The organism is Methylocella tundrae (assembly GCF_038024855.1).
GTDB lineage: Bacteria > Pseudomonadota > Alphaproteobacteria > Rhizobiales > Beijerinckiaceae > Methylocapsa > Methylocapsa tundrae.
The window spans coordinates 1-111,189 of the sequence record NZ_CP139089.1 but is presented as its reverse complement, the minus strand read 5'-3'; the positions used below and the strand labels follow the sequence as shown (position 1 = coordinate 111,189).

The 111,189-nt window shown below is 60.1% G+C and carries 113 protein-coding genes, 2 tRNA genes, 2 pseudogenes and 1 other annotated feature; of the genes and pseudogenes, 31 read left to right on the top strand and 86 right to left on the bottom strand.

All coding sequences use genetic code 11. The features are described 5' to 3' along the window. Positions 1 to 277: 277 nt before the first annotated feature. Positions 278 to 1,012: a helix-turn-helix transcriptional regulator gene (locus tag SIN04_RS02950; RefSeq protein WP_134486039.1), complete on the bottom strand. Its 735-nt coding sequence runs from the start codon at positions 1,010 to 1,012 to the stop codon at positions 278 to 280. 435 nt (positions 1,013 to 1,447) lie between these two features. On the opposite strand from SIN04_RS02950, the gene SIN04_RS02945 reads away from it, so the two are divergent. From SIN04_RS02945 to SIN04_RS02915, 7 genes are all read left to right on the top strand, one after another. Further along, positions 1,448 to 2,038, top strand: a complete 591-nt coding sequence (locus SIN04_RS02945; RefSeq protein WP_134486038.1) for a TetR/AcrR family transcriptional regulator — start codon at positions 1,448 to 1,450, stop codon at positions 2,036 to 2,038. A 385-nt stretch (positions 2,039 to 2,423) separates the two neighbouring features. Then, a complete protein-coding gene (locus SIN04_RS02940; RefSeq protein WP_341264195.1) occupies positions 2,424 to 3,695 on the top strand; it encodes a polysaccharide biosynthesis/export family protein in 1,272 nt (423 codons plus the stop codon). A 124-nt stretch (positions 3,696 to 3,819) separates the two neighbouring features. Then, positions 3,820 to 5,064, top strand: coding sequence for a WcaI family glycosyltransferase (locus SIN04_RS02935; RefSeq protein WP_134486037.1), 1,245 nt, complete (start codon positions 3,820 to 3,822; stop codon positions 5,062 to 5,064). 107 nt (positions 5,065 to 5,171) lie between these two features. Next, complete coding sequence (locus SIN04_RS02930; protein WP_134486036.1) at positions 5,172 to 5,945, top strand: SOS response-associated peptidase; 774 nt, start codon at positions 5,172 to 5,174, stop codon at positions 5,943 to 5,945. Between the two features lie 130 nt (positions 5,946 to 6,075). Further along, a complete protein-coding gene (locus tag SIN04_RS02925; RefSeq protein ID WP_134486035.1) occupies positions 6,076 to 6,309 on the top strand; it encodes a hypothetical protein in 234 nt (77 codons plus the stop codon). 282 nt (positions 6,310 to 6,591) lie between these two features. Continuing rightward, positions 6,592 to 6,783 carry a hypothetical protein gene (locus SIN04_RS02920; RefSeq protein ID WP_134486034.1) on the top strand — a complete coding sequence of 64 codons (192 nt, stop codon included), beginning with the start codon at positions 6,592 to 6,594 and terminating at the stop codon, positions 6,781 to 6,783. Positions 6,784 to 7,394: 611 nt separating this feature from the next. Then, positions 7,395 to 7,448, top strand: a sequence feature (sul1 is cis-regulatory element that is thought to sense ions involved in sulfur or methionine metabolism; They are found in Alphaproteobacteria). 89 nt (positions 7,449 to 7,537) lie between these two features. After that, entirely contained in the window at positions 7,538 to 9,022 is a 1,485-nt protein-coding gene (locus SIN04_RS02915; RefSeq protein WP_341264194.1) for a SulP family inorganic anion transporter, read from the top strand. A 79-nt stretch (positions 9,023 to 9,101) separates the two neighbouring features. Here SIN04_RS02915 and SIN04_RS02910 read toward each other — a convergent pair. After that, positions 9,102 to 9,177 (bottom strand) — tRNA-Asn (locus SIN04_RS02910). A 172-nt stretch (positions 9,178 to 9,349) separates the two neighbouring features. On the opposite strand from SIN04_RS02910, the gene SIN04_RS02905 reads away from it, so the two are divergent. Then, a tRNA-Cys gene (locus SIN04_RS02905) sits at positions 9,350 to 9,423 on the top strand. A 116-nt stretch (positions 9,424 to 9,539) separates the two neighbouring features. On the opposite strand, the gene SIN04_RS02900 is transcribed toward SIN04_RS02905, so the two are convergent. Continuing rightward, on the bottom strand, positions 9,540 to 10,379 hold the full coding sequence (locus tag SIN04_RS02900; RefSeq protein ID WP_134486032.1) for a DNA adenine methylase: 840 nt from the start codon (positions 10,377 to 10,379) through the stop codon (positions 9,540 to 9,542). Positions 10,380 to 10,889: 510 nt separating this feature from the next. Here SIN04_RS02900 and SIN04_RS02895 point away from each other — a divergent pair. Together SIN04_RS02895 and SIN04_RS20210 are read left to right on the top strand one after the other, a co-directional pair. After that, on the top strand, positions 10,890 to 11,525 hold the full coding sequence (locus SIN04_RS02895) for an SOS response-associated peptidase (protein WP_134486031.1): 636 nt from the start codon (positions 10,890 to 10,892) through the stop codon (positions 11,523 to 11,525). A gap of 892 nt (positions 11,526 to 12,417) precedes the next feature. Then, positions 12,418 to 12,507: pseudogene (locus SIN04_RS20210) on the top strand (hypothetical protein); the annotation flags it as partial. Positions 12,508 to 12,565: 58 nt separating this feature from the next. Here the strand turns inward: SIN04_RS20210 and SIN04_RS02890 are convergent. Beyond that, positions 12,566 to 13,054: a hypothetical protein gene (locus SIN04_RS02890; protein WP_134486030.1), complete on the bottom strand. Its 489-nt coding sequence runs from the start codon at positions 13,052 to 13,054 to the stop codon at positions 12,566 to 12,568. A 332-nt stretch (positions 13,055 to 13,386) separates the two neighbouring features. On the opposite strand from SIN04_RS02890, the gene SIN04_RS02885 reads away from it, so the two are divergent. After that, positions 13,387 to 14,325 (top strand): hypothetical protein, encoded by a 939-nt coding sequence (locus tag SIN04_RS02885; RefSeq protein ID WP_134486029.1) that lies wholly within the window; start codon positions 13,387 to 13,389, stop codon positions 14,323 to 14,325. Between the two features lie 339 nt (positions 14,326 to 14,664). Here the strand turns inward: SIN04_RS02885 and SIN04_RS02880 are convergent. Beyond that, positions 14,665 to 15,689, bottom strand: a pseudogene (locus tag SIN04_RS02880) (IS3 family transposase); the annotation flags it as partial. Between the two features lie 64 nt (positions 15,690 to 15,753). On the opposite strand from SIN04_RS02880, the gene SIN04_RS02875 reads away from it, so the two are divergent. Beyond that, a protein-coding gene (locus SIN04_RS02875; RefSeq protein WP_134491270.1) for an IS3 family transposase occupies positions 15,754 to 16,943 on the top strand; the annotation gives its coding sequence in 2 pieces (ribosomal slippage) (positions 15,754 to 16,012 and positions 16,012 to 16,943; 1,191 coding nt in all). Here the strand turns inward: SIN04_RS02875 and SIN04_RS02870 are convergent. Beyond that, a complete protein-coding gene (locus SIN04_RS02870; protein WP_134486028.1) occupies positions 16,930 to 17,073 on the bottom strand; it encodes a transposase in 144 nt (47 codons plus the stop codon). The genes SIN04_RS02875 and SIN04_RS02870 overlap by 14 nt on opposite strands. A 47-nt stretch (positions 17,074 to 17,120) precedes the next feature. Next, on the bottom strand, positions 17,121 to 18,440 hold the full coding sequence (locus SIN04_RS02865) for a hypothetical protein (protein WP_134486027.1): 1,320 nt from the start codon (positions 18,438 to 18,440) through the stop codon (positions 17,121 to 17,123). A 469-nt stretch (positions 18,441 to 18,909) separates the two neighbouring features. Here SIN04_RS02865 and SIN04_RS02860 point away from each other — a divergent pair, with 469 nt between their 5' ends. Further along, positions 18,910 to 19,935 (top strand): BLUF domain-containing protein, encoded by a 1,026-nt coding sequence (locus SIN04_RS02860; protein WP_166795830.1) that lies wholly within the window; start codon positions 18,910 to 18,912, stop codon positions 19,933 to 19,935. Between the two features lie 412 nt (positions 19,936 to 20,347). Here the strand turns inward: SIN04_RS02860 and SIN04_RS02855 are convergent, their stop codons facing one another. The 12 genes from SIN04_RS02855 to SIN04_RS02800 form a co-directional block, all read right to left on the bottom strand. Continuing rightward, positions 20,348 to 20,563: a hypothetical protein gene (locus SIN04_RS02855; protein WP_134486025.1), complete on the bottom strand. Its 216-nt coding sequence runs from the start codon at positions 20,561 to 20,563 to the stop codon at positions 20,348 to 20,350. A gap of 8 nt (positions 20,564 to 20,571) precedes the next feature. Then, a complete protein-coding gene (locus tag SIN04_RS02850; protein ID WP_341264193.1) occupies positions 20,572 to 20,910 on the bottom strand; it encodes a hypothetical protein in 339 nt (112 codons plus the stop codon). A 10-nt stretch (positions 20,911 to 20,920) separates the two neighbouring features. Beyond that, positions 20,921 to 21,655: a hypothetical protein gene (locus SIN04_RS02845; RefSeq protein WP_134486023.1), complete on the bottom strand. Its 735-nt coding sequence runs from the start codon at positions 21,653 to 21,655 to the stop codon at positions 20,921 to 20,923. Between the two features lie 70 nt (positions 21,656 to 21,725). After that, entirely contained in the window at positions 21,726 to 21,890 is a 165-nt protein-coding gene (locus tag SIN04_RS02840; RefSeq protein WP_166795829.1) for a hypothetical protein, read from the bottom strand. A gap of 2 nt (positions 21,891 to 21,892) precedes the next feature. Next, positions 21,893 to 23,575 carry a terminase large subunit gene (locus SIN04_RS02835; RefSeq protein WP_341264192.1) on the bottom strand — a complete coding sequence of 561 codons (1,683 nt, stop codon included), beginning with the start codon at positions 23,573 to 23,575 and terminating at the stop codon, positions 21,893 to 21,895. After that, a complete protein-coding gene (locus tag SIN04_RS02830; RefSeq protein ID WP_134486022.1) occupies positions 23,575 to 24,186 on the bottom strand; it encodes a hypothetical protein in 612 nt (203 codons plus the stop codon). The genes SIN04_RS02835 and SIN04_RS02830 overlap by 1 nt, the downstream gene beginning before the upstream one ends. An 85-nt stretch (positions 24,187 to 24,271) precedes the next feature. Beyond that, positions 24,272 to 24,601: an HNH endonuclease gene (locus SIN04_RS02825; RefSeq protein WP_134486021.1), complete on the bottom strand. Its 330-nt coding sequence runs from the start codon at positions 24,599 to 24,601 to the stop codon at positions 24,272 to 24,274. Positions 24,602 to 24,773: 172 nt separating this feature from the next. Next, the gene (gene nusG, locus SIN04_RS02820; protein ID WP_134486020.1) at positions 24,774 to 25,388 is read right to left on the bottom strand and encodes a transcription termination/antitermination protein NusG; all 615 of its coding nucleotides are present in this window, start codon (positions 25,386 to 25,388) and stop codon (positions 24,774 to 24,776) included. A gap of 321 nt (positions 25,389 to 25,709) precedes the next feature. Then, positions 25,710 to 27,326 carry a primase-helicase family protein gene (locus SIN04_RS02815; RefSeq protein WP_134486019.1) on the bottom strand — a complete coding sequence of 539 codons (1,617 nt, stop codon included), beginning with the start codon at positions 27,324 to 27,326 and terminating at the stop codon, positions 25,710 to 25,712. Next, positions 27,323 to 28,573 carry a DUF7146 domain-containing protein gene (locus SIN04_RS02810; protein WP_134486018.1) on the bottom strand — a complete coding sequence of 417 codons (1,251 nt, stop codon included), beginning with the start codon at positions 28,571 to 28,573 and terminating at the stop codon, positions 27,323 to 27,325. The genes SIN04_RS02815 and SIN04_RS02810 overlap by 4 nt, the downstream gene beginning before the upstream one ends. Beyond that, entirely contained in the window at positions 28,560 to 28,907 is a 348-nt protein-coding gene (locus SIN04_RS02805; RefSeq protein WP_134486017.1) for a hypothetical protein, read from the bottom strand. The genes SIN04_RS02810 and SIN04_RS02805 overlap by 14 nt, the downstream gene beginning before the upstream one ends. An 87-nt stretch (positions 28,908 to 28,994) precedes the next feature. Next, positions 28,995 to 29,564, bottom strand: coding sequence for a DUF7146 domain-containing protein (locus tag SIN04_RS02800; protein ID WP_134486016.1), 570 nt, complete (start codon positions 29,562 to 29,564; stop codon positions 28,995 to 28,997). Here SIN04_RS02800 and SIN04_RS02795 point away from each other — a divergent pair. The 5 genes from SIN04_RS02795 to SIN04_RS02775 all read left to right on the top strand — a co-directional run bounded on the left by SIN04_RS02795 (position 29,563) and on the right by SIN04_RS02775 (position 36,632). Then, complete coding sequence (locus SIN04_RS02795) at positions 29,563 to 29,856, top strand: phospholipase D-like domain-containing protein (RefSeq protein ID WP_134486015.1); 294 nt, start codon at positions 29,563 to 29,565, stop codon at positions 29,854 to 29,856. The genes SIN04_RS02800 and SIN04_RS02795 overlap by 2 nt on opposite strands. A gap of 298 nt (positions 29,857 to 30,154) precedes the next feature. Continuing rightward, the gene (locus SIN04_RS02790) at positions 30,155 to 31,300 is read left to right on the top strand and encodes a tyrosine-type recombinase/integrase (RefSeq protein ID WP_134486014.1); all 1,146 of its coding nucleotides are present in this window, start codon (positions 30,155 to 30,157) and stop codon (positions 31,298 to 31,300) included. Between the two features lie 1,117 nt (positions 31,301 to 32,417). Then, positions 32,418 to 34,019: a carboxylesterase/lipase family protein gene (locus tag SIN04_RS02785; RefSeq protein ID WP_341264191.1), complete on the top strand. Its 1,602-nt coding sequence runs from the start codon at positions 32,418 to 32,420 to the stop codon at positions 34,017 to 34,019. Between the two features lie 656 nt (positions 34,020 to 34,675). Next, a complete protein-coding gene (locus SIN04_RS02780) occupies positions 34,676 to 35,449 on the top strand; it encodes an efflux RND transporter periplasmic adaptor subunit (protein WP_341264190.1) in 774 nt (257 codons plus the stop codon). A gap of 76 nt (positions 35,450 to 35,525) precedes the next feature. Then, the gene (locus tag SIN04_RS02775; protein ID WP_244628919.1) at positions 35,526 to 36,632 is read left to right on the top strand and encodes an RluA family pseudouridine synthase; all 1,107 of its coding nucleotides are present in this window, start codon (positions 35,526 to 35,528) and stop codon (positions 36,630 to 36,632) included. A gap of 241 nt (positions 36,633 to 36,873) precedes the next feature. On the opposite strand, the gene SIN04_RS02770 is transcribed toward SIN04_RS02775, so the two are convergent. The 3 genes from SIN04_RS02770 to panC form a co-directional block, all read right to left on the bottom strand. After that, positions 36,874 to 37,023: a hypothetical protein gene (locus SIN04_RS02770; RefSeq protein WP_166795828.1), complete on the bottom strand. Its 150-nt coding sequence runs from the start codon at positions 37,021 to 37,023 to the stop codon at positions 36,874 to 36,876. Between the two features lie 113 nt (positions 37,024 to 37,136). Beyond that, entirely contained in the window at positions 37,137 to 37,484 is a 348-nt protein-coding gene (locus tag SIN04_RS02765; RefSeq protein WP_134486011.1) for an acylphosphatase, read from the bottom strand. Between the two features lie 44 nt (positions 37,485 to 37,528). After that, entirely contained in the window at positions 37,529 to 38,392 is an 864-nt protein-coding gene (gene panC / locus SIN04_RS02760; RefSeq protein WP_134486010.1) for a pantoate--beta-alanine ligase, read from the bottom strand. A gap of 161 nt (positions 38,393 to 38,553) precedes the next feature. On the opposite strand from panC, the gene SIN04_RS02755 reads away from it, so the two are divergent. The 5 genes from SIN04_RS02755 (at position 38,554) to SIN04_RS02735 (ending at position 46,013) form a co-directional block, all read left to right on the top strand. Continuing rightward, entirely contained in the window at positions 38,554 to 40,881 is a 2,328-nt protein-coding gene (locus tag SIN04_RS02755; protein ID WP_134492207.1) for an NADP-dependent malic enzyme, read from the top strand. A gap of 153 nt (positions 40,882 to 41,034) precedes the next feature. Further along, positions 41,035 to 42,093, top strand: coding sequence for a GDP-mannose 4,6-dehydratase (gmd, locus tag SIN04_RS02750; RefSeq protein WP_134486009.1), 1,059 nt, complete (start codon positions 41,035 to 41,037; stop codon positions 42,091 to 42,093). 235 nt (positions 42,094 to 42,328) lie between these two features. Beyond that, complete coding sequence (fcl, locus tag SIN04_RS02745; RefSeq protein WP_134486008.1) at positions 42,329 to 43,294, top strand: GDP-L-fucose synthase; 966 nt, start codon at positions 42,329 to 42,331, stop codon at positions 43,292 to 43,294. Between the two features lie 595 nt (positions 43,295 to 43,889). Beyond that, positions 43,890 to 45,170, top strand: coding sequence for a hypothetical protein (locus tag SIN04_RS02740; RefSeq protein WP_134486007.1), 1,281 nt, complete (start codon positions 43,890 to 43,892; stop codon positions 45,168 to 45,170). Positions 45,171 to 45,497: 327 nt separating this feature from the next. After that, positions 45,498 to 46,013 (top strand): hypothetical protein, encoded by a 516-nt coding sequence (locus tag SIN04_RS02735; protein WP_244605638.1) that lies wholly within the window; start codon positions 45,498 to 45,500, stop codon positions 46,011 to 46,013. 198 nt (positions 46,014 to 46,211) lie between these two features. On the opposite strand, the gene SIN04_RS02730 is transcribed toward SIN04_RS02735, so the two are convergent. From SIN04_RS02730 to SIN04_RS02715, 4 genes are all read right to left on the bottom strand, one after another. Then, positions 46,212 to 48,605, bottom strand: coding sequence for an efflux RND transporter permease subunit (locus SIN04_RS02730; protein ID WP_341264189.1), 2,394 nt, complete (start codon positions 48,603 to 48,605; stop codon positions 46,212 to 46,214). A 129-nt stretch (positions 48,606 to 48,734) separates the two neighbouring features. Beyond that, positions 48,735 to 49,262, bottom strand: coding sequence for a gamma carbonic anhydrase family protein (locus SIN04_RS02725; protein WP_134486006.1), 528 nt, complete (start codon positions 49,260 to 49,262; stop codon positions 48,735 to 48,737). 39 nt (positions 49,263 to 49,301) lie between these two features. Next, positions 49,302 to 49,697 (bottom strand): DUF3126 family protein, encoded by a 396-nt coding sequence (locus tag SIN04_RS02720; protein WP_134486005.1) that lies wholly within the window; start codon positions 49,695 to 49,697, stop codon positions 49,302 to 49,304. 159 nt (positions 49,698 to 49,856) lie between these two features. Beyond that, positions 49,857 to 50,624, bottom strand: a complete 768-nt coding sequence (locus SIN04_RS02715; protein WP_134486004.1) for an alpha/beta fold hydrolase — start codon at positions 50,622 to 50,624, stop codon at positions 49,857 to 49,859. Positions 50,625 to 50,854: 230 nt separating this feature from the next. Between SIN04_RS02715 and SIN04_RS02710 the strand changes: the two genes are divergently transcribed. Then, on the top strand, positions 50,855 to 51,076 hold the full coding sequence (locus tag SIN04_RS02710) for a DUF2093 domain-containing protein (protein ID WP_134486003.1): 222 nt from the start codon (positions 50,855 to 50,857) through the stop codon (positions 51,074 to 51,076). A gap of 147 nt (positions 51,077 to 51,223) precedes the next feature. Here the strand turns inward: SIN04_RS02710 and SIN04_RS02705 are convergent, their stop codons facing one another. The 3 genes from SIN04_RS02705 to SIN04_RS02695 all read right to left on the bottom strand — a co-directional run bounded on the left by SIN04_RS02705 (position 51,224) and on the right by SIN04_RS02695 (position 54,025). Next, on the bottom strand, positions 51,224 to 52,525 hold the full coding sequence (locus tag SIN04_RS02705) for a 3-deoxy-D-manno-octulosonic acid transferase (RefSeq protein WP_341264188.1): 1,302 nt from the start codon (positions 52,523 to 52,525) through the stop codon (positions 51,224 to 51,226). A gap of 318 nt (positions 52,526 to 52,843) precedes the next feature. Beyond that, positions 52,844 to 53,113, bottom strand: a complete 270-nt coding sequence (locus SIN04_RS02700; protein WP_134486001.1) for a DUF4170 domain-containing protein — start codon at positions 53,111 to 53,113, stop codon at positions 52,844 to 52,846. A gap of 90 nt (positions 53,114 to 53,203) precedes the next feature. Then, a complete protein-coding gene (locus SIN04_RS02695) occupies positions 53,204 to 54,025 on the bottom strand; it encodes an inositol monophosphatase family protein (protein ID WP_134486000.1) in 822 nt (273 codons plus the stop codon). A gap of 302 nt (positions 54,026 to 54,327) precedes the next feature. On the opposite strand from SIN04_RS02695, the gene SIN04_RS02690 reads away from it, so the two are divergent. Then, positions 54,328 to 54,879: a hypothetical protein gene (locus SIN04_RS02690; protein WP_341264187.1), complete on the top strand. Its 552-nt coding sequence runs from the start codon at positions 54,328 to 54,330 to the stop codon at positions 54,877 to 54,879. A 208-nt stretch (positions 54,880 to 55,087) separates the two neighbouring features. Continuing rightward, positions 55,088 to 55,351, top strand: a complete 264-nt coding sequence (locus SIN04_RS02685; protein WP_244605636.1) for a hypothetical protein — start codon at positions 55,088 to 55,090, stop codon at positions 55,349 to 55,351. A 117-nt stretch (positions 55,352 to 55,468) separates the two neighbouring features. Here the strand turns inward: SIN04_RS02685 and SIN04_RS02680 are convergent, their stop codons facing one another. The 5 genes from SIN04_RS02680 to modA all read right to left on the bottom strand — a co-directional run bounded on the left by SIN04_RS02680 (position 55,469) and on the right by modA (position 59,542). Further along, positions 55,469 to 55,768, bottom strand: coding sequence for an ArsR/SmtB family transcription factor (locus SIN04_RS02680; protein ID WP_134485997.1), 300 nt, complete (start codon positions 55,766 to 55,768; stop codon positions 55,469 to 55,471). Positions 55,769 to 55,914: 146 nt separating this feature from the next. Beyond that, positions 55,915 to 56,664 (bottom strand): glucose 1-dehydrogenase, encoded by a 750-nt coding sequence (locus SIN04_RS02675; RefSeq protein WP_341264186.1) that lies wholly within the window; start codon positions 56,662 to 56,664, stop codon positions 55,915 to 55,917. Positions 56,665 to 56,898: 234 nt separating this feature from the next. Further along, positions 56,899 to 57,996: a molybdenum ABC transporter ATP-binding protein gene (modC, locus tag SIN04_RS02670; protein WP_341264185.1), complete on the bottom strand. Its 1,098-nt coding sequence runs from the start codon at positions 57,994 to 57,996 to the stop codon at positions 56,899 to 56,901. After that, positions 57,993 to 58,688, bottom strand: coding sequence for a molybdate ABC transporter permease subunit (modB, locus tag SIN04_RS02665; protein WP_166795827.1), 696 nt, complete (start codon positions 58,686 to 58,688; stop codon positions 57,993 to 57,995). The genes modC and modB overlap by 4 nt, the downstream gene beginning before the upstream one ends. Before the next feature lie 53 nt (positions 58,689 to 58,741). Further along, positions 58,742 to 59,542: a molybdate ABC transporter substrate-binding protein gene (modA, locus tag SIN04_RS02660; RefSeq protein ID WP_134485996.1), complete on the bottom strand. Its 801-nt coding sequence runs from the start codon at positions 59,540 to 59,542 to the stop codon at positions 58,742 to 58,744. A gap of 343 nt (positions 59,543 to 59,885) precedes the next feature. Between modA and SIN04_RS02655 the strand changes: the two genes are divergently transcribed. Then, on the top strand, positions 59,886 to 60,335 hold the full coding sequence (locus SIN04_RS02655) for a hypothetical protein (protein WP_134485995.1): 450 nt from the start codon (positions 59,886 to 59,888) through the stop codon (positions 60,333 to 60,335). Between the two features lie 40 nt (positions 60,336 to 60,375). On the opposite strand, the gene SIN04_RS02650 is transcribed toward SIN04_RS02655, so the two are convergent. The 20 genes from SIN04_RS02650 to SIN04_RS02560 all read right to left on the bottom strand — a co-directional run bounded on the left by SIN04_RS02650 (position 60,376) and on the right by SIN04_RS02560 (position 78,910). After that, positions 60,376 to 61,038 carry a hypothetical protein gene (locus tag SIN04_RS02650; RefSeq protein ID WP_134485994.1) on the bottom strand — a complete coding sequence of 221 codons (663 nt, stop codon included), beginning with the start codon at positions 61,036 to 61,038 and terminating at the stop codon, positions 60,376 to 60,378. Positions 61,039 to 61,131: 93 nt separating this feature from the next. Further along, positions 61,132 to 61,638, bottom strand: a complete 507-nt coding sequence (locus SIN04_RS02645) for a hypothetical protein (protein ID WP_134485993.1) — start codon at positions 61,636 to 61,638, stop codon at positions 61,132 to 61,134. Between the two features lie 98 nt (positions 61,639 to 61,736). Continuing rightward, positions 61,737 to 62,138 carry a hypothetical protein gene (locus tag SIN04_RS02640; protein ID WP_341264184.1) on the bottom strand — a complete coding sequence of 134 codons (402 nt, stop codon included), beginning with the start codon at positions 62,136 to 62,138 and terminating at the stop codon, positions 61,737 to 61,739. A 44-nt stretch (positions 62,139 to 62,182) separates the two neighbouring features. After that, positions 62,183 to 62,707 carry a hypothetical protein gene (locus tag SIN04_RS02635; RefSeq protein ID WP_134485991.1) on the bottom strand — a complete coding sequence of 175 codons (525 nt, stop codon included), beginning with the start codon at positions 62,705 to 62,707 and terminating at the stop codon, positions 62,183 to 62,185. Next, positions 62,704 to 63,186 carry a rod-binding protein gene (locus tag SIN04_RS02630; RefSeq protein WP_166795826.1) on the bottom strand — a complete coding sequence of 161 codons (483 nt, stop codon included), beginning with the start codon at positions 63,184 to 63,186 and terminating at the stop codon, positions 62,704 to 62,706. Before SIN04_RS02630 ends, SIN04_RS02635 begins: the two co-directional genes overlap by 4 nt. Positions 63,187 to 63,213: 27 nt before the next feature. Next, complete coding sequence (locus SIN04_RS02625; protein ID WP_134485989.1) at positions 63,214 to 63,630, bottom strand: hypothetical protein; 417 nt, start codon at positions 63,628 to 63,630, stop codon at positions 63,214 to 63,216. Positions 63,631 to 63,787: 157 nt separating this feature from the next. Further along, positions 63,788 to 64,474 (bottom strand): flagellar biosynthetic protein FliR, encoded by a 687-nt coding sequence (locus SIN04_RS02620; protein ID WP_244605635.1) that lies wholly within the window; start codon positions 64,472 to 64,474, stop codon positions 63,788 to 63,790. Between the two features lie 65 nt (positions 64,475 to 64,539). Then, on the bottom strand, positions 64,540 to 66,630 hold the full coding sequence (gene flhA, locus SIN04_RS02615; protein WP_134485987.1) for a flagellar biosynthesis protein FlhA: 2,091 nt from the start codon (positions 66,628 to 66,630) through the stop codon (positions 64,540 to 64,542). Between the two features lie 654 nt (positions 66,631 to 67,284). Then, positions 67,285 to 67,551 carry a flagellar biosynthesis protein FliQ gene (fliQ, locus tag SIN04_RS02610; protein WP_134485986.1) on the bottom strand — a complete coding sequence of 89 codons (267 nt, stop codon included), beginning with the start codon at positions 67,549 to 67,551 and terminating at the stop codon, positions 67,285 to 67,287. Next, positions 67,548 to 67,958, bottom strand: coding sequence for a flagellar hook assembly protein FlgD (gene flgD / locus SIN04_RS02605; RefSeq protein ID WP_134485985.1), 411 nt, complete (start codon positions 67,956 to 67,958; stop codon positions 67,548 to 67,550). The genes fliQ and flgD overlap by 4 nt, the downstream gene beginning before the upstream one ends. A 22-nt stretch (positions 67,959 to 67,980) precedes the next feature. After that, on the bottom strand, positions 67,981 to 68,391 hold the full coding sequence (flbT, locus tag SIN04_RS02600) for a flagellar biosynthesis repressor FlbT (RefSeq protein ID WP_134492201.1): 411 nt from the start codon (positions 68,389 to 68,391) through the stop codon (positions 67,981 to 67,983). Positions 68,392 to 68,400: 9 nt separating this feature from the next. Beyond that, positions 68,401 to 68,748 (bottom strand): flagellar biosynthesis regulator FlaF, encoded by a 348-nt coding sequence (flaF, locus tag SIN04_RS02595; RefSeq protein ID WP_134485984.1) that lies wholly within the window; start codon positions 68,746 to 68,748, stop codon positions 68,401 to 68,403. Positions 68,749 to 68,879: 131 nt separating this feature from the next. After that, the gene (locus tag SIN04_RS02590; RefSeq protein ID WP_134485983.1) at positions 68,880 to 69,923 is read right to left on the bottom strand and encodes a flagellar hook-associated family protein; all 1,044 of its coding nucleotides are present in this window, start codon (positions 69,921 to 69,923) and stop codon (positions 68,880 to 68,882) included. Positions 69,924 to 69,934: 11 nt separating this feature from the next. Then, complete coding sequence (gene flgK / locus SIN04_RS02585) at positions 69,935 to 71,428, bottom strand: flagellar hook-associated protein FlgK (protein WP_134485982.1); 1,494 nt, start codon at positions 71,426 to 71,428, stop codon at positions 69,935 to 69,937. 34 nt (positions 71,429 to 71,462) lie between these two features. Next, positions 71,463 to 72,707, bottom strand: a complete 1,245-nt coding sequence (locus SIN04_RS02580) for a flagellar hook protein FlgE (RefSeq protein WP_134485981.1) — start codon at positions 72,705 to 72,707, stop codon at positions 71,463 to 71,465. A 532-nt stretch (positions 72,708 to 73,239) separates the two neighbouring features. Continuing rightward, positions 73,240 to 73,914 (bottom strand): response regulator transcription factor, encoded by a 675-nt coding sequence (locus tag SIN04_RS02575; RefSeq protein WP_134492199.1) that lies wholly within the window; start codon positions 73,912 to 73,914, stop codon positions 73,240 to 73,242. Positions 73,915 to 74,054: 140 nt separating this feature from the next. After that, complete coding sequence (locus SIN04_RS02570; protein WP_244605634.1) at positions 74,055 to 74,699, bottom strand: transglycosylase SLT domain-containing protein; 645 nt, start codon at positions 74,697 to 74,699, stop codon at positions 74,055 to 74,057. After that, positions 74,590 to 74,958: a hypothetical protein gene (locus SIN04_RS20205; RefSeq protein WP_423136040.1), complete on the bottom strand. Its 369-nt coding sequence runs from the start codon at positions 74,956 to 74,958 to the stop codon at positions 74,590 to 74,592. The genes SIN04_RS02570 and SIN04_RS20205 overlap by 110 nt, the downstream gene beginning before the upstream one ends. A 1,541-nt stretch (positions 74,959 to 76,499) precedes the next feature. Next, entirely contained in the window at positions 76,500 to 77,711 is a 1,212-nt protein-coding gene (locus SIN04_RS02565; RefSeq protein WP_134485978.1) for a hypothetical protein, read from the bottom strand. Next, positions 77,711 to 78,910, bottom strand: coding sequence for a MotB family protein (locus SIN04_RS02560; RefSeq protein WP_341264182.1), 1,200 nt, complete (start codon positions 78,908 to 78,910; stop codon positions 77,711 to 77,713). The genes SIN04_RS02565 and SIN04_RS02560 overlap by 1 nt, the downstream gene beginning before the upstream one ends. Positions 78,911 to 78,978: 68 nt before the next feature. On the opposite strand from SIN04_RS02560, the gene SIN04_RS02555 reads away from it, so the two are divergent. Then, on the top strand, positions 78,979 to 79,500 hold the full coding sequence (locus SIN04_RS02555) for a hypothetical protein (protein WP_134485976.1): 522 nt from the start codon (positions 78,979 to 78,981) through the stop codon (positions 79,498 to 79,500). Positions 79,501 to 79,556: 56 nt separating this feature from the next. Here SIN04_RS02555 and fliF read toward each other — a convergent pair whose 3' ends face one another. The 18 genes from fliF to motA all read right to left on the bottom strand — a co-directional run bounded on the left by fliF (position 79,557) and on the right by motA (position 93,712). Then, positions 79,557 to 81,203 (bottom strand): flagellar basal-body MS-ring/collar protein FliF, encoded by a 1,647-nt coding sequence (gene fliF, locus SIN04_RS02550; protein WP_134485975.1) that lies wholly within the window; start codon positions 81,201 to 81,203, stop codon positions 79,557 to 79,559. 135 nt (positions 81,204 to 81,338) lie between these two features. Beyond that, the gene (locus tag SIN04_RS02545) at positions 81,339 to 82,217 is read right to left on the bottom strand and encodes a flagellin (protein ID WP_134485974.1); all 879 of its coding nucleotides are present in this window, start codon (positions 82,215 to 82,217) and stop codon (positions 81,339 to 81,341) included. 178 nt (positions 82,218 to 82,395) lie between these two features. After that, entirely contained in the window at positions 82,396 to 83,115 is a 720-nt protein-coding gene (gene fliP, locus SIN04_RS02540; RefSeq protein WP_134492197.1) for a flagellar type III secretion system pore protein FliP, read from the bottom strand. 23 nt (positions 83,116 to 83,138) lie between these two features. Then, positions 83,139 to 83,672: a flagellar basal body-associated FliL family protein gene (locus SIN04_RS02535; RefSeq protein WP_341264181.1), complete on the bottom strand. Its 534-nt coding sequence runs from the start codon at positions 83,670 to 83,672 to the stop codon at positions 83,139 to 83,141. A 100-nt stretch (positions 83,673 to 83,772) separates the two neighbouring features. Next, complete coding sequence (gene flgH / locus SIN04_RS02530; RefSeq protein WP_174512195.1) at positions 83,773 to 84,474, bottom strand: flagellar basal body L-ring protein FlgH; 702 nt, start codon at positions 84,472 to 84,474, stop codon at positions 83,773 to 83,775. Beyond that, on the bottom strand, positions 84,475 to 84,987 hold the full coding sequence (locus SIN04_RS02525; protein ID WP_244605633.1) for a MotE family protein: 513 nt from the start codon (positions 84,985 to 84,987) through the stop codon (positions 84,475 to 84,477). A 101-nt stretch (positions 84,988 to 85,088) separates the two neighbouring features. Continuing rightward, positions 85,089 to 86,189 (bottom strand): flagellar basal body P-ring protein FlgI, encoded by a 1,101-nt coding sequence (flgI, locus tag SIN04_RS02520; protein WP_134485971.1) that lies wholly within the window; start codon positions 86,187 to 86,189, stop codon positions 85,089 to 85,091. After that, positions 86,189 to 86,683: a flagellar basal body P-ring formation chaperone FlgA gene (gene flgA / locus SIN04_RS02515; RefSeq protein ID WP_244605632.1), complete on the bottom strand. Its 495-nt coding sequence runs from the start codon at positions 86,681 to 86,683 to the stop codon at positions 86,189 to 86,191. The genes flgI and flgA overlap by 1 nt, the downstream gene beginning before the upstream one ends. A 4-nt stretch (positions 86,684 to 86,687) precedes the next feature. Beyond that, positions 86,688 to 87,476, bottom strand: a complete 789-nt coding sequence (flgG, locus tag SIN04_RS02510; protein ID WP_134485970.1) for a flagellar basal-body rod protein FlgG — start codon at positions 87,474 to 87,476, stop codon at positions 86,688 to 86,690. A 9-nt stretch (positions 87,477 to 87,485) separates the two neighbouring features. Beyond that, entirely contained in the window at positions 87,486 to 87,800 is a 315-nt protein-coding gene (locus tag SIN04_RS02505) for a flagellar hook-basal body complex protein FliE (protein ID WP_134485969.1), read from the bottom strand. Beyond that, entirely contained in the window at positions 87,797 to 88,216 is a 420-nt protein-coding gene (flgC, locus tag SIN04_RS02500; RefSeq protein ID WP_341264487.1) for a flagellar basal body rod protein FlgC, read from the bottom strand. The genes SIN04_RS02505 and flgC overlap by 4 nt, the downstream gene beginning before the upstream one ends. A 6-nt stretch (positions 88,217 to 88,222) precedes the next feature. Continuing rightward, positions 88,223 to 88,603, bottom strand: coding sequence for a flagellar basal body rod protein FlgB (gene flgB, locus SIN04_RS02495; RefSeq protein WP_134485968.1), 381 nt, complete (start codon positions 88,601 to 88,603; stop codon positions 88,223 to 88,225). Between the two features lie 250 nt (positions 88,604 to 88,853). Next, entirely contained in the window at positions 88,854 to 89,255 is a 402-nt protein-coding gene (locus tag SIN04_RS02490; protein WP_134485967.1) for a hypothetical protein, read from the bottom strand. 41 nt (positions 89,256 to 89,296) lie between these two features. Further along, positions 89,297 to 90,373, bottom strand: coding sequence for an EscU/YscU/HrcU family type III secretion system export apparatus switch protein (locus SIN04_RS02485; RefSeq protein ID WP_134485966.1), 1,077 nt, complete (start codon positions 90,371 to 90,373; stop codon positions 89,297 to 89,299). Positions 90,374 to 90,389: 16 nt separating this feature from the next. Then, on the bottom strand, positions 90,390 to 91,424 hold the full coding sequence (locus SIN04_RS02480) for a flagellar motor switch protein FliG (RefSeq protein WP_134485965.1): 1,035 nt from the start codon (positions 91,422 to 91,424) through the stop codon (positions 90,390 to 90,392). A 2-nt stretch (positions 91,425 to 91,426) separates the two neighbouring features. Further along, positions 91,427 to 91,762: a flagellar motor switch protein FliN gene (gene fliN, locus SIN04_RS02475; RefSeq protein WP_244605631.1), complete on the bottom strand. Its 336-nt coding sequence runs from the start codon at positions 91,760 to 91,762 to the stop codon at positions 91,427 to 91,429. Between the two features lie 123 nt (positions 91,763 to 91,885). After that, the gene (locus SIN04_RS02470; protein ID WP_134485964.1) at positions 91,886 to 92,824 is read right to left on the bottom strand and encodes a flagellar motor switch protein FliM; all 939 of its coding nucleotides are present in this window, start codon (positions 92,822 to 92,824) and stop codon (positions 91,886 to 91,888) included. Positions 92,825 to 92,830: 6 nt separating this feature from the next. Further along, on the bottom strand, positions 92,831 to 93,712 hold the full coding sequence (motA, locus tag SIN04_RS02465; protein WP_134485963.1) for a flagellar motor stator protein MotA: 882 nt from the start codon (positions 93,710 to 93,712) through the stop codon (positions 92,831 to 92,833). Between the two features lie 136 nt (positions 93,713 to 93,848). Here motA and SIN04_RS02460 point away from each other — a divergent pair, with 136 nt between their 5' ends. Further along, positions 93,849 to 94,277 carry a lysozyme inhibitor LprI family protein gene (locus SIN04_RS02460; protein WP_134485962.1) on the top strand — a complete coding sequence of 143 codons (429 nt, stop codon included), beginning with the start codon at positions 93,849 to 93,851 and terminating at the stop codon, positions 94,275 to 94,277. 106 nt (positions 94,278 to 94,383) lie between these two features. Here SIN04_RS02460 and ggt read toward each other — a convergent pair whose 3' ends face one another. From ggt to SIN04_RS02435, 5 genes are all read right to left on the bottom strand, one after another. After that, positions 94,384 to 96,186, bottom strand: coding sequence for a gamma-glutamyltransferase (ggt, locus tag SIN04_RS02455; protein WP_341264180.1), 1,803 nt, complete (start codon positions 96,184 to 96,186; stop codon positions 94,384 to 94,386). Between the two features lie 86 nt (positions 96,187 to 96,272). Then, a complete protein-coding gene (gene recQ, locus SIN04_RS02450; RefSeq protein WP_341264179.1) occupies positions 96,273 to 98,153 on the bottom strand; it encodes a DNA helicase RecQ in 1,881 nt (626 codons plus the stop codon). 97 nt (positions 98,154 to 98,250) lie between these two features. Further along, positions 98,251 to 98,958, bottom strand: coding sequence for an ABC transporter ATP-binding protein (locus SIN04_RS02445; protein WP_134485960.1), 708 nt, complete (start codon positions 98,956 to 98,958; stop codon positions 98,251 to 98,253). Then, positions 98,951 to 99,652 carry an ABC transporter permease gene (locus tag SIN04_RS02440; protein ID WP_134492187.1) on the bottom strand — a complete coding sequence of 234 codons (702 nt, stop codon included), beginning with the start codon at positions 99,650 to 99,652 and terminating at the stop codon, positions 98,951 to 98,953. Before SIN04_RS02440 ends, SIN04_RS02445 begins: the two co-directional genes overlap by 8 nt. 42 nt (positions 99,653 to 99,694) lie before the next feature. Then, entirely contained in the window at positions 99,695 to 100,753 is a 1,059-nt protein-coding gene (locus SIN04_RS02435) for an ABC transporter substrate-binding protein (RefSeq protein WP_244605630.1), read from the bottom strand. 164 nt (positions 100,754 to 100,917) lie between these two features. Between SIN04_RS02435 and SIN04_RS02430 the strand changes: the two genes are divergently transcribed. Further along, entirely contained in the window at positions 100,918 to 101,316 is a 399-nt protein-coding gene (locus SIN04_RS02430) for a c-type cytochrome (protein WP_134485958.1), read from the top strand. Between the two features lie 18 nt (positions 101,317 to 101,334). On the opposite strand, the gene SIN04_RS02425 is transcribed toward SIN04_RS02430, so the two are convergent. The 6 genes from SIN04_RS02425 to hemC form a co-directional block, all read right to left on the bottom strand. Further along, the gene (locus tag SIN04_RS02425; RefSeq protein ID WP_134485957.1) at positions 101,335 to 102,183 is read right to left on the bottom strand and encodes an ABC transporter permease; all 849 of its coding nucleotides are present in this window, start codon (positions 102,181 to 102,183) and stop codon (positions 101,335 to 101,337) included. Between the two features lie 17 nt (positions 102,184 to 102,200). After that, positions 102,201 to 102,989, bottom strand: a complete 789-nt coding sequence (locus tag SIN04_RS02420) for an ABC transporter ATP-binding protein (protein WP_134485956.1) — start codon at positions 102,987 to 102,989, stop codon at positions 102,201 to 102,203. Continuing rightward, complete coding sequence (locus tag SIN04_RS02415; RefSeq protein ID WP_244605918.1) at positions 102,986 to 103,921, bottom strand: YVTN family beta-propeller repeat protein; 936 nt, start codon at positions 103,919 to 103,921, stop codon at positions 102,986 to 102,988. The genes SIN04_RS02420 and SIN04_RS02415 overlap by 4 nt, the downstream gene beginning before the upstream one ends. 44 nt (positions 103,922 to 103,965) lie before the next feature. Next, the gene (locus SIN04_RS02410) at positions 103,966 to 105,156 is read right to left on the bottom strand and encodes an ABC transporter substrate-binding protein (RefSeq protein ID WP_134485954.1); all 1,191 of its coding nucleotides are present in this window, start codon (positions 105,154 to 105,156) and stop codon (positions 103,966 to 103,968) included. A gap of 163 nt (positions 105,157 to 105,319) precedes the next feature. Next, positions 105,320 to 106,084 (bottom strand): uroporphyrinogen-III synthase, encoded by a 765-nt coding sequence (locus tag SIN04_RS02405; RefSeq protein WP_134485953.1) that lies wholly within the window; start codon positions 106,082 to 106,084, stop codon positions 105,320 to 105,322. A gap of 7 nt (positions 106,085 to 106,091) precedes the next feature. After that, entirely contained in the window at positions 106,092 to 107,018 is a 927-nt protein-coding gene (hemC, locus tag SIN04_RS02400) for a hydroxymethylbilane synthase (RefSeq protein WP_134485952.1), read from the bottom strand. 283 nt (positions 107,019 to 107,301) lie between these two features. Between hemC and tsaD the strand changes: the two genes are divergently transcribed. After that, positions 107,302 to 108,360 carry a tRNA (adenosine(37)-N6)-threonylcarbamoyltransferase complex transferase subunit TsaD gene (gene tsaD, locus SIN04_RS02395; protein WP_134492184.1) on the top strand — a complete coding sequence of 353 codons (1,059 nt, stop codon included), beginning with the start codon at positions 107,302 to 107,304 and terminating at the stop codon, positions 108,358 to 108,360. A 37-nt stretch (positions 108,361 to 108,397) separates the two neighbouring features. Here tsaD and ruvA read toward each other — a convergent pair whose 3' ends face one another. From ruvA to dnaA, 3 genes are all read right to left on the bottom strand, one after another. After that, positions 108,398 to 109,021 (bottom strand): Holliday junction branch migration protein RuvA, encoded by a 624-nt coding sequence (gene ruvA / locus SIN04_RS02390; RefSeq protein ID WP_341264178.1) that lies wholly within the window; start codon positions 109,019 to 109,021, stop codon positions 108,398 to 108,400. Next, positions 109,018 to 109,539: a crossover junction endodeoxyribonuclease RuvC gene (gene ruvC, locus SIN04_RS02385; protein WP_134485950.1), complete on the bottom strand. Its 522-nt coding sequence runs from the start codon at positions 109,537 to 109,539 to the stop codon at positions 109,018 to 109,020. Before ruvC ends, ruvA begins: the two co-directional genes overlap by 4 nt. 129 nt (positions 109,540 to 109,668) lie before the next feature. Beyond that, positions 109,669 to 111,189 carry a chromosomal replication initiator protein DnaA gene (gene dnaA, locus SIN04_RS02380; protein WP_134485949.1) on the bottom strand — a complete coding sequence of 507 codons (1,521 nt, stop codon included), beginning with the start codon at positions 111,187 to 111,189 and terminating at the stop codon, positions 109,669 to 109,671.

Sequence of the window (111,189 nt, the reverse complement as noted above, 5' to 3'; positions counted from 1 at the left end):
AATCTCTGGCAAATAGTAAAGGCTGGGCCGAAGAGCCAAATATGATTTCGCCGCTGAACCGCTTTGAAATCAGCCTTTAGTCATATGGGAAGAAAGAATTTTGGTGCAATATATCAATCGTCATATGCTCACTTCGCGAGGCATGACGTCTTTGCTTTGACGTTTTCCGACATTGCTCACACTGGTCGTGACCGGCTTGCTTTTTATCTCGACGGCCCGATAGCGATCAATAAATAATATATTACTACCAATTACAAACAAATACCAATGCGATGCGCTACCGAATCAAGCCGGCTCGGATGGCTTTGGTCACGGCGTGAACTCGATTGAGCGCCTGCAGCTTGAAACGCGCCGCATCGAGATGCGCTTTGACCGTCTCAAGAGAAATGCGCATCAAAATAGCGATTTCCGCCGGGCTTTTTCCGTCGGCCGACCACTCGAGAGCTTCGATTTCACGCTTCGTGATGGCGTCGAGATCGATCGGAGCATCCTTGGCGTGCAGGTCATAGGCGCGCCGATGAACATAATAAGCCACATGGACAAGATCTTTCATGAGATCATGACGACGTGCGGACCAGGCTTGTTCATTTTCGTCTGACGCAACGCTGAAAAGCGCCCAGAGGCCATTGACCGGACCACGGACGGGAATGGTCAAGCCCTGGCACTCCGCCCCGCGCTGACCACTGTCGTCGAACAAATGGTGGACGTTTGTTTCGATTCGCGGCAGCCGCGCCCAGTCTATGGGAAGGACCGATCGCGCGCCGCCGCTAAAAAGTGGGTCGACGAGCTCCTTGTAATGATCGAAGGCCTTTTCAATAAAATCGCGACCCTGGCTTCGGGCGATAAATGGACTAGCTTTCGACCTCCCTCGAAACGAGCAACAATAGTATTCTATCCCGGAGAGGTTGTAGTGTTGTCGAATAAACTCAAGAAACGCGTCAAGAGACTGATCGGTTAGATCCGTCTCCAACTGAAGCAGCGTCCGAATATCTACATCATCGAGCCCCTGCACCCGCACGCCTCCGTGTCCTAAAAGTCGCCATTAAGCACACACCCATGACCAATGGCCAGCGAAAACCGCGCCATTCATTCCAGTTGACCGCCGCGCCGTTATTCCTTTCTGAATATGCGACCGGGCGCAAATTTCAACATCGCGACAAAATCGCGGATAATATTTTCTATTCTCTTTATCAATATAACAAACTCAATTAAGGTATCTTAATCTAGATATCGGCCTCCCCGCATTGACTTGCAGAGTTCAATCCTTCGACACAACCTTTGATTGAAAGCCCAAACATCAGGCGCAGGTTTTAGCTGAAGGCGATAATCACAACGCGCTTGCATTGAATTTGACCAGAAGCTATGCCGAAGACTTTACCCATATAGGTGAAGCACTGCAGCATAATTCGTTGTACGGTCTTTCCTGTCATTTGGGGACAGCGGTGGAATGAAAATTGTCAACGAACAAAGGCAAAGCGATCCGCACCTCAGCATTATCGAGGTGGCGGAGCGACTATTTGGCCAGATCGGCTTCCAGAAGACAACGGTCGCGGACATTGCCCGCGAATTGCGCATGTCGCCGGCCAACGTGTACCGCTTCTTCTCGGCCAAGGCAGAGATCAACGAGGCGGTAGGAGGCCGCCTTCTTCGCAGCGTCGAGGCCGCCGTCGACGATGTCGTGAAACAGCCGGGGCGACCCGCCGAAAAATTGCGCGCGGCGATAGCCGCGATCGAAAAAGCGAACGCCGACCGCTTCCTCTCCAATCGTAAGCTGCATGAACTCGTCGAAACGGCGTTCAATGAAAACTGGCCGATCGTTCATGAGCATGTCAAAACAATACACGCGTCGCTTTCTGCAATCATTTCCCAAGGTGTTCACGAAGGCGAGTTCCACGCTGATGACTACCAACTCGCCGCTCTCCTCGTGCACAGCGCATGCATTCGATTCTGCCATCCGCGACTGATGGTGGAATGCGCTCAGGATCCGGAACCCACCCTCGATCAAATGATCGATTTCTGCCTCGTGGCGCTGAAGTAATCCCGCCTCAAGAAAAGCTCGGCCGCCGCGCAATTGCCCCCGGCGGAGTTGAACCCGCGCCGCGGCGGGACAAGCAGGTCCATGCAGCGTCGAGGGGATCGCCGCGTTCCGCCTCGCTGATCAACCCGGCGCCGTAATCAACCGCTGCAGCAACTGCGCCGTCGACGGATGCGTTTTGCGCCTCCATTATGGTTTAATCTCAATAACGCCCGGTTGAAACTTCCAAGCGTCCGCAAGCATGAGGATTTGGGCTTGATCGGAGCTGTGCCAATTTTGTAACAGGTTTTGTTATACTGAGACTTTCCCCGGCGACATGGGCCGGGTTCCTCTGGCCCCAACCGCTCCGACAGGGTATCAGTCAAAAAGGTGAAGAGGGGCGAAGTTCATGTTGGGTTTTCGATTGGGCGGGATCACCTTGTTGGCGTCGGCGCTGCTCAGCGCGGGCGGCTGTAGCTTCTTTCCGAACGATGGCCCAGCTTCCGTCGACGTCTTGAAGCAGAAATCAGAGTCTCTTCCATACGCCCTGATCAAGCTGACGCCGGAGACGATCGACGTTCTGGCCGCTTATGAGCCAAAAGGTCTCGCCGGCGCATTCACGGACCGGCGTCCGTCCTCCAACATCAAATTCGGCATCGGCGACATCGTATCGACGACGGTTTTCGAGGCCACCGCCGGCGGCTTGTTCATCCCGCTCGACGCCGGCGCGCGGCCCGGCAACTACGTCACTCTCCCCGACCAGCCGGTCGACAATAACGGCAACATCACCTTCCCATTCGCGGGCGTGATTCGCGCCGCCGGCCGCACCAATGTGGAAATTCAAAACGAGATCGTCGACAAGATCAAAAACCGCGCGATCGAACCGCAGGTCGTCGTCACCCTGGCGCAGCAGAGAACCTCGCTCATCAGCGTCATCGGCGAGGTGAATACGCCGCTTCGCTTCGCGGTTCCCGCGACCGGCGCCGGCGATCGCGTCCTCGACGCGATTACACGCGCTGGCGGCATCAAGGGACAGGGCTATTCAACCTGGGTCATGCTCGAACGCGGCGGCAGGCGCGCCACGGTCCCCTTCGAAAACCTGGTCATGAATGCGGCCAATAATATTTATATCCAGCCAGGTGACCGCATCTACGTCTACCAGGAACAGCAGAAATTCATCGTTTTCGGGGCCTCCGGCGCCGAAGGCACGCTCGGCTCACAGGGCGAATTCAATTTCGACGCATGGCGCATCAATCTCGCCGAGGGCGTCGCGAAAGCAAGCGGATTGCAGGACGCCCGCGCCGACGCGGCCAACGTATTCCTTTATCGGAGAGAACCGAAAGAGGTTGCAAAACTCCTTGGCGCGGATGTGTCAGGCTTCGCCGGAGATCTTGTTCCTGTCATTTTCCAGATCAACCTGAGCGACCCCGGGGGCTATTTCCTCGCCACCAGAACACAGATGCGCAATGGAGACGTCATTTTCATCTCCAACTCCCAGTCTTACCAGCTGTCGAAATTCTTTAACTTCGTGACTACGGTGACGCAGGCGACCACTGGCGTGACGTCGACCATCATCGGCGTCCCGACGGCCTCGGCCGCCGTTCATGGCAATACCCTGGCGACGCCAGTCACGGGGACCGCAGGCACTACGGTCATTCCGGTTACGACGGCCACGCCTTAATGGATGCGATCTGGTCCAGCATCAGGCATGGACCTAGCATAGAAACGGCCTGCGACACCGCAGGCCGTTGAACCGGGGCCCGGACGACGCCTATAATTCGCCCTCCCTCGAGTTTCGAGCACCGATGACGCCGACCGCCGCCAGAGCCGAACCGCGCCCAAAAATCCTCATTTATGGTGAGAATTACGCGCCGGAGATGATCGGCGTCGGCCGCTTCACCGGCGAAATCGGCTCCTACCTCTCTGAACTGGGATACAGGGTCGTCGCCGTCACCGCGCCGCCGCACTACCCCGGCTGGCGGGTCATTCCGCCCTTTCATGCATGGCGCTACGCAAGCGAAGTTCGCGACGGCGTCAAAGTTCTGCGCTGCCCGATCGCGCTGCGCACCGAGATGCGCGGCGTGTGGCGCCTGATCGCGCCATTGAGCTTCGCCGTTACCTCCGCGCCGGTCGCGCTGTGGCAGATCATCCGCTTCCGCCCCGACATCGTCCTCTGCGTCGAGCCGACTTTATTCGTCGCCCCGGTCGGGTTGGTCGGCCGATTCTTCGGCGCCCGCGCCCTCCTTCACGTGCAGGACCTTGAAATCGACGCCGCCTTCGCCGTCGGTCATTTGAAGGGCGGGCTACTCAAAAGACTCATCTTTGGCGTTGAATCAGGGCTGTTGCGCCGATTCGACGGGCTGATCACCATCTCGGGACAGATGCGCAAGCGACTGATCGCCAAAGGCGTCGCGGCGGACAGAATCGGCATCGTCCGCAACTGGGTCGATCTCGCCAAGATCAAGCCGCTCGACGGAACGAACAGCTTTCGCAGCGAGCTTGGATTGGGCGCAGCCGATTTCGTCGTCCTCTATGCGGGCAATGTCGGCGCAAAGCAGGCGCTCGAAGTTGTCCTCGACGCAGCGCGCAGACTCTCCGGCAAACCTCATGTACATTTCGTCATCGCAGGCGACGGACCCGAAAAGCAGCGCCTGCAACGCGATTATGGCGACCTCAGAAGCGTCCATTTTTTGCCCTTGCAGCCGGAGGCGCGGCTTTGTGAGCTGCTTAATCTTGCTGATCTGCATGTGCTGCCGCAGAGCCAGGGCGCGGCCGATCTCGTTTTGCCTTCAAAGCTCGGAGGAATGCTGGCGAGCGGCAAGCCCGTCCTCGTCACGGCGGATCGGGGCACCGAGCTTTACGAAGTACTGGAGGGCACCTGCATTCTCGTGCCTGCCGGCGACAGCGCGGCGATGGCGACGGAGATCGACCATCTCGTCAGCGAGAACGCTCATCCAGCGCTGGGGGACGGGCGCCGTCTCGCCGGGCTTTTCGCGCGCGATTCCTGTCTCGATCAGTTTCGCGCTTATCTCGACCCGCCCAAGGCTTGAGCAGATCACTGCAAATAGGGTGCGCCACGGGGCCTTGGAAACGGGTTGCATGAGCGCCCCCACTCCCAATATCAGGAGCGGTCGATCCTGGCCAACGGGACCTTTTCATGTGTGGGCGCTACGCCATCACTTTGCCGCCGGAGGCCGTGCGGCGCTTTTTCGGCTACGTCGAGCAGCCGAATTTTCCGCCTCGATATAATATAGCGCCGACGCAGCCTGTTCCCATCGTGCGCGCCGGCCTTGATCCGAGCGGCGCAATCACGCGCCATTTCTCTCTCGTCCGCTGGGGGTTTGTTCCCTCTTTCGCCAAAGATCCGAGGTCATTTCCGCTGATCATCAATGCGCGGAGCGAAACGCTCCTGCACAAAGCAAGCTTCAAGATGGCGTTCAAACGCCGCCGTTGCCTCTTTATCGCCGACGGCTTTTATGAATGGCGCCGGGGGTCAGAGACAGGCGCAAGGGGAAGGCAGGCTTCGCGCCCCTACCTCTTTCGCCGCGGGGATGGCGCGCCTTTGGGTCTTGCAGGGGTCTGGGAAAGCTGGATCGGGCCAAACGGTGAAGAAATGGATACGGCCTGCATTATTACGACCGCCGCCAATGGCGTGACCACGGCGATCCACGACAGACTGCCCGCGATTATCGAGGCTTCGTCGTTTGAAAAATGGCTCGATCCGGATGAAGCCAGCGCGGACAAAGCCTTTGATTTGCTGCGGCCGCCGGAAAATGACGTGTTGAGCTTTTTTGAGATCGGCCCCGCCGTAAACAAGACAGAGAATGATTCGCCCCAGGTGCAAAACCCCGCCGCCGCGCCGCAGCTTCAGCCGGCGTGGCGGCAGGAGGCGAAAGAAGCCGCAAAGCCGGCGCAGGGATGCCTTTTTTGAACGTCCCGGCGGGTGAGAGCTCTGGTCGACCGACGGAGGCGCTTTGCGCGCAATGACAAAGCGCTTGACGCCCGCCCGCCTCTGCCGACGAATGGGCAAGTGTCGTCAATGAGCAAAGGAGCTGACGGGCATGTTCGAATGGCTGAGGGGCTTCTGGACGCGACACATCGCGCAGGACGTGCCAATCGATCTTGCAAGGTGCGAGTTCGGCTGCCGGGTAAGAGAATGCCGGCGCGGCGAATGGGAGCGCTGCGAAAACAGGCTCTTGGACGTTCAGCGCCAGATCGCCTACGCTGAAGCGGCCTCCCCAGCGGAGCCGCCGCCCCATGGCCACAACGCATCGCCGGAGCAACGCAAGTCCTGAAAATTCCGGCGGCGATCGAAAGGAAACCCGTGGCTGAGCAGTGCGGCTCGCTCCTCAGTCGCTGATGCGGGCGCTTGCCGCTCAGCGCGCCTTGCCGAGGCTGGTTAACGCGAATTCGCGTTTTTCGCCTAAAGGCGAGGCAACTAATTCGCAAGTTGCAGGTTCAAAGGCCCAAAATCCAAAGGGGATATGATCGTGGGCCAGAACGCATCTTCACAGGAACGCGCCATCGCGATGTTGTCGATCTTCAAATCACGGAATGTCGCGGAAGGGGAAAGTCTGATGGCGAGCGATGTTTTCATCGATTGCCAACTAAGCAGTGGCGGCGCCGACTTTCGCGCGGCGATGCAATATGCCGAGCGCCGGAATTGGCTCAAGGACGAGGGAGCCGTGATCAGGCTGCTGGACGCAGGCCGGAGAGCCACGCTCGCCGATTGCGAGGACAAAGGCCCGGCCAAAGGGGCCGTCGTCTAGCGCGGAATGCGTTCAAGCGGATCGCATTAGCTCTTTAAGCTCTTGTTTTACCGCATGATGGGGTCCGAAAAGTCTGCAACGTTCCGGCATCATGCCCTAGCCGCGCATCCATTCGCTCGAACCAGGCTGAACCATGCCGTCCGGCATGTGCGCTTCAACACGCCGCTGCAGCGGCCTTGGGGTCACACCTGCCCTCGTTTCAGCACCAATAAATTTAGGCCTGCCCGCGAGAACGCCGAAAGATTTGGCGGCCCTTGCGGGCGGGCTCGCGTTTGCAGCCCTATCCGTCAAGGCGCCCGCGAGAGCGGCAGACATCAATTTGCGGAAGAATTTGGTGGAGCCTGGCGGATTCGAACCAGCCATCTCTGCTTTCGCAGCGCTCTCCCACTGAGCTACGGCCCCGTGCCCATAGATCTACGCGAAATCCGAATTGGCGTCTTGAACTAAATGGGTCAATCACCGTCAAGGCAGCCCCGAGAGCGCCGCTTCCGGGACGAAGTTTGCTCCCGAGCCGTCATGCCGTAAGGCCGAAAACACCGCCAAAGGCGCCGTTTCAGATGGACCGCTTTTTGGGTTGATGTTGCAGCGCAATGCAGGCAGACTGAATGCTCGTCGGACCCGATCAGATCGGGTGGCTCGGCCGGGCGCCTATCCCCCGGAAACACCAGCGAGACATTGCGGTATTGCGTCGCCTGCATTTCCGGGCGGCCGAAGCTTGCGCCAAGTGGTCTCGCTGCTAATTTTGGTTCAAACAATGAGGTTTTACGACACGTTCCGCCGTGAGTGGCTGGTCAATGCTCCGACCGAACTCCTGTCAGGCGTCCTGGTGGCGCTGGCGCTGATTCCAGAGGCGATTGGCTTCTCGATTGTCGCCGGCGTCGATCCCAAGGTCGGCCTTTATGCTTCTTTCTCTATCGCTGTCGTGACCGCCATCGTGGGCGGGCGCCCTGCCATGATCTCTGCTGCGACGGCTTCCACGGCGGTGCTGATGGTCACGCTGGTCAAAGATCATGGCCTTCAGTATCTGTTCGCTGCGACCGTTCTCATGGGACTTCTGCAGATCATCGCCGGAGCATTGCGGCTCGGTCTCCTGATGAAGTTTGTCTCGCGATCTGTGATGACCGGCTTCGTCAACGCCCTCGCCATTCTGATTTTTCTGGCCCAGCTTCCGCAGCTGACGCATGTCGGATGGCAAACTTACACAATGGTCGCAGTGGGGCTCGCGATCATCTATCTGTTCCCGTTGCTCACGAGGCGCGTGCCCTCGGCGCTGGTCAGCATAGTGGCCTTGACCGCCTTCGCCATTTTCACTGGCGTCAAGCTCCGCACGGTCGGGGACATGGGCGACCTTCCGTCCAGCCTGCCCGTGTTCGCGATCCCGCATGTGCCGTTCGACCTGGAAACCCTCAAAATCATCTTTCCCTACTCGCTCACCATGGCTGCGGTCGGCCTTCTCGAGTCGCTGCTGACGGCTACCATCGTCGATGACATGACGGACACCGGCAGCGACAAGAACCGGGAATGCGCCGGCCAGGGCGTTGCGAATTTCGTCACTGGCTTTCTTGGAGGCATGGGCGGCTGCGCGATGATCGGACAGTCGGTCATCAATGTCACAGCCGGGGGCCGCACCCGGCTCTCCACCTTCACGGCGGGTTGTTTTCTGCTCTTCCTGATCGTCGTTCTCGGCGACTGGGTGAAGCAAATTCCGATGGCGGCGCTGGTGGCTGTCATGATCATGGTCTCGATCAGCACGTTTAGCTGGCCGTCGCTGCAAAATCTGGGCTCCCATCCGCTGACGTCAACCGTGGTGATGCTGGCCACGACGCTTGTGGTTGTGGCGACCGGGGACTTGTCCAAGGGCGTTCTGGCTGGGGTTCTTCTCAGCGGCGTATTCTTCGCCGCCAAAGTAGCCCGCCTGCTGGACGTCACGTCCGAACTCTCCGAGGATGGGCGCGAACGAACCTATTTCATCACGGGACAGGTGTTCTTCGCTTCATCGAACAGTCTCGTTGACGCCATCGACTATCTGGGCGCGCCGGAGCGGGTTCGCATTGATGTCAGTCAGGCGCATTTTTGGGACATTACGGCGATCGGCGCCCTTGACGACATCGTGCTGAAACTGCGCCGCCATGGCGCGACGGTTGAAGTGCTCGGCCTCAACAAAGCCAGCTCGACGATGGTGGAGCGATTCGGCACGCATCATCGGCCGGAAGCCGAAAGGCGGAAAGCCGCCCACTAAATTCTGCGCGAACTCCGATCCGGCGTTATGAACTGGCCAATGGGTCAAGCTCAACCGCCGGATCGTGGAATGAAAGTTTTGGCTCCCTGAGCAGGACTCGAACCTGCGACCGATCGATTAACAGTCGATTGCTCTACCAGCTGAGCTATCAGGGAATGCATGCGGCGGTGGCCGCCGCAGCGATTGGCGGCATATAGCAAGCTTGCCGCCGCTTTGCAAAGCGCTAATCGCATGCCGTCATCAGAAGTTTGCACGAACGCCGAACCACGCCTTGCTTCGAAGCGGTTTCTTTTGCTATAGGCAAGACCGCGCTGTCGTCGCGACGGAGGCCTCGTGGCGGAGTGGTTACGCAGAGGACTGCAAATCCTTGCACCCCGGTTCGATTCCGGGCGAGGCCTCCAATACTTCAGCCGCACATTGATATCGTTGAACTATTTATACACAATTGTCCCACTTTTTCGAATGACTTTTGAAAGTGGGACAATTTGTTCGCGTTCAGTGCTATTCAGTGCATGCATCAATCGAATGAAAACGTAGCTTGCTTGCGCGTCGCGACTCGCGACACGATCAGCTCAGAGGCGCGCTTCGCGTCGCCCTCCGCCGCCGTGTAGGTCACGCCGATCTGTTCCTGATCAAAGGCCGAGAAGATTGACCTCGTTTCGGGCAGATCATTGACCGTTAAGATAAAGGCGCCCGCGATCGCCTCGAGCTGCTTGGCCAGACGGCCGAAGTCCGCGCGCGTGAAGGCGCCGGCGCCGTAGAAGTGCTCGGTGCCGAGGTAAGGCGGATCAAGGTAGAAGAGCGTCCCCGCCTGATCGTATCGGTCGATGAATTCGCCATAGGCAAGGTTTTCGATCACGACGCCGGCGAGGCGCTCGCTGAGCGCGGTCAGGATCTCCGCCAGCTTGGTCACGTCGAATCGGCCTGGCAACCCTGGCGAGACGCCGAAGTTTCGGCCGGCGACCTTGCCGCCAAAGGCTGTGCGCTGGAGATAAAGGAATCGGGCGGCGCGCTCGAGGTCAGTCAGGGTCGCGGGATCGGTCGCGACGAGGCGATCGAACTCCCTTCGACTGGTCAGCTGAAACTTCAGCATATCCATGAACGCGACGTAGTGCCGCTGGAGGATGCGGAAGAAAGTGGCGACGTCGCCCGAGAGATCGTTGATCACTTCGGACGGCGGCGCGAATCGCCGGCGCAGGAAGACGCCCCCCATGCCGACGAAGGGCTCGGCATAGGTTCTGTGCGGCGCCGCTTCGATCCTGGCGACGATCGCGGCCGCCAATTGCTTTTTGCCGCCGATATAGGCAGCGGCCGGCCGCACCGGATCGACGCGCCGGAAGTCTGAACAGTTTGGCATAAGGGACTCGCTCTATTTCCTTCGCCTGCGTGATCGTTCACGCCGGCGGGAAACCCATCGAGCCAAGGGTTTCGCGGTCTCGCTTTGCCGGAGAGTCCGCGTTCGAGGGCGCGCCCACGCCTGAGAGCCCGCCGTCAGCGAGCTTTATCCTTGCCGCCCCTGATAATCTTCAGACGGTGTTGACCTTCAGTCGGGAGATCGGGCGGCGGCAGCGGAAAGTCCAAGTCCGCGAAATAAGCGCCGCATCGTGCCATCGCGGGGTGCCGTGGCTCCCAGAGCCGACAGTCTCCCGCCAGATTGCCAAGCAAATCGGTGAGCCGGATCTCCGCTCTATATTTATCCGCGAGCCGCGCGAGGCTGTAACTGCCCTTCCGTCCGCAGCGGCGACAGGCCAGCCGGACCTTGACGTAAGGATAGGAGGATAGCGTGTCGCCCATGTGAGAACATATAGCGAACCTTTCTGGCTCGGCCAAGATTGACGGTAAAGCCCAAAGCAGCTTCGATGCATGAATGTGCAACCTTTACAGCATCACCCGCAGCCAGGACGCCATGCGCCAGCTTTTCAGGATCCGGCGCGACCTGACGGGCAATCTGCCGCTGCTGCCGGCGATCTTTCCCGACACGATGGCGCCGGTGGTGCGGGTGGCGCTGGACGGCGTGCGCGAGCTCATCATGATGCGCTGGGGCTTTCCGCCGCCGCCGAACCTCGGCAAGGCTCCGGTCACCAATGTCCGCAACACAGCTTCGCCCTATTGGCGCGGCTGGCTCAAGGCCGAATGGCGCTGCCTCGTGCCGGCGACTTCTTTTTGTGAATGGACCGACAGCCGGCCGAAGATCACGCATTGGTTCGCGCTCGACGAGAGCCGGCCGCTCTTCGCCCTCGCCGGGATCTGGCGCCTGTGGACCGGTGAGCGAAAAGGTGAAATGGGAGAGCACCGCCTGTTCTCGTTTCTAACGACGGAGGCGAATGACGTCGTCCAGCCGATTCATACCAAGGCCATGCCCGTGCTGCTGACGACGCAGGAGGAATGGGATATCTGGCTGAAAGCGCCTCTCAACGAGGCGCTGGCGCTTCAGAGGCCGCTGCCGAACGACGCCCTACGAATCGTTGCGACGGGCGCGAAGAGCGATCAAATGCCGAGTTGAAAGCCTCCGCGTCCGCAAAAGGAAAATTGTCTTTAGTGGCGATCTCAACGGTAAAGCTATAGCTTTGTACAGGCGCCGAGATCATGGTTGTTGAATGATGGCAATCTAATAAGCGCCCTTCGTGTTCAAGCCATCACTCTTCGGCTCTCCATGTGCCTGGGTCGTAGTCTTCCAGGACGGGGGGACATCGTTGACCATCGTATGCAGGCCAAAACATTGCCCATGTTCCGCCAGCGGCAGTTCCTTTAAATGAAGCTTTACTACCTTCTATATTAAGTGCTTGCCGTAGATCGTTAGCTAATTCATTTGCGAGTCTTTCGACCTTAGACAGATATTGCCTGCCCATGGGAGGAGATACAGAGAATAGGCACTCTAACATTTCATCAACAGACAAACGCTTCGACATCTTCCCGCCCGCCATACTAGCGCCACAATGACGCATAACTTGATTTATCAAGCTTAAGTGATTTTGTCCACAGATTTTGCACTTTAAAAGAGTAAATAAGCGTAGCGCATCTTAATAATTATGCAGTATTTTGTCATGATTACGTAACTAGCGCGCGTATCTTAGACTGCATTCGCCATTTACGTGTACTTCGCCCATTGGAAGCGCAGTTTCTTAAGCGTTAACCTATGGCCGTAAAGAGGCGAGGCTAGACGAGGACAGTCTCGGTGGCTGGATTGAAATTTGTTCGTTGCTTCCCGCACATCTTGAAACCACAGCGGGCTAGCGATGATACGATGTGCCGCCGCTTTAGGTGCGATGTTCGCAATAGCGGCTCTTGATTCGGCGCCAGCATTCAGGATGTCGTGCTATGACTCGCATAGCTAATACAGCAGTTCAGACGGCTCTCTCGTTTCTGCCCCGCGATGCTCAAGTGAACGCTTTGCCGACAGAATCGCTATGCGTCGTGATGGATCACAAAGCTTTTCGCACCACGCTCGGGGCCCTTGTTCCCACAATGGAGGAGTTGACTATTGAGAGCAGCTGTCAGCGCCGGTCCGCTCCGCTCTGACCTATCTCAAAGCTTGACTCGCTTTCAAAGACCAGCCGGCCGATTACCATCGATCGTGTCCTTTTGGCGCTGCGCGCGAGTTCGAGCTTCGAAATAGGCGCGAGCACCAAACGGGGCGACCAAATCGGCTACGTCTTTCTCGCTTTCGTCCGCTGCCGATTTTCGACCGCGAGCCCAGGCTAAAATCCGAGACAGTCGCCCCATCATATCTTCAGCCGCGACTGGCTCCTTCGCGACTAGATCGATATGGTGATCCGCCAGCGCCGCCGCCGCGCGAGCCTCTTCCGCTACACAGTTTCGTCTGCAAATCTCGTCGGCGACCGCCTTATAGACTTTTCTCACTTGATAAAGTTCGTCCGACAACGTCGGCAAACGCCCAGATGTTATTCTTTCCTCAATTTCCGAAATTGCTTGCTGGTATCCTTGGACCAGAAAGAACCCTAGTTCGATGTCCGTGCACTCCGCGATCCGCACCTGGGCGAGGTCATTGCCCCGCCAGACCAAGAGAAACATTAATCCCTGCCGAGTTCCACACTGTTGCCCTGCAAATTTATGCCGCTTTGCATTGTGATTTTGCAAGTGGACGTCGCTGATGCGCCCTTGCGATCTCCCTGGCGGGGCAAGCCCGCCAATTTTTCCTTTCAGCAACCTCCGAAATACATAAGCCACACGAACGCGCTGCAAATGGCTCGCGATTTCGCTATCGGCAGCTCTAGCTGAGCATTGCCATCCCTCTCAGTCTTGCTTTATTATTGCAAAGCCCTCGGTTATCGGGACCCTAAAATCGGATTAGGGAAAAAATCTCTCCGGAACGTCACGAGTCGCCGCTGAGCATTGTTGCGCAAATGTCTGATCGTTATCGCAAGTTTATCTACTCCACAGCTATCGCCATATTAGTATTTGCCGCAATTGAAGGATTGTTGCGATTATTGGGCTTCGGATCATTTCCGATCTATGACGTCGACAGTCAATCTGAATATATTCCCTCGTCAAATCAGAAGGGTGTATTCCTAAATAAAAACAATTGGTTTTTCAATGATAGACATTTGGGTAACGCTGAAAATTGGAACCCTGGCAAGCGTCCGAACGTGCTCCTAGTCGGGAATAGTATTCTATTAGGCGGCCTTCCTTACAATCAACCGGATAAAGTTGCTCCTAGGTTGGAAAAAGCCTTAGGCACCTCATTCACTGTTTGGTCTGCAGCGGCAGGTGGATGGACTAACGTCAATGAAATGGATTTTTTTGACCATAATGAGGATTTGATAAAACATAGCTCCTTCATTGTGATTGAATATATGGAAGGTGGCCTCTCCCAAGCGGCGCCGTGGCCTGGGTACGCTCTTACGCCAAATACGAAGCCACTTTTATTGTCAGTATATTCGGCTCAGAAATATATACTCCCGTACCTCATAGGGTTGAGGCCCGTAAACGAATTTGGCCCGCTGCCGGTGAGGGGCGCTGTCGATCCGATGCAATTTCAGAGATTTACGAACTTCGTGCTTAACGCCACAAAGACAAGCTCAGTATTGATCTTCTTTTATCCGACCAAGCAAGCACTAGCTGACAAAGAGAGTTGGGCGCGCGCAATCGAGCCAATCAATGCAATCTGCAAAGTATTTAGCTTAAACTGCATCGATTTTGCCAAGGAGCGAAAATGGAGCCCTGATTTATACAGACGCGACATGGTGCACCCCACGCAAGAAGGCAACAAAGTGATCGCTGAAATCCTCGCCTCCGCCATTCAAAAGGCATCCGCCAAAAGTGAGAGCATCGTCTCACGGTGAGGCAAATGGCCGGGCTTGAAAGAGCATAGCGAAAAGACATCGCGGTATCCGCAGTGGAGCATTTTAATCGCTTCTAGGGCCAAGGAGCTTGCATCAGCGCCCCTCGCATCGGGGTTGTTGTCTTTGACCGAAAGCGGGACTGACCGCTGTCGGGCCACCTCTGACTAGCGCCTCGTCGAAGTGTTCTACAGAGCTGGCTCGGGTTGTCTAAACAGTTTTCCGCGAAAGATAAGTGGCGTTCCGCCGGGTTGCTTTCGTTAGAGGGCGCCGGGTGTTGGGTGTGACGCAGGGAGGGCGAAGCCCGGCCGCAGTCGCATCCAACACCCGGCGGCAGAAAATTCAGGCCGCCGCCAAGATGGGCGTCGGTTCGAAATAAGCCTCGTCCGGCGTGCGTCGGTCAAGGCTCGAATGCGGGCGCCGCCGATTGTAAAAGTTTAGATATCGGGCAATCGAGGTGCGCGCCACGCCGACGCTGTCATAGGCGTGCAGATAAACCTCTTCGTACTTGACCGACTTCCAGATGCGCTCGACGAAAACATTGTCGCGCCAGGCGCCCTTGCCATCCATGCTGATTGCGATCTTGTTGGCGATCAGCACGCTGGTGAACGCCTCGCTGGTGAACTGGCTTCCCTGATCCGTATTGAAAATCCCCGGCTTGCCATACTTCGCCAACGCCTCCTCCACCGCTTCGACGCAGAAATCGGCCTCTATTGTGATTGACACGCGGTGGCTGAGCACGCGACGGCTGAACCAGTCGACGACCGCGGCGAGATAGACGAAGCCGCGCGCCATCGAGATGTAGGTGATGTCCATCGCCCACGCCTGGTTCGGGCGATCGACCTTCAATCCGCGCAGCAAATACGGGTAAATCTTGTGACCTGGCGCGGGTTTTGACGTGTTTGGCCGGCGATAAATCGCCTCGATGCCCATGCGCTTCATCAGCGTGGCGACATGGCGGCGGCCCGCGGCGACGCCCTCGCGGTTCAGAAAATCCCGCAACATCCGGCTGCCCGCGAACGGGAATTCCAGATGCAATTCGTCGATGCGGCGCATCAGCGCGAGGTCTTCGGCCGATACCGGGCGAGGTTTGTAATAGACGCTGCCGCGACTGATATTTAGGATCTTGGCCTGACGGGAGATAGGAAGATCGTGATTGCGGTCGATCATCGCTTTGCGCTCAGCATGCCGGCCTTGATGAGCGCGCCTTCCAAAAAATCGTTTTCCAATGCCAACTCGCCGATTTTGGCGTGAAGCGCCTTCAAATCCACCGGCGCGGCTTGGACGTTCGTGGCGTCGGCGCCGAAAACCCCGGCCGCCCCTTCAAGCAATTGCGACTTCCAGTCCCTGATCTGGTTCGGATGAACTGACCTTGCCCCCTGAGGCTTATCCGGTTTGAAGTTTGCTCTGGCCCATGATGAGGACCGGAGAATGAAGCGCAGCCGTTTCAGCGAAGAGCAGATCATCGGGATATTGAAGGAGCACGAGGCCGGGGTTTCGGTAGCCGATCTGTGCCGCAAGCACGGCGTCAGCGACGCGAGCATTTATAAGTGGAAGACCAAGTACGGCGGCATGGATGTGTCGGAGGCCAAGCGGCTGAAGACGCTTGAGGACGAGAACACGCGGCTGAAGCGGCTTCTGGCGGACGCTATGCTCGACAATGCGGCGCTGAAAGATCTTCTTGGAAAAAAATGGTGACGCCCGCTGCCGAGCGAGAGGCCGTCGCGCATCTTCGATCAGCCTTCGAGATGAGCGAGCGGCGGGCGTGCAAGGTGATCGACTGCTGCCGGATGACGGTTCGCTACGCGACGGCCCGCACGGATGACGGCGCCCTGCGCGAGCGGATGAAGGCCATGGCGCACGAGCGCCGCCGGTTCGGCTATCGCCGCCTGCATGTCCTGCTGCGACGGGAGGGCTATGTGGTCAATCACAAGCGACTGTTCCGGCTCTATCGAGAGGAGAAGCTCGCCGTCCGGCGTCGTGCCGGGCGCAAGCGGGCGATCGGGACGCGAGCGCCGATGCTGATCCCCTTTGCCCCCAACGACCGCTGGTCGCTGGACTTTGTCTCGGATCAGCTCATCGACGGACGCCGCTTCCGCATTCTGGCGGTCGTCGACGATTGCACCCGCAAATGCCTTGGCCTGGTGGCTGATACCTCGCTCTCCGGCCTGAGGGTCGCACGGGAGCTGGATCGTCTGATCCATGAGCACGGCAAGCCCAAGATGGTGGTCAGCGACAACGGCAGCGAACTCACCTCGAACGCGATCTTGCGCTGGGCGGACGACAGTCTGGTGGCCTGGCATTACATCGCGCCAGGCAAACCGGTTCAGAACGCCTTCATCGAGAGCTTCAATGGGCGGTTGCGGGATGAACTCTTGAATGAGACGCTGTTCCGGTCGCTACCGCATGCCAGAGCCATGTTGGCGGCCTGGCGAGACGATTACAATACCAGGCGACCTCACTCTCGCCTCGGCTGGCGCACCCCGGCCGAATATGCCGCAACCTTCGAACCACAACGGGTGCAGGCGCGGCGCTCGATGGTAGGCTCCGCGCCTGCGCCCGTTGCTCACCCCGCTCAAACGAGCATCACAATCCGCCGGAGCGAACTCAAAACTGGATAAAACTTGGGGGCAAGGTCAGAACCTCAAAGTCCTGCGCTAGCTCAGTCAGCGTCTTCTCGCCCTTCAGGGCGGCTAGAGCCACTTTGGCCTTGAAACCTGGCGTGTGGTTCCGGCGCGGTCGTTTGGTCATAATCTCTCCTGATGCGCGACGATCATCGCCGCTGTCAGGCGGAAAAGCTACTTATCGATCCGTCCAGATTCCCCGAGCCAGCTCTCCGAGCCGAAGCCCGCGCGATATTTGCCGTCGCTGTCGATTTTGGCTTTGGCCGAAAATCCCTCGAAACCGGAGATCATCTTCGCCGCGTCGCCCGTCGCGCCCTGCAGTCCGGAGCGCAGCGTCGCGATGCGGGCGTTGACCGCGTCGAGCTGCGAGGCAAGCGGATTATCGGCCTGCAGGACGGCGTTGACCGCGCGGACTGATTGCTCGAGAGTCATAGGCTGGTCGCTCACCGCGGCGGCGCGGGCGCGCAAGACGCTAACGTTCTTATTCAGCTCTTCATTCTGCTGCCGAAGGCTATCGGTCAGTTTTCGATATAATTTGTCGCCGGTGCCAAACGCATAGGCGTTCTGCGCCATTTCGGCGGTTGCGCGCATCGATTCCTTGCTAACAGCCTCGAGCCTATTGATCAGCGCGTCATAGATGACGGCGTTCATCTTGTTGGCATTGCCGGTCATCTGCGCCTGGCGGAACTGCTCAAGCTCACCCGACGTCACTCCCGCCAAGGTCTGCAGGAATGAGAGACCTTTTGAGTTCGGGTCATCAAAAACAGCTGCCCATTCCTTGGCCGTAGACTTGGCCTGGTCGCTCGACCCGGCATATTTGGTCAACAGCTCGACAAGGGCGTCATTGACGGTTTGAGAGTAATTGTGGATTGATCCGAACAAGCCCTGAATGGCCGCGCCGTCTTTTTCGGTTACGCCCGGAATTTTCTGCAGCTCTCCGACGTAATCGCCGATGATCTTGTTGGTGTAGACGAAGCCGTTGGCGGCGCCCTCGATCGCTGAGACATTTCCGGCGAAGGCCATCTGACGGCCGACCTGAGCGATCGTCGCTGCGGTCTCGAGCGCCTTGGCTTCGAGATAGGCGAACGCGGCCCCGCCGACCACGGGAACCATCATCAAGGCATAGCCCAGCGCATTGGCGGCGACCGTCGCGACGACGGCCCCCGACGCCGTCGAAAGCAGGCTTGAGGCATAGCCGCCCGCCGCCAGGGCCGCGCGCCCCATCGCGGAGCCGCTCAGAGCCGTCGCGACAGCGACGCCCTCATTGCTCGCCGCGAAGATTTTGACCGCGGCGTTGGCGCCGACGATTCCGACAGCCACTTTGCCGACATCGGCGATGATGCTGCCCATTTCCTTGAAAACGCTGTTGGCGTTCTCGATCGATGAGCGGACGTTGCCTGTGAATTCATTGACGGAGCGCGAGGCCTGAAGCATCGACGTCGCGACGCCGGAAACGTCGGCGCCGAATTTCAAGGTCACGTCTTTTGTCGCCACCGAACGCTCCAATGGAAAAGGCCGCCCAAAGGCGGCCTCGCAAGGAAGAAAAATGCGATTTAGAGTTAATATTGCATAAGATCAAACGCTTGGTGGCCGACCCCCTATGTCTGCAACGGGTGGATTTCTGCCTGTCCGCTCCCGGGCCTGCAATTTGGTAAGCGGCCATTCTGTCTATGGCGTGGCCGGCCCGGGAGCGGAATGGCAGTTTTCCGGCGATAGGAAGCGAAAGCGGTCGTTCGACGGCACGAGTCAAACGGCAGAGTTCCTCCCTTAGCAGATATTCGAACTGACCCACTACCCAGCCGTCTTCATCCTCGGAGCTGGCGCAAGTTGGCACTATGGGTATCCTACCGGTGAGGAACTGTAAAAAAGAAGCCACATTGCCATTACGACGACACTGATTTAATGCATTTAATGCCAGTCCTTTGCCGAGCAGCAGCGATCCGATAGCGCGATGAAGAGGATCATGTACGTCAGCACCGTGGCGAAATCCCTGCCGGAGGAAGAGATCAGCGCGATCAGCCGCAGTTCCAGCAAGAACAACCGGAAAATCGGCGTGACGGGGATCCTGCTGTCGGCCCATGAGTTTTTTTTTCAAATTCTCGAGGGCGAGGAGGTTGTGGTTGATCGGCTTCTGGAACGAATTCGTCGCGATCCACGCCACCGGGACCTGATGATACTGAAGGCGGAAATGGGCGTCACGGAGCGCCTGTTTCCGAACTGGTCAATGCGGACCATCCGCCTTGGGGAGGCCAACGGGATGATCCTGAAAGCCGTTCGGATCATGCTGGAAAACATCACCCAGTCGCATCGCATCATCGAGCGCTACACCCAACCGTCGGTCCTGCAGTTCCTAACCCAAGGACTCAACCCGCTCGAAATCCCAGTCAAAAAAACCCGTAAGATCATCCTTTTCGGCGACATGGTCGGGTTTTCCATTATGTCGCAGAAGTTCCCTGTGGAAGAGGTCACCGCCGTAGTCAACGCCTATCTCGACGTCTGTTGCCGACGTATCGTCCAGCATGGCGGTGAGGTGACCAAATACATCGGCGACTGTGTCATGGCGCACTTCCCGCCCGATTATGCTGATGCCGCCATCGAAGCCTGCCTTGAAGCGCTCGACGATGTCCGGCGGCTTCGGCGAGTGGCCGGGCAGTGCCAGCCGATGAATCTCCTGTATTGCGGCTTTGGACTTTCGGAGGGAGAGGTGATCCAGGGTAATATCGGCTCCGCCATCAAGATGGACTATACGGTGCTAGGGGATACCGTAAACTTGGCAGCGCAGCTGGAAGCCCTGACCCGCACGATCCGGCGGGCGCTTGCTCTGAGCGAACCAGTGCAGCAAAACGCCAAAGGTTCATGGCCATTCGCAAACGTCGGGCAGTTTGCGCTCAAGCGCCAGGGAGAGCTAAGTACGGTGTATTCACTCGACGATCCGCTGGTCACGGAATTCAAGGTAATCGAGGAATTGACCCGAGAAATTCGGGAGTGATGCAATCCGGTTAGGACTATGAGGTCGGGCCTGTGAAGATGACTTCCGGCTAGGTCGTGGCCCGCCGCAAGCCCCCTTATATCGAACCTATAACCCAGACAGCCAATCGCAGAGGGGACGCGGCTTGCATGTCGTCTTGTGGCGGATACTGTTGAAAAACTCGAAAAATGAGCGACGTCAGAAAATTAGACTTTGGTCTTGGGTCGAAAGCGGCGATCTCGCGCCGGCGCCAAGCGTCGGATTTCATCCGCTAGAACCGGATGCTTATGTGCTTATGGCCCAATAACCATCCGGCTATCGTGAGAAAGACCGCTAGAGAGATCAGGAACTTAAGAAAGGATATGAGGGAATCCAGCATCGTGGCGGCTCGCGTGATGGCCCTACTTGCCATCACTTAAGCTGCGCAGCAAGCTCATCCCCGCATGATTCCATCGGGGAACTGACGTCGCAACGCTTCTATCGAGATGCCCTGCGATGCGCCCTGAGGCGCCGCATTCGGCTTCTTCGCTTCGATCCTGTGCACGATTTTCAGGATTTCATGCACAGGCGGATATTCGGCCCAATAGTCGAAGAGATCGCGGACCTCGAGCCATGGCTCCTCGTCGACTTGCGCCGAGGTCCACCCCATCGCTGTTTTCAGGCGGCTTCGGATCCAGCCCCAGGTTCGGCGCCGGTCTTCGGCGCTTCGGCTTCCCCCGGCGCGGCATCCTTCGTCTCGATCCAGCCGCCCATGAGCAGGACGACGCGCGAGGCGGCGTCGATTTCTGTCTTCGTGGCCTCGACGTCCCAGAGCGCCGCCACGTCATCCGGATGATCGCGGCCGATCGCGACCGCGATCACCTGCAGCGCCATCGCCATGCCGTTTCCGACGCCGGCCCTGGCGACGAAGGGTTCGATCTGCTCGACCTGTTTGCAGGTCAAAGGCCGCAGACGCCATGTCTTTGCGCCAAGCGTGATTTCTTGATCAATCGCCATGGAAAATTCCTCAATAGCCGTCGGGGAAGGACCAATTGCCGAGAAGACCAGCCGCGTTGACGAAGAGCGAGGCCTCGAAATCTGGCAAGGTGAAATCGGTCAGCTTGGTTCCAAAACTGAACTTCGACGACACCGCGTTGTAGAAACTGAAAGAGCCCGTCTTGTTCGTGGTCGGATCGATGAAATAGAGCACGCCGCCGAAAGAGACGGTGTTGCCGAGGATCGGGTTGCCGACCGCAATGGACTGACCAGCCGCCGTCACGGTATAGCCGTAACTGATCAGAACCAGCGCGCTCTGGTCCGCCGTGCCGAAGGTATAGACGCCGGTCGCCGGGACAACCGAATATTGTCCGGCCGCCGTCACAGTTGCGACCCGGGTGAACGGCAGCCCGGTCGCCGCATAGACAACGCCCTGGTCGCTGAAGAAAACGCCGCTGCCGGGAGGCGCGATCGTCACGGTCCATGGAGTCGCGGACGGAACGGAGTGCGCCTCCGCCATGCTGTAGGCGGTCTGACCTACCGTCGGCGTCACGCCATAATAGAGTGCGCCGAGCGCCTGGCCGGAGATGCGGGCCGCCGTCGCTTTCAGCGTCGACTTGATGGTTCCGGCGCCGACCGCGATGGCGCGGCGGTTCGTCGTGCAGCAATAGACGGCCGAGACGGCCATCGCCGTGCCCTGGCTGATGCTGAGGCCCGTGGCGGAGGGCGTCGCGCCCAGCGTCGGCAGGAAGCCTTGCGCGGGCATGGCCGCGCCGGCGGCGGATTTTTCGACAGGAGGCGCCGACGACCTGGACAGGGATGAGAGAAAGCCCAAATCAGTGCACCCCGAAGATGGCGACGCCAATCAGGATCGCGCCCGGCGCGGCGAAGGCCGCGGGGACGCTGACCAGCGACAGGCCATAACCGAGAAGGCCGAGGCCCACGGCGAGCATGAGATCGCGGGGCGCAACTGCTTTGGAAATGCGCGAGATGAGGCTCATGTTCAGATTACCAACAGGTTGTGGCCGTCCTCGTAGACCGAGCGGCCGCCGAGGGGTTCTGGGTTCTGGCTCATCAGCGCCACCGCGTTGAAGAGCGCCATGAGCGGATCAATCTTGGCGCTGCCCGAGGCCTGCTTGGTGACCACGATGGCGTTGCCCTTGGGTTCGACCTTGGCGTTGCCGACGCACCAGGCCATCATCGGCGCGCCGCAATGCCTGAGATTGCCATCGGCGAGTTTGACCTCGGCCATTTTGATCGTGCCGGTCAGCTTGTAGCCCTGGCTGACGCCGACGATGCGGTCATCGCCCTCGATGCCGCGCAGCTTCATCGCCTCGACGATTTCGGCGACGCCGTAAGGATCGAGCCCGACGCTCGCGAGCACCCCGGCCTGGTCGATTTCCTCCGCGATGTCGGCGACCGACTCGAACGCCTCCGACATGCGCTTGACGATCTCGAGATCGCCATCCGCCTCGAAATCGCGGAGATTCGAGGCCTCGCCCTTGCGGCGCTCGAGCACCGAATTGTGCGCGAAGGCGTGGCACCATGACAGCCATTTACGCGTCTCCTTATCACGGCCGACGACGCCGACCCCGAGCAGATCGTCCAGGCCGCCGCCGTCGACGCCCATGGTGACGACGTCCGAGCGCTCGACGATCTCTGCGAGCGTGAGGCCGGCCTCCGCGTTTTGTTCCCAGAATTCAGCGCCGGGCCAGGCGTCGGCGCTGAGCGCGAGGCCGATCTCGACGTTGAAATGCTGGCTGGCGAACAGGGCCAGCTGCGCCTTGCCCTCGCTGACCGCCGAGACCAGCTCGCGTTCGAGAAACGCCTCATCCACGGAGCGGCCGAGGTTGGGATTGACCAGCGGCCAGAACGTCCGCTTTTTCCAGCCGTCATCCTTGGCCAGATGGAGCGGCAGCTCATAGAGGACCGGCAGAAGCGGCAGCTGCAATTTGCCGTCGCGCACATCGCGCGCCTTTTGCAGCTCTGATTTGAAGACGCCACGCGGCGGCGCTTTCGATTGCGTGGTGATGATGATCAGGAAGCCGTCGGGGCGGGCGGCGAGCGCGCCGCGCAGCTCGACCAGAATATCCGCCGCGTTGGATTTGGACGCCAGTACATGCAGCTCGTCAATGAGCGTGCCGACCTGCTTGCCGCCGGTGATGACGTCCGTATCCGCGGCCTTGACCTGCAGCGTCGAGCCCATGCGCCGATGCGTGATGGTCTTGAGGTGGTCCTGGACCTGAAACAGCTTGTCGAGCTCTGGATCGACCTTGATCGTGCCGCGCGCCTGCTTGAAGGCGATGCCGGCGATTTCCTTGGTCGGCGCGATCAGGACGAATTCGCCCTCCGGCCTGTTGTTGATGATCAGCGCGTCGACCATGATTGACGCGCCCGTCGAGGTCTTGCCGTTTTTCTTCGGCATGAGCAGGAAGAACTCCTGGATCATCCGCCGCTGCAGGATCGGGTCATAGGAGCCGAAGATCGCCTCGACGATCGGAAACAGCCAGGGACCGGCGACGTCACCCATCATCGGCAGGCCGCGCATGTCCGGCACCCGGAGGCGCTTGAAGATGCGGAGCCCGCGCGCGCGCTGATCCTCGAACAGCGGTAGCTCCGGGACGAGCGAGCGGCCTTCGAGCAGGCGCCGCTCCCAGTCGAGGCAGGCCGTGTTCCAATCGGCCATCAGTTCAGCGCCGCCCCGGGATTGAGATCATCGCCCCAATCGGTGCCCTCGCCGGCGGAGGCGGCCGCGGCCGAGGCGAGATCCTTCTTGCCGATGGCCTTGGCGTCGCTGCGATAGGATTCCAGGCGAGCCGTCGAGACAGCGCCAAGGCCGCGATCGAGCAGCGCGCGGGCGGCGGACACGCGGGCCGAATCGCTCGGGCTGTTCTGGGCGATCTTGTCGAGCACCGCGAGGGCCAGCGGGGCGAGCTTGCGGGCCTCCTCCATCATCTCGCCCGGCGTGGTCTTGAGAAACACCTGATCGAACAATGGAAGCGCCATGTCGATGCCCGTGTCCGTCGAGGGCTTGCCGAAGCCGCGATCGAGGATGGTGTTGGCGGCGGCGACACGGGCCGATTCGCTGTCGGAATTGAGCATCACCTTTTTGAGCGACTCGAGCGCGGTCCGGGCATGGATGCGGGCGCCCGATTCGATCTCGTCCGGCGTCGCCGCGATGGCGGCAGCTTTCAGATCAAGGCCGGAAAGCGCGGAGGGCGGCGTGTACCCCTTGGGCTTGCGGCCGGCACCGGCACGCTTGCCGCCGCGCTTCGATTTTTTAGGGGCCTCCGTCATGGTGTTTGAATTCGGCTCAATCAAACGGATAATCAAACGATCCGAGCTGATAAAAAAAATCCGCGCGTGAGGGAAAACCCGGTTGCTACGGGCGCGAGTCGCACTTTTCAAACCCCCTACCCTCGACGATGCCTTTCCGCGAGCCGTCCGGCCGTTCCTTGAACTCTCGGTCGTGATCGTCGCACAGGGATCGCAGGTTTTCCTTTTTGTCAGAACCGCCCCATCGGCGCGCGCGCCCATGATCGACGACGCGCGCCTGTTTGCCGCAACCCGGCACCGTGCACATGTGGCCGTCTCGATCGAGCACGCTGGCCCGATCCTCCTTCCACTGAGCTGACAAGTAATACGGATCCGCACGCTTCGGCGGGATGGCCGCAATTGCCCGCTGCTTGGAGATGCGCAGAGGTTTGATCATTTTCACGACGGCCCACCACACAAAAAGAAAGCCCCGCAACCATCGGCGCGGGGCTGAACTCGGGACGCAGTGACCCTTACGGGGCGATGATCGGTTTCCCAACAGGGTCTCCGTCGCCTGGGTGCGGTACATATCGACTCGACACGTTAGACCGCAGGTCCTGAATCGCAGGTCAAACTACGTTAATCAGCTGGTCAAGCCCTATTTTGACAACTACCTCACGTTTCAACAATTCGATCACAACCTCCGCACGCGTTCCGGCGATCGCGACACACCGGCCACGCCTTCCTCCAAAGGCTCCGTGCGTGAATTTCACTTCATCGCCTGCCCCGATCTTCGCCGGATCCCGCTCATCGTAGACGCCCGACATCTGCTCCCGCTGCATGCCGACGATCAGCGGCGTCGGCACTGCAAGGGGACGCCCATCATTCGCCAACACCGCTTCGATCCCATCGGTTTGACGGAGCAAATACCACGAGCTTCCCTCTGGAAAGCCAATGAATAGATAGCGCGGAAACATCAGCCTTGAAGCCAACACCCGTTTCTTCCGCAGCTTCACTCGCTTGAGGCCAACAGGCAGGAACGTCTCGAACCCTTTTCGAGTGAGCCCTTCAGCCGCGCGCTTTTCTGATTTTACGTTGGTGTAGGCGACATACCAGACAACACTTGCGCCGCACGCCAGCGCCGCGCCGTCGTCGCGGCCCATCTCGCTTTCGATCTTCGCGTTCATCCAGGCGGCATACCAATCGCGATCCTCGCTGCTCGCCAATCCCAAAGCCTCAGTCATCGCCTCACCTCGCCAGCCATTCGACCAAAAACCAAAGCCTGTCCGGACTGTCCGAACTTCTATTTCAATAAAAACAGAGTCCGGACAGCTATTTCGCTCGCAATATCAAGGCGCTGTCCTATCTGTCCGAACTGTCCGAACTATTTTCGGCCCGCGACCGCCGTTTTTGAGAGCGGGAGACCTTCGCCGATTTTGGCCGCTCGCGCGCACGCGAGAAAAAGATCGGACAGTTCGGACAGTTCGGACACAGCGTTGAAATCACAAGCGCAATTCGCGTCCTATCTTTTCATCCCGAGCCCAAGAGTTCGGACAGTCCGGACACTAGAAGTCAGGTTGCCTATCATTCAGCGCATCTTCATCGTCATTTTCACGCGAAGACGCTCCGCTCTCGCCATCATCCGGGTCGTTCCATTCGACGGATTGGCCGACGGCCGCGGAAAAGGCCGCGCGGCACTCGCCGAGCTTTGGAAACAGGAAGCAGGAGACGCGGCGCTGGACCATCGATCCGTCCGAAAGATCGATCGTCATGCTTTGCTTTCGCGTCTCGAGCCCAGGCACGAGCTTGCGCAGCTTCATTGCCAGACTGATCTTTTCGGCCTTGCGTCTGACGCCGACCTTTTCCGCGTTGTTCACATAATCGTCGAACATGGTGTCGACGGGAATTTGCCTGCGCCATTCGCCGCCGCGCCGCGTCGTCGTGCCGTCCGTCAGCCGCTCGAACCACCAGGCCGTCACGGCGTCGAGAGAGCGCAGCTTTTGCTCGAGCAGCGCCGCCGTCTTCGGAATAACGCGAAGGTTCGGCGCTCCCGGCGCGTCGAGCTCGAGGCTAAGCAGATCAGCGAGCAGCGCCTCCCGGCCGCCGTTCGCGATCTCTTGATCCATCTCGGCGAAATAGGCGTGGTTCTGCGCGGCATGCGGGGCGATATCGAGGACGCAAAACCGACGCTCATCAAGTCCGGCCGGCACGACCCAATCTTCGTTTGAAGTGAACACAAGCCGTACATAGTTTTTGATCGGAATGGGATCGATGCCCTTGGCTTCGATCATCTGGCGCGGCGCCGTGATCAGGCCTTTGAGCCGGCCCTCGGCCGCCTTGTCGCCGGCCCAAAAGCCCTCATCCACCTGTAGCAGCAGGCAGCTCGCCATATGCGCGTTGAACTGGCCGATGAGGTAGCGCGGATCGTCGACGAGGAAGTAATGGGATTCGAACAGCGATCCGATGATCTCGCCGAACTTCGTTTTGCCGGTTCCCATCTTGCCGCGCAGAATGATCGCGGTGCCGATGCGCTCGCGCGGCCGCTGAACGATATGCGCGCACCAGGCCCAGACCCAATCGAAAATGGCTTTATCGGCGTTGCAGATATTCGTGAAGAGATGGTCGCGGAACGTCTTGTATTTTTTGACGCGCTCTTGCGGCGGCGAGGCGTCCGGCTTGCAGTTGAACCCGCGCCAGAGGTTGAAATAGCCTTTCGTACCCGCCGCGTTGTTGGGATCTGGAAAGAACTCAAGCCCGTCGAATGTCCGGCGATATCTTGAGTTCAGCCATTGGGGCGCCCATTTCACGAACCGCTTTCTCTCGACCCAGCTGCCGTCCTCCTGGCGCTCGCGTTTTATGACATTCGATCCGCGGTTCGAGAAATAGGCCTTGAACGCATCGAGCGAGAGAACCCGCGTTCGATCCTCGATCGGCGCGTCCGGCATTTCGCGCATGATGAGCGCGCGCGAGCCCATCAGCACGAGCGAATACTCGGCGTTGAGGCGCGAGACGATTCCGTCGACGCCGTCGTCATCGCCGCCTGCCGGCGGATCATTTGGGGGATCGCTTGGCGGCTGCTTCGGCGGATCGCCGCCGCCCCTATCGCCGGCGAGAGAGGCGTTCGCCGGAAACGCGAGGATCTCCGCGCTCTCGACGGCCACGACAACTTTGTCTTTGCTCACGCGCCCTCCCCGCACCACATATCGTCGAAATCCATGCCCGGCGCGGCCATCGCCAGCCGCACAGTCAGGCGCGGGTGCGCGCGCGAGAACCGCTTCCCCGACCGCTCCATCGCCATGCGCGTAAAAAACGGCTCGCTGTCGCCATCGCCCAGGAGCCAGAGATCCTCGATGCTGTCCGCGACCGGGATCAGCGGAAAGTCAGGGTCATCCTTCGGCTCGTTGTCAGGTACATAGACGGGACGCAAACGGCCGTTCTTATCGGCTCGCATCTCAGTCGGATGCCTGACGCGCCCGGCCGCCTTGCCGGCAAGATTGCCGAGATCGACAGAGGTGCGAAACTCCGCGCCGTCGAGCAGCGGCGAATGCGCCGCTTCGAGCGCGCAATAGACCGCGAGCACCGTCTCGATCCCTTCCCCGATAAAGAGCCTTACCGTGTCGCGCCGATCGCCGGGAAAATCCGAGGCGACGCCGCCCCGCCGCAGCAAAATCGTGCCGCCCTTGATCGAGCCCCGCGCCTTCTTCGAAGCCAGGATCTCGCCTGTCTCGGGATGCGCGATCAGCGCCTTGCCCTTGGGCTGGGCAAGATCGATCCAGGTCCGCTGCACGCCGCGAAAGCGCCCCTCCGCGCCTTCGATCGCGGCGATCATGGCGGGGCCCTTATGGATCACGCGGCCGCCCTGCTCTTCCGGTCGATCCCAGAAAGGCGCGGCCTGATGAAAACGCAGGCGCGCGCCAGGCGGCGCTACAAGTCCGCGCAACCGCAGATAGGCTTCCGCCGGCGTCCGCGCGATCGGCGTTGACGCCTTCCACAGCTGGTGCGCGGCGCGGCGCTCTCGCTCCCGGAATCGCGCCGCCGCATCCGCGTCGGCCGCGCGTTTCAGCGCATCATCAGCCTTCGCGCGCAGCGCGCGTTGCTCGATCGCCTCTCGCTCATCCTCGGTCAATGCCGATCGGCCGTTCGGCGGCGGCTCGCCTGCCACAGTCTCCACAGCGGCCAGGAAATCGGTTCCGTCGATATGCTGCGCGAGCGCGATGGCGTCGCCGCCGCTTCCCAGCGCCCGGCAATTCCAAAGATTTTTGCGCGTGTTGACGCCAAAGCGATCGCGGCCGCCGCAGCCGGGGCACGGCACGCCATTGTCGCCAGCCATCGCTTTGGACCAAAGCCCGCGCCGCTCCAGTTCACCCCGCACGGTGATATTTCGCGCGCGAAGAATCCAATCCTCAAAGGCAGGATCACGCATTCTCATGGAGGCCGACCGCCTTGATGTGTTCGACCATATCGGCGACGGCGCCAATCGCTTGGCCCGCGACAGATGTGTAGCCAAAACGATCATCCCGCGTCATCGCGGCCTTAAGGGATTCCAGCGTCGCGCCATGTTGAAGCGCGAGACTTGCGAAGATCATAGCGTCGCGCGCCAAAGCCTCGAGCTGGCTCGAGGTTTTCTCAGGCGTGAGAAAAATCTCGCCGACGAAATACCCCTCGATGTCGAGGAAGGAAAAGGTTGCGTGGAAAGCGTGGCCGTTGAACGAAAAACTCAACGAGTAATTTTGCCTCCGGGCCGGAAAGAGCATGCGCGCCATGCGGACAATCACGCCTCGGCGCCCGCGCAAAAACGAAATGAACGACGCCCGCGTTAAAAACAAAGATGGACCTGGCTTGCCCAACGCTCAAACCTCCGCCGGTTGGCAGGAACGCAAGAAGGCCGCCGCGCTCCAGACCGCAAATGGTTTTCCCGTGCGCAGGATCAGGGCGCGCACAGCCGCCTGCTCATCGGTCGAAAGCCCCTTCTCGAAGACGAAGGAGACGTTGCTGATCTGCGGCATATCGAAAGGCAGCCGCGAGGCGTTGCGCAGGTTGAGCACAACCCAGACCCGCGCCTCCGGTCTTTCGCGCATGACCCTGAGACCGGTCTCGACCGTCTGTGTGAGAATGACCGGCTGAGGCTCCCGGCTCTCGCTCAAGGGCGAGCCCGTCGCGCCATGGCTCAAAGGCAGCACATAGCCGTCATGCGTGCCGAAATAGAGTTTTGGATGATCGACTTTGGCGAGACGCGATCCGTCTTCCGCCAAAAACGTGCATTCGACCGCGCGCGCCGGATCCCCGAAATTGCTGAAGACGCCGACGAGCGCCGGACACGAGCCGGCCGGCGCGGCGAGATAGGCAAGATGCGGATGAAACAGGAGCCGGCCTGGCGCGAGAGGGACGCGAGCCGCCGATCGCGGCGTCGCCCTTCGCATCTATCTCTACGAGGCGCAGCTGCTCGACCATGGCAAGCCCTATGAGGCGCTGCAGGAGCTGCGCGCGACGCCGGGAGTCGAGGTGCGGATAAAGCCGCGATCCGCGCCGCTCATGCATCTCAAGAGCTATCAGATCGACGGCAAGATCCTGCGCACGGGGGCAGCCAATTTCTCGGCGTCCGGGCTGAAAAAACAGGACAATGACATGATCGTGATCGACAGCCACACGGCGGCCGAGGGCTTTAGAGCGAATTTCGAGGCGATCTGGGCGAAGGGCGAGCCGTCGACATGAGCCGCGCCCGCGCCTCTATCCGTTGCCCGCGCGAACCGCTTGGCCTCAGCCTCGAGGAAGCCGCCACTTATATCGGGTTAAGCGCGAGCCTTTTTGAGCGCCTGGTGCGCGACGGAAAGATGCCCTTCCCTCGGCAATTCGCCGGCCGGAAGGTTTGGGACGCCGACGAGGTGGCGGCGGCGTTCCGCCGAGTCCCCCACGCGCCGCCGCCTGACTTGCGGCCGGGCGTAGTCGGGATGCATGATGAAGAGCCTGAAAGCCCGTGGGCGAACGCCCGGCTGTGAGCGCGGGGTCGACTGTGCCATGGATTAAGCCCAAGTATCTCGTTGAAGACACCGACCGATTTGGCAGTGTCCGAACTTATGTCCGGCGCCCCGGCGAGAAGAAAATCCGTATCCGCCTTCCGAAGGATACTCCCGAGTTTTGGGAGGCCTATCGGCTCGCTCTCGAAGGCGTCGAGTACCGGACCGAAAAGGCGCCGACGCCGATAGTCAAAGCCACGATTGGCTCTTTACGCTGGCTGTGCCAAGCCTATTTCGAGCAATCGGCCGAGTTCAAGCGCCTCGATATCGATACGCGGACGGTCCGCAAGCGCGTGCTTAACAGTTGCTGGGATGAGAAGATCGCGCCCGGAAATCCGCTGATTTTCGCCGATTGCCCGATACGGGAATTCGGCCCGAAGCATGTCCGGATCTTGAGGGATCGGAAATTGGAGGCGCCCGAGGCGGCAAATAGCCGCATAAAGGCGCTGCGCGGCGTCTTCAAATGGGCGCTCGCCGACGAAGATATCATGCGATCCTATCCGATCGCCGCAAACCCGGCTCGAGACGTTCCGACCTTCAAAACCGGCTCTCAGGGCTTCCATACTTGGACGCTCGATGAGGTGGAGCGCTTTGAGAAAGCTCATCCGATTGGATCGACGGCTCGGCTTGCGCTCGCGCTTTTGATGTTCACGGGCCAGCGCAAATCCGACGTCATCGCTCTCGGCCGCCAACATCTCCGCGAAGAAAGAGACCCGAAAACAAGGCAGCCTTCGCTTTGGATACACTTTACCCAGCACAAGAACCGCAACCGGAAGCCCGTCATCTTAGACCTTCCCGTGCTTCCTCAGCTTAAGGACGCGATCGAACACGGGCCGGCCGGAAATCTCGCCTTTCTTATGAATGACTACGGCAAACCGTTCTCGGAGGCCGGATTTGGCAATCGCATGCGCAAATGGTGCGATGCCGCCGGGTTGCCTCAATGCTCCGCACATGGGGTCAGGAAGGCAGGCGCGTGCATCGCAGCGGAAAATGGCGCGACCGAGGCCCAGCTTATGGCGATCTTCGGATGGAGCGATCCCGACATGCCAGCGCTTTATACAAAGAAGGCTCGGCAAAAGCGCATCGCCGGCGGCGCGATGCATCTGCTCATTCCGACGCGCTTGCAGGCCTCGCCGAAATGACAAAAAAGTGGGACACTTTTTATAAGGCCCTCTCGGGTCGAATTGAGCAAAATGCATGTCCCACTTTTGGATAAGATATTGAAAAGGTGAAAAAGTGGAACGCCGGGCGAGGCCTCCAATAAGTCAGAGACTTAGCAGGTAGGAAAACGGCGCAAAATGCTCGTCAGCGATCCGTCGGAAAATTCAAAGCTCATAGAATGAGCGATTGAGCCGGCATCCCTTATCATTGCGCTCCTCGTCTGCCCGCTGATAACGCTCGCAATATATGCGCTCATGGCAGAGCCGCCGGTCCAACTCAATCACTGAAACATCAGCCGCCTTCAACTGAACGAACTTCGCCCATCGACGGTTTTGTCGCGCGAGAGCGGAGGAAGGCAATGTTCTCGACAGTGGGGACGGCCGGGGCGTAAGCTCAGACCAAACCTTGGACCTGAGGCCGGCTCCATGACGCTAGCGGGAGTGTTCGACATCGCTTCTTTCGCACTCGGCACGACCGGGACGTTCATATTGTTTAAAGGTTCTTTGCGCCTGGCGCTTACTCTCATAGCGGCGAGTCTTGTCCTGCAGATCGCGGCGCAATCCGCTGGCTGACGTCGGCGTTCCAAAGAATTTCTTGTCTACCGCTTCGCAGACGCAACCTCCGGCCGAGACCGCGTCGTCATCGAGGCGGCGGCGCAAGCCGAGCTTTGGACCGGCAAGACGGAGCTCGCCGCGTAACTGGCGCGATGTCGGATTCGCCCACGAAATCTCCCCGGAGCACCAGCCTTTAGCTTTACAGTAATATCGCCATAACGTTGCAGTATGCCGCGCCGCACAAGTCACGTAAGCTTATTTAACTAGCTTAACCCAAAGAGCGCACTAATTATCAAACAATAATGTGACCATTATTATAACAATCGAAATTTCGTGGAAGATTTCGCCAAGGCGATGTGCTTGTTTCCCGCCGTCACGAAGTCGTCAGTGACGGAAAAACGCCACAAAGGCGATTGGGGGAAACATGTCAATGCTTTCAAAGCTATGGCGATCTGCGCGCTTACGCGTAGACGAAGCACCGCCTTCAATAAAAACAGGACTCGCGCTGAGCCTGATCCTCACAGCCGGGGCTCTGACCGCGCCAATGCAAGCGCAGGCCGCAGGCAAGCTGCGCGTCGAGACAAAGGAGGGTCCGGTCAAGGGCTTACTGGTCAATGGCGTCGCCGAGTTCCTCGGCATTCCCTACGCCACGCCGCCGCTCGGCAAATTGCGCTGGATGCCGCCAAAACCCCATGCGCCCTGGACCAACGTTCTCAAGGCGACGGCTTTCGGTCCGACCTGTGCGCAGATCACAACCCTCGGGGTGTTCGCCGGTCCCGCGAACAACAATGAAGATTGTCTCTATATCAACGTCTTCACGCCGAACCTCGAACCATCGACCAACCTTCCGGTGATTCTCTGGATCCATGGCGGTGGGCACGTCGACGGCGAGAGCAACGACTACGACGCGACCAAGCTCGCCTCGCAAGGCCACACAGTCGTCGTCACCTTCAACTATCGCCTCAACCTCATGGGCTTTTTGGCGCATCCCGCATTGGACGCAGAAGGCCATCTGTTCGGCAACTACGGCATTCTGGACGAGCAGGCTGCGCTCAAATGGGTGCAACGGAACATTGGCGCATTCGGCGGCGACAAGCATAATGTCACCCTCGGCGGCCAGTCTGCGGGCGCCTCAAGCACCGCCGATAACGTCATATCGCCGCTGGCCACGGGCTTGTTCGACCGGGCGATCATCCAAAGCGGCTCCACTTATATGACGCTGATTCCATTGGCGTTCGCCGAAACGAAGGGCACAGCCTTTGCGGTTGCGGCTGGTTGCGGCTCAGGGACGGATGCGGCGACCGCCAAATGTCTGCGCAGTCTGCCCGCCGCCCAGATTGAGGCGCTTTCAGGAACGCCGAGCGCCAACGGCCCTTACATCACTGGCCCGATGATTGACGGCCAGATCCTGCCGCAGGGAGGCGTCGCAGCAATCACTTCGGGCAGGTTCAACCACATGCCAGTTATGAACGGAGTGGTGAAGGACGAGGGCAATTTTGGCATAGGCATCACGGAATATTTCTCCGGACCGCCGCGCGTGCCCCCGACGGCAGCGAGTTTCACAACCTTCGTTACGAATACCTACAGCGGCAACGCCGGACCTGGCGGCTCGCCGCCGGCTTACCCACCGGGGACCGTCGCTGCGGTTCTGGCCCAATATCCGGTCAATGCCTACGCCACGCCGCAATTGGCTTTAGATGCGGTCATGACCGACCCTACGGCCTGCCGGATTCGCTACGGCACTCAATTGTTCAGCGCTCAGAAAGTGCCGGTCTACGCCTATGAGTTCGATTATCAGAAGGCGCCATATTATTTCCCGGCGATGCCGGGGTTTGTGCCGCTTGCGGCCCACACCATCGACATCCAGTTCCTCTTCCGGCTTTACCATGGCGGACCGCTCGGCATCACGCACTATCTGAACAACAAGGAGGAAGATCTCTCCGATCAGCTGGTGACCGCCTGGACGAACTTCGCCTGGACGGGCAATCCGAACGGATTGGGAAACAGCCCCTGGCCGCGCTACAGGAACAATCCGGCCAAAGCCATCTACCTGTCAGAAAACATCCCTTTGTCGACCTTTGCGGATGCACAATACTCCGCTGCGCACAAGTGCGATTTCTGGCAGCAATATTTGATCTACAACTAAGCCGGACGACGCCCGCGGTTTGACGCTCCCCGCGCCTGAGTGACGGCCATGCCCTGGCCGTCACGTTTTGCGACTATTGATGAACTCTTCATAGGCTTCTCAATCTCGCGGCCGGCTTCCGTTAGAATATGGCTGCACTCGCCGTGACTTAAGTTGACCGGCGCCGTCATCCATTCACGACGCCCGCGATCAACCTTTGCCGTAATTGCCCTGCGTCAAAAGCGGGCCGCGTTTGGGCTTTTTAATTGGTAGCGAAGCTGACGTTGAGTCCAATCTGCGCCGGAAGCCAAAGCGGCGTTCGCAGCCGGTTCCGACTTGGCCGACGCCCGCCGCCCTCCAGGCGCCGCTGACGCCGGCCTTCGCGGCGCTCTCCCGCGACGGCGAAGATGATCCGAAAAGCGCAATTCGCGGATCGCCCTGAAATATGGTCAAATGAGGCCCGGATCGTAGCCATGACGCGGTAGGGTTGACGATTCGCCAAAAGATCATCCGACCGGCAATTTCGGGGGGCCGCCATGAGGTTCGCGCCTGAAATCACAATGATTGTGTCGCCAAGCGCAGTTTTGCGCGCGTCGCGGCGGATCCTCAGCGCGAGCCTGATCCTCTTCGTCCTCGGCGGAGCGCGGGCTTGCGCCGGGACGAACGAGCCTCCGACGATGACGGTCAGCGTCGTCAAGACAAAAACGCAATGCTTCGTGGATCGGCTGCGCCTCAATGGATCGATTGTCGCACGCGAGGACGTTCTGGTGCGGCCCGACGTCGAGGGGCTGCAGGTCGCGCAGCTCCTGGCCGAGGACGGCGCGAGCGTCACGGCAGGGCAGCCGCTGGCGCAGCTCGCGCGGCCGGACTGGCTGCCCGGCGCGCCCGTCAAGGCGACGGTGACCGCGAGCGCTGCCGGCGTTCTGGTCTACAGCCAGCTCGCCGTGGGGGCGCCGGCGTCGGCGCGAGGCGAGCCCATGTTCCGCATCATTCGCAATGGCGAACTGGAGCTTCTCGTTCATCTGCCGGTGGCTGCGCTTGCGAAGATCAAACAGGGCCAGATCGCCAAGATCGAAACGCTCGATTCGAGCGAATACGCCGGCACGGTGCGGCTCATTTCGTCCGAGATTGATCCTTTGACGCAGCAGGGCCGCGCGCGCATTCAGATGAGCGCCAGCGCCGGCCTGCGGCCCGGCGCCTTCGCCGTCGCGACGATTGACGCCGGGCAAAGCTGCGGCCCGGCGGCCCCTCTTTCTGCGATTCTCTACGGTTCCGAGGGCGCCATCGTGCAGGTTGTGCGCGACAATCGCATCGAGACGCGGCAGGTGCGGGTCGGCCTTTTCGGCGGTATGGACGCCGAAATTCGCGAAGGGCTGTCTCCAGGCGACGTCGTGGTCGTCCGCGCCGGCGCCTTTTTGCGCGAAGGAGATGTTGTGCGGCCGGTTCCGTGAGGGATTTCGCTCGAATGTGATCCGCTCGAACTGATGGCTGCGCTTTGCCTCGCCTTTTCGCATCGCGATCCTTAAGATGACGCAAAATCCGGCGATGCGGCCCGGCTCCGAAAAAGGCACACCCTTGAGCGTCCAGACATTTGAAGTCAGCGAAGATGAAGACGGCCTGCGGCTCGACCGCTGGTTCAAGCGCAGGATTCCGTCTCTCTCGCTGTCACATCTGAACAAGATCGTCCGCACCGGCCAAGTCAGGGTGGATGGCGCGCGCGTAAAAACCGCGACGCGGCTGGCGCAGGGCCAGAGCGTGCGCGTGCCGCCGCTCAATCTCGAGGCGCAAGCCGAAGCTCCCGCGCGCGAACCCCTGATTTCAGAAGAGGACCGGCGCGAGCTGCGCGACATGATCCTCTTTGAAGACAAGGATCTGATGGTGCTGAACAAGCCCTTTGGCCTCGCCGTGCAGGGCGGTTCGGGCACGAAGCGCCACATCGACGGCATGCTTGCCTCAATGCCCAATGAGCGCGGCGAGAGGCCGGTTCTGGTGCATCGTCTCGACCGCGATACGTCAGGCGTTCTGCTGATCGCCAAAACGCGGAAAATTGCAGCTGATCTCGGGGCGATTTTCCGCTCCCGTCAGGCCCAGAAAATCTACTGGGCGCTGGTCGAGGGCGTGCCGAAGCCGGCGCAGGGAAAAATCTCGCTGTTTCTGGCGAAAGGCGAAGGCATGGGCGCCGATCGTCCGGCGCGGCGCGGCCCCGAAGACCGGGCGGCGATGGAAAAGATGCGCGTCGCCCAGCATGGCGATGAGGACGCGCAACATTCGGTGACCTATTACGCGACCGTTGACACCTTCGAGCCGCGCGTTGCGTGGCTGTCGATGAAGCCGATCACCGGCCGCACGCATCAATTGCGCGCCCATGCGGAAGCGATCGGCCATCCGATCATCGGCGATCCGAAATATGGCCTGAAGCCGAAGAACGATCCGCGCCGCAACGATCCTTTGCGCGCCATTCCCGATACGGTCGAGCGCAAGCTGCATCTGCTCGCGCGGCGGCTCAAGCTGCCCCACCCTCGCGGCGGCGTTCTGGACGTCACCGCGCCGCTGCCGCCGCATATGCTGCGTTCTTTCGAGCTCTTCGGCTTCGACGCCAAGCAATATGATCCGATCGAGGCGGCGCCCGAATAGGCTTTTCCGCCCGATCGCATATCGTCTCCGCCCAAATCTGCTCACCGTATGTTTTTGGGCGCGAGAAGCGTTTGCGGTTACGCTCCGGCCACATCTCAGCCTCAAGACGGGGAGCCTGGGGTTGGACGCGGCGCACGAGATTGCGCGGGAAGCCGGGCGGGCGGACGAAGCGGGTGAACGCCCGGAGCGCTGGCGTAAACGGCGCCGGCGTCGTTCAAACAGGACCGCGGGACCGCCTCGGCTATTTCTGCTGGCTTACGCCATAGCAGGATTTTGGGATGCTCGGCGTATTGAACTTGATCGGATCGCCGCATTTGTCGCAGCCGGCGAGCGCGAGAGACGCCAGAACGAGCCCGGCGAAGGCAAAGGCAAGGGTCGTGAGGCGCCGCATTATCCGCTCCAGAAATCCGTTCCCGCATTACCCATGCGACGTTTGCAAAGAGCCGTCCAGAGCCAGTGCGTTTTTTGGCAGCCGGCGGCCGCCGGCTCGGAATTGTCAAAACCCTAAATCGTCGCGATCTGGCAAAATCCGGCCGCGCGCCCGTTGGCCGCAAGATCGCTCTCGTCGCCCTGGCTCAGTTCGACCCGGGCGACGCGCGCCGCGGGCGGTCCGCGCCAAAGCTTTTCGCAAAGCTCTTCAATCGCCGCGGCTGGACCGGCAAACAGCGCTTCGACGTCGCCATTCATCCGATTGCGCACCCAGCCGCTGAGGCCGAGCGCTTCCGCCTCCGCCTGCGTCCAGGCGCGATAGCCAACGCCCTGGACGCATCCGCTGACGATCGCCCGGACGAAGCGTTCCGGCCGCGACGCGTTCGCGGCGATCTCGGAAGCTGGCGGCGGCGAATCTGTCATGCCTTGCCTCCCGCATCAAAATTCCGTCGGCTCCGGCGGCCGCGTCAGACCCCGATATTGTCGATGAGCCGCGTTTTGCCGAGCCTTGCCGCGGCAAGGAGACGCACCGGCGCGCCGATCGGCGCGGCGAGGGGCGCCAATGTTTCGGCTTCCCGCGCCTCGATATAATCAATGATGAACCCCGCCGCCTCAACGCTCGCTCTGGCTTGCGCTAAGGCGACATCGACCGCCCCGCCCCCGCGAATCCCGGCGGCGCAGCGCTGGAGCGCGGCGTGCAGCGCCGGGGCGGCCTTGCGCTCCTCGGGCGACAGATAGACATTGCGCGACGACAGCGCGAGGCCGTCAGCCTCCCGGATGGTTGGCGCGCCGATGATTTCAGCGCCAAGATCGAGATCGCGCGCCACGCGCTCGATGACTTTCAGCTGTTGATAATCCTTCTCGCCGAAAATCGCGATATCGGGACGGCATTGATTGACAAGCTTGGTGACGACCGTCGCGACGCCGGCAAAATGAGTCGGCCGGAATTGGTCTTCAAGGCCGGCCGCCGCCGGGCCGGCGACATTCAGCAGGGTTGAAAAGCCCGCGCCATACATTTCCGCAACATCCGGCGCAAACACGGCGTCGCCGCCCGCCGCCGCGAACAGCGCGACGTCCGCCCCGAACGTCCGCGGATAAGCGCCAAAATCCTCGTTCGGCGCAAATTGCGTCGGATTGACGAAAATCGACATTACGACGCGGCTTGCCCTTTTCCTGGCCAGCGCTACCAGCGAAACATGACCCTTGTGCAGCGCGCCCATGGTCGGGGTCAGGGCAATCGATTCGCCCGCGGCCCGCCAGTTCGCGACCGTCTGGCGCAGGGCCGCGACCTCGCGCAGGATTTTGACGCGGCCTTGATCTTCTGCGCCCATTTTGGTCTCCCTGCCCTCCCCTCGCGCCTCGCGAAAGATAATCGGCCGCGCGGCAGCCTTTACCCCATCCGGCGAAGCGCTGCGATAGGGTAGACTTCACCCTTGGCTACGCGTATCTCATGGAGCGCTTGTGGATGGCGTGTATGAAGAAAATTGGTGATATGGCCCAACCCGTGACGTCCGACTTCGCCTCGAGCGCGCTGGATTATCATCGCTTCCCGAAGCCCGGCAAGCTCGAGATCCGCGCCACAAAGCCGCTTGGGACGCAGCACGATCTCGGACTTGCCTATTCGCCTGGCGTCGCCGCGGCCTGCCTTGCCATCGCCGGAGATCCGGCCGAGGCGACCGAACTGACGGTGCGGCAAAATCTCGTCGCGGTCGTGACCAATGGCACCGCTGTTCTCGGCCTTGGCAATATCGGCCCCCTGGCGGCCAAGCCCGTGATGGAGGGCAAGGCGGTCCTCTTCAAGAAATTCGCGGGGATCGACGTTTTCGACATCGAGATCGCGGAAAACGACGTTGATCGTCTGGTCGACATCGTCGCCGCGCTGGAGCCGACCTTCGGCGGCATCAATCTCGAAGACATCAAGGCGCCGCAGTGTTTCGAAGTCGAGCGCAAGCTGCGCGAGCGCATGTCGATCCCGGTCTTTCACGATGACCAGCACGGAACGGCGATCATCGTCGGCGCCGCTGTTCTCAATGCTATGGAATTGTCCGGCAAGAGCATTGAAAGCGTCAGGATCGTCAGCTCTGGCGCGGGCGCTGCGGCGCTCGCCTGCCTCGATTTCCTTGTCGAGCTCGGCGCCAAACGCGAGAATATCTTCGTCACCGATGTCGAAGGGGTCGTCTACAAGGGGCGCCCGTCGATGAACGAGCGCATGCTGATCTATGCGCGCGACACCAACGCGCGCCGGCTCGACGACGTCATCGGCGGCGCCGATGTCTTTCTCGGATTGTCGGCCGGCGGCGTGCTGACGCCCGAGATGGCGAAAAAGATGGGCGCGCGGCCGCTGATCATGGCGCTCGCCAATCCGACGCCGGAGATCGAGCCAGAAGCGGCGCATCTTGCGCGCCCGGACGCGATGATCTGCACCGGCCGCTCCGATTATCCCAATCAGGTCAATAACGTCCTCTGCTTCCCTTACATTTTTCGAGGGGCGCTCGATGTCGCCGCCTCGACGATCAATGAAGCGATGAAGCTCGCAGCCGTCCGCGCCATCGCGCAATTGGCCCACGAGCCCCCCTCCGACGTCGTCGCTCGAGCCTATGACGGCAAGTCGCGTCTGTTCGGCGCCGACAGCCTCATCCCTTCGCCCTTCGATCCGCGTCTCATCCTGCGCATCGCGCCCGCCGTCGCAAAGGCCGCGATGGCGACGGGAGTCGCGAAAAAGCCGATCGTCGATTTCGTCGCCTATGAGGAAACGCTGTCGCGTTTCGTGTTCCGTTCGGGCTTTGTCATGAAGCCGCTGATGCAGGCGGCCAAAGCCGATCCACGGCGCGTCGTCTATGCGGAAGGCGAGGATGAGCGCGTGCTCCGGGCGGTGCAGACCATCGTCGAGGAAGGCATCGCCAGGCCCATCCTGATCGGGCGCCCCGATGTGATCGAGACGCGCCTCGAGCGTTTTGGCCTCTCGGTCCGGCCAGGACGCGATTTCGAACTCGTCAATCCGCAGGACGATCCGCGCTATCGCGACTATGTCGCGACCTATCTCGAACAGGCCGGCCGGCGCGGCGTGACGCCCGACGCCGCACGCACGCTGGTGCGCACCAATTCGACGGTCATCGCGGCGCTCGCCGTCAAGCGCGGCGACGCCGACGCCATGCTGTGCGGTCTCGATGGACGGTTCAACTCCCGTCTCGGCTATATCCGCGACATCATCGGGCTCGCGCCCGGCGTCACGGATTTTTCCGCGATGAGCCTGATGATCACCAGCAAGGGCGCCTTTTTCATCACGGACACCCATGTCAGACACGATCCGGCCGATTTCGAGATCGCCGAAATGGCCTTGATGTGTGCGCGCCACGTCCGGCGATTCGGCCTCGAGCCGCGCATCGCCCTTGTCTCGCATTCGGACTTCGGCACGGACGACGCGCCGTCGTCGCTGAAAATGCGGCGCGCAGTGGAAATCTTGCGTCAGCGCGCGCCCGAACTCGAAGTCGACGGCGAGATGCAGGCGGACACGGCCTTATCGCAAACTGTGCGCGATCACGTGCTGCCCTCCTCGCGTCTGAAGGGCGAAGCCAATGTTCTCGTCATGCCGAGCCTCGACGCCGCGAACATCGCCTACACGATGACGAAGATCATGGCGGACGCCCTGCCTGTCGGGCCAATTCTCATCGGCGGCGCGAAACCGGCGCATATTCTCATACCTTCGACCACTGCGCGCGGCATCGTCAACATGACGGCGGTGGCGGTCGGCGAAGCGCAAAGCCAGAGCGACGCGAAAATGCTGGCGGACGCAGGTCTTATGCCGTTGGCGCATATCTGAACGAGGCCGCCCGATAGGCCTTCGGCGGCGGCTGGGGAATCAATGCTGCAGTGCGTCTGGCCAAGGAAGGGCTTTTCTGCTATGACTGAGGCTCTGCTTCAATCCTTCGATTGGCGCGCTCGGATCCGCAGCGATTAAAGGTAGTTGTCCCTAATGACTTCAAAAAAAGTAGCTTTAATCACCGGCGTCACGGGTCAGGACGGCGCTATTCTTGCTGAACTTCTACTCTCCAAAGATTACATCGTACATGGCGTCAAGCGGCGCTCGTCCTTGATCAATACCGATCGCATTGATCATCTCTATCATGATCCTCACGAGGAGAATGTCGACTTCTTCCTGCATTACGGGGATCTTACCGACGCAACAAATTTGATCCGCATCGTTCAGGAGGTGCAGCCCGACGAGATTTATAATCTCGCCGCGCAAAGTCACGTGCAGGTGAGCTTCGAGACGCCCGAATATACCGCGAATTCAGACGCGCTCGGAACGCTTCGGCTGCTTGAGGCGATCCGCATTCTGGGGCTCATCGGCAAGTCGCGATTCTATCAGGCGTCGACTTCCGAACTTTACGGCAAGGTCCAGGCCGTCCCGCAGAGCGAGACGACGCCTTTTTATCCTCGCTCGCCCTACGCCGCCGCCAAGCTTTACGCCTATTGGATCACGGTCAACTACCGCGAAGCCTATGGCATGCACGCCTCGAACGGCATCCTTTTCAATCATGAAGGGCCGACCCGCGCCGAAACCTTCGTCACCCGCAAGATCACGCGCGCGGTGGCGGCCATTCATCTTGGCTTCCAGGACAAGCTTTTCCTCGGCAATCTCGACTCCAAACGCGACTGGGGCGATGCGCGCGACTATGTCGACGGCATGTGGCGCATCCTGCAGCAGCCGGAGCCAGATGATTATGTCCTCGCCACGGGGGAAACCCACACGGTGCGCGAATTCGTCGAACGCGCTTTCGCGGAAGTCGGCGTCATCATTGGATGGAAGGGCGAAGGGGTCGACGAACGCGGTTTCGACTCCAGGACCGGCAGGGTTCTGGTCGAGATCGATCCACGCTATTTTCGGCCGACGGAAGTTGATCTGCTGCTCGGAGATCCGACCAAAGCGTTCGAAAAGCTCGGCTGGAAACATAAGACGACATTCGAGAAGCTCGTCTCCGACATGGTCGCAAGCGACCTCATCGTGATGAAGGCGCGCGGCCGGGTCTAGAGCGTTTTCCGACCGGATGGGATCATTCGGTCGATAAGAAATCGCTTCTGATTCAAAAGTTTGAGCATATTCTTTGCGATCAGATTGAACCAATCTGACCGGAATATGCTCTAGGGCCAAGGTCCGCGCGCCCGGATTAAAAGCCGGGATCGCAAGCCCGGGATCGCAAGCTATGAGATGAAGAACGCCGTCGATTGCAAAGCGATCGGCGTGCTGCCGGATCTGAGGAGAAATCATGGCCGATGCTTCGGCGGGTTCGACCCGCAAACGCCGAATTTGGGTCGCTGGCCATCGCGGTATGGTCGGATCCGCCATTGTGCGCCGGCTTGCCGGCGAGAACGTCGAGATTTTGACGGTCGGACGCAACGAACTTGATCTTCGCGACCAGTCAGCCGTACGCGCCTGGGTCGCGCGCGAAACGCCGGACGTCATCATCCTCGCCGCCGCGAAGGTCGGCGGCATTCTGGCAAATGATTCCTACCCGGCCGATTTCCTTGTCGACAATCTGGTCATCGAGACCAATGTCATCGAGGCGGCGCATCGCGCCAACGTCGATCGCCTCATCTTTCTCGGCTCCTCCTGCATCTATCCGAAATTCGCCCCGCAACCGATCAGGGAAGATTCGCTGCTGACGGGTCCGCTCGAGCCGACCAATGAGTGGTACGCGATCGCCAAGATCGCCGGCATCAAAATGTGCCAGGCCTACCGGCGCCAGCATGGACGCCGCTATATTTCGGTCATGCCGAGCAATCTTTATGGCCGAAACGATAATTTCGACCTCTCGACGAGCCACGTGCTGCCCGCCCTTATTCGTAAATTCCACGAGGCCAAGCTGGCGGGCCGCGGGGAAGTCGTCGTTTGGGGCAGCGGGACGCCACTTCGCGAATTTCTTTACGTCGACGACCTCGCCGACGCCGTGGTCTTCTTGATGGACAATTACGACGAAGACGAAGCGATCAACTGCGGCGCTGGCTCCGACGTGACGATCCGCCAGCTCGCCGAGACGATCGGGCGCGTCGTTGGCTTTTCGGGCGAACTGGCGTTCGATTCGACAAAGCCCGACGGCACGCCGCGCAAACTGATGGACTCAAGCCGTCTTGCCGCGCTCGGCTGGACGCCCAAGACCAGGCTCGATGAGGGGATCGCTGAAGTGTACCAGTGGTTTCTTCGCGAAAAAGCGGGAGAGCTCGCGACAGTCTGAAGCCGTCCGCGCCCTGCTCAAATGACCGGACGTGGACCGGCCGAAGCACAGGCGTCGGCCACGCCATCGCATCCATCGCCTGCTGATCCTCCAAACGAGGCGTGGCGCAATTGGGAAAACAATCGGCGGGAGGCTTTTGCTGTGCGAAAGGGCACTTCGCCTCTCTTCAAAACGGCCGATGTCTGTAGCGAAGCCATTGCACGCCGTTCGCCATCAGATCTCATCTGAACGACATCGCCGCGCAAGGCTGAGGCCATAGGCTGGATCCACAAAACTGCTTTAGCGCTCGCGCGACGTTAATAGTTCAAAGAGCTCGCCCCGGCGCGCCGATCCATTGTCGAGGAAGTCTAACGTGAGCGAGCGCCGTTCCAAAACCAATTCAGTCGACGAGATCATTCAAAACCTTCGCAACTTTTATTTGAGTTCCATACGAACACTCGTTTTTATTATATATCGTCGATATCGCAGCGGCGCCCTCGCCTTGAAACGCTCGCGTCAATGCTGTATCGGTTTTGAAGTTCTTTCATCTTCGTCCGGGCCACGCCGCCGTCAAAATGGCTGGCTTCTTTCCTTCTCAATCTGACAAGCGATTGCAATGTTTGTCGCGCTCGGCTTTCTTCTCGGACTCGTGGCCCTCGGTTCCGTGATGCCCATCGTCGATGGGACGATGCTTCCTTCTTTCCTTCCCCTGCTGGCCGCCATCGGCCTCGTTTTGGTCGCGGTCAGGCTGCCGCCGGCGGAAGCCTCGCGATTTGGCGCTCTCGTCAAGCCGCTCGTCATCGGCGCCGCGATCCCGGCCCTCTGGATTTTATTCCAGATGGCTCCCGTGCCGGCTGGTCTGGCTCATCCCGTATGGGCGAGCGTGAAAGCGGGCTTTCCTTCCCCTGTCGCCGGAAGCATCACGGTCGACATCGGCGCGACAGCCATGGCGCTCGTGAGCTATCTCACTCTTGTCGGCGCGATCCTGCTGGCGACGGCCGTGACGATCAATCGGGATCGCGCTGAAATCGTGCTCATTACGCTGACGGGCGCGACCACCCTTCTTTCGGTTGGGTTGCTGGCAACGAGCATTTTTGGCATGGCCCACCCAGCGGCGCGTGAAGAACTCCTGGATTGCGCCTGCCTTGGCGTCATTCTCGCTTCCGCCTGCGCCTGCTTTGTCTATGAGCGCCACGAGACCCGCCGAGCGAAACTCGGCTATGGCGACGCCAGATTTGTCTATCCGCTGCTGGCGTCTCTCGCGGCATTTTTGATTTCCGCGACGGCGGTCGCCATATCGCGTTCGGGCTCCGTAATTTTCGCGGCATGCTGCGGGGTTGGTCTCTTTGGCGCCGTCTTTCTCGTGCGCCGGCTCAGTCTCGGCCGTTGGGGCGCCGGCGCGATCGGCCTAACCGCGAGCGTCATAGTCATTGCACTGATCAGTGGAGCCGCTGGAACCGCTTCCGATCCGCGCTTGGCTTTTGTTCGCAAAGATCCCGCGACAGTCGAGCTGACGCAGCGCATTCTCGCCGACGCCCCCTTCTTTGGCGACGGCGCAGGCGCGTTTTCCTCCATCCTGCCGATCTATCAATTCGGCGACGATGGCGCGCAAGAGCGCAAGGCGGTGACCGCGGCGGCAAAACTATCGATCGAAATGGGCCGCACCATGCTTTGGGCCGCCGTCATCGTCGCCGGGTTGGCGGTCGTCCTGTTCCTGCGCGCATCCGCCAAACGCGGCCGTGATTCCTTTTACGCCGCGGCGGCGGCTTCGTGCATCGTCTCACTGATCGCTCTGGCCTTCATCAACACTGCGCTTTTCGGTCCGACGCTGCCGGTTTTGTCGGCTGTCATCATTGGCCTTGGTCTTGCGCAATCGCAGGGACGCAACGCCGCATGATCAATCCGCCCTCGAACGAGAGCTTCGCGCTTATGAGCGCCGCTGCTGCGTTGATTTCGTCGACTCGTCTACATAAATCATGGTTCTTGTCGCCACGGGCTCTTGTCAAATGATCAAGCGATCGGAGATGACGGCCATCAGTCTCTTGCGGGTCGAGCTTTCAAAAATGGAAGGCCGTGGCAGAACCCGGTCCACCACCGGACATGGTCGGAGCCAAACAGCCCCTGCTTTTCGACGCCGGTTGATCTGCGGCCGCCAAAGCGGCGCCATTGATCTCGCCTCGCACAGGCTCCAGCTTCCTCAATCCGCATAGGGAACAGAAACATTATGCTGGCCCATTTCAATCGGTCCAAAGCTGCTCTGCTCAGTCGGGCGTTTCTCGCGGCGGGGCTCTCCTTAGCCGCATCGCAAGCGCTGGCCCAGCGCGCGTCGGATGGCCCTTTCTCCAGTCTGTCCGGCTATTGGACGGGCAGCGGAACCATCACCATGTCGAACGGTTCCAGTGAGCGAATCCGCTGCAAGGCGGTCTATGCGGTCAATGACACCGGCAAGGCGCTGAATCAGAGCCTGCGCTGCGCCAGCGACAGCTACAGATTAGAAATCAAAGCCAATGTCGTTCTCAACGGCGGCACGCTCTCCGGCACGTGGAACGAAGAAACCCGCCACGCAATGGGCAATATCACCGGGCGCGGCTCCAACTCAGAAATCATGGCAAGGGTAGACGGCGCCGGCTTCGCCGCCGGCCTTCAGGTGCGCTTTCGCGGCGACAAGCAGTCTGTTTCGATTCGGCCGACCACCGGCACGGACGTCGCCGACGTCGCCATCACCATGCGCAAAGGGTAGACGGCGCAAAGACCAATCGAGCGTTTCGGCAGAGAGCCCGGCCAAGCAGCCATTTCGCGTCTTGACGATGCGGAATGGCTTTGTCTGTCTTCCGGCAGGTCGCCCTGTGCCCGGTCCCGCTTAAGTATGGCGATTGATCGCGCCGCCTCGACGCGACGCTTATGCTCGTTCTATCGCGCGCGGGACTGCTTGCTGGCATCACCGCCTTATCGCAATCTGGTCGGCGGTGCGGCGAAGGAACATCGCGGTCGGCCTCAGGATCAAAAGATCGGCGGTCAACGCCGCCATCATCGCGAAGGCGCTCAGCCAGCCGAACAAGCGCAACGACGGCAGATCGGAAAGCACCGTCACGGCAAGACCGCAGGCGAGCACGACCGAGGTCAGAATCAAGGCCGGCCCGACAAGCACCGTCGCCCGCTCCACCGCCAGCGCAAAATTCTCGCCGGAATCATCCTCGATGCGGAGCCTGTTGAGGAAATGAATCGTCGCGCTAAGGCCAAGGCCAAAGGAAACAGTCAATGCGACGACGCTGGCGAACTGAAGCCCCTGCCCCGTTATGGCCAGCAAAGCGCCTGAGGCGACAACGGGAAAGATGCCCGGCAGGATGCAGGCCAGCGCCACGACGACTGACCGAAAGGCAAGCCCGATAAAAGCGGCGACGAAGAAAAACTCGATCGTCAGGCCGCGGGTCAGCTTGTCGATCATGCTCGCGCTGTTGCGCGCCGCGATCGCCGAAAGCCCGGTCACCGAAAGCTTGTAGCCGGGATATTGCGCGCGAAGACCCTTGAGCGACCTGTCGATCCCATCAACGATCGGCAGCAGCTGGCTGGCGTCGGCGTCCGGCACACGTCCCGACACGATGACGGCGTCCTGCTTCGCGTCGATAAAGCGGCGGGTCAAATGCTCGGGCAGCAGATCGACATATTTCTTCAACGTGGCGACATCTGACGAGCCCGCCTTTTCTTTCAGCCAGCGCCGCAGGGTTTCGAGCGACCAGACGTTGCCAACGCCGGCCTGGCGCTCCATGAGACTATGCACCCTCGCGATCACCTCCAGTGTTTCCGGCGCATAAAGCGAAGCGCCCGGCGGCAACTGGACGAGAACGTCGATTGGATTTGCGCCCGTCAATTTGGCGTCGAGCCGGCTGCTTGCCGAGACGGCCTGCTCTTTGTCCGGCACCTGATCTGCGAGCCGATAGCGCGGCTGAAGATTGGCGAAGACGCCGCCAAGCGCCGCGACGACGATCAATCCGATGAGACTGTAAAGCCCCGGACGCCGAACCATTCGCGCGGCTATCCAGAAACAGAACTTGCGCAAGGCTTCGACGCCGAAATCGCCGCCCCGCCCCCTGACCGCCAGCCCCGCCTCATTGCGCAGCAGGAGGACTCCAAGCAGCGGAAACAGGAAAAGCACGGTGAAAAGAGCAATGAGCGTCGCGATCAGGCCCGCTTCGCCAAATGTCCGGATCAGTTCGGAATGGGAGAAAAGCAGCGCCGTGAACGAGAGAGCGGCCGTCGCATGGGTGAGGACGCAGGCGGGCCCAACGATCAAAAGCGCATTGCGCAAGGCCTCATATTTGGTCTGGCCAGCGAGGATGCGATCGCGCGCGGCGAAAGTCAGCTGCATGCTGTCGGAAAAGCTGATCACCATGATCAGCGGCGTCATCACGTTGAGAAACATGTTGAGCCGGAAGTCGAGCCAACCCAGCGCGCCGAGCGCCAAAAGAATCGCGAGAAGGGGCGGCCCGGCCGCGATAATCATAAATGAGACGCGGCGGAAGAATGCTATCGCGATGACGCAGCCGGCGATGAAACCCGTCACATTATAGACCAGCCGGTCGCGCTCCACCGCCTGCCGGATCTCGAGCTGCATGACCGGAACGCCGGAAAGCTCGGCCTTGAGCCCCGCGCCCTCGAGGTCCTCCGCCATTGTCTTGCGAATTTCGCCGACCGTCGCGTCAAGGCCTTTGCCGCCAACGATCTTTGGATCAAGCGCAAGCACGACGAGAGCGAGCTGGCCGTCCTCGGACAAGAGCTTGCCCCGGATGATCTCGTTCGACATCACCTTTTTTATCAGCGCATCGTAATCGGCGCCTTCGGGAAGCGGATCAGGAAACAAGGGCGCCGGCGTTTGCCCGTTTTCAGGCGGCTGGCGCGCCGAGAACAATGAGATGATGCCTTGCACGCCATCGATCAGCTGAACGTCGGTGACGAAATTGCGGAGCTTGTCCAGCGAGTCGCGCTCCAGCAGGCTCTTGCCTTCGATGACGGCGAGGACGTCGAATTCGCTCGACGGAAAATTGCGCGTCACTTCCTCATATTGCCTGAACTCGGGCGTGTCTGACCGGAACAATTGGCTGAGCGAATCATCGACCTTGATCCGCGTGAGACCCAGTCCGGCGGCGAGGGCCAGCGCCAGCGCCGCCAGCCCGACCAGCCAGGGAAGCCGCAATGAAATGAGACCCAGGCGCTCGATGCCGAGCGCCAGCGCGGGACGCTTACCGACGCTTGACGAAGTGAGATTGGCCTCGGCTGATTGCTCCGCCTGTCCGGTTGTTTCGATCGACACGAGCGTCTCCGGAGTCGTCTGCATCAATCCATAAACGGATGTCCGCGCCAAATTGTGGCGGATCATTCGGTCGCGAAGAACGCCTCAGGCGGAGTGACGTTCCCGGATTTCAGGCGCGAGCTTTGCGCCTGGCATAGGATGCGGATCGCGGCTCTACAGAGGCGCCAGTCCTTTGGCGTACCGCCGCCAATTGGCGACGTAACGCGCCGCGCTTTCGCGCAGCCGGGCGGCGTCGATCTCGTCGAGTTCCCGAAACAGCTTGGCGGGGCTGCCCACGATCAGCGAATTATCCGGAAATGACTTGCCCTCTGTGACGAGGGCGTTTGCTCCAACGAGGCAATTGCGGCCAATCTTGGCGCCATTGAGGAGCGTCGCTCCCATGCCGATCAGGCTGTTGTCGCCAATCGTGCAGCCGTGCAGGATGGCGCGATGGCCGATCGTGCAGTTTTCGCCGATCGACACAGGATAGCCGGGGTCGGTGTGCAGGACGCTATTGTCCTGGATGTTGGAGCCGGGTCCAACGAAGATTTCTTCATTATCGCCGCGCAGAACGACCCCGAACCACACCGAGGCGTCGGCGCCAAGCCGAACCTTGCCAATCACCTGCGCATCGGGGGCGATCCAGAAACTTCCCTCCGGCGGCAGGTCGGGCGCAATTCCATCGAGCGCGTAAAGCGGCATATGATCAAACTCCAGGAGCGCTTTAACCTTAAGCTGGCCTCAAAACGCCTCGAGGTCAAAATCAAGAATCGCCATCTGGAGCGTGAAGCTTTTGCCCTTGGGATCATCGGCCGAGATGATGCCAAGGAAATCATCGCCGTGATTGAGTTCGACCGAATCGGTCTTTTTGGCGCGGGCGACGATCTTCAGCTTGTCGGTTTCGAACAGACGCCTGAGATAGTCCTGCAGCACCGGCCGCTCCACCGGGATCGCCATCTCGAAGGCGAAGGATCGGTCGCCGTCCTCGTCATCAACGGAGATGGTGCCGATCTGCCGCTGTCCGAAATGCACGTCGGCGTCTTCCGGATTGCGTTTGCCCTGCGTCACCTTGATGCCTTCATTGCCGAAGGCCTCCTGCAGAAACCCTTGCAATTTTCGCAATTCTGTCTTGTCCAAGGGATCCTCCTGAGCCGGTTGGGAGGGCGTGGCTTTGCCAGAAAAACGCCGCCCCCGCAACTGCGCCGGAGGCATTCATCACCGCCTCAGCTCTCCTATCGCGGCTAATCTTACACCTTCCGGCGCCGGGCGCTCACCCGCCTGGCGCGCTAAAGAATATTATGGCCTTTGCGCCAGGAATTTCAGCACGCCTTTCTTGTAAATCGGATCGCCGACGGCGCGGTTGTGGTCGCGGCCCACGATGTCCAGCGCTTGTCCCGCCGGAAACATCGCCGCGAGCTTATGGGGATCGCCGGCGACCTCGTCCTCTGTGCCCGTCGCGACGAGGACCGGCACGCCGATCTGTCTCGCTTCGGATTCGTTGAGAAGCTGGCGCGCTCCACGGATGCAGGCGGCCATGGCCCTGAGATCGCTCTTGGTCGCTTCGGCGAAGCTGCGAAACAGGCGCTGGTTCGGCGTCATCAAATCATCAATGGAAGGCGCCTCCATGGCGTCGGCTATGCCGAGCGGCAGACCGGCGCCGTCGATCAGATGGTGCCCAAGGCCGCCGAGGATCATGGATCGCGTGCGCTCCGGATGGGCTTTGGCGAGAAAGGCGGCGATGCGGGCGCCCATCGAATAGCCCATCACATCGGCGCGCTCGATGTCGAGATGATCGAGCAGACGGCGGCAGTCCTCGGCCATTTTTGGCACGGCATAATCGGCTGGCGCGTAGAATTTCTGGCTGCGGCCATGCCCGCGATTGTCGAGCGCGATGACGCGCCTCCCGTCCTCCGTCAGGGTCTTGACCCACTGCGGAAAAAACCAGTTGACCGCATGGTTGGAGGCAAATCCGTGAATGAGGAGAATGGGTTCGCCGCGATCGAAGCCTGTGGGCTTTTCGTCGGCGAAGGCAAGGCGTGCGCCTTCTCCGTAAAATTCGAGCATGCGCTCTCCTGTCGTGGCGGCGTGCGGCCGCAACTCCCTCGTCGCCCCGCGATGGCGAGGCCGGGACGCCGCGGCGGCCTTGGGCAAAAACGAGGCCTGAAAATAAGGATTCAGCCTCAGATTGGAAGCGCTATTCTCGAGCCAAAGGTTGCCGCACGCATCGATAGAGTGGCGAAGCGCGCGCAACTGCGTTATCTTATGGCCACCCCTCCTCAAAGAGCGCGAAATTGATGAACCGCTACGAACGTCGCCCGATCTCCGCCGGAGAAGCCGAGATCGAATATCTCGATGGCGAATTCCGCATTTTGCGCCCCGGCGCCTTCGTGCGATGCGCCGCGACGGGCGTCGCGATCCGCATCGAAGACCTGCGGTACTGGAATGTCGATTTGCAGGAGCCTTACGCCGGCCCGGAAGCGAAACTGCAAAAACTGAAGCCAAAATCTCAGGATTAAAGCCTTCAAGCTGAGGCGCGCCCGTCTGCGCAAAGACATCCGTCAAGCAGCAGCGTTTTTGATTGTCTCAATCGTGAAGCGCCCTCACGGATCAATTGAATTTGACTTCGCTATACTGCGCAAAAACGCGCGTGGCTCGGCGAAGCCTCAGCTTTCGGCCTCATCTTCGATTTCAGGCCGCACGAAGATCTGGGCCAGATAGGGCGCAAGCGCCTGCATGATCCTCCACGAGGCGCCATTGAGGCGCTCGACTTCGTCAGCGGCCGCGCGGCCCATCGCGCGTAACTCGGCGGCGTCGAACAGCAGCAACGACGCTTCGCTGGCGAGCGCTTGCGCGTCATTGACGACAGCGCCGCCGCCCGCGCCATCGACAGCCGCGTAGACCTCCTCGAAATCATCGACATCCGGCCCGTGCAGGATGGCGCAGCCAAGCTTTGCCGCTTCCACCGGATTGATCCCGCCGCCGCCGCGCAGCGATTTGCCAAGAAAAATCACGCCTGTCGCGCGGTAGAACAATCCCGCGTCGCCTGCGCCCACGATGTGGATCGCGGGGAGCGCGCCGCTGTCGTGGTCCGCAGCGGTAGCGACGCGCGCGTCCAATCCGAGCCTGCCGGCGCGCAGCGCAACATCGAAGCCGCGCTTTGCATGACGGGGCGCGATGATGGTGAGAAGATCCGGAAAGTTCCGGGCGATTTTCTGGTGCGCCTCGATGACGATATCCTCTTCCAGCGCGCCGGCCGGAAACGCCGCCCAGACCGGCCGCGCGCCAATGCGGGCCAAAAGACGCGCCAGCGCCGCCGCATCGGCCGGGGACGGCGCAAGATCATAAATCGGATCACCGGCCGCCTGCGCGCATGACGCGCCAAAGAATCGAAAGCGCTGCGCATCCGCCTCGCTGCGGGCAAGGCACAGATCGACGCCGCCAAAAAGGTCGCGCGCGACGCCCGGCAGCTTGCGCCAGAACAGGAAGGCGCGCGCCGACAGCCGGGCGTTGATGAGAGCGATAGGGAGGCCGCGCTTCCGGCTTTCGCTGATGAAGTTCGGCCAGAATTCGGAGGCGGCGAAGAGCGCGACGTCCGGGCGCCAGTAGGCGAGGAAGGGCTTCACGAATCGCGGCGCATCGAGCGGGGCGCATTGATGCAGCGCCGTCGGCGGCAGCCGGATCGGCGTCGAACCATCGTCCCGCGTCGTCACGAGGACAGCGAAGCCGGCGGCGCCCAATCTCTCGATCAGGGGGATCAGAGGCGCGATATCGGCGGCGGCCGCGCCGTGAAGCCAGGCAAGGCGGCCATGCGGCCGCGGAAGGGAGGGCTTTGCGAGCCGCTCCTGACTGCGCAAGCGGTCTTCCGGACGAAGCCGCGCGCGCCGCATTCTGGCGCGCCACAGTAAAAACGGCGGCGCCAGCGGGGCGAGAGCGGCGCTGCAGGCCCGGTAGAGGGAAAGCAGCATAGTGCCCTTCGGGATCGGTTGAAACGACGCGTCATGCGGCGCCGATCCATCTTATAGCGTTCAATCGAGCCACGCCCGCATCAAACAGCGTTATTCTGCGCGGCTCTCCTAAATCTGCGCCGCCTTCCGCCCGAAGCCTCAGCTCCGCTCTATCGCCCTTCTTTCGCGCCAGCTATCGACGGATGTCCGGAGCCTGCGGATCATTCCAGAGCTGTTTCAGGTCGAGCGGAATCACTCAACCATTTCGAAACCGCTCTCATTCAAGCGGTTAGAGGATTTTCGGACGCAAGACCGGTGTCCGCTTCTGCTGAAAATGTTCTAATGTTCGTGGTCTTCGCCTTCTTCCTCATGCTCCTCGGGATCGAGCAGGCGGTGAAGGTGCGCCACGAAATAGCGCATCTGCGCATTATCGACGGTCGCCTGCGCCTTGGCGCGCCACGCCGCCACTGCGGAGGCGTGATCGGGAAAAAGGCCGACAATTTCGATCTGGTCGAGATTTTTGAATTCGGTTTGATCCAGTTCCTTGAGTTCGCCGCCGAACACAAAGTGAAGGAGCTGTTTCTTCTGGGGAGCGGGGGCGCGTTTCATGACATCATCCAGCGGTTTCTAGGGTCAAAGGGTGGTTTCCTCAGCCTGCGCCGCAAGCATAATTTACGCCAGCGACGATGGTTTGACGGCTCATCCCGGAGCGCAGCCTCGGGCCCGCCGCATCGCAAGATTGATTTGCGATTGAAGCTGGCGCGGCGCGGCGGTGAGCAGCCCGTGGCGCGTCTCCTCGCGGTTATAGACGAGCTCAACGCCATCGAGACCGGCCAAACGTCCGCCTGCTTCCTCAAGAATGAGATCGGCCGCCGCGATATCCCAATCATTGGAGTTTTCCGACGCGAAGCCCGCGTCGAGGGCGCCCGAAGCGACATAAGCGATGCGCATCGCCAGCGAGGGGACCCGCGGCTGCAAGGTGAACGTCAGTCCGGCCTGACGCAATTCCTCTGCGAGGAACAAAGGCGCGCCGACGCGGGCGCTGGCGTCGAGCGTCGCGATGCCCGAGACTTCGATCGGAACGCCATTGAGCCGGGACCCGCCGTCCTTTACGGCGACATAGGTCTGCTGGAGCGCCGGCGCGTGAACAATGCCGATCAGGGGCCGGCCATCGCGCACCAACGCCACGGCGATCGCCCAGGTGGGTTCGCCAAGCGCAAAGGCGCGCGTTCCGTCGATCGGATCGACGACGAGCACGAGCTTTTTCGTCAGGCGCTCCGCCGAATCCTCCGTCTCCTCGGACAGCCAGCCAGCTTCCGGCAGCAACTCCTCGAATCGCCGCTTCAAAAATCGATCGACGAGATGATCAGCTTCGGTGACCGGCGATCCGCCGGCCTTGTGCGAGACCATCGCGCTGGTCTTCTCGCCATGGCGGAAAAAGGCGAGCGCGAGCTCGCCCGCGTGTCGAGTGGCTTCCTCAAAGGAAGCAACGAGACCGTCCGCATGAGAGAGTGACGCCAAGACTTTTTCTGAGCACGAGAAAAAACTGAATTTGGCTTAACCTGCCGCACTGCGTGACACAAGCTTTTCTCCAGGACGCCGGCCAACGCGGCGCCCAAAGTCGCGCGATCGGGCCGCGGTCGGCGCGCCGGTTGAAGCCAGCCTCGGGCAAGGTGGCGCGCCCAAGATCAAGGTCAGCAGGCCGTCGGCGAAAAATCCGTTCAACAAGAGTGATTTCACAGTCTGTTGACGAGAAAATTTAGCAAGATCGAGCTTTCCCCTCGCCGATTCTTCGCTCCCTCACATATGCCCGACACAGGCGAATGATGCGACATCCGCGGTTCGATAGGGAGGCCAAGACGGAGATCATAGCACGCGTTGGACCAGATCCACGCGCCGATGGCGGATGTCGGACGGTCCTCATCAGCCCGCGCTGCGTCACCATCCGGCGACGTCTTCGAGGCATGAAAATGCATCTCAGCGTTCCGGTGGTGAATTATTTCGGCGTCGCGATCGCGCGCGGCCAAAGGCGGGACCGGCCGCTCTATCGCGTCAGCCTCGCGCATCAGGATCCCGAACTCTGCGTCATTTTGCAGGAAGCGCGTGGTCGCTCGAGCTTGGCGAACGCGCAGCGCTACTGGGCCGCTTTTTTCGCTGTGCCGGCGTTGACCGCGCCTCCCGCGCGCTCGTTGGCGAGGCTCATTGCGGCGCGACCTGCGATGCAAACGCCAGCCGATCCGTCGATGATCATTCCGACCGTTTCTCCCCCCACGACGGCGCAGAGACGACGAAGGCGTCGGCGACGCCGCAAAGGCCTTTTGAATCGGCCGCCTTCCATCTTTCGCGGCGAGCGGGAGATCATCTGCTATGACTGATACTTGCTGGCGCGCAGCCCAGCGAACCAGCGGGAACGGGACTCTGATTGAAGGCGAAACCGGCTCATGCAAGCGCGTCTCGCCGAAGCATCATTCCCTGCGAGACCGGATCCGCGTTTCTCTGCCGAACGGTGTTCCGTTGCGAAAAACTCTGCGCCCCCGGCGGAGCTTCGTTTAGGCTGCGCAAGGCTGAATTGGGGAGATGACTTTGACGATCGCCATTGATCCATTGGTCGCCGCAGGGGTCCTCGCATGCACGGCGGTGACCGACGCGGCCTATGTCCTTTTCACCGCGGCGGTCGCCGCCAGACGCCGGCTTTGGGCGGCGAACTGGAGCGGCATCTGGTATCTTCTCTCCGCCTTCGCAGTGATCAGCTACACGCAGAATCCAGCCTATGTTCTCTTCGCCGCTCTCGGATCCTGGCTCGGCGCTTTCGCCTCCGTGACCTGGCTCAGGCGGGGATCGCCGTAACAGAGCCCCTCCGGCCGGCGACTGGCTCACTCGGGCTCTCATGGACCAGCCGGAAAGGCCGCACTACGCTTTAACGTCCCGCCGCGCTGTCTTCCACAGCGATCCGCCGGCGTTCTCTCAGGCGAGATCCTCCCTCAACCGCCGGTGGAACGCCTCGAGTACATCCCGCCGCAGAACGTAGCTGGCGAATTTGCCCTCCCGCATCACCTCCACCAGCCCCGCCGTTTCGAGTTCTTTCATATGATGGGACAGCGTCGCCGGGTTAATGCCGGTGCAATCGCGCACAGCGACGCAGGAGAGCGCATCATGCCGCTCGCCAAGATGTTTCAGGATTTCGTACCGGCGCCGGTCGCCCAGAGCTTTCGCGATCAAGAGAAGCTGATCCTCCGTCAGCGTTACGCCAAGCGATTCCGACATCCCTCTCCCCGGAGCGTAACGCGTTGAATCGATCGCACTCCTAGCAGAAACCGAACCGTCCCGACGAGATCAGGCCGGTCCGCTCAAACACTCTCGTCCATCATGCGGCATGACCGGAATCGGCCTGCCGCCCTAGCTGCTTTGCTCTATCGCAAGCCGCCTGAAACCGCCAGCGTTTCGCCTGTGACCCAGCGCGATTCGTCGGAGGCGAGGAACGCCGCCACGAGCGCGACGTCTTCGGGCTGGCCGGTGCGCCCAAGCGGCGTCAGCGCGATAAACTGCTTTTCAAAGTCGCTCCCGATGATGCCGGCGGCGGTCGTGCCTTCGGTTTCGATCACGCCTGGATTGATTGAATTGACCCGGATTTTCTTCGGCCCGAGCTCCTTCGCGAGCACGCGCGTCACGGAGTCGACCGCGCCTTTCGTGGCGGTATAAACAACCGTCTGCGGCGGATTGATGCTTGTTATGGCGGAGCCGATGTTGATGACGCTGCCGCCCTCCTCGCCGAAAACTTTGACCGCCTCCTGTGTCGCGAGCAAGAGGCCGAGAACGTTGATGTTGAAATGGCGATGAAAGTCGTCTTCAGTTAACGCCTCGATCGGCAGAAGATTGTAGACGCCGGCGTTATTGACCAAAATGTCGAGCCGTCCCAACTTTTGCGTCGTTTCGGCAAAAATCTTCTTTACATCGGCCGCTTTGGCGACATCGCCTTGCACGGCGATCGCTGTTCCGCCTTTCGCCTTGATGTCGGCGACGACCCGCTCAGCGCTCTCCTTGCTCGAAGCATAGTTCACGACGACCGCCGCCCCCTCCGCCGCCAGCCCCTTTGCGATGCCGGCGCCAATGCCTTTTGACGCGCCCGTGACGATGGCTACTTTGCCGGATAATTTGCTCATGACACTCCACCTTGCAAATGCACGCAACATTTCGATGGTTTTACAATTATCGAAAGATTGCTGGCGTTAGGTGGGTTTGCAGATCATGCCTGTCAAGAGGCCCAAAGCGGATTCTCCGGAGAAGGTTTAGCTCCGAGCCGAGGAACACGCCCGAAAGCCGCGCAGTTTTTTCGCCGTGAGAAGTGATGGCGAGAAGTGATGATGACGAGCATGGTTCACTTCCATGCGAAATCGTCAAGGGTGCGGCGCCTCGCCAACGGCGCGCTCATCGAGAGCGGTCGACTTGATCAAAGCGAAGACCTTCGCGCCCCGGTCGAGATGAAGTTCGTCCACGGCGAGGCGCGTTGCGACAGCGGCGAGGCGCCCGCCGCCATCAAGCGCGACCTCGACCATAGCAAAGGGACCCTGGGTCTCGATCGACTCGACCGCGCCGGACAGGACATTGCGAATGCTCACGTCGTGCGGCGATTCTTTCGCAAGCACGACGTCGGTGGCCTTGACGACAATCCGCACGGACCGGCCTGGCGGGCCCGCGGGCCCCGCGAGCCATATTGTTCCAGCGGGATGTTTCAGCTGCGTCAACTCATAGGCTGCGTTGCTGCCGCCGACCGTCACCGTCAGCACCGATGAGCGATCGAACCGGTCTTCGAGCGAACCAGCGGCAGCGGCGCCAAAGACTTCATTCGCATCGCCGATCGCTTTCACCTTCCCATTTTCGAGAACAACCACCAAAGAGGCAAGCCTCACCACCTCCTCCACCGCATGCGAGACATAGACGATCGGGATTTTGAAGTCGTCCCGAATACGCTCGATGAGAGGCAGGATCTCGAGCTTGCGCGCTGTGTCGAGCGCGGCCAGAGGCTCGTCGAAAAGGAGAAGCCTCGGGCAAGACAAAAGCGCGCGGCCGATCGCGACGCGCTGGCGTTCGCCGCCGGAAAGCCGCGCCGGGCGACGCGGCAGCAGGGGCCGGATCCCCAGGGTCTCAACGACGGCGTCGAATTCGATCTGCCGCGCGCCGCGCGGCGCGAACCATCGGCCGAAGAGGAGATTTTGCTGCACGCTCAAATGGGGAAAGAGATTCGAGTCCTGGAACACAAGACCAATGCGGCGGCGATGCGGCCGCACGAAGATGCGCTTCTCGACATCGACCAACAGTTCGCCATCAAGCTTGATGAAGCCGCGATCCGGTCGCCTCAGGCCGGCGATCAGACTGAGCGTTAAGGATTTGCCTGAACCCGACTGCCCGAATAGCGCCGTGATGCCCCGGCCGTCGGCGAAGGCCACGTCGAGTTTGAACGTGGCCAGATCAAGACCGACCCGGATCTCGATCATTCAAAGCTCGCAACGCGTTTTTCAGCCCAGCGCTGAATGATTTCCGAAGCGATCAGCGCAAAAAGCGCAATGACGATGGCGACCGCCGTCAGACGCATGGCTCCGATGTCCCCACCCGGGACTTGCGTAAAGGTGTAGATCGCCGCCGAGATCGTCTGCGTCTCGCCGGGAATATTGGAGACGAAGGTGATCGTCGCGCCGAACTCTCCGAGCGACTTCGCGAAAGCGAGAATTGCCCCGACAATGATTCCTGGAACGGCGAGAGGAAGGCTGACCAGCAAAAAGGTCCAGACGCCGCTGGCGCCGAGACTTCCGGCGGCCAGTTCGAGCCTTCGGTCAATGGTCTCGAACGACAGGCGCATGGCGCGCACCATCAGCGGGAATCCCATCACGGCACAGGCGACGGCGGCGCCTGTCCAGCGAAACGACAAGACAATGCCGATGCTGGCGAGAAACGGTCCGAAAACGCCTTTGCGGCCGAGCAGGATCAACAGGATAAAGCCGGTGACGACGGGCGGCAGGACGAGGGGCAGATGGACCACGCCATTGACGAGCGTCTTGCCAGGAAATTTCCAGCGGGCCAGCGCATAGGCCGTGAAAACGCCAAAGGGAAGGCTCGCCATTGTGGCGACGACCGCGATCTTCAAAGAGAGCCAGATCGCTGTCCATTCATCGGGCGATAAATCCAACACTTAAGCGCTCATTTGATCCGGTTGATCCCTGTCGCGGAGCGACGTCGGCGAGGCTATTTCGACAAAACCGTAAAGCCTTGATCCAGCAAAATCTTGGTCGCCGCCTGCGACGACAGATAAGCGACAAATGATGCGGCCATGCTATTCTTCGAGCCTTCCAGAACGGCGACCGGATAAACGATCGGGCTATGCGTCGAGTCCGGAAATGTGTCGACGACCTTCACCTTGGGATCAGCCTTGGCGTCCGTGGCATAAACGATGCCAAAACGCGCTTCGCCGCGCGAGACGAGGTTTAATGCCGAGCGGATATTATCCGCCTGCGCGAGCTTCGGCTCGACCTTATCCCAAACGCCAAGCTTTTCCAGCGACTGCTTGGCGTAAATGCCCCCAGGGCAAGACGCAATGGTGCAAACGGCGATTCGGCCGTCGCCCGTCGCGCCGGCAAGGTCGAAGCCCGGCTCGATCTTCAGGGTGATATTGGAATCCGCCGGTTCGATCAGGACCAGCGCATTGCCGAGAACGTTCCGGCGCGTCCCTGGTCGAAGCAATTTTGCTTTCTCCAGATAGTCGGCCCAGTTTACGTCCGCCGCGATGAAAATGTCCGCCGGCGCGGCCTGCTCGATCTGCTTGGCGAGAACAGCGGAAGATCCATAAACGATCGCGGGCGCCTTGCCGGTTTGCGCGGTCCAGGAGGCTGCGATCGCGTCAAGGGCGGTTTTCATGCTGGCTGCCGCAAAAACAGTAGGGCCCGCGGTGGCCGCCGTCTGAGCCGAGGCTGTCTGCGGCAGGCCGGGGCGCGCCAGAGCCAGGCACAAGGCGAGCGCATTGAACGCGCGGCGGGCGAAAAACCGCATGCAGATCTCCTCTTCGAATTTTTGTTCCCGACGCTTTAGAGCGCTTTCCGATCGAAAGGAGTCATTCGATCGATCAGAAATCGATCCAGATTCAAAAGCTTGAGCATATTCTTGTCGATCAGATCGAACCGATCTGATCGGAATATGCTCTAGCGCCTGCGAGCAGAGATTGTCTTATATCGCACCTTATACAGCACGAGCAAGCATGACGGCTGCGCGCAGCGGCGCGAAGGCGATGCTGCTTACAGCGTTTACCAAAGCCTGCGATCACGCATTCGCTTTTGCATTCATGCGTTAGGATGCAGGCGCGCCGTTCGCCGCCGCGTCCTGCAGGAGCAACATCATGGGCCGTCGATTGACCGTGGATTCCGGCTCGCCTCGCCCATTTGCGCAGGCGCGCAAAGTCGCGGTTCTGGTTCAAGGGCGTGTTGCGCGGGACTTCGCCTATTGCGTCCACGACACCATAAAGCGCGTCGAAAGACGGGCGGCGCGTAGACGCCGCACGCGCCTCAGATCAGGAAAGATCCTCAATCGCCAAAACGCATTTTTAATTGAATGCCAGATTTACGACCGGTCCGACAGGGGCGCGCGGGTGCGGCTCCTTGGCGATGTCCCGGCCCCCGTCGCAATGCGGCTCTATGAAGACTATCCGGAACGGCTGATCGACGCCTACGTCATTTGGCGAAAGGACCGCGAACTCGGTCTTTGTTTCATTCAATCGCCAGCGTCGCTTAAGATAAGCCGGCTGCAGCTCGCATGTTTGCGCGGCCGCCATTACGCGACTGACGGCTGAAACGCCTCGCCAACATTGAAAAGGCAGGCATGCAATTTTGTTATAGGCCGGTCTCGGCGATCACCCCCTTCTCGGTGGTGATAAGCCATCGACCGCTCCTGTTCTCGATTGAAAGAATGCGTCCGGCGTCCGGCAGCACGGTTCCGGGCATTGCGACGTAAGATCCTTTCGGTCCTTCCGCCAACAAGCCGCCTTTCGGCGCAAAGCGGAGAACATAACCTTTAACAGCGCCATGCTTCACGTCGGGCTCTTTGTCCGGACGCGGTCGTTCGGCGCTCGCGTTCAACGCAGCCTGATCGATCGAACCTGTCACGTTAAAATCGACTTTATGGCTCTCTGATTGATCCATCTGCGGCGATCGATGGCTCGCCTGACCACCGATCGGCTGCGCGAAAATCATCAGATGCTCAATGCCGCCAAACATTGGGTGACTGTTGTCGCGCGCGATCATGAAGCCGGCAAAACCTGCCGAACCTATCGCAGCGGCAATCCCCGCCGCGACAAGCCCATGATCGAGCGTCAAAGCAAAGCCGTGCAGCGCCGAGATCTGCGCGTGAGACGGCGCCCCCGCCTTCGGCGCGCCTTGCATCAACCCGATGCCGAAAAGAACGCGCCCTCGCACATGCGTTTGCCGGAAGGTCGAAGCCGGCTGTTCCGTCTCGCTCTGCTTTGACCTGCCCTTTTCCCTACGCAAACCGTCCATCCGCCGCCCCTTTTGAAAGCCGCCCATTCCAGAAGTCCATGCCCGCTCACGCATTGCGACCGCCCCTCGGGCCTACCGCCTGTGGCCCGCACATCACGCAATAAATTCCTGCGCATCCTGAAGCGAAGGGAACATGCGCCGCCCCAGCATTGTCTCAACCTCGACGCTGCCGTCGGTAAACAGCACATAGGCTCGATCTTTGACCCACCCACGCTCCAGGATCTTCCTTGGCTGGGAGGGTTGTGGTTTAACGATAGCCTTGGTCACAGCTTGACCGGGAGCGGGCGTCGCAGCATGAACCATGGGATTGGCGGGAGTTGGCGCTCCTGACTGCGGCCTGGCGTGTTGAGACCGTTCGAGCACAGCTTCGAAAAACCTGTTCAACGCTCCGAAACCGGTTTGCAGGGCGCCGAGAATTCCGATGCCGAACCCGGTCATAATTGCGCCTTGCGCGATCGTCGGTATATCGATTGTCGCCACCCCGAGGGAGCGTCCTGACGCCTGCGCCATGAAGTTGGTCAACTGGGGCGCAGAAAACAACAGCGCCCATCCCGCAGCTACGATCATGAACCCAACCCATGTCAGCCTTTCGAAGATCATCGTTTCACCCTTTCCTGCTCATAAGCGATCGCCTACCGATTCCGCGCATTGTGACGCTCGCTCCCGGGCTCGCTAAGGAGCGCCAGGAAAGGCGGCCATCATTTGGAGATGTCTTGCTTCGGGACATAATTAAATTGTTCGACCAGCACGTCTTTGATGATGTCGCCGCCGAGCCGTTGATTGACTCTCTTCACAAGATCCTTCGTCAGAGCAGCGACGTCGTATTTTTCCAGATGATTGAAATCAACCTTATCCACATAAAGCTTCCGGAAAGCCTCATCCGTGATGAACACATCTGGCGGCACCGACATCTGCTTCAGAGCTTCCGGATCAATGAGATAGATGAACTGCGCGACGACGTAGCCTGTGATGTCACCGTCGGCAATCATCGGAACGCTTATGGCTTCAGTCTTTTTATGCTCCAAATGCTCGAATTGTCGCGGCGCCGACTTCACCTGCCCGGCGCCGGCTTTCCAGGTTGCGCCAACATAGGCCGACATCAGCGTCGCTACGCAAATCCATAGACAGCTAGCGACAAGCCGGATCATTCCCTGTCGCTCCGCGTATAACGCCTTATAGAATAGGTCCCATCCGATTCATGATCCTGGATGGCGCGCGCAATGATCGCCGCGATTTCTCCAACCGCTGTCAGATGTGTCTGTAGGCTGGCGAGGTTGCTCTCCAGTTTCGTCCGCAATCGCCCCAACGGCGCCCTGGCCTCAAAGTCGAACGTCGAACGATCATGCGCCCGGCACGCGCTCATCGCCCGGCTGAGTTCGAGCAGTCCATGGCTCTTCTTATGATTAAAATCATGCAACGCTACCGGCTTGTTCTGCCTGAGTAGCTGTGTCTCAAGATCAAGCAGAGATTCGAGCTTTTCCACCGCGTTGAAGAAGGTCTCCAGCATCGGCCTCGACTTTTCACCTTCAGGGAGCGCGCTTCTCTCTGCAGCATCAGGGTCTTCTCGCTGCGCCGCCGGGCCGCCAGGACGCGTTGGCGGCGAGAGGCGCCCGACAGCGCCGGGCTCATGCATAAGCTCGGTCGCGAGCTTGCCATCGGTCAAGCTCACGATTGCCTCCCGGTCACGTGCGGATCCGGTAGCCTTGCGTGAACCGCGCCATGCGTAGCGTCGGCTCTTTTATCTAGGCCGAGGTCTACCGTCTTGCCAATTTGCTTGGCCAATTGTTCGGCCAGCATAGACCTCCACACATCACCGGCGGTTCCGCTTCCAAAGACGCCGCTGCCTTCCTTCGGCAACATGTTCTCGACAAGGTTTTGCAGAACGAGTTCCTCAACGCCCTTGTATGCCTTCGTCCGCGCGTCCATTGGAGACGTAGCCGCGGCGGATGGGCTTGCGCTCATCTTGGCCACTATGCTCCGCAATTCCGCATCGCTCGAATTGCTCGTTCTCATGACGCTCGAAAAATCCGCACCCGCCGGTTCCCCGGCGCCGAGGCGAGATAATCTTTCCGCAGCGGCCAGAGACTTGCTCGGATCCGCGGCTCTCGCGACGTCAAGCACGATATCCGACACCGGATTGATCGACATGCGCCTCTCCATTCGAGGGATCTCAGCTCACGATGAGCCGATAAGCTTGCTTGAGGCTGACGCCACTTCGCTGACCGAAGCCTCGATCACCTCCATCAGCCGGATCTGTTCCTCTTGCCGGCGCTGATCGGCCTCGAGCGCAGAGGCAATGGCCTCTGCGCCCCGCATCCGCGCGCGCTCGGCCAAGCGCTTCTCAGTTTGCGCGCGGATCTCAGCTCGCAGCGCCGCGTCGGACTTTTGCAACGCCTCGAGACGCCGCATCACAGCGTCAGCGGAAAGACCGTAGAACGCAGGCTCCGTTTCGATGAAGGCAATCAGCCGATGACGGTGCTCTTCGATCGTTTCCAGCTGACGTTGAAGTTCAATCAGCGTCCAGCCCGCGAGACGATCGATTTCGGTCTGCGCCTCGAGAATGCGCCGCGCCTTCACGAGCCTTTTGTTCATCGGACTGATCTTCTATCCGTGGCGCCGCCATACGGTTTGCCGACCAGTACGCTTTGCGGCGCTCTCTCAAAGCTGGCGCCGTCATCGGCCGGCCGACAGCCGATAGTGTCTCCGACGGGAGCTTGTGGAACGGGAGGTTGAAAGCGCACAGGCGCCTCTAACCCGAAATCAACCATGTCGCAAATCCGGTTGTAAAAAGCTCCAGAAGATGACTACAGGTAAGGTAAAGCAAGAACAGTCCACCCATCGCTACGGCTGGAACGGTGACGAAGTAAATAGGAATTTGAGGCGCGAACTTGCCAGCAAGGCCAACCGCCAGATTAGTGATCAGCGAATAGAGGATGAAAGGGCTGCTGATGCGAAGGGTAAGCAAAAACGATCGCGCGAGACAATCTCCTATTTGAATCAATCCGAACTGTGTGTTGAAAAGCCCGGACACGGGTAATGCATCATACGAGGCTATCAAGCCACGCAGGACCTCCCAGTGAAGATTCGTCAGGAAAAACAGGACTGTCGCGCCGAGCGAGATCAGTGATACGATCGCCGGCAGCGGCTCGCTGTCATCTGGCGGGGGCGTCAGCGGGCTCGAGAGGCCAATCGCCATGGCGATCGCGCTCGCCAGCGTTTCCAGCGCGCCAAAGAAGATACGGCCGAGGAAGCCTATCAACGCACCGACCAGACTTTCGCTGAGGATGATCTGCAACAGCGCGAACGGTCGCGCCTCGGACAACTTTGGTTCAATCTCCGTCGACAAGAGCGGCGCCAACCCGAGCGTTATCGCGAAGCTAGAGAATAATCGGACCTTGACCGGAATGCGCGGGCCCGAAATGCCGGGCATCAGCATCAGACAGGCGCCGATCCGGCAAAACAAAACAAAGACGGACAGAACGGTCTCTGATCCTATCGCGATCACGATATCGAGCCGAGCGATTTGATTTCAACGCCGCGCGCTATCTCGAGATGTGAAAGCACAGGCAATGTGGCGAAGAGGCGCTCTACTACCATGCGCACATAGGGGCGCGCCTCAGGCGTCGCGACGAGGACGAATTGATGCCCCTGGTCCATACGCTCCCGAATAACCGCCGACGCGTTCCTGCCAAAATCTTCGACCATTGCCGGATCGAGATCGAATTCGATTACCTCGCCTTTGGAATCGCGCTTGAGGCTTTGATGGAAAGCAAGGTCCCAGCGATTGCCAAGGCGAAGGACCTTCAAACTACCCCCATCCATCAAATCGCCACAGATCTGCTGCGCGATCCTCATGCGAACATGCTCCACGACCTGTTCCGCGCGACGAGCATGCGGCGCGATCTCGGCGATCGCCTCCAGAATGAGATGCAGATTGCGGATCGATACTCGCTCCGCAAGCAGAAGTTTCAGCACCGCCTGCAACCCCGAGTATGAAATCTGCGAGGGACAGATATCATCGATTAGACGCTTATATTCCGGCCCAAGCCGTTCGAGGAGGCTCCGCATATCCTTGTATGATAAGAGCTGCGACAGATTGTTGCGAATGACTTCGCTAAGGTGCGTCAACAGAACCGAAATATTGTCGACCGGGTTGACTCCTTCCCGTTTGAGCTCATTGGCGAAGGTTTGCGAAACCCATACCGCCTTCATACCAAACGCCGGCTCGCGCACGTCGTCGCCAGGCAGTTCCGGTCGGCGACCATCGCCGACGATGACAAGGAGGTCCCCGATCCGCAATTCATGCGCGGCTACAACAGTGCCGTGAATCTTGATCTGATAGCCTTTCGTCGGAACAGACAGACTATCCGACAATTTGATTTCGGGGACCACGAAACCATATTGCTTGGCAAACTTGCGTCGCATCTTCGCCACGCGCGCGGCAAGTTCATTGTGGGACACGAGGAGGCGCGTCGCCAATTGTTTGCCAAGACAGAGCTCGATTTCCGCCGAACGCATCGACTCCTTGACAGATTCACTGACCTCCTGCTGCGCGGCCTGCTCGGCGGCCGCGTGTCGCGCCTCCTCCGCCTGACGCTCCCTGGCTATACGCTTTGGCGCCTCGTAGGCGACGAAGCCAAGAACACTCCCCAAAACGGCGAATGGAAAGAAGGGCAACCCTGGCGCAATCGCCATGCCGAACATCAACAGCGCAGCCACCGAGAGCGCGCGAGGATATTTCACAAGCTGGTTAAGCACCGCCGCCTCGGTCGCACCCCTTGTGCCACCCTTTGACACAAGTAGCGCCGCCGAAAGTGAAATAATCAGCGCTGGGATCTGCGACACCAACCCGTCGCCAACCGACAGCTTGACGTAGACGTCGGCCGCTTGCTGCAGGGGCATGTTATGCCGTGTCGCGCCAATCACGATGCCGCCAAAGATATTCACCGCCAGAATGATCAATCCGGCAATTGCGTCGCCGCGCACAAATTTCGAAGCGCCGTCCATTGAACCGAAGAATGAGCTCTCCTCCTCCAGTTCACGGCGCCGGCGCTGCGCCTCTTTATCATCGATCAATCCCGCCGACAGATCGGCATCGATTGCCATTTGCTTCCCTGGAATAGCGTCGAGCGTAAATCTCGCCCCAACTTCCGCGATGCGCGTCGCGCCCTTTGTGATCACCACAAAATTCACCGTCATGAGAATCGCGAACACAATCAGTCCAATGACGAAGTCGCCGCTCATGACAAGTTTGGAGAATCCGCCGATGATATAGCCCGCAGCCGTAACTCCCTCAGAGCCATTCGACAGAATGGAACGCGTCGTCGCTATGTTGAGGGCAAGGCGCAGGAGGGTTGCGACCAGCAGTACGGTCGGAAAGGCGGAGAAATCGAGTGGCCGCTCAATCCAAAGGGCGACCATCAGTATGAGAACCGATAAGGCGATCGAGAACGCCAATCCGATATCGATCATGAAGGCCGGAATAGGAAGGAAGAAGATCGATAGAATGGCGATGATGCCTGCGGCGAAGCTGACGTCTCGCGCGCTCTGGCGCTTCGGGCCAACCGAAGTCCTCAATGCAATATCACCCATCGACGCCCCTCGTCTGCTATTACTTTGTTCAGTCTTGCGGAGGAAGCTTACGCCGGAGTGACTCTAGATCGCCGACGCTACATGATTATCGGGATGCATTACCCATCTCGTCCATTCCCGCGACGGGCCGGCGGCCTCCAGCTTTGAGGCAGACGCGCTTCACGCGGTTCACGTCTTACTGATCGAGACGGAATGCGCCGGAGGTGAGCTTCGGTCCTCACCTGTTTCCACTGAGCGTCATTGTCCGTGCGGAGCGCAACCGAACACAGTGCTCGCCCGTCAGTCGCCGATTACGTGAAGCGCCTAATTCCCGCATTGCGAATGAACCCCAAGATGGGGCGTCCACTCGTTTCATCGACCCAATCGATCGATTTGAAGGCAGGCCCTACAGCACTCAATTATCACCGCAGGCGCAACCAACGCCCCAGACAAGTGCGAAGCCTTCCCGTATCTTAGCACGCTTTGTCCGCGGTGCACACCCGCCTGCGCGCACCCAGCGTCACTGTAGATACAGGCGCCGCAGACGCCATGACTGCAGCGCGAATCGGCCAACATAATGCCGGCCCGATCCTGGGCGCATTTCCGACGAAGCGCCGCTCGCCGACATGACGAGCAATAATACTGGGCAGACATTGTCGCCTGAACTCAAAGACATCAGAAGCCTTTTTCGATCCGCGCATAGACGCGTTCGGTGAAAGCATAAATCTGGCCCCCTATAAAAGGCGCCCCTACCGTCAGCACGAGGAAAATCACGACGATCTTCGGCACGAACGTTAGCGTAGTCTCCTGAATTTGAGTTAGCGCTTGAAAAAGAGCGATGACGAGGCCGACGATCATCGCCGCACCGACGGCCGGGCCAGATCCAACGATTATGGTCCAAATCGCCGAGCGTATCAGTTCGAGCGCGTCGGCCTCATTCATGACGAACCGATCGTCACGCCAAACCCGAGAGCCACCGTCCCGCCGTTCTGTAATGTCGCGGTGGCGCCGCCGCCCGTGCTTGTTTGTACCGAGGCCACAACTCCGCTTGTCGTCCCGTCCGCAGAGGTCACAGTCTGGCCAACGAGGCCACCCGATTGAGTAGCTAACAGTGCGTCGAGGGTCGAATTGGTTTGCACCTGTTGCTCGACGGAGGAAAATGAGGCAAGCTGGCTCATGTATTGCGTTGGATCAGTTGGACTCGTCGGGTCCTGGTTCTTCAGTTCAGCGACCAGCAGCTGCAGGAACTGATTGTAGTCAACTGTCGCCGAGCTTGATGTGGCGCTCGACGCCGCCGTCGAAGCGCCTCCCGGCGTCGAAGTCGCAGTGTTTATCCTATTGACTGACATGATTGCCCTTTCAAAGAGAGATCTAAGCCGCCTGCGTTGGCGAAACGTGCCGGCGCCCGGCCAGAATCTCCGCCTCAATTCCAAATAGCATCCGGATCGCCTTGAGCGCTTCAAATGCCCGTCCATTGCTGACCAGCGTCTTGACGCCACTTAATCCTGCCAGCAACGATGCATCTCCGGAAATGTCCATGATCATACGAATAGACCCCTCAAACATATCGCGCGCCGCCACCGTATCGCTCGGATTCATAAGCATGATTTGGACAATAAAGTAGAGCTGGCGCAGCGGCGTCGTTGCGCTTTCAACCTTCATCACATGCGCTTCAAGAAGAAACGTCGCATCATTAAGAAGCTCCAAGGAGACCTTCCGATCTGCACACAGAACAGCCCCGTTAATGTAGATCTTCTCACCAGCGCGAAGGGAAATATGCATGGCCATGCCTTACTTCAAACCGTCCCGGATCATGGCGCAGACCTCAATCAGGCTGTCGAGCCCATCCGCTCGCCCTGCCTGGATCGCATCCGCCTCGCGCAGAACCCAAATTCCGATCGAAACCAGATCGCCCCTTAGCACATCGGGTAGATCATTTTCGGGGTTGATCAGGTCTTCGATCAGCGCCTTCCACAATTTGCAAAGGAATTGCAAAGCCTCCCCGGTGACCGCCGTGCCGGGTCCCGTTGTCTCCGCTTTCTCCAGAAGCGCGATGGCATGGTCGAGCGCCCTGCGTTCACGCTCGCGACATTCTTTTGTCGATTCTTCGATGCTTTCAGCATAACTCAGTTGATACATGATGACCCATCGCGTTGCATGGTGCAGTTACTTTCGTCCAACAGTAGGACAGCTACAACCTGAGGCAATGACGCATTTGAGCTTCAACGTCTTCATGCCCATCCTTTGACAGTCACGCACGACGGGATGTCTTACAGAAATTGCACGAGGCTGAGCTGTTTAAGCTGCGACGTAAGCGAATAGGAGGTCTCAATTTGCGTCTGTAATTCACTCACGCGTGTTGACGCTTCATACGTATTTACGCTTTCGAGATTGCTGACTTGCGTAGACAAAATATCCATTTGTAATGACATTTGGCTGTTGGCGCTCGCGACGCTCGACTGAACGACGCCGACCCCCGCTTGGATGTCGGTCAAGCCGTTAATCGCGGAGGTAAGAAGCTTGCTTGCCGTATTAGTCACCGCCTGGTATGCGCTTTGGCTGAGATTTTGGCCGCCCAGATCTGAAACCATTACATAGGCTTGCGTCAGTTCCTGAAAAGCCGCCTGATTAGCGGTAACTGAGGTATTTTCGGTTTGATTTGGCGCAATAGTATTTGTGAGCGTCTGGTCAGATGCCGATGACCAATTGGTTGTCCAGTTCGTCCCTTGGAACAGCGAAGCAAATTGTGTATTCAGGAAACTCTGCATAGCGCTTCCGCTAATCCCCGACACACCAGCGCTGGTCTGCGACATGCCGAACGCCGCTGCGAAGGCAGCATCGACCGCCTGCTTGTTTGGCGCATTTGCGGCGCTGTAGTCAGTCACCGGCGCGTTGCCGGTATTTATCCCGGAAAAAATGTAGTCTCCATTGAGCGTAGAATTGAGCGTAGCAATTAAGGATTTGAGACTGTTACTTCCCGTCGACTGAGCCGTCACCGCGCTCGTCGTGGCGCCATTCGTGGCGAGCAGCGAATTAAGGAGTGTCTGTGCTGAAGTCTGCATCTCGCTTAGGTTATTCTGAATTGTGCTGAGCCGCGTTGAAACCGAGGAATTCGTGTCTGATATCGTCTGCAAGAAAGAGGTCTCGGCCTGAAGTGAAACGCTTTGACCCGTCTCGCTCCCAAGGCTTAGGCCAATGTCCGCGTAATTGCCGGTCGACACCTCGGTCTCGCTGGCCGCGAGCTCGGTCTGCATCTTTAAGACGGATTGGCGCAGCGAAGATGAGATCGATTGCGTCGAGATGAAAGCGCTCATGGCCGAATGTCCTATCCAATTATTGCAGCCGCGAGGGCATTGAACATGTCGTTGATAGAGGTTAGTAATTTCGCAGACGCGGAAAACGATTGCTCAAGATCCAGCATCTTGGACATTTCATCATTTATGTTGACACCGGTCGCATTCGAGAGAGCTGTCGACGCCGTGCTCAACAGCGTGCTTTGATAGCTACTGCTGGATGAAACGCTCGAACGCTCAGCCTCGAGCCAACTCACCGACGCTGCCGCGTAATTGCTCAGGCTTGCGCTTGTGGTGATGCCTCCAGCGGATGAGAACGTCTGCGTTGCAGACAAATTGCTGGTCAGTTGCGATAGGCGCCCCGTGAAGCCCGACGCGCCACTCGTATTATAAGTATAGTTTGTATTCGCTGTGTCGGATATGCCGCCGTCGCGCAAAAGATTTACGTTTCCGCCCTGGCTGGGATCGACGCTAGCGTTAACACTTATTTGACTGGCTAACCCTCCGTTCGCGCCGGGAAGAGCGGTCGCGCCGGGCGTCGTGAAAAGACCCGGCAGGCTCGGACCCACGCCTGCTTGATCGCTTTCGGCGAAGGAATTGATGAGCGCCCCAGCCATATTGTCCAGTTGCGTCTGATATGTGGGAGCTATCGTGTCGCGCAGCGTGGCCAGGCCCGCGAGATTGCCGGATGCGATCGGCATCGTCGCTGACCCTCCCGTGATCGCCGCTCCGTCGACGTAAACAGCGTTGCCAGCGGTCGATGCTGTATAGGTGCTTGTCGCCTCAAACGTTAGCGTCCTTGCCACGCCGCCCTGGAACAATGTGACCCCGCTATCCCCATAGATGGACATATCTCCGTTCGACCCAACGGTCGTCGAGATGCCGATTTGCTGGGAGAGCTGCTGCAGGATCGTATCGCGCTGGTCCTGCGCATCGGTTACATCGGCCCCGCTAGCCAGACCTGAGACAACTTGCTGATTCGCCGTTTGAAACTGGGTGAGCAGAGAATTGATCGCCGCAACCGAACTCGCCATGCCTGAATCAGCCGTTTCACGGGCTTGCTGCACCGTCACCGATGCGCTGTTCAAGCCGCTGACCAGACTTTTGGCCGCGGTCACAGCCGCCGCCGCCGCTGTGGAATCACTCGGTGAGGCTGAGTAGGTTTGAAGCGCGTTGCCGAAAGAGCTGATTAGCGCCGCCGGCGAAGTCGCGGTCGAGGCCGAACCCGACGTCGAGCCCGAGACATCTCCGATCGTCTGATTGAGCGTATCGAGACCAGCCGAAATCGCTTGCTGGGCCGCACTCGCCGCGGTGGCTGACAGCACGTTATCGAACACGGCCTGGTTGGAGGCGCGCGTCAGAGAGACGACCTGCGCGCCCGATGACGTCGTTGCAACATTTGCGATCTTGCGCGAATAGACGGTCGTGTCGGTCGCTCCGGAAATATTCCGGGTGAGCGCCGCGATTTCCGCGGTTATCGTCGAAAGCCCAGACTGCGTTGTTCTCGCGGCGCTGGAAAGACTCATGACATACACACCCTTTGATCACGAAGGCTGACCGTTATTTCAACATATTGTTCAGCTGAGATAGCAGATCGGACCCCGCTTGAAATACTTTGGAGTTCGCTTCATAGCTGCGCTGCGCGACGATCATATCCGTCAACTGCGTCGCGAGATCGACTGTGGAGGACTCGAGCTGTGAGGACTCGATCGACCCGAGACCACCCAGCCCCGCATCACCGACGAGAATAGATCCCGATTGGGTGTTTGCCTGATAAACATCGCCCGCCAAGGAGGTCAGATTGTTGACGCTAGCGACGCTCGCAAGCGGGATCTTCGAGATCGCCTTCGTCGTTCCGTTGGCGAACACCTCGGACACGACGCCATCCGTGGCGATGCTGACGCTTTTAACAGCGCTCGGCGCGCTTCCATTCGTCGTCGCGGCAGTGACAGCGAAAGACGACGCCAATTGCGTCGTACCGGCAAGACTGAGGTTTAGCGTCTGCCCATTTGGAATAGCGACTGAGACACTGGTCGGAGTGGTCAGACTGCCGTCAGCGGTGCTGAAATTCAACGTTTGCGTGCTGAGAGCCGCAGTCGAATAAGGAAAGCCGCCTCCTGGCGCAGCATCAGCGCCATTATAGATCGACTGCTCCCATGTGTTCGCCCCCGTCTTCGTAGAATATATGTCGAGCGTTACGACATTGCCCAAATTATCGTAGGTGACGAGCCTTGACTTTGAGGTGTAGGTCGATGCGGCAAGGTTCGCGCTGGGAAGAACGCCTGTGACGGCGGTAGCGTCGGAGTTGAGGTTTGCCGTATAGGTTCCTGTGGTTGATGCGACGGCCTTCAAGCCATCGCCGGTGACGTTGACAGGCTGAAGCGCGCTGATTCCGTCAGCGGACGTGCTGCCCGAGGCGACGCTGTAGCCAAGCAGCGTGAACCCCGCGGCGTTGACAAGATCTCCGGATGCGCTGGGTGTGAAGTTGCCCGCTCGCGTGAGGTAGGTCGCCCCGCTGGAGTCCGTGACGAGAAAAAACCCGTTGCCTTGGATGCCGAGATCGGTCGTCGATGATGCGCTCGTGAGGCTGCCTTGCGAGGAAATATCATAACGTACAAATGTTCCTACGCCAGCAGCATTATAGCTGGTTGTGCTGGTCTCGTTCAGCAAATCCGAGAATTCGGTCGAGGCTTGCTTGTAGCCAGTGGTGTCCGAGTTTGAGATGTTATCGGATACTGTGGAAAGCTTGTTTGCCTGCGCCGTCATTCCGGACACGCTCGCAGTCAAAGCGCTAAAAAGGCTCATCGAAGAATCTCCGCGTTGGGTGAGCCAGTCTAATCGGATCGAGCTTGCGCAAAACTGACCGAGCGTTGGTTCTATGCTGGCTCAAGGCATGCATTTGCTATCGTCCTGCGACGCGCGTGGCGGGCGTCGCCCGTGATCGCTGGCTCCAGCACGTGAGACGGCTTTTCCGGCGTCAAGGATGTTGTTTACCGCGCGTTGACGGCTTTCGAGCGGTCCCGCCGGCGCGCTTGGGGACGAACCTCGTTAGAACGCCAAGAATTGCCGCGGCCATTTGGCTGACGAGATGCGCCGACAGAATATCTTTAGTGGGGCAAGATCAGCAAGCATGGAGCCGCGCTCCTCCTGGAGCCCCGTGACTTGCGACAAAGGTTATGCTGCGACGAGTTGACTGTGCTCCGGCCAGCTGCATCGCAGAGCCTTGATCCGGGACCCCGGCGAGGCTGTTGGTCTCTGCCATGCTTCTAGACGTATGGATAGAAGGAAAATGGAATTTTGAGAACGCTATACTTAGCGCTCGGCGGCTGCAACCTCTTTAAATTGTGCCATCCAGGCGATAGCCAAGATAACGGACTGAGTTGATCGGATCATATCCGAGCTGCCTCCGTAATTTCTTGCGTAACTTGCTGATATGGCTTTCGACGACGTTCTCTTCGACGTTTTCATCGAAAATTCCGTATATCGCATTGAAGATCTGAGCCTTGCTGACGCGCCTGCCGCGATTGTTGACGAGATATTCCAGAATCCGGCGCTCGCGCCGCGGCAGGACGAGAACATTTCCCTTGAGTTCGGGATCGCGTCCATCGAAAAAGACGCGAAGTTCGCCGAGCTCGATCGACTGAGCCTCATCCTCGTGTCGCCGCCTGATAGCGCCTACGCGCGCCAGGATTTCGCGCACGTGGATTGGCTTACGAACGACGTCGTCGACGCCGGCTGCAAAAAGATCGAGAGTTTGCTCGAGAGACGGCGTTTCATTCATTGCGATCACCGGCGCGCGGGATCGCTCCCGGATCATTCTTGGATAGGCCTGCCGATCCTTGCAATCCCCAAGCAGAAACGCCTCGACAGCTCCGAGATCCGTCTCTGCAACCGTTGCAACCCATTCGCGAAATTCTTCTGGGCAAAACCCAGCGGAAGAAACCCCTTCGCTGTCAAAACGGGATGTGTAGCCTGACGTTACAATCTCCCGATCATCAATAATTACAAGCATTTGGACTTCCCCTGAATCAAATCTCCTCATTAACTGATTATTAACGACTATCGCCAATGCGTCAAACATTAATTCGTGTTTAGGTTGTGTTTTTCTCGCATCGAGCACATCGCGTCGACGGAGACGCGGAGAACGTTCTCTCACTGACAAAATTTGCGGGCATTCATTGTCCAAGCGCCGAAGCCGCTGGCGACCATATTGGAGATGACCTGACAAACATATTTTTTCTGGGCGGGATTGTTGCCTGGTCCGGCGTGATAGCGCGCCGCCGCGAGAGTCCAATTGCCTTCTCTCGCGCGCAACGCTTTCAAATATTGCGCGGCATATTCGACATTTTCGCGCGGGTCGAACATCGCTTCGAGGGATCGAAACCGTTGGCCGTGAAAATAGTAGTTGATCTGCATGCACCCGACATCAATAAGGCGCGCGCCATCTTTACGCGCTGATTCAAAGCGTCGAATCGATTCATCGAGATTGGCCGGAAAAAGCGATTGCCCTTCGATGTTGAGCGCATAGGGGCTGAGTGCGCCACGCCGGCCGGTTTCGGTCAGCCCGACGGCATAGAGAACGCCGAGCGGAACATCATATTTTGTGGCTGCGCGCGTCATTTCGCGTTCACACAGATTGATTGAGTCCGGGTGCGCCCAAGCGTGTATCGCGCCAAAGCTGACGCCCTCAAAGATAGACAGCGCCGCCACTATTAACGCCGGAAGACCTATCCTCAGAGTCGTCTCTCGCGCGCTGTTGAGACGACGCGCTCTCTCTTTGCGCTCCCGATTGATCATCGGCGCTCCAACTTCCTTGTTGCGATGGCCTCCATGATGTGGGGACATCGCGTTGAGTGTCCGACGAGGTGGTTGGGTCGGCCCCTTGCTGCAAGTGCGGGCTCTGCTGTCCGGCGAGCTTCACGACGACGCCATCCAATGTATAAGCGGACGAGCGCAGTTTCTCCGCGAGACGATCCTTATCATCACTAATGAGACGCATAGTGTCGGCGCGAGCCGGCTCAACCTGCACCTCAAGACGTGAGCCCGAAAGCCGCATCCTGATCGTGACGGCGCCCAGGGTTTCTGGTTCGAGTTGCAGATTCAAACTCTTCATCACAGTAGGCAAGACCTGTGACTGTGTGGCGTCCGATACGCCGGCCGCCGGTGAAGCGCCCGACGAGGCGCCGGGCTCGGCTGCTTCTCCGAGAGACGAAACAAGCGAGGCGGCCTCCGGCGCGATTCGATCGGCGATTTGATGGATCGGCGAGAACCCGGCGGTAGGCGGAAAGTGCGATTGCCTATCAAGAACCGCAACCTTGATCTGGCCACGCTCTGGAAACCCGGTGGATTGACCGACGCGGGGCGACGCCGCTGCGATTGTAGAAAATGACGCGGTTGATTCCTCAGGAGTTGGCGTCAAGTCAGTCGCAGGCATACCGGGGGGGGCGTTGCCCGGCGGCGCGCTAAGTCCGGGCGTCGTCTGACGGCCCTGCGGCCGCGGTGCGCTCGGAAGATTTGGCGGCGCCAGCGCTGCCGCCCTCTCGCCAAGAGCAGTGGCCTGGAAAGGCGCCGCCTCGGTTTCTTCGAACGTCGCCACAGCGCCTCCCGATGGCGCCGGGGCGCGCAAAGGGGTCGAAGGTGATTTCATCGCCACAGCCGCGGCGGATGGCTGCGCCGCGGCCAGATCCATGCTCGATCTGACGGCAATGGCGCCCGCGGTCGCCGACTTCGGAACACGGGGTACGTCGGCGTCGCCGCGGCCCCGCGATGGTTGAATCGAAGGAGCGACCGACATCGCGTCGATAGACCGCTGATAGGGCGCGATCCCGGACCATGGCGCGGCCGACGCCCCGTTGTTGACGGGAATGTTCGTGATCTGACCGCTCGAAACATCGCTGCTGGCGCCCGCAAGGCTCGGAGAGACCAAGCTCGTCCCGTCGCCATCCCGCTTCCTTGATGGCGCGCCAGTGTGTTTCGTATCCGCTTCAGATGTTCTGGAGCGCGGCTCTAGCCGCGTGTCCAGCGCGGCCGGGCGGCCGTCCTTTATCGCGACGGCCTCTGTTGACTTGACGGCTTCAACAGCCGCCTTATCGTCAACCCGGCTGACCGCGTGGCGATTGAGGGAGCCTGAGCTTGCGGCAACGTCAGTCTGAGGGATGTAAGGCGGTCGCCGTGGCGCCTGACCACCGCTGTCGTCGGCGTGAGGGACCGGCTGTCCGCCGGCAGTCGGCGCGATGCCGGGCGCGGCATATGGCGATCCCGAATCGGCAGCCGGAGCGTTGAGCGCCGCCGCGTCCGCGACGGCGCCATCAGTTCCGGTTCCATCCGATGGGCGCAGCCTGCTTTCGCTGACCGTGACGACGCCGATCTTTGCGCTGGCCGATTCACGAGTCGATGTTGATATCGCGATCGCTTGACTTGTCGAAGCGGCCGAAGACCCACCGAGGCCGCCATCGCGTTTCGACACCTCGGACAATACGTCGCCGAAAACCGCGCCCGACGCCGCATTTGAAACTGCGTCGCCGCCGCCCCCTGATTTCGCCGTGGTCGACGAATCCGGAATGACGGGTCGGCCTCGTATCAATCCATCGATGAGGTTCATGGTCCAGCCCTTTTCAAAAGAGCTTCAGTCTGGCTAAGCGCCATTTGCGCGGACTCGATGAGCGCGGACGGCGACGGGCCGTCATTGCCATTTGAGGACGATTGTGGTTCTGCAGATCCTACATCACTCGGGCGTTGCGCATCGTCCGCCGTCTTTTGAATTTCCGCGCCCGTTTTTGTGACAACTTCCTTGAGCTCCACATCGCGCTTTTGCAAATGCCTTTCATCGATTTCTGCGACCTCGCGAAGCCCCGCTTCGGGAGACCTCAGCAATATCTTCGTCGCCGCTTCGTAAAGTTTCGCGCGGTCCTTCTCGAGACCGGTTTCCTCGGATAAACGCAGGGCTTGTTCCGCGGCGTAGCGAGCAGGCTCTATCTTGCCCTTCAATATGCCGGATTGGGCCGTAAGCAGATAGAGTTTAAGCTGTTCCTCGCTATCGAGTTCGCGCAGCAGATTAGTCAGTTTCGCGCGCTGAGCCGCGTCGCTGGTCAAGCCGAAATGCGCCACCGACTCCGCGAAACGACGACGGAAATTATCGGCGTAGACAGATCTCGCATATCGGCGAAAATATTGGCTCGACGATGTCACAAATCGGCCAAGGTCGGACATCTCATCAGCAAGAAACGCCGAGCGACGCAGAGCTGCCTCTTCGACCAGCGTGCCAGGGGCAAGAACGCGCGCCTGGTCGAGCAAGCTCATGGCGCGAGCCGGATTCTCCTTGGCGATCAGCGCCGATTGGGCGAGCGCGACATATCCGCCGACAGAAGGCGCCAACGCCATCGCATCGATGGCCATGAGGATCTGCTTTGCCTTGGCCTGCTGTCCTTCGACATAAGCCAGGGCTCCTGTCATCAGATTCCTCTCCGTCTCGGAGGCGTTGCCGAGCTGAAGGACCTTTCTGATCACGCGGGGCTGCCCCCCGCTGAGCGTGTAGATCACCGCCGCGTGGTCGTTGCGTGCATCCCGCCAGAGGGAAGGCTCCGCTGCGAGAAGGCGCTCGGCGATCTGCCCAATCAATTTCGGCAGCCTGCTCCGCGCGTCGACGCTTCCCAAGACGATCTCGTCTTGCGTCGCCTCCATTGATCGCGCGATCTCAAACGGCTGCCCTTTGCGCTGATCAGTCTGCGGATCTTCCGCCCGCTGCGCGAAGGCCGTGGCGTTAAAGATGCACGTCAACGCGAGACCAAGCAACAATCTCGGCGCTTCCATCACGGTTTGTCCTTTCGCAGCAGAATTTCGATGCGTCGATTGGCGGCGGCCATCGGATCGGCGGCGATCTTCAATCGACGGTCCGCGTAGCCTTCGATCTTCTCGATGCGCTTGTCGTCGAGACCGCCGCGAACCAGCATGTAATGAGCCATGTGCGCGCGCGCGGTGGAGAGCCGCCAATTGTCATAAGTCGCCGATTTGAAGGGGCGGGCGTCAGTATGTCCGCGAACCACGATGGCTCCGGCGCGCGTCTTCAACAATTCGGCGATCTTCGCCATGACTTCGATGGTTTTCGATTGCGGCTCAGCTGAACCGATGGCGAACATCGCGAAATTTCTGTCGTCTGTGAGACTGATGAGAAGCCCTTCGCCTGTGCTCTGGACTTCTATATGGGGGCCGGCCGGTGATCGACCCTCCTGCTTTGCCAGCGCCATAACGTCGGCTTTCAGTTTTGCCGCGTCCGCCTCATTGAGCTGGGGCGTTTCCGCGACGCTGTCCGGGCCCGCGGCCGGCCCGGAACCATGCGTCCTGACCTCCGCATTTGGCCGCGCCGCAGTCGCATCATGCGCGGGGGGATGGCTATGTTCGCCTTGACCGGCTGTGGCGGCTTGCGCTGCAATCGGCGCCGGCGCGGCCTGTGATAGCGCGGCAGGCTCGGCAACATGCGGAATGGTGGTGAAGGGGTCACTGAAGCTATCGAGCGTGTCTGGGGCCGACTCAGCCGCGGCGGTCGGCGCGGGCCCGGACGTCGGCTTCGGCGTCTCGTCGACGCGGGCTTGCCCGGCGATCTCGGCAAGGACAGCATAAGGATCGCGAAACAGCGCCGACTCAGAATGCGTCGGCAATTTGGCTCCGGGTTGAACAGCGACTTCCTTGGTCTCAGCGAGGTTCTGGTCCGTGTCAGCTTCAATCTTCGATTCGCTGCTCTTTGGTCCCGCGCCCATCTCGGTGTTCTTTGGATCACGAAATCCCTTCTTGAGAGTCGTGACGTCAACGAGCTTGACCGGATTGAAATATTGCGCGACCGCGTGCTTCGTCTTGTCGCTGGTCGAGCTGATCAGCCACAGGACGAGGAACAAGGCCATCATCGCGGTCATAAAATCCGCGAAGGCGATTTTCCAGGCGCCGCCGTGATGACCGTCTTCTTGAGCGGCATGCCTTTTTATAATGACGATTTCCTGGTCTTCTTTACTGGCCACGGGTTAGCTCACTTTGGCGATGCCTCAATTCGCTGGATCCAAGCCTGGATCCGCGATTCGATCAGGGTTTGATCCGCGATGATTCGAACGTCCATCGTTGGACCGGGCGTCCAGACGGCGCACGCCGCCGATCCCGCCAATCTGGTCTGAAGCGCCGCGAGGAGATCCTCCGGACCAGTGATCTCGACAAGCGGGTTCCGGCTTCCACTGAGCATTTGCTTGAGGCTTTCAGCCAATTCATCAATTGCCTTCCGACCGGCTTGCCTTACGAGAAATGGACGCAGGATCCGCGCGGCGCTCGCACCTATTCTCGTCTCGATTTCCGCAAGAGCCGCCTCCATCTTGGCGCCAAGCCTGGCGCCTTCATCTTGGGTCCATCTGTCGCGTTCCTTGACAATCTGCTGCTCGAAGGCGAGATGCTCGGCGCGACGCATCTCTTCCTGCTCATGGCTGGCCGCCGCAAATCCTTCAGCGTAGCCTTCATCACGAGCCTTTTCACGAGCGCGCTGCTCATCATCGCGCGAGGCAGCGGCCGGCTCCTCGACAGGCTCCTCGACATCGTCCAATTCGCACAGCTGCTCCCGCGCTGAATCTGGGCGCTCATGGTCGCCAAAACGCCCAAGGTAAAGCGCGACCGGACGCGGCGTCATGCGTAGTCTCCCTGATGCATCCACTGCTTCAGAATGGCCGCCGCCTGCTCCTCATCGAACTCGACTATTTGCTCAAGACGCTTTTGCGGCGAACGGCGCGGATTGTTGGTAAGATCCTCGATCAGATTGACCTCGCCTGGAGGCCCCCACCCTCCAAGTTGCAGGCCGGTCTCATCGTGACCATCCAAAGCGGAGAAATTCTCCAGCGCGACCGTCTCGGCCGATCCCGCGACAACGGCCGGCGCGGCAAGTATCGCCCGCGCCGCGGGCCGCAGCCCGAACCAGATGAGAAGGAGAGTGACGACGAGAATCGTCACCGCGTTCAAGACATTCCCCGATTGCCGAAGCAACATTTCAGCGACCGCCGGCGGCGGCTGCGGCGCAAGGTCGCGATCGGCGTCGATGAAATCGACCGCCGAGATCTTGATATTGTCGCCTCGTTCCTTGTGCGCGCCGGCCGCCGAGGCGACCAATTGCTCAAGGTCGTTCAGTTGCTTTTGGATCGCCTCAGGCGTCGCCTTGCCGCCGAGAGACGCCAGAAGGCTCGCCCGATTGATAAGGACGGCCACGGATATATTGTCGACGCCATAGCCCCCGCTCGTCGTGCTGATCGTCTTAGACGAGACTTCGTAGTTGGTCAGCTCTTCGCTTTTCTTGCTTTCTTCACTCGACTGTTTGCCGTCATCAGGCTTCACCGTCTCCTGCGGCAGATTGCGCTCAACCGTCGCCGGCGATTGACTGACGCTGTTTTGCGACGTCTGATTTTGCTTGGTAATCTTCACCGATCGCTCCACTCGCGAGTCTGGATTGAAGATCGTCTCGCTGGTCTGCCTCTTATCCGTGTTCAGCCGCGCCGCAACGCTGATCTGGAAATTCCGCAGGCCAAGGTAGGGCGTCAGCGTCTTGCGGATATTGTCGAGGATTTCCTGCGATACCGTCCGCTCCAGCGTCAACATGCCGCCTGGCGCGGAATCTGCGAGATCATTACCAGACGCCAGAAGCACGCCTTCTGTATTCAGAACCGTGACCTCCTCCATGGTCATTCCGGGCACCGCCGAGGCCACGAGATGGCGGATGGATTTGGCGGCGGAAACGTCGTCCGCCATTTCCGTCCGGATCACGACCGACGCTGACGGCGGCTCGCGCGTGCGTCTGAAAGAACCTTGATCCGGCATGACGACATGAACGCGAGCCGCCTTCACGCCACGCATCAACTGGATCGTCCGCGCCAGCTCGCCCTCAAGCGCTCTAACCCGCGTCACCTCCTGCATGAAGGAGGTGAGGCCGAGCGAACCAAGCTTATCAAACAATTCATTGCCGGCGTTGGGGCTGTTCGGCAGGCCCTTCTCGGCGAGCAACATTCGCGCGCGCGCGGTCTCGCCATAACGGACGAGGACCGTGTTTCCATCCGAATTGACGTCGAAGGCGATGTCGGCCTCCTTAAGGGCCGCGCCAATCCGGCTCACATCCTGCCTGTCGAGTCCGGCATAGAGGACCTCGAGCGCGGGACGGCTTAGAAAATAGCCCGCGAGCCCTGTCATCGCAAAAACCGAAACGCCGATCATGGCCAACGCGATGAGCCGGCGTGAACCAAGCTTGAGCAAATTGGCCCAGATGCGTTCGATTTGTTTCTGTCCGACCATCCCCGCCTCGATCAGCTGCTCTATCGACAGACCAAATCTAGGCGGGCAAGCTTGCCCGGAGGTTGCATACAAAGGGCCGCGCCCCCGCGAGCGCGGCCCTGCTTAATCGAGGCCGAAGTTATCAACCGGCCGGTTTTACTGGAAGAGTTTCAGGATCAGCTGCGAATTGGAATTCGAGATGCTGAGCGCCTGAATGCCGAGTTGCTGCTGCACCTGGAGAGCGGCCAATTTCGTCGCCGCCTCGTTCATATTGGCGTCGACAAGAGAGCCGACGCCGGTGGTGAGAGAGTCGCTCAGGTTCGAGATGTAGGTCTGCTGTGTCGAGAGGTTGGTAGTCGTCGCGCCAAGCGTGCTCGCCGCGGTCGTGATCGAGCTGATCGCCTTCTCCACATCCTTCAGCATGTTGGAGAGATCGCCGGCGGTCGCCGTGGTAATGTTCAAGGACAAGATCGACGCTGTGGTGTAGTTCGCGCCGCTCGCTCCAAGTATTCCAGTGGTCGCCCCGGTCGTCGCGTTGAACAGAGCTGTCTGGCTCGTATCCACGCTGAGGAAACTGACGCCGTTGGTCGAATCATAGGATGCGACCAGATTGACTGTGCCGCCCGTCGTTTCGAGGAAGTTCAAGCCATTGAAATTGGCCGAACTTCCAATGCTCAGCAAAGACGCCTGCTGCGCCGCGATGTCTGTTTGGATCTTGCTCAGATCAGCGCCGGCGTTCGATGCGGTCGTGAGGTCGTTCTTGATCGCGGTGACCACCGAGATCGTGCTGTTCAGCGCCGAACTCATGGTGGACACCAATGCGGAGCTCTCGCTCAGCGCGTCGTTTACGGCGCCGAGGGCGCCGACGTTGGAGCTCATTTTGGTCGCGATCGACCAATAGGCGGGGTTGTCGGACGCGCTCGAAATGCGAAGACCTGTCGAGATCTGGCTCTCGGTCTTGCTAAGGTTGTTCTGCGTCTGCGTCAGTGAGGCAAGCGCAGTCATGGCGGAGGTATTGGTCAAAAGGCTCGACATGGAATGTCCCTTGAGTTCGTTTCAGCTGGGGACATACCGGATTTGCGCCGGTACGACAGGGCGGCATGATGCCTTTAGATATTTCGAGGATCCAACCTGTCGTCTTTTTGTGTTAGCGCATCAAACTTGCGCAAAGCTTAATTCTATCGTCGATATATGGCGCTTTCGAGTCCGGCGCTCACATATAGGATCGGACGAGGCTTCCGATCAGAAGATTCCAGCCGTCGATAAGGATGAAAAACAAAATCTTGATAGGAAGGGCAATGACGGAGGGCGGCAGCATCATCATGCCCATCGACATCGTCAGCGTCGATACAATCATGTCGATGACAAGAAACGGCAAAGCAATCAGAAATCCGATCTCGAATCCGCGACGTAGCTCCGAAATCATAAAGGCCGGGATCAGGGTCCGGATTTCGCCCGGAGATTCGTCCTTGGTCTTGAAATTTTCCCTGGCGAGATCTTCGAAAAGCTTCAGATCCTTGTCGCGCACCTGCGACATCATGAAGTCGCGAAACGGCTCGACAATTTTACCGAAAGCCTCCTGCTCCGTGATGCTGTTGTCCATGAGAGGCTTTACGCCCCCGTCCCAGGCGCGTTCAAACGTCGGCGCCATAACGTAAAAGGTCATGAAGAGAGAAAGGCTGATGAGAATGAGATTGGCGGGCGTACTTTGCAGGCCAATGCCGGAACGGAGAAACGACAGAGCTACGACGAAGCGCGTGAAGCTTGTGGTCATGATGAGCAGACCAGGCGCGACGGAAAGAACTGTCAATAGAGCGACGAGCTGAATGATGCGGCCGGCGGCGGAGCCTCCGCCCGGCGGGATCAGCGCATTGAGGTCCGGCGTCTGCGCCGACGCGGAGCTGGCCCAAAGCGCCGCGGCCGACGCGAGCATCAGAATGCCGATGGAGGATCTTTTCACTGCACCACCAAGGTTTGGAGGATGAGTTCGCGCACTCGGCCATTCGAACGAATGGCGGCGCGCTCGTTTAGGTCTTCGCGCAAATGCTGCAGACCACTCGCGCCCGCGATCTGCGCCAGAGTAACGGTGCGCATAAAGCCCAGAATGTCCTCGGCGATCTCAGCCGCGACGATTTCCGGCTTCGGCGTTGACGCGCCATCAAGGACGAGCGTCGCCTGGAGGCGGACCCAGGCGTCTGGCGGATCCGCGAGATTTGCGATGATAGGGGGCAGGTCGCGCAAATTCGTATCAGCCGCGTAGGGGGCGATGACCTTCGGCGGCGGCGGCGCATCAGTGCTGGCCTGAATCTCAGCCCTTTTGACCGCCGCGATGCGCAGCCCAAGCACGCCGCCCGACGCAACAGCGATGAGCGTAAGCCCCACCATTGCGCCGGCGAAAATCGCGATCGATGGGCCGGCCGGGGCTGGCGGACCCGGTAATTGTTCAAAATCGTCGCCCATCGTCATCGCGGAGCCGACCCCACCGTCCACACCACGGCCTTCGGCCCGGCGGACAATTGGCCGGCGAGCTCATGGACTCTTCGCGTGTGATATTGCCTCATTCGCCTGCGGCCTCTCCAGTTTGGCGACCTCAAAATGGCTTGAACCAATCATAAAGCTGCTGACCCCAGGCCGGCTGCTGCACCTCCATGATCCGGCCTCTGCCGCCGTAGGAAATTCTCGCTTCGGCGACCTTGTCGTAGGAAATCGTATTATCTCTCGATATGTCGCGCGGCCGTACGATTCCTGCGACGTTCAACAAACGCAGCTCGAAGTTGACGCGCACCTCTTGCGAACCGCTGACAATGAGATTGCCATTCGGCAAGACGTCCGTGACGACGGCGGCGACCGACAGTTGAATCTTCTCCGAGCGGTCAGTGGTCCCCTGCCCTTGTGTCGATGACATGGACTCGGATGTCAGCTGAGGGTTGAATTCGCTTATTTTACTGTTGACGCCGAGCTTCCAATCGAAATTTGCGTTGACTTTCGAATCAAGCGAACGGTCCGTCGCGTTGCCGAATGTCGCGCGGTCGTTGATTGCGATATTGACGGTCACTACATCGCCTATCTTGGCCGCTCTCGGATCGCTGAAAATATCGGCGCGCCCGCCGCTCCAGATTGATTGCGAATTGCTCTTGCCCGCCGGCAAGAAAAGCGCGCTCGCGGTCGGCTGAACATCGGCGATGAGGCCTGTGCCGACCGGGCTCATGGAAGGCTCCCTTCCAATCTCCCTGACATCGCCGGCGCAGCCGCAAAGCGATAGTACGAAAAGGACAAGCGCCACGTATCTCATCTAGGACTTTTTTCCATCCAGCGCGGAGTCGGAACCCGCCATAGAACGTGCGAGCCGCGCGGCGCGGCCCGCCTCCATTTCATCGAGGATAGCGCTCGCGGCTCGCGCCGGAAGCTTCGCCAGGATCGCCGCGGCGATTGAATCGTCCATAGCCGCAAGTTGAAGAGCCGCCGCGTCGGGCTGCATCCTTGCGTAAATCATCACGACGCCTTCCGTCGCCTGTTTCAGCATGTCGTCCCGCTTATGAAGCCATGCTTCATATTCGGCCTTCTTAGCCTCCAGCTCGGCCAGACGCGCACCAATCTGTGCCGCAAGTTCAGAAAGCCTGGCTGTCTGCCAGGCGATTCGCGCATCGCCAATGACGCCAGCGTTATTGAAACAGAATTGCTGAACGTCGGATTGTGGCGGCTTCGCTTCCGCGCCTCTCGCCGGATCAGATTTCTTCTGCTCAAGGCTGCGGCCAGTATCCGGCATGGCGACAGCGATCGCCGTGTAAATTATCAAGCCGATCATGGAACGCGAAACTCTACATATCATCTGCGTCGTCTCCAGCGCGCTGCCCTAATCATCTTTGAATTGACTTGCGCAGGGCTGGTCACGACGGCCGCCTCCGATCATTGAACGACGAGCTCGGCGTGGAGAGCCCCCGCGGCCTTGATCGCCTGAAGAATGGCGATGATGCCCATTGGCTTCAGGCCAATGCGATTGAGTCCGGATACAAGCTCTCGCAAGCTTGCGCCTCGCACTATGCCGATATGTCCGCCCTGCTGATTTGTGTCTATGTCGGTGCGTGGAACGACCACCGTCCGACCGTTCGAGAACGGGGCGGGCTGTGAGACTTCAGGCGTCTCGACGACGCGGACGTTGAGATTGCCATGCGTCACCGCGACGGTCGAGACCTGGACATCCTGCCCGATGACGATCGTGCCGCTGCGCGAGTCGATGACGACGCGGGCAGGCGCGTCGGGCTCCACCAGAAGATCGCCAATTTCAGCCATGAAGCGGGTCGTCCCTACATTTGCCGGCTTCATAAGGGCGACAGAATTCAGATCGCTTTCGCGCGCAAGACGGACGCCATATCGACGAACTCCAAATCGATTGATCGCATCAGCTATCAAGGTCGACGTATTGAAATCGGGATTCTTCAGGACGAGGGCGAGCGGCCCGACATCCCTCAGCCCGCCTGGCACTTCTCGCTCAACCAAGGCGCCATTGGGGATATGCCCAGCCGTCGCGACATTTTGCGTGATCGTCTCGGCCTGCCCTTGGACGACGAAACCAGCGACAGCGACTTGTCCCTGCGCAATCGCGTATGTCTGGCCGTCGACGCCCAACAGCGACGTCAGGATCAAAGTTCCGCCGTAAAGGGACGTCGCGTCACCGAGAGAAGACACCGTGACGTCCATGCGCGATCCGGGCTGGATGAAGGGGGGCAGATCGGCCGTCACAAGGACTGCTGCGACGTTCCGTGTCCGCAACGCAAGGGCGCGAACATTGATTCCCATGCGGTCAAGCATCGACTGCAGCGCCTGTTGCGTGAAGGTCGAATTCGTTAGCGTGTCGCCGCTGCCCTGAAGCCCGACAACGAGCCCGTAGCCGACAAGCTGATTGTCGCGGACGCCTTGCAAGGTGACGATGTCCTTGATGCGTACCGACGCCTCGGCAGAGACAGCCACGATTGCGCTGAAAAGAAGAATCAGAAATGTGCGAAGCATCAGCCGCCGCTCAAAAGAATAGTGCCATCGGCCTGTACAATTCCCGAGACCGTCAACCCCGTCTCGAGATTGCGCAAGGATATGATGTCGCCAACGCTGCCGTCCTGAAGCGCCGCGCCATAGGTCGCGATTGTCAGGCCGCCCTCTGCGAACACAATCCTGACCTTCGCGCCGTTCGCTACAATCTTCGGCGCCGACACCGCATTCGAAGGCACCGGCGCACCGGGCAGCAAGGTTCTTCGCGCAATTTTCCCAACGAGCAAGTCACGGCTGACGATCACATTGGCTCTCACCGCAGAGGTCAGGCCAAAGTCGCGATCAACCAGCCAATTGTCTTTGATCGCATCGCCCGGATAGATCGTAATAGCGGGGACAGGCAACACATTCGACTCGGATGCGAACGCCGGCGGCAGCGTGCAAGATCCGAGAATTACGATGAGGCAAGTGGCGTATGTCGTTGCGCCCCCAAGAGTGCCCCTGAGCATCCCGATCATGTCCCTACCCCATGTTCTTTGAAACCGTGCTCTCCATGTCGGAGGCGGCCTGGATCACCTTTGAATTCATTTCATAGGCGCGCTGCGCAGAGATAAGATCCGTGATCTCCTTGACGGGATCGACGTTCGAGCTCTCAAGATATCCTTGGCTCACCGTCGCAAAGCCCGGATCGCCGGGAATGCCAACCACCGGCGGGCCCGACGCCTCCGTTTGGAGATAGAGATTGTTCCCAAGAGGCGTCAGCCCGGCGTCATTCGCAAAATTCGCGATAGTAATCTGACCGAGCTGCTGCGGAGCAGTCTGCCCCGCAACCGTCGCCGAAACAATTCCAGACTGGCTTACGGTCACGCTGAGAGCATTGGTCGGAACTGTCATCGCAGGACTGACGACATATCCATCCGCCGTGACGATCTGCCCTGTGCCGTTTGTATTGAAAGCGCCATCCCTCGTGTAAACGATGCCGCCATTCGCGTCAGTCACTTGAAACCAGCCGCGCCCGTTGAGCGCCATGTCGAACTGGTTTCCGGTATTGGCTAATGCGCCTTGGATATGAAGATTGCGGATCGATGCTGTGCGCACTCCGAGACCAAGTTGTGCGCCTTCTGGAATTGTGCTGCTCTGGCCGCGGCTTGATACGCCCTGCAGACGCTCGGCCTGGTAAAGCAGATCCGTAAATTCGGCGCGCGCGCGTTTGAATCCCGTGGTGTTGATGTTCGCTATATTGTTCGCTATGACCGCAACATTGAGATCTTGGGCGGCCATGCCCGTGGCGGCAATGGAAAGCGCTTTCATTTCCTCTCCTTAGATCGCCATTTGAGACAGTGACTGATAGGCCGAGACGACTTTGTCCCGAATTGCGATTGCCGTGTTGAGCGATTGTTCTGCGCCCATCACCGACTCCACAACTTGCTGAACCGATGCTTTGCCCTGAAGCGCGGAGATCGCAGTCGCTTCGCCGCTCTTCAGATCATTGACGGCCCGGGCGGACACGTCCGCCATGACCTGGCCGAAATCCGCGCTGCCCCCTGCCGGGGTGAGCGTTGCGGAGATAGAAGGCGATGCGGTCGTAGCACTGGAGCCAAGAACAGAGCCAAGAAGCGAAAGAGCGGCAATCATGATGAATTCCTCAAAAGATCGATGGCCATTGAAGAAAGATCCCTTGTTTGTTTGACGATTTGCAAATTGGCTTCGTAAGAGCGATTTGCTTCGCGCATGTCGGCCATTTCCATGACCATGTTGACATTCGGAAGTTTGACAAACCCCTTTGAATCTGCGGCGGGGTTTCCAGGATCCTGCTCGACCCGGAACGGCGCCTTGTCGACGCCGATGGCGCTGACATGCACCAGCTCTACACCAGAGACGCGGTCCATCTCGCTGGCAAATGTAATGGTCTTGCGCGCATAAGGATCAGCCCCAGGCGTCGATCCCGTCGATTGCGCATTGGCAAGATTTTCGGCGACGACCCGCAATCGCGCGGATTGCGCTTCAAGGCCGGAACCGGCAATTCTGAGAGATGCATCAAGTGGATCGATCATTTCCTATCCTTTGACGCTCGCCATAAGCATTTGGTTGAAAGCTTTGACGATGCTCGTGTTGAGCGAGAACGAACGATTGACCTCGCCCGCCTTCATCATCTCGTTCTCAACGCTGACTGAATTTCCAGAATGCGTGGTCTCCCAGGCTGCGGCGTCCCTGGTTGCGATCTGATCGGGCCCCAAGGGATCCACGCCGATATGACCCGGGTTCGTCGCCACCATGTGGATCGTAGAGTCGTTGAAAACGTCTTCGAAGGGAACAACATCTCCAGCCGTAAAGCCCGGCGTATTCGCATTCGCGACGTTGGTTGCAACCGCGGCTTGACGCACAGTTAACCAGCGCGCCTGCTGCGAAGCGAGATCGAAAAGGTGGATCTGACCCACGACGGCCTCCTAACAAAGCGTTCGCTCAAACACTGGTTTTAGAGGAAACGCCTTGCACCAGGCTGACCCAGATGCCGTCAACACAGTTGTCACCATACAAAGAACATGGGCACAGCCAGTCGTTGGAGCTCACGCATCATCTATAACCGGCACTCGCCGCTTTTCGGACGTTAAAGCATCACCGAAAGCCAACGATCAAATGCCTGTCTTCGAAATCGAAGAATCGGCGGCGCGCGTCGGCCGTGATTATCTATCCGGCGCCTGAGAAGACACGCGCGTCGGTCAGCGCCTCGATCATGTGGGACGTGTCCTGCATCAGATCGCCTGAGGATTGGGTCGCTTCAAAATGTTCGATCGAGACTCGTGTCTTATCGCCGGCGAGAACGAGCCTGAACACGATCCATATGTCGCGATGTCGAAATTCCATGGCGATGGTGATCTCCGGAGCACCGCCCCAATCCAGTTCATACTCCGCCGCCCATGCATAGTGGAGGGTCTCCGCGCGGAAGAAGAGCTCAATCGAAGAATTCACGATGTCCTGGATATTTGCGAATTTCTCAAAGCGGATGCAGGCAATGTAGTCAGCGACGTCTATAAGCTGCAGTTCCTCGGCGACCGGTTCAATGGCGTCGCGGAGAATCCTCGCCCTCAAGTCAGCCTCATCGCGGCGCCGAGATGACATGGGAGCGACCTTCACTTTATGGCGGTCGTGTTCGCGCTCTTAGAATACAGAAAATGAATGAGCTCCGCCACAGCCTTATAGAACTCCGGCGGGATCGCCAGATCGACCTCGACGCTACCATACATGGATCTCGCAAGCAGCTTATCTTCGATGACCGGAATCGAGTGTTGTTCCGCAATCTCGCGAATCTTGAGGGCGATGAGATCCTGCCCTTTCGATAGCACCATAGGCGCGCCACCCTCTTCCTTAACGTAGCGAAGTGCGATCGCGTAATGCGTTGGATTTGCGATGACGAGAGTGGCCCTTGGCACAGCCGCGATCATGCTCTTGCGCAAACGATCCTGCGCCAGCGAGCGCAATCGCGCCTTCTTCAAGGGGTCGCCCTCGTTTTGCTTCATCTCATCCTTGATCTCCTGCTTGCTCATGCGCAGTTCGCGTCGCCAGTGCGTGCGCGCCCAGACAAGATCCGCGGCAAGTAGAACAACCGTCACGACGCACACGACGGACAAAAGCCGCATCGCAATCGAAAGAATCAATTCCGGAATTGCTTCCGGCTCGACCGCCATCGCATCGACCAAATGATTCTCCTGCCAATGCAAAACGGTGAACGCGACAACAGAGATAGAGCTCAATTTGAAGACGCCCTTGAGAAACTCCACTTGCCCACGGGCGCTGCATACTCGCTGCCATCCGGCGCCTAAGGAGATGCGTTGAAAATTGGGTTGTATCCGATCGAAGGCGAAGCGCGGCGCATTCTGAATCAGTGAGGCTAAGACGCCCGCCGCACAGAATATAACCAAAGGCGTGATCATAAGCTTGCAAGCGCTCCACCCGACCACTTCAAGCAGGGCGACAGCGTCGAAGCCATTGCGGAGCGACACCGCGCCGGCGTCATCCAGCAACCGCTGCAGCAATTCCGTCATCGAAGCGACGAATTCCTTCGCGAAGAAAGCGCCAATAATCAGCATGGACGAGATCGAGGCGAAGATCGAGGCTTCTTTGGAGAACGGAACATTGCCGCGCTCCATCTCGTCGGCGAGCTTCTTTTCCGTTGGCTCTTCTGTGCGGCTTTCCTTCTCCTCCGCCATAAACGCCTATTCCCGGCTACTCATAGAGTTCATCTTCATCCTCGGACGAATTCAACTCGATCTCACCATTGCTCGATAATTCGAGGGCGGTGTCGGCGATCATGCGGCGCGCCTTGAGAACGTCGCGCTGAAGGGCGGGACCGCCATTGGCCAATTCGCTATCGACGATCCGGCGCGCGCGCGCAGCGAGCGAAGACAGGATCGAATCGCGAAAGCCGGCGTCTGTGCCCTTCAAGGCAAGGACCACCAACTCCGTCGGAATTTTGTCGAAGAGGACGCTGCGCGCCTTTGGCTGCAGCTTGATGATGTCGTCGAAGGTGAACATAAGGCCGCGCAGGACCTCCGCCGCCTTCGGCCGCGCCGCCGCGAGGCTCTGCATCACGTCTTCCATTTGATCACGTTCCATCTTATTGATAATATTTGCTATTCTGACATTCTGCTCACTGCCGTTCTGACGGGACAGGTTGGAGAGAAGGTCTTCTTGCAACTGGCCCTGAATGATGCGGACCGCGGCTTCCGTAACCTGCCCTATGCTCAGCATTCGACGCATCATCTCATTGCGAAGATCACGCGGGAACTGGCCCATCACCTTGGCTGCACAGACCGGAGTCACCTTCGACAAAATGAGCGCCGCGGCCTGCGGATGTTCCTTGGCAAGATAAGCGCCCAGGGTTCCCTCGGGGACGTTTGAGAGCCGCTCCCACATCGCTTCATTCGAATTGCCGGTGACATCCGACATCACATCGGCAATTTGCTCCGGCGACAGGACGCCGTCGAGCATTTGCTCAACCTCGTTTGGCGAACCGAGAAGATCCACTCCATTGGCGAACTGACTTGCGAAATCTTCGACAAGCAATTCCAGCGTCGGCGCGGGAACGACGCCAAGCTCCGCGACGGAACGCGTGATCTGCTTCAATTCGTCGACGTCGAAATGTTTCAAGAGACGGCTTGCAAGCGGCTTTCCCATAGCAAGCAGCAGGGCGGCGACCCTTTCGGGCCCGCGCAGAAACCTCTGGCTCACGCCACTCGCCTGGGCGATAGAGGCCGCCATCTCTAGTCGACAGCTCCAGCGGGGCCGACGATCTCAGTCAGCGATACGCCAAAGCGCGAATTGTCGTCTTCCACCACCACGATTTCCCCTCGCGCGATGATGCGGCCGTTCACAACGACGTCAACCGGCTCTCCAACCCGATGATCAAGCGGTATGACGGCGCCACGTCCGAGTTTGAGCAGATTGGAAACCGGCATCACGGCTGAGCCCAACACCACCTGAACCACAACCGGAATACGAAGGATCGTGTCGAGATTACGACCTCCATTTGATTGCGTCAGCGAGTCCGCGTCGAGGCTCTCGCCCAAATTTGTCGCTCCAACATCTACGTCTGACATGATTCCGAGTTTCCCTTTCAATGACCGGATAGAGTTTTGTCATCTGTATTCATGCTGCGAACCAGCTATTTGCGTTAACGCAGGAAAGACGGCGCGCCCAATTTTGAAGCCGCTCCGCACGATTTATCGCGATAGAACGTCATCGATGAATTCCTGCTCCTGGTTCACGGATTCATCGATGCGTAGCGTGTAGAAACCTTCGCCCTGCCCGAGATTGCACCAGAAAAGAGGCTCGGCATTGCACTCCAGCCTGATGCGCGTCTTGGTAGTCGCCTGAAGCTGGAGAATGCCTCCAACTTTCAAGTCGGCGATATCCGCGAGGACAAAGTGACGCTCTTCGATCACGCCCTTGACGGCGACCTCCGTGCGTCCGATTTCGCTCTCAATCTGCCTGGTCCATGCCGGGTCGCGCACCGCGGCGTCATTTGAGAGATCGCGCCCCAATTGCTGACGAACGGAGTTCAGCGCCGCTTGCGGGATCAAAACGAACATCTCGCCATGGCGCCCGAGAATGCGAAGCTTGACTTTTGCGTTGACGCCGAACGAGTTCCTTGGCGCAATGACGGCGAAATCCAGCCTCGTCTCCACTCGCTCCAGCTTGAAGACCGTGTCGCTCACCGTCGCAAATGAGCTTTGCAGGGCGCGCCCCAGGAGTTCGAAAGTCTTTTGCGCAAGACGTAGTTCAAGGCTTGACAATTTGCGCCTTTCCCCAAAGGCCGCCTCGCCTCCATCGCCGCCGAAAAGCGCCTCCGCCAACGTGAAGATGAAATTGTGATCGAGCCCCATCAGGATGCGCGAATCCCAGGCCTGCACGTGGAAGATGCCTATGACGACGTTGTTTTCGAAAGTGTCGAGCACGTCCCCCATGCGCTTGGCGGCGATGGCGTCGACCGAAAAGAAGGCCGGAGCCGGGGAAAGCTGACGCAAATTTTCGGAACTTTGCGCCACCATTCGATCGAGGATCACATGCAGCATTGGCATGCGGTCAATCGATATGCCCGGAGCGTCAAGCAGCCGCTCCGACCCGTTCAGCACAGAATTATTGGAGTGAATATCCGACATGGTTGATCAGGCCGCCTGTTGCTGAACGGGTTTCGGTCCGCCGGAAACGGTCTCATTCTCAACCATGTCGATGGAGGGCCGATCATGCGATGCGATCGTCTTGCGCCCGTGCTCCAGAGCGATCTGCGGCATGGCGCCATTCATGAAAGCGAGGAGAGTCTGCTTGACGATGATGTAGAGACGGCAGCGCACCGAGCGCGTCGCCTTGACCTTGTGCGCAAGGGGGGAGACAACCCCATAGGATACGAAAATGCCCGTGAATGTTCCGACCAGCGACGCGCCGATGAGCCCGCCGAGAATTTCAGGCGATTGATCCAGCGCGCCCATCGCGTGAACGACGCCAAGGACCGCGGCGACAATGCCTAGCGCCGGCAGGCCTTCGGCGATAGCCGTCAGGGCATGGTAAGGCTTTAGCTTGTCATGCGTGACCGTCTGAATCTCCTCATCCATCAGCGCCTCGATTTCATGCGTGCGGGCATTACCGATGATGATCAGGCGGCAATAATCGCAGATGAAGCTCGTCAGATTCGCATCAGCGAGGACCTTCGGGAAATTCTTGAAGATCGCGGATTCGTTCGGATTGTCGACATGCTGCTCGACCTCGCTCCGCGCCTTGCCGCGCAGTTCCCGCATAAGCGTGTAGAGAACGCCGAGAACGTCGAGATAGTCGCGCTGGGTCGGACCCCGATTGAGAATTGCCTCGACGATCGCGCCCGCGGTGTCCTTGATCGTGGCCAGGGAATTAGCGATGATGAATGTGCCGAGGGAAATGCCGAGGATGATGCAGAATTCCCACGGCTGGAAAATAACCTCGAGATGGCCGCCCATGCCTGCGAAGCCGCCGAGCATGCAGCCGAGTGCGACAATCATGCCGATTAGAAACGCCAAGGCCCACCTCATGCCGTCGACAACCTTGCGGAAATGATTAAACGGCCGGCCTTGCTTCAGGCTGAATTCAGCAACTCCAATTCGATCGAAATGCGCGCTTCAACGCCGGGGCAAGAAAAAGACAAAAAACGCGGCGATGCTTGAATTCCATTTGCTTCTGGAGGCGCTGATGCCGGCGATCAGGTTAGTCTTCGTTTCGGCTTGGCTGATCGGCGGTTCGCTGACGGCTTCGGCTCAGGTCGCGAGTTTCGATTGTGCGAAAGCGGCGACCTCGACGGAGGTCGCCATTTGCCGCGAGCCCTTGCTTGGCGCGAAGGATATCAAAATGGCGGCCTATTATCAGATCCTGGTCAGCGTCGAGCCAGCCTGGAGCGGTATGGCCTATCGCGAGTTTCGCGACAATCAGCACGATCTGCAGGCCAATTGGGTGACGCAGGCGCGCAACGCGTGCGAGGGCGACGTCGCCTGTTTGGAGCTGGCCTATGACAGGCGCATTGACGAATTGACGTCGACGATCGCGAAAAGTCTCGGCCTGACCTATGGCCGCATGTGCGACGGCGGTTGAGTATTTTACGATCTTCGATGAATCGGAGAACGTTGCTCTCCTCCCTGGCGGAGAAGCGGCGTCGAGATCGCGCCAAAACGCCTTCGTTCACGCTCCTCACGGATTTTTAATATCCGACCGCCAGCGTTCCGCGCTGACGCAGGTCGGCTGCTCCCATCAGAAGGCCCTTCGCGCGCAAGATGCTCTCCGCCGACCCCCAGGCGCCGCGCGTCGCGACGTTCTGGCCCAACGCCTCAAGCAGCCGGATCGTGTCGATGGAAACGCCGCGCTCGACCTCGAGTTCGTCCGGAACACCCTGATGATGAATACGGGGCGCGGCCGTCGCTTCGGCAATGTTCATTTTGAAATCAACGATGTCGCTGATGATTTCCGTAACGATGGTGATGATGCGAGAGCCGCCCGGCGAACCGGTGACGAGTTCGAGTTCGCCGTCGCGAAAGAGCATCGTCGGAGCCATGGAAGACAATGGCCGTCTGCGCGGCGCCGGCGCATTCGCTTCGCCGCCGAGCAAGCCAAAAGCGTTCGGCGCGCCGGGTTTGGCTGCGAAATCGTCGAGTTCATTATTGAGAAGCACGCCGGCCCCCTCCGCGACGAGACCGAGGCCGTAAGAAAAATTCAACGTGTAAGTATTCGCCACCGCGTTGCCCTCGGCGTCAACGACCGAAAAATGCGTCGTCTGATCGCTCTCATAAGGCGCGGGATCAAGTGGCGTAATCTCGCTCGCTGGCCGCGCCCGGGCCAGAGAGATCTCGGCGCGCAGCCGAGCCGCATAGGCTTTTGAGATCAGGCCGCGAACCGGAATGGCGATCTGGTCGGGATCGCCGAGGTATTTCGCGCGGTCGGCGTAGGCAAGCTTCATCGCCTCGGCGAGAACATGGATGGTCGCGGCGGATCCCTCGCCGAAGTCAGCCAGGGGAAAGCCTTCAAGGATATTAAGAAGTTCGATGACGTGGACGCCGCCAGACGAAGGCGGCGGCATGGAGATGATTTCATGGCCACGGTAGAGGCCGCGGACCGGCTCGCGCTCGATGGCGCGATAGGATTTCAGGTCATCAAGCGTCATGCGGCCGCCCGCTGCCCGAACGCTGGCGATGATTTTGGCGGCGACTTCGCCGGTGTAAAAGGCGCTCTCGCCATCGGCGCCGATCGCCTCGATGACATTGGCGAGATCGGGCTGGGCCAGCGTCTCGCCGCGCCTCAGCGGCGATCCATCGGGATGCAGGAAGATCTTTGCGCTTGACGGCCAGCGCGCGAGCCGGCGCGTCTGCTGCAGCGAGTCGGCAAGATCATCTTCCACCACGATTCCTTCGCGAGCGAGGCGAACGGCCGGCGCGACGAGGTCGGCGAGCGACAATTTGCCGGAGCCATAGCGATGGAAAGCGAGCGTCAGCCCTGCGACCGTTCCCGGCACGCCGACGGCGAGCCCCGTATCGCGGGATTTGGTCGGGCTCGCAGCTCCAGTCGCGTCAAGAAAGACGTCGCGCGTCGTGGCCTCGGGCGCTGTTTCGCGATAGTCGATGGCGATATCCTTATTCGATTCGGCCAGATGCACCAGCATGAAGCCGCCGCCGCCGAGATTTCCGGCGCGCGGCAAAGTGACGGCGAGCGCGAATCCGACCGCGACCGCGGCGTCGACCGCATTGCCGCCACGGCGGAGAATGTCGACGCCGATCCGCGCCGCCTTTCCTTCCTGCGCCGCCACCATCCCGTGCTCGGCCAGAACGGGGAGAAATCGCGCGCCTTGCGAAACGATCGGGGACGTTGATGCCGGCGAGGTCGAATCCGCGAGCGTCGGCGATGCGGCGATAAGGGCGAGCGCCGCAAACGTGGTCGCGATGAAGCGGCGCTGGCCTGGAGAAAGCCACGCGGCGCAGCCTGGAGTTCGCTTGAGAGAGCTTTTCGTTTTCATCAAATCAGGAAATCTCTATTTTGCGCGCCAGATACGAACCGGGCGTTGGCGTCCGAAGACACTCCCGCCAGGACAAAACACCATCGTCACAGTGCGTCATCATGGTCTGCGACAATGGCCAAAAAGATCGCGCCATAGCGTTCGAGTTTGGCTGGGCCGACGCCGTGAACGAGCTTCAATTCGTCTTTCGTGCGCGGGCGCGCCCTGGCGATGCCGATCAGAACGCTGTCATGAAAGATGACGAAAGGCGCCTGCTTCTGCCTCCTGGCGATTTCGAGACGTTTTGCTTTCAGCGCCGCCAAGAGATGATTCTGCGTCGCCGTCAGACCGGCGTCGCGCGGCCGCGCAGAAAACGCGCTCCGCTCGAGCGTCGCATCCGCGTCAGCCGCGCTCTCGATCTGCCGCAACGCCCGCCGGACTGCGACTGCGTCCGGCAAATCCGTCCCGGCGCGCAGATTAAGCGGCGCTTCGCCGATCAGAACCTCGCGCCCGGCCGGCGTGACGATCCAGCGGTCGCGATCGCAAGAATCCTGCGCGATCAGATCGGCCGCGTGCAGCTGATGGAAAATGCTGCGCCATTCGCCTGGCTTGAACTCCTTGCCGACGCCAAAGGTCGGCAGGCGGTCATGGCCATGCCGGGTAATCGCCGCCGTGGCGTTGCCGATGAGCAGATTGGCGAGATGGCTGGAGAAGAACCGCCCCGAAGTCCGATGGATCGCCGACATCACTTTCTGGGCGGCGACGACGCCGTTGAAGAAGGGCCATTTGCCCTCGCAGACATCGCAATTGCCGCAAGGTTCGGAGGCTTCCCCGAAAGCCGCGAGCAAGGTCTGGCGGCGGCAGCGCGGCGTCTCGCAGAGCGCGAGGAGCCCGTTGAGTTTACGCCGTTCGAGGCGCTTTCTCTCAGGCGGCGAATCGCTTTCAGAAATTTGCCGCTCGCGCAGCCTGACGTCGGCCTCGCCGAACAGCGTCAACGTGTCGGAGGGCAGACCGTCGCGGCCGGCGCGGCCGATCTCCTGATAGTAGGCTTCGATGCTTTGCGGCAGATCGGCATGGCAGACAAAGCGCACATTCGGCTTGTCGATGCCCATGCCAAAAGCAATCGTCGCGACGATCACGACGCCGTCACAGCGCAAGAATTCATCCTGATGAGCCGAGCGAATCTCGGATGCAAGCCCCGCGTGATAGGGCAGCGCCGCAACGCCCTTCGCGCTCAACGTTTCGCTGAGCTTTTCAACGCCTTTGCGGGAGGCGCAATAGACGATGCCGCTTTGTCCCTTGTGGCGCGCGATCATCGTCTCGATCTGATGCGCGACATTGGCTTTGCGCTGCATGGCGAGATGGATGTTCGGCCGGTCGAAAGAACGCACAAAGACGCGAGGCTTGGCCGGAAACAGCTTTTGCACGATGTCGTCGCGGGTCGGCGCATCGGCCGTCGCAGTGACAGCGATGAGCTGCATGTCTCCTATCGATTTCGCGACCTGCGCGAGATCGGAATATTCCGGCCGGAAGTCGTGGCCCCATTGCGACACGCAATGCGCTTCGTCGATGGCGAGAACATTGGCTCCGGCTTCGCGCAGCAGGGCCTGCGTGTCGCCGCGCACCAGGCGTTCAGGCGCGACATAAACAAGGCGGTAGCGTCCTTTGCGCAAGCCCGCCTCGATCAAGGCGTTGTCGCTCGCGCTATTGACCGAATTCAGCGCGGCGGCGTCGACGCCGCGCCCGCGCAGCTGCTGCACCTGATCGCGCATCAGGGCGATGAGCGGAGAAACGACGATGGTGAGGCCTGGGCGGATGATCGCCGGTAATTGGTAACAGAGCGATTTGCCCGAACCCGTCGGCATCACCGCCAAAATGTTCTCGCCGGCGAACGCCGCCTCCAGGACGTCGGCCTGGCCCGGCTTGAAATCCGTGAACCCGAAGAATTTTTGGAGCGCGGCGCGGGCCTCGGCCATGTCGTCGTTCAAGAGAACCCCGGTGCGTCGACAGTTTTGCCGGTTCGGCAAGATTCGAACAAGTCCCGCGTCTCCTTGCTTAGAGATGCTTTTGCCATCATAGGCGGCCCTACCCCGCGGCCCCAGCGATGAGCGTGTCGATCTCGGCTTTCACTTTCGCCGCGCGCTCCGGCGTCATCGCAAGGCGCGGCGTATCGATCGTCTTGTCCGTGACCATGCGGCCGGGGTGCGGCGACAAAATGATGATGCGGTCGGCGAGAGCGATCGCTTCTTCGACGTCATGCGTGACGAGCAACGTCATCGTCTTGCGCGCCTCGACCAGCGTCAAAAGCTCGGCGCGAAGCCGCAGCGCCAGGGCGGCGTCGAGTGAAACGAAAGGCTCGTCGAGAAGCAGCAGGTCCGGCTTGACCGCGAAAGCCCGCGCTATGGCGACGCGGCGCGCGAGACCCAGCGACAATTCGCCTGGAAAATGATCAAGATGCTCAGTTAGTCCGAGTGCGCTGAGGATGTCGTCGAGACCTGGCCCCGGCGTTGCTCCCGCCAGCAGCAGATTTTGCGCGACCGTCCGCCACGGCAACAGCCGCGGCTCCTGAAAAACCATGCCAATCTTGTGCGGCGAAGGCAGGCGAACGACGCCCTCGAAATCGTGATCGAGCCCGGCGATGATGCGCAACAAGGTGGTCTTGCCGCAGCCTGAGGGGCCGAGCAGGGCGCCGACCTCTCCGTCCTTCAGATTAAAGGCGACGTCGCGCAGGACAACGCGGCTATCGCCGGCGGCGATCCTGAGCGCCTTTCGGGCGATGATGACCTCAAGCATGTTTCGGCCGCCAACGGGAGACATGGCGTTCGATCGGCTGCACGATGAAAGTCTCGATCGCCAGCATCAGGGCGACAAAGGGAAGCGCATAGGCGAGAAGACGCGTGACGTCGAAAAGTTGAAAGGCGGTGCCGATCTCGAAGCCGACGCCATTCGAACGGCCGAGCAATTCGACGACGAGCACGATCTTCCAGACCAGCGACAGGCCGGACCGCGTCGCCGCCGCGAGATAAGGCGCAAGCTGCGGCAGAATGACGTGCCGGAAGCGCACGCCGAGCGGCATGACGAAGACTTCCGCCATCTCATCGAGGCTGCGGTCGAGCGCCCTTGCCCCCTCGCGCACCGTCGCCGCCGTGTTCGGCAGCTTGTTCAGCGCCACCGCGCCGATCGCCGCGACCTCGTTGAGCCCGATCCAGATGTAGGCGAGAACAATCACAACCAGCGCCGGAAGATTGAGAAGAACGATGAGCCAAGGATCGCAGAAGCGATCGACCGCCTTGTTACGGCCCATCGCCATGCCGAGCGCCGAGCCGATCGCCATGGCGAAAACAAAAGCGGCGATCACGCGCGCCAACGTCGCCCCAAGGTTGAAGAAGAGAGCGCCGGAACGCGCCTCGGCGCCAATCACAGTCAGAACGGCTTGGGGCGAGGGAAGCAGACGCGAGCCGGCGACGCTCGATCCGACCTCCCACATCAGCAACAGCAGCAGCAGCGACGCCAGACGAATTGACACGGCTCAGTGTTCCGCCGGAGTTTGGTTCTCGGCGCCCTTGTAGAACGTGCCCGGATTGAGTTCGTTCGCGGCGCCAACAAGCTCGGGCCCGCCAATATCACGCAGGATATGGTAGAGCGCGGCGGCGTCCGCGGCCTCGTCCTCGACGGGGCGCGTTGGAATGCCCTCGACATAGCGCTTGCGATAAAGCGCCAGCTCCTTTGGATCCGTTACGCCGATCTCTTTGCCAATCCGCGTCCAATCCGCATCGGAGCGGGCGAGTTCCTCCTTGGCCTCATGCGCGATCTTGAAAAACCGGTCGAGCGCCGCGCCATGGCTCTTCGCCAGGCTCTCGTCGAAGACATAGCCGACCATGGCCAGAGGTCCCTTGGCGCCAAGCCGCCTTTCGACCTCATCTATGCCGATCAACCGGCGGAAACCACGGGCCTCGAGAGACACGACATAATTCCAGAAATTGAGATTGGCGTCGAGTTCGCCGTTCGCGGTCTTTGCGTAAAGCAAGGCTGGCGCGCCGAAAACAACATTCGCGCTCGCTTTGAGGTCGAGTCCGTCGCGCTGCGTGTATGCGCGCAGCAGCAGCCAGCTTTTGTCGATCGGGCCGCCCGCGACGCCAATCGTCTTGCCCTTTAATCCATCGAGCGTCTGGATCGGCGAATCAGCTGGAACCATCAGCGCCCCGACGGCCGTCGAATAGGGCTGGAAGACAAAGTTGGAGGCAAGGCCGCGCTCTCTCGCGACCCAGAGCCAATCGCTCAGGATGATATCGACTGCGCCGCCCATCAGCGCGATCTTCGCCGCCTCGGTTGAGGCGAGTTCGGTCACGACGAGGTCGAGGTCCGCTTTGGCGTCGAGCTTGGACGCCTTGATGACCGCGAGCTCCCAGGCGAATGTCCCGGTCTTCTGGACGCCAAGGCGGAGCTTGTCGGCGGCTTCCGAGCGGCCCGCAAACGCGAGCGTAAGGGTGAGACAAAATATCGCCCCGAGCCGGGCGCGCTGCCGGCGCCCTGAATTTCCCTTCGGAGACGATGCGTTTTTCGCATTCTTCTGTCGTTTGGCGGTCAAGATCTGCTCGCTTCTATCTGGCTTCGGGTTGTCTTTTATCGTGGTGTCAGGATACATGGTTTTCCGGGTAAGCGATAATCTCAGGATCGTGACCCTGGCCAACGCTGAAGGCCGCCCGTGAGACCCAAGCGACAGTGCATCGCTCAAGGGAAGGAAACCAGAAAATGAACCTCAGATACGCCTGCATCGCCGCAACCCTTGCTTTTCTCGTCCCCGCCTCCGCAGCTCTGGCCGCCGACGGAGACGCAGCCGCGGGCGAGACGCTCTTCAAGCAGAAGTGCAGCGTCTGCCACAAGATCGGCCCCGGCGCCGTGAACTTCGTGGGGCCGGAACTGAACGGCATCATCGGCCGTAAGGCGGGCACCGCAGCGGGATACAGCTATTCCGACGGCGTCAAGAACGCTGGCTTCGATTGGGATTCGGAAAAGCTGCACACCTGGTTGACCAATCCGAAAGCCATGATCGCCGGCACAAAAATGATCTTCCCCGGCCTGCCGAAGGAATCGGATCGCGATAACGTCATCGCCTATATCTCCCAGTTCAAGGCCGACGGCTCCAAGTAACCAGCCCTATCACAACTGCTATCCCTCGCGCCGCATGAGCATGCCTCGCGAGGGATCATAAGCGATGATGGCGGCGCCGAGAAAAACGATCGTGCAGCCCGCCACCACGGCCAGCGATACCGGATTGATCTGGCCATAGAAGGCGAAACGGATCAGTTCCACGGCGTGGGTGAATGGGTTGAGCTGACAGACCAGCGCCAGCATCGGGGCGCCTTCCTGCACGCGCCAGAGCGGGTAAAGCGCCGTGGACGCGAAAAACATCGGGAAAATGACGAAGTTCATCACCCCCGCGAAATTTTCCAATTGCTTGATCAGCGACGACAGCAGCATCCCGAGCGCGCCGAACATCAAGCCTGACAGGATGAGCGCCGGCAGCACGGTCAGATAGCCCCAAAGGGTCGGCGGCTCGATCTCCCAAAAATAGGCGATCAGCAGGAATGCGTAGACCTGCAGGATCGAGACCGAGGCGCCGGCGACGAGCTTTGCGGTCAACAGAAACCAGCGCGGCAACGGGCTCACCAGAAGCGTGCGCATATTCCCCATCTCGCGATCATAGACCATCGAGAGCGAGGACTGCATGCCGTTGAAAAGCTGGATCATCGCAATGAGTCCCGGCGTGATGTAAACGTCGTAAAGCACATAGGTGTCGTAGGGCGGGATGATCGAAACCCCGAGCACCGAGCGAAATCCCGCCGCGAAAATAAACAGCCACACCAGTGGGCGCACCAGGGCCGAGACGAAACGTTCGCGCTGATGCAAAAAACGCAGCGCTTCGCGCCAGACGACGCCTTTCAGGCAAATCGCATATTGCGTCAGGCTGAAGCCTTGCGCGGGGGCGGATAAGGCGGGAAATTCCTGAGCGCTCATGTCGATTGCGCCTTCTTTCAATGAGATTCCGCGGCGTCGACGCCGGCGAGACGGTTGAAGGCGGCGCTCATGCTGGCGACGCCGGCGCGTGCGCAAACCTCCGCGACCTTGCCCTTGTCGAGGAGCTTGCCGCGATGCAGCACGACAACATCGTCGCTGCTCTCGATCTCGTCGATGAGGTGCGTCGCCCACAAAACGCCAATGCCTTCGGATGCGATGAGGCTGCGCACATGCGTCAGAATATCCGATCGCGCCTTGACGTCGAGCCCGACCGTCGGCTCGTCAAGGAGCAACATGCGCGGGCGATGCAACAGGGCGCGGGCGATTTCGACGCGGCGCATCTGGCCGCCGGAAAGCGCGCGGACCTTGTCGTTGACCCGATCGAGCATGTCGACTTTCGTCAGCACTTCGACAGATCGCGCCTTGGTCTCGGCGGCGCCCATGCCGTGCAGCGCGGCGTGATAACGAAGATTCTGCTCTACCGAAAGATCAAGATCCAGCGTTCGCGCCTGAAACACGACGCCGAGCCGGCGCAGCGCCTCTCCCGGCGTGCGGCTGACGTCCCAGCCGAAAATCGAGATCGCGCCCGCGCGCACGCCAAACAGGCGCGTGATCAAGGAAAACAGCGTGCTCTTGCCCGCGCCGTTCAGCCCCAGCAGGACGGTGAAGCTCGCCGGCCGCACCGCGAACGACACATTATCCAGGGCTTTGCGCTTGCCGTAGGAATGGCTGACGCCGGCAACGTTCAGCGCCGCGACGGAAGCATCTCTTTCGGCGGAAAGGGGCTCGTGCGGGTCGGCGGTCATGGCGCGATCGCAACGCCCCACGGGAAAGGCCCGACGGGGATCGATTTCACCACTTTGAGGTTTGCGACGTCGATGACCGAAACGTCATTGGAAACGCCGTTGGTGGTGTAGAGGTATTTGAAATCGGGCGTAAACGCCAACTGCCAGACGCGCTGGCCGACGAGTAGATATTTATCGACTTTTTTAGTGGCGACGTCGATCACGGCGACGCGGTTCGCAGGGCCTAGCGCGACGAAGGCTTTCGCGCCGTCCGGCGTGAATCTGATGCCGACCGGCTGGACCGCTTCTTTCGCAAGGCCTGGAATGTCGAACGAGATCTTCTGCAGCACCTTGGGGTTGGCGGCGTCGATGACGCTGACCGTGCCGCCGACTTCCGAAGAGACCCAAAGCTCCTTGCCGTTTGGCGTGAATTGCGCCGAGCGCGGCCGCGCATCGACGAGAACATTGGCGAAGATCTTGCGCGTGCTCGTGTCGATGAGATGGGCCATATTCGTCGTTTCCGACGTATTGACCAGCACTTTTCCGTCGGGGCTGAGGGCCATTCCTTCCGGTTCGACGCCAACCGGAATCTGCAGAATGGTCTTGCGGCTCGCGATGTCGATCACGGTCACGAGATTATCGTTCTCATTCGAGGTATAGAGCAGCTTTCCATCCGGGCTCAAAATGAGCAGCTCCGGATCCGCGCCGGACTGAAAGTCGCCGACGACCGTCAAGGTTTTCGTGTCGAGGATCTGGATGGTGTCATCGTCGCCGGCGCAGATGAACAGCTGCGAATTATCCTTGCTGAGCGCGATGCCGCGCGGGCGGCGCCCAACCTTGACCGTGTTGACGACAGCCAGCTTGTCGGTGTCGATGATCGAGATCGAATTGCCCTTCTCGTTGGAGACATAGGCTGTCGCGGCGACAGCCGGGCAAAAAGGAATGAGCGTCATCAGAACGCAAGCCGCGCCGGCGCCGCGGCGCAAGTCTCGAAGGTTCACTGCAGTTTGCATTTTGTTTCCGGTTGATCGAAGCCGAGAGTGTCGAGTTCCGAGACCTGGTGCAGGAAGCCCTCCTGCGGCGAGACGGACACGATCATGCGGCCGTCGCCGAGCAGGATCGGCTGACGCAATTGCTGGTTCCAATGCCGCAACGTCTGCTTCTGGCCTTTGAAAGCGGCGATCGAAAAATCAGGACCTGTCATATAATCGCGCAGGGTCTTTGGATCATTCGAGCCGGTGCGGTTCGCCGCCTCGCCGATCATGCGCACGGCGACCCAGGCCTGATTGTCGCGAGCGTTCATGCCGCGCGAAGCAAGCTTGAAGAACCGGCTCTGCAATTGATAGGCGCCCCACTGCTCATGGCTCGGATCCCAGCTCGTCGGCTTGAGGCCGGCTGAGCCCGCCACCGGCCGCGGGTCGTAAGTGCGATAGGGGAGATAGTTGGCGAAGACATCCGATCGATCCGCCGCGACAAGGACGTCATAAGAAGGCGCGCCCTGTGTCGCGGTGGGGATGAGCCTTTGCGTCTGCACGCTGCCGGAATCGGAGCGCCGCCCCCCGCCGGTGTCTTGATAGGTGCGCTCCTCGACGATCTTGGCGCCAAATTTTTTCGCAGAATGCCGCAACGCCTCGGCAAAGAGCTCATCCTCAGGGTGCGAGCCCTTGATCATGAACCAGCGCGGCCACCGCTTCCAGACAAGATATTGGGTCAGTCCGTCCGCGAGCATTGAATAGGTCGGCGCGACATGGATGACGTCGGCGCGGCAGTTTTGCTCGCGCAGCGAATCGTCATAGGCGCTGGTGTTGAACAGAAGGATGTCCTTGTTCCTGGTCCTGGCGGCGTCGGCGACGGCGAGAAGTTGGTTGGCCGGCAGATCGACGAGGATCAGGCCAACGCCTTTATCGGCGAGAGATTGAAAGGCTTTCAACGGATCGTCGCCGTCTTTCAATTTCACATCTTCGATCTCGAAGCTTTGTCCGAGAAATTTTCCAGTGGTGTTATTGTCCTCGGCCGCGAGCCTTGCGCCGGCGATGCCATCGTCGTCCGCCGGAATATCCAGAATGGAAATGGTGTCGCGTGAATGCGGCCCGCGAATGAAGCCTATCTTCACATCAATTTGAGCATCAGCCGCGAAGGCGACCTTTACGCCAGCAAAGTCGAGCGCGAGCAACGCCAAAGCGAGCATAGAAACATAGACGCGCAGGCGCCGGCCAATCTCCCGAAATCGAAAAATAGCTCCATCCCTTTGTTTTAGCGCATTTTTCTTATGCGGAGCGCGATCGGCTCCGCTTGAAAATGCTTCGGCTCGCAAATTCATTGCGATATGATGGGCTGGAGCCGCGAGCTAATCAAGGCGTTGCGCCCTGTTTGCGATCAACAAAGTCTTGAGCTGCGACTGCGCGGACCACAGTGAGCATGCCTTGTTCATTGGGCTCATCGGCGATGTGCACGCACTGAATCGCGGCGGCCTGCAAAGGCTGCGCGGCATCCGCCGAGATCGCGACATGCGCGATGTTTGTGACGTTAACTCCGGCCTCCTGCGCAAGCCTTAAGAAAATATCCGCGCTGCGCCGGGAATAATGCATGACGGCGCCGATCTCGCCTGCGTCTATGAGAGCGGCGGCCTCTTCATCCAAAGCATCGACCGGCTGCGCCGCATAGACTTCGACCGCCTCGACGACGTGCCCCGCCGCTTTCAGCTCCCGCTCGAGATCGGGCTTGCGATCGCGCCCCGCAAGATAGACGAGCCGAGCCGAGCCGCCGTCGCCCGCAAGCGATTTAACAATCGTCGGGGCGAGGGCCTTGGCGTCGGGGGCGACGTGCCCGTGCCCCTCAAAGCCGCGCTCGCGGGCGGCTTGGAGCGTGCGTTCGCCGACCACATGCAAGGGGATGAGGCGGCGCGCTTCGGGCGATGGCCACTGCGGCGAATCGGAGAATAGCTCGAAGGCCTGCGTGCTCGTCGCCAGAATCGCGTCGGCCACACCGGGCGGCCATTGCGCTCCGGTCGGCGCCATTTCGAGAACCGGCGATAGAATGGCGTGATGACCAATCGCAGTCAGCTTGGCCGCGGTGCGCATGGCCTCGTCCATGGCGCGTGTAAGCAGGATCAGCATTTGGCGTCTAATCCTCGAAGAGATTGGATGGAATGCGCGCGAGGAGTTCGCGGCCCGCCGCCTCGCCTAGCGCCGCCGCCTGTTCGGCGGGGGCGCTGCGGCGCGTCTCGAAATGCTCGGAGCCGTCCGGCCTCAGCACGATGGCGTGAAAATCAAGGTTCGCTCCGTCAATCTGCGCGAAAGCGCCGATCGGCGTCTTGCATGAACCGTCGAGAACATGAAGGAAGGCCCGCTCGGTGGCGAGCGCAAGCCCTGTCGCAGAGTCGAGGACGGGCGCCAGGGCGGACAGCGCGGCGCGATCGTCAGCCCGCGCCGTCACGGCGATCGCCCCCTGCCCCGCCGCCGGCACGAACTCGTTGACATCGAGCAAAGCGTTCGCCTGCCCTTCAAGGCCAAGCCGCTTCAGGCCGGCGAGCGCCAGTAATGTCGCGTCTACCTCGCCCGCCGCGAGCTTGGCGAGCCGCGTCTGCACATTGCCGCGCAGCAGCGCCACGCGAAGATCCGGGCGAAGGCGGCGCACCATGGCGGCCCGGCGCAGCGAGGCCGTGCCGACGACGGCGCCAGGGGCAAGACCAAGCGGATGCGGCGCATGCGGCGAAATCCAGGCGTCGCGCACGTCCTCGCGCGGCAGATAGCCGAGAATGGCGATCTCCTCGGGCAGGAGAGTCGGCAGATCCTTCGCCGAATGAACCGCGATCGTTACCTCGCCGCGCATAAGGGCGAGATCGAGCTCCTTGGTGAACAAGCCCTTGCCGCCGGCCTCGCTCAGGGGCCGGTCCAAAATAGCGTCGCCCGACGTCCTGATGATGACGATTTCGATTGTCTCGGCGCCGACGCCATGCGCCAGCGCGAGACGCTGCCTCAGCTCATGGGCCTGCGCCAGCGCCAGAGGACTGCCCCTTGTTCCGATTCTGAGTTTGAGGTCCTGGAGCAATGGGGGGGGCGAACGAAGAATCGCGAATTTCCTTCATGGGTTTTGGTGGTTTTGAGGATTTGCCGATTTTCTCAAACCGGCGAAATCATTCTAGCCTTTTGTTCCGCCGTATTTTTCACGCGAAGCGGTATCCCTCTCACGCAAAAATACTCTATAGGAGAGGACATTAGCCCGGTCGCGGCCGCGCGCCAAGCCGCTCTCTCCTATCGGATTGATTAGACCATTTTCCATCCCCCGCAATTACGAAAATCGTCCGAAAAGACGGAAGCTCTGAAAGTTGCCCATGCGCGTTCTCGGCATTGAAACCACCTGCGACGAGACGGCCGCCGCCGTCGTGCGCCTGCAACCCGGCGGCGCTGGCGAAATCCTGTCAAACGAGGTGATGAGCCAGATCGCCGAACATGCGGCCTATGGCGGCGTTGTGCCGGAGATCGCAGCGCGCGCGCACATCGAGGTGCTCGACCGGCTCGTGGTGCGCGCGCTGGATCGCGCAGGCGTCAAGCTCGCCGACCTCGACGGCATCGCGGCGGCGGCCGGACCCGGGCTCATCGGCGGCGTCATCGTTGGCCTCACCATGGCGAAGGCGCTGGCGCTGGCGAGCCGCAAACCCTTCATCGCGGTCAATCATCTCGAAGCCCACGCCCTGACCGCGCGCCTGACCGACGAACTGGAATTTCCCTATCTGCTGCTTCTCGTCTCCGGCGGCCACACGCAGCTCGTCGCCGTCAAGGGCGTCGGCGATTATCTCCGGCTCGGTTCGACCGTCGACGACGCCGTCGGCGAAGCCTTCGACAAGGTCGCCAAAATGCTCGGCCTGCCCTATCCCGGCGGTCCCCAGGTGGAAATCGCCGCCGCCAAAGGCGATCCGGCGCGGTTTGACTTTCCGCGTCCGATGCACGGACGCGCGAAGCCGGATTTTTCGCTCTCCGGCCTCAAGACCGCCGTCCGCCTCGAGGCGCAACGGATCCTGTCGCCGAGCCAGACCGACATCGCCGATCTTTGCGCCTCATTCCAGGCGGCTATCGTGGATACGATCATCGACCGCTCGCGCGCCGGGCTGAGGCTGTTTCGCGAGACGGTCGGCCAATCGAACGCGATGGTTGTCGCGGGCGGCGTCGGCGCCAATGGCGCGATCCGGCGCGCCTTGATCCGCTTTTGCGGCGAGAGCGGTCTGAGGCTCGTCCTGCCGCCGCCCCAGCTTTGCACGGACAATGGCGCGATGATCGCCTGGGCCGGCATCGAGCGGCTGTCGCTTGGCCTCACCGACGACATGACCTTCGCGGCGAAGCCGCGCTGGCCGCTCGACGCCAACGCCGAGGCCGCGCATCACGGCAAGGCGTGAGCAGCCCCTTAAAGGCCCTCGCCGTCACCTCCGCCGCTTACCCCAATTCCTTAAGGCCGCGCTTGATCAGATCGGCGGCGGGCGCGTCCTCGCCGAGCGCCTTGATCGAGGCGGCGATCGCCATAGCCGCCTGCGAGCGTCCATAGCCAAGATTGACCAGAACCGAAATCGCATCCGCGATGGCGCCCTGGCCGGCTGAAAACCCCACCCCTTGGTCGGCTCCGCGGGCGAGGGACAGCGGCGCGTCGGCCGCGCCAAAGACAGGCGCCTTGTCCTTCAATTCCGCGACGATGCGGGCGGCAAGCTTTGGGCCGACCCCCGGCGCCCGGGCAAAAGCCGCCTTGTCCTGACTGGCAATCGCCATCGCCAGCTCTCCCGGCGCCAGAACGCTCTGCACCGCGAGCGCCACCTTGGCGCCGACGCCCTGAACCGATTGCAGCAGGCGAAACCAGTCGCGCTCGCCTTCCGAGGCGAAGCCGAACAGCCGGATCGAATCCTCGCGCACCTGCGTCTCAATGGCGAGTGCGGTCGCCTCGCCCGTGGGCGGCAAGCCCTGCAAGGTGCGCGCCGAGCAATGCACGACATAGCCGACGCCATGCACATCGAGGATGACGAAATCCTCGCCCTGCGAATCGATGACGCCTTTGAGCTTGCCGATCATCTCGCAGACGATCCCAGAGATTTCGCCAGGCTGCGGCTGATCCGCAGCTGTGCGTGCGTGATCGCCACGGCGAGCGCGTCGGCGGCGTCGGGACTTTTCGCCTCGCTCTTCGGCAGCAGGAATTTCACCATCAAAGCGACCTGCGCCTTTTCGGCATGGCCATTGCCGACCACGGTCTTTTTGATAAGGTTCGCGGCATATTCGGACACCGGCAATCCGGCGAGAGCCGGCGTCACCAAAGCGACGCCCCGCGCCTGGCCGAGTTTCAGAGCCGATTGCGGATCGCAGTTGACAAATGTTTCCTCGACCGCCGCCTCCGACGGCGAAAGGTCGCAGATGACGCGAAGCAAACCCTCATGCAGCTCACAGAGGCGCGCTGCAAGGCTTTCCCGCGCGCTCGAATGGACGCTTCCGCATGCGACGAAAGCCAGCCGCGAGCCGGAAACCTCGATGACGCCCCAACCCATGTTGCGCAGTCCTGGGTCGATGCCGATGATGCGAATCGCCGCCACGTTCATGCAGGCAATCTAGAGCATGATGCGAAAAAGTCGCGAGCCTTTTGAACGAGATCTTGCGCTGGACCGATTTAGATAAGGGGCGCGATCCCGGCGAAAACGTTGCGTCTTTTTGGAGCGGCGCTTTCCGCCTCACTCCATCAGCATGCGCTTCAAAAGTTCAATCTCTTCCGATAGCGTTCCATCCTTGGCGGCGAGCGCGTCGATCTTGCGCACGGCATGCAGCACGGTCGTATGATCGCGTCCGCCAAAGCGCCGCCCGATCTCAGGCAGAGAGCGTAAAGTGAGCGACTTCGACAGATACATCGCGATCTGGCGCGGGCGAACCACATTGGCCGTGCGCCGCGATGAAAGGATATCGGCGCGGCTGACATTGAAATGGGTCGCCACCAGCTTTTGAATATCCTCGATCTTGATGCGCTTTGGCTCATGCGTGCGCACCAGATCCCTGATCGCCAGTTCCGCCGTCTCGATGCCAAGCGGGGCTCCATTCAGCGAAGCGTGCGCGAGCAACCGATTGACGGCGCCGTCAAGATCGCGGCCATTGGTCTGAATGGCGCTCGCGACATAGGCCGTGACGGCGGGAGGCACATCAAAATTCGGATGCGCCAGCCGCGCCGCGGCGACGCGCCCTTCGAGAATTTTGACGCGCAGCGATTCGTCAAGGCCGCCGATCTCGACACAGAGGCCGCCAGCGAGGCGCGAGCGCACCCTCTCGTCAAGCGTGTCGAGGTCGCCCGGCGGCCGATCCGCCGCAATGACAATCTGCCGGTGGCCGTCGATCAAAGCGTTCAGCGTATGGCAGAATTCCTGCTGGATCGACTTGCCCTGCAGGAATTGGATGTCGTCGATAATCAAAATATCGATGCCGCGCAGCTTTTCCTTGAAGGCGATCGCGGTCTGCGCCTTGAGGGCGGAGACGAAGCCATACATGAAGCGCTCAGCTGTCAGATAGATGACGCGACGCCTCGCATCCCTCGCCGCGCGGGCGACAGCCTGCAGGAGATGCGTCTTTCCAAGGCCGACGGACGCATGCAGATAAAGAGGATTATAGAGCAGCGGCTCGTCTGGAGCCGCCGCGGCGACGCGCTGCGCGGCCGCATAGGCGAGCTGGTTTGATCGTCCGACCGAGAAATTCGAGAAGGTGAGGCGTCCGTCCAATGGCGAGCCCGCGATGATGTCGGCTTCGCCCGCTTCGGACTGTGGCTTGCCGGCGAGATTCGATTCGCGGGGCTTTTGCACGAGAAATTTAGCGCTGGCGCCAGCGGCTTCGGGCGTCGTCAGCGGCGCATCGGCTTGAGCGCCCTCCGCGCAAGCCGGCCCTTCAACCGCGTCACGGCCGATCACGACCGGCGATAGCGCGCGATTGGACGAGCGAACAGCGATCGACAAGCCTTTGACAAAAGGAAATTCCGCCGCCAGAGCCAAAAGGAGCTTTTCGGCATAGTGCGATTGTATCCAGCTCTTCAGGAATTTCGTCGGCACCGACAGGCTGGCGGTCGCCTCCGCCAGGCTATCGAGCTCGAGGCGGCCGAACCAGGACGAGAAAACGTCGTCTCCAACGTCGGCGCGCAGACGGCGGCAGATCCGCATCCAAGCTTCCAAATCGCCCCGCTCCTGGGGCTTGTTCATCTGAGTGCGCAAGTTCAGCAT

What these genes read in the sequence shown, in the direction of transcription:
- SIN04_RS02945 (WP_134486038.1), top strand. Translation starts at nt 1,448, where the DNA reads ATGAAAATTGTCAACGAACAAAGGCAAAGCGATCCGCACCTCAGCATT.
- SIN04_RS02940 (WP_341264195.1), top strand. Translation starts at nt 2,424, where the DNA reads ATGTTGGGTTTTCGATTGGGCGGGATCACCTTGTTGGCGTCGGCGCTG.
- SIN04_RS02935 (WP_134486037.1), top strand. Translation starts at nt 3,820, where the DNA reads ATGACGCCGACCGCCGCCAGAGCCGAACCGCGCCCAAAAATCCTCATT.
- SIN04_RS02930 (WP_134486036.1), top strand. Translation starts at nt 5,172, where the DNA reads ATGTGTGGGCGCTACGCCATCACTTTGCCGCCGGAGGCCGTGCGGCGC.
- SIN04_RS02925 (WP_134486035.1), top strand. Translation starts at nt 6,076, where the DNA reads ATGTTCGAATGGCTGAGGGGCTTCTGGACGCGACACATCGCGCAGGAC.
- SIN04_RS02920 (WP_134486034.1), top strand. Translation starts at nt 6,592, where the DNA reads ATGGCGAGCGATGTTTTCATCGATTGCCAACTAAGCAGTGGCGGCGCC.
- SIN04_RS02915 (WP_341264194.1), top strand. Translation starts at nt 7,538, where the DNA reads ATGAGGTTTTACGACACGTTCCGCCGTGAGTGGCTGGTCAATGCTCCG.
- SIN04_RS02900 (WP_134486032.1), bottom strand. Translation starts at nt 10,379, where the DNA reads ATGCCAAACTGTTCAGACTTCCGGCGCGTCGATCCGGTGCGGCCGGCC.
- SIN04_RS02895 (WP_134486031.1), top strand. Translation starts at nt 10,890, where the DNA reads ATGTGCAACCTTTACAGCATCACCCGCAGCCAGGACGCCATGCGCCAG.
- SIN04_RS02890 (WP_134486030.1), bottom strand. Translation starts at nt 13,054, where the DNA reads ATGTTTCTCTTGGTCTGGCGGGGCAATGACCTCGCCCAGGTGCGGATC.
- SIN04_RS02885 (WP_134486029.1), top strand. Translation starts at nt 13,387, where the DNA reads ATGTCTGATCGTTATCGCAAGTTTATCTACTCCACAGCTATCGCCATA.
- SIN04_RS02870 (WP_134486028.1), bottom strand. Translation starts at nt 17,073, where the DNA reads ATGACCAAACGACCGCGCCGGAACCACACGCCAGGTTTCAAGGCCAAA.
- SIN04_RS02860 (WP_166795830.1), top strand. Translation starts at nt 18,910, where the DNA reads ATGTACGTCAGCACCGTGGCGAAATCCCTGCCGGAGGAAGAGATCAGC.
- SIN04_RS02855 (WP_134486025.1), bottom strand. Translation starts at nt 20,563, where the DNA reads ATGGGGTGGACCTCGGCGCAAGTCGACGAGGAGCCATGGCTCGAGGTC.
- SIN04_RS02850 (WP_341264193.1), bottom strand. Translation starts at nt 20,910, where the DNA reads ATGGCGATTGATCAAGAAATCACGCTTGGCGCAAAGACATGGCGTCTG.
- SIN04_RS02845 (WP_134486023.1), bottom strand. Translation starts at nt 21,655, where the DNA reads ATGCCCGCGCAAGGCTTCCTGCCGACGCTGGGCGCGACGCCCTCCGCC.
- SIN04_RS02840 (WP_166795829.1), bottom strand. Translation starts at nt 21,890, where the DNA reads ATGAGCCTCATCTCGCGCATTTCCAAAGCAGTTGCGCCCCGCGATCTC.
- SIN04_RS02835 (WP_341264192.1), bottom strand. Translation starts at nt 23,575, where the DNA reads ATGGCCGATTGGAACACGGCCTGCCTCGACTGGGAGCGGCGCCTGCTC.
- SIN04_RS02830 (WP_134486022.1), bottom strand. Translation starts at nt 24,186, where the DNA reads ATGACGGAGGCCCCTAAAAAATCGAAGCGCGGCGGCAAGCGTGCCGGT.
- SIN04_RS02825 (WP_134486021.1), bottom strand. Translation starts at nt 24,601, where the DNA reads ATGATCAAACCTCTGCGCATCTCCAAGCAGCGGGCAATTGCGGCCATC.
- nusG (WP_134486020.1), bottom strand. Translation starts at nt 25,388, where the DNA reads ATGACTGAGGCTTTGGGATTGGCGAGCAGCGAGGATCGCGATTGGTAT.
- SIN04_RS02810 (WP_134486018.1), bottom strand. Translation starts at nt 28,573, where the DNA reads ATGAGAATGCGTGATCCTGCCTTTGAGGATTGGATTCTTCGCGCGCGA.
- SIN04_RS02805 (WP_134486017.1), bottom strand. Translation starts at nt 28,907, where the DNA reads ATGGCGCGCATGCTCTTTCCGGCCCGGAGGCAAAATTACTCGTTGAGT.
- SIN04_RS02800 (WP_134486016.1), bottom strand. Translation starts at nt 29,564, where the DNA reads ATGCGAAGGGCGACGCCGCGATCGGCGGCTCGCGTCCCTCTCGCGCCA.
- SIN04_RS02785 (WP_341264191.1), top strand. Translation starts at nt 32,418, where the DNA reads ATGCAAGCGCAGGCCGCAGGCAAGCTGCGCGTCGAGACAAAGGAGGGT.
- SIN04_RS02780 (WP_341264190.1), top strand. Translation starts at nt 34,676, where the DNA reads ATGACGGTCAGCGTCGTCAAGACAAAAACGCAATGCTTCGTGGATCGG.
- SIN04_RS02775 (WP_244628919.1), top strand. Translation starts at nt 35,526, where the DNA reads ATGACGCAAAATCCGGCGATGCGGCCCGGCTCCGAAAAAGGCACACCC.
- SIN04_RS02770 (WP_166795828.1), bottom strand. Translation starts at nt 37,023, where the DNA reads ATGCGGCGCCTCACGACCCTTGCCTTTGCCTTCGCCGGGCTCGTTCTG.
- SIN04_RS02765 (WP_134486011.1), bottom strand. Translation starts at nt 37,484, where the DNA reads ATGACAGATTCGCCGCCGCCAGCTTCCGAGATCGCCGCGAACGCGTCG.
- panC (WP_134486010.1), bottom strand. Translation starts at nt 38,392, where the DNA reads ATGGGCGCAGAAGATCAAGGCCGCGTCAAAATCCTGCGCGAGGTCGCG.
- SIN04_RS02755 (WP_134492207.1), top strand. Translation starts at nt 38,554, where the DNA reads ATGGCCCAACCCGTGACGTCCGACTTCGCCTCGAGCGCGCTGGATTAT.
- gmd (WP_134486009.1), top strand. Translation starts at nt 41,035, where the DNA reads ATGACTTCAAAAAAAGTAGCTTTAATCACCGGCGTCACGGGTCAGGAC.
- fcl (WP_134486008.1), top strand. Translation starts at nt 42,329, where the DNA reads ATGGCCGATGCTTCGGCGGGTTCGACCCGCAAACGCCGAATTTGGGTC.
- SIN04_RS02740 (WP_134486007.1), top strand. Translation starts at nt 43,890, where the DNA reads ATGTTTGTCGCGCTCGGCTTTCTTCTCGGACTCGTGGCCCTCGGTTCC.
- SIN04_RS02735 (WP_244605638.1), top strand. Translation starts at nt 45,498, where the DNA reads ATGCTGGCCCATTTCAATCGGTCCAAAGCTGCTCTGCTCAGTCGGGCG.
- SIN04_RS02730 (WP_341264189.1), bottom strand. Translation starts at nt 48,605, where the DNA reads ATGCAGACGACTCCGGAGACGCTCGTGTCGATCGAAACAACCGGACAG.
- SIN04_RS02725 (WP_134486006.1), bottom strand. Translation starts at nt 49,262, where the DNA reads ATGCCGCTTTACGCGCTCGATGGAATTGCGCCCGACCTGCCGCCGGAG.
- SIN04_RS02715 (WP_134486004.1), bottom strand. Translation starts at nt 50,624, where the DNA reads ATGCTCGAATTTTACGGAGAAGGCGCACGCCTTGCCTTCGCCGACGAA.
- SIN04_RS02710 (WP_134486003.1), top strand. Translation starts at nt 50,855, where the DNA reads ATGAACCGCTACGAACGTCGCCCGATCTCCGCCGGAGAAGCCGAGATC.
- SIN04_RS02705 (WP_341264188.1), bottom strand. Translation starts at nt 52,525, where the DNA reads ATGCTGCTTTCCCTCTACCGGGCCTGCAGCGCCGCTCTCGCCCCGCTG.
- SIN04_RS02700 (WP_134486001.1), bottom strand. Translation starts at nt 53,113, where the DNA reads ATGAAACGCGCCCCCGCTCCCCAGAAGAAACAGCTCCTTCACTTTGTG.
- SIN04_RS02690 (WP_341264187.1), top strand. Translation starts at nt 54,328, where the DNA reads ATGATGCGACATCCGCGGTTCGATAGGGAGGCCAAGACGGAGATCATA.
- SIN04_RS02680 (WP_134485997.1), bottom strand. Translation starts at nt 55,768, where the DNA reads ATGTCGGAATCGCTTGGCGTAACGCTGACGGAGGATCAGCTTCTCTTG.
- SIN04_RS02675 (WP_341264186.1), bottom strand. Translation starts at nt 56,664, where the DNA reads ATGAGCAAATTATCCGGCAAAGTAGCCATCGTCACGGGCGCGTCAAAA.
- modC (WP_341264185.1), bottom strand. Translation starts at nt 57,996, where the DNA reads ATGATCGAGATCCGGGTCGGTCTTGATCTGGCCACGTTCAAACTCGAC.
- modA (WP_134485996.1), bottom strand. Translation starts at nt 59,542, where the DNA reads ATGCGGTTTTTCGCCCGCCGCGCGTTCAATGCGCTCGCCTTGTGCCTG.
- SIN04_RS02655 (WP_134485995.1), top strand. Translation starts at nt 59,886, where the DNA reads ATGGGCCGTCGATTGACCGTGGATTCCGGCTCGCCTCGCCCATTTGCG.
- SIN04_RS02650 (WP_134485994.1), bottom strand. Translation starts at nt 61,038, where the DNA reads ATGGACGGTTTGCGTAGGGAAAAGGGCAGGTCAAAGCAGAGCGAGACG.
- SIN04_RS02645 (WP_134485993.1), bottom strand. Translation starts at nt 61,638, where the DNA reads ATGATCTTCGAAAGGCTGACATGGGTTGGGTTCATGATCGTAGCTGCG.
- SIN04_RS02640 (WP_341264184.1), bottom strand. Translation starts at nt 62,138, where the DNA reads ATGTCGGCCTATGTTGGCGCAACCTGGAAAGCCGGCGCCGGGCAGGTG.
- SIN04_RS02630 (WP_166795826.1), bottom strand. Translation starts at nt 63,186, where the DNA reads ATGTCGATCAATCCGGTGTCGGATATCGTGCTTGACGTCGCGAGAGCC.
- SIN04_RS02625 (WP_134485989.1), bottom strand. Translation starts at nt 63,630, where the DNA reads ATGAACAAAAGGCTCGTGAAGGCGCGGCGCATTCTCGAGGCGCAGACC.
- SIN04_RS02620 (WP_244605635.1), bottom strand. Translation starts at nt 64,474, where the DNA reads ATGCTGATGCCCGGCATTTCGGGCCCGCGCATTCCGGTCAAGGTCCGA.
- flhA (WP_134485987.1), bottom strand. Translation starts at nt 66,630, where the DNA reads ATGGGTGATATTGCATTGAGGACTTCGGTTGGCCCGAAGCGCCAGAGC.
- fliQ (WP_134485986.1), bottom strand. Translation starts at nt 67,551, where the DNA reads ATGAATGAGGCCGACGCGCTCGAACTGATACGCTCGGCGATTTGGACC.
- flgD (WP_134485985.1), bottom strand. Translation starts at nt 67,958, where the DNA reads ATGTCAGTCAATAGGATAAACACTGCGACTTCGACGCCGGGAGGCGCT.
- flbT (WP_134492201.1), bottom strand. Translation starts at nt 68,391, where the DNA reads ATGCATATTTCCCTTCGCGCTGGTGAGAAGATCTACATTAACGGGGCT.
- flaF (WP_134485984.1), bottom strand. Translation starts at nt 68,748, where the DNA reads ATGTATCAACTGAGTTATGCTGAAAGCATCGAAGAATCGACAAAAGAA.
- SIN04_RS02590 (WP_134485983.1), bottom strand. Translation starts at nt 69,923, where the DNA reads ATGAGCGCTTTCATCTCGACGCAATCGATCTCATCTTCGCTGCGCCAA.
- flgK (WP_134485982.1), bottom strand. Translation starts at nt 71,428, where the DNA reads ATGAGTCTTTCCAGCGCCGCGAGAACAACGCAGTCTGGGCTTTCGACG.
- SIN04_RS02580 (WP_134485981.1), bottom strand. Translation starts at nt 72,707, where the DNA reads ATGAGCCTTTTTAGCGCTTTGACTGCGAGCGTGTCCGGAATGACGGCG.
- SIN04_RS02575 (WP_134492199.1), bottom strand. Translation starts at nt 73,914, where the DNA reads ATGCTTGTAATTATTGATGATCGGGAGATTGTAACGTCAGGCTACACA.
- SIN04_RS02570 (WP_244605634.1), bottom strand. Translation starts at nt 74,699, where the DNA reads ATGATCAATCGGGAGCGCAAAGAGAGAGCGCGTCGTCTCAACAGCGCG.
- SIN04_RS20205 (WP_423136040.1), bottom strand. Translation starts at nt 74,958, where the DNA reads ATGCGGCTTTCGGGCTCACGTCTTGAGGTGCAGGTTGAGCCGGCTCGC.
- SIN04_RS02565 (WP_134485978.1), bottom strand. Translation starts at nt 77,711, where the DNA reads ATGGAAGCGCCGAGATTGTTGCTTGGTCTCGCGTTGACGTGCATCTTT.
- fliF (WP_134485975.1), bottom strand. Translation starts at nt 81,203, where the DNA reads ATGGTCGGACAGAAACAAATCGAACGCATCTGGGCCAATTTGCTCAAG.
- SIN04_RS02545 (WP_134485974.1), bottom strand. Translation starts at nt 82,217, where the DNA reads ATGTCGAGCCTTTTGACCAATACCTCCGCCATGACTGCGCTTGCCTCA.
- fliP (WP_134492197.1), bottom strand. Translation starts at nt 83,115, where the DNA reads ATGCTCGCGTCGGCCGCGGCGCTTTGGGCCAGCTCCGCGTCGGCGCAG.
- flgH (WP_174512195.1), bottom strand. Translation starts at nt 84,474, where the DNA reads ATGAGATACGTGGCGCTTGTCCTTTTCGTACTATCGCTTTGCGGCTGC.
- SIN04_RS02525 (WP_244605633.1), bottom strand. Translation starts at nt 84,987, where the DNA reads ATGATCGGCTTGATAATTTACACGGCGATCGCTGTCGCCATGCCGGAT.
- flgI (WP_134485971.1), bottom strand. Translation starts at nt 86,189, where the DNA reads ATGCTTCGCACATTTCTGATTCTTCTTTTCAGCGCAATCGTGGCTGTC.
- flgA (WP_244605632.1), bottom strand. Translation starts at nt 86,683, where the DNA reads ATGATCGGGATGCTCAGGGGCACTCTTGGGGGCGCAACGACATACGCC.
- flgG (WP_134485970.1), bottom strand. Translation starts at nt 87,476, where the DNA reads ATGAAAGCGCTTTCCATTGCCGCCACGGGCATGGCCGCCCAAGATCTC.
- SIN04_RS02505 (WP_134485969.1), bottom strand. Translation starts at nt 87,800, where the DNA reads ATGATTGCCGCTCTTTCGCTTCTTGGCTCTGTTCTTGGCTCCAGTGCT.
- SIN04_RS02485 (WP_134485966.1), bottom strand. Translation starts at nt 90,373, where the DNA reads ATGGCGGAGGAGAAGGAAAGCCGCACAGAAGAGCCAACGGAAAAGAAG.
- SIN04_RS02480 (WP_134485965.1), bottom strand. Translation starts at nt 91,424, where the DNA reads ATGGCGGCCTCTATCGCCCAGGCGAGTGGCGTGAGCCAGAGGTTTCTG.
- fliN (WP_244605631.1), bottom strand. Translation starts at nt 91,762, where the DNA reads ATGTCAGACGTAGATGTTGGAGCGACAAATTTGGGCGAGAGCCTCGAC.
- SIN04_RS02470 (WP_134485964.1), bottom strand. Translation starts at nt 92,824, where the DNA reads ATGTCGGATATTCACTCCAATAATTCTGTGCTGAACGGGTCGGAGCGG.
- SIN04_RS02460 (WP_134485962.1), top strand. Translation starts at nt 93,849, where the DNA reads ATGCTTGAATTCCATTTGCTTCTGGAGGCGCTGATGCCGGCGATCAGG.
- ggt (WP_341264180.1), bottom strand. Translation starts at nt 96,186, where the DNA reads ATGAAAACGAAAAGCTCTCTCAAGCGAACTCCAGGCTGCGCCGCGTGG.
- SIN04_RS02445 (WP_134485960.1), bottom strand. Translation starts at nt 98,958, where the DNA reads ATGCTTGAGGTCATCATCGCCCGAAAGGCGCTCAGGATCGCCGCCGGC.
- SIN04_RS02440 (WP_134492187.1), bottom strand. Translation starts at nt 99,652, where the DNA reads ATGTGGGAGGTCGGATCGAGCGTCGCCGGCTCGCGTCTGCTTCCCTCG.
- SIN04_RS02430 (WP_134485958.1), top strand. Translation starts at nt 100,918, where the DNA reads ATGAACCTCAGATACGCCTGCATCGCCGCAACCCTTGCTTTTCTCGTC.
- SIN04_RS02425 (WP_134485957.1), bottom strand. Translation starts at nt 102,183, where the DNA reads ATGAGCGCTCAGGAATTTCCCGCCTTATCCGCCCCCGCGCAAGGCTTC.
- SIN04_RS02420 (WP_134485956.1), bottom strand. Translation starts at nt 102,989, where the DNA reads ATGACCGCCGACCCGCACGAGCCCCTTTCCGCCGAAAGAGATGCTTCC.
- SIN04_RS02415 (WP_244605918.1), bottom strand. Translation starts at nt 103,921, where the DNA reads ATGACGCTCATTCCTTTTTGCCCGGCTGTCGCCGCGACAGCCTATGTC.
- SIN04_RS02410 (WP_134485954.1), bottom strand. Translation starts at nt 105,156, where the DNA reads ATGCTCGCTTTGGCGTTGCTCGCGCTCGACTTTGCTGGCGTAAAGGTC.
- SIN04_RS02405 (WP_134485953.1), bottom strand. Translation starts at nt 106,084, where the DNA reads ATGCTGATCCTGCTTACACGCGCCATGGACGAGGCCATGCGCACCGCG.
- tsaD (WP_134492184.1), top strand. Translation starts at nt 107,302, where the DNA reads ATGCGCGTTCTCGGCATTGAAACCACCTGCGACGAGACGGCCGCCGCC.
- ruvA (WP_341264178.1), bottom strand. Translation starts at nt 109,021, where the DNA reads ATGATCGGCAAGCTCAAAGGCGTCATCGATTCGCAGGGCGAGGATTTC.
- ruvC (WP_134485950.1), bottom strand. Translation starts at nt 109,539, where the DNA reads ATGAACGTGGCGGCGATTCGCATCATCGGCATCGACCCAGGACTGCGC.
- dnaA (WP_134485949.1), bottom strand. Translation starts at nt 111,189, where the DNA reads ATGCTGAACTTGCGCACTCAGATGAACAAGCCCCAGGAGCGGGGCGAT.